This window comes from Micromonospora sp. NPDC048170, from assembly GCF_040652795.1.
In the GTDB taxonomy this organism is placed as follows: domain Bacteria; phylum Actinomycetota; class Actinomycetes; order Mycobacteriales; family Micromonosporaceae; genus Micromonospora.
In genome coordinates, this window is sequence record NZ_JBEZMR010000022.1 from 1 (window position 1) to 115343 (window position 115343).

Genomic DNA, 115343 nt, shown 5'->3' on the forward strand with positions numbered 1-115343 from the left:
CGCCGCCGGTGAAGGCGAGGCCGGCCACGGTCAGGGCGGTGTTACGGAAGATGTCGGTACGCATGATGACAAGGCACCTTTCGATCGGGGGTACGGCACACGCGTAGGGGGGCGGTGCGCCGCGAAAGGGGGGGATGTCGGAGAGGGACGCTGCGGTGGCGGGGCCTGCTCGGGGCGTCCGGGGTGTCTCAACGACCCGGGTCCGCCGGGCATTCCACCGGCCGGTCGGGCCACCATTCCACCGGGCCGGTCGGGCCACCCGGGGGGAAGGGGAACGCCTTCGGCGGGCCGGTCAAGCCACCGGGGGGCGCGGGGAAGCGCCTCGGCGGGCCGGTCGGGCCACCGTGGGGGAGCGCCTCGGCTGAGGTGTGCGTCCGGGGAGATGTAACGACGCGAACCCGGCCGGCATTCCGCCAGCGCCCCCGGCCTTCGCCAGTACCCCCGGCCACGCGTGCGGGCCAGGTCGAGGGGTTCACGCGCTCACATGGCTACAACGCCCCGCGCCCCGGACCCATGCCCACCGCCTCGGTGACCCCCGCCACCACAAACCCCGCAAACCGGGTATCTCTCCCGCCCCCTCCCGCCCCACCCGCCACGCCCCCGCGATCTTGCACTTCCTGCCCGGACAAAACCGACATGCGCCGCAAGTGGCGGGCACAAAGTGCAAGATCGCGGGGGCGTGGGGCGTGGGGCGTGGGGCGTGGGGCGTGGGGCGTGGGGCGTGGGGGCGTGGGGCGTGGGCGTGGGGCGTGGGGTGCGGCTGCGACCATGGCGGGCATGGAGATCTGGAACAACCCGGCCTGCTCGAAGTGCGCCGCTGCCCGCTCCGCGCTCGACGAGGCGGGGGTGGGATACGCGGTGCGACCGTACCTGGACCGGCCGCCGAGCGCGGCCGAGCTGACCGAGGTGCTGCGCCGCCTCGACGCACGCCCCTGGGACGTCTGCCGGACGCAGGAGCCCGCCGCGGTGGCCCTGGGCATGGCCGACTGGCCGCGGGACGAGGCGGCCGAGCCGCGTTGGGTCGAGGCGATGGTGGCCGCCCCGGAGCTGATCCAGCGGCCCCTGCTGCTGCTCGACGACGGGGGCGCGCTCGTGGGGCGTACCGCCGGGGCGCTGGCGGAGGCGGTGCGCCGCAGCGGCCCGACCCCCGGCACCGGCGCGGAGCCCGGCCCCACACCGGCCGGGTAGCGCGTTTCCGGACGGGTGCGGCGGGAATGCGCCGGCGGTAGGCGAACGACCGTACGCCGGAGAGGGAGGGTCGGATGCCGCACCAGGACCTGTCCACCGCCACCCCGAAGCGGCTGACCCCCGTCGCCGGGGCGCCCCTCTGGTGCGACGCCCGGGAGTTCGGACTGCGCGGCGACGGCGTGACGAACGACCAGCCGGCGTTGTCGGCCCTGGTCGACCACCTGGGCGAGGGCTACGCCGCCGACGGGCGGGCCCGGATCATCCACTGCCCGCCGGGGATCTACTCGATCCGGGACGCCGGCACGGTCTGGCGCAGCGGCGTGTCGCTGATCGGCGCGGGGCCGGGAGCGACCCGCTTCCTGCTCAGCAACGAGGGGAACCGCGCCGACCCGACGCCGCTGGCGTTCTGGACCACGGTGCAGCACGGTGCGAGCCGCGACCGGTACATCGCCGACTGCACCTTCGCCGACTTCGAGATCGACGGCTCCGGCGTGGCGATGGTCCAGTACGACTACCTGGCCAAGGGGCTCGGCCTCCAGTACGTCGTGCGTGGCGTTTTCCGCAACCTCTACATCCACCACACCGGGGCGACCGGCCTGGGCTGCGACTTCCTCCAGGACAGCCTGATCGACGGCGTGGTCGTGGTCGGGTGCGGCCGGCTGGACAACGGCGAGGAGATGGGCGGCGCCGGCATCGGCGTCGGGATCGGCGGGTGGGGCGACGTGGAACGCCTCACCATCGCCAACTGCACGACCGTCGGCAACGGCACCAACGGGATCTTCCTCGAACTGCAGAAGGACTACTGGACTCCGCCGCGCGGCTACCGCATCATCGGCTGCCACAGCCAGGCGAACCGTTTCGGCATCTCCGACTGGGGCGCCGACGGCCTGATCGTCTCCGCCTGCACCCTGACCGGCAACCTGGAAGCGGGCTTCGACGTCTCCGGCAACGGGACGGCGGGCGTGGCCGGCCGGGGCGGCATCCTCAGCGACTGCGTCATCGACCGCAACGTCCGCGACGGGATCAGCATGGGCAACACGCCCGGCCCGTACGCGGTCCGCGGGAACCGGATCAGCGCCAACGGGGCCTACGGCTACCACGAGCACGACCTGGGGCACGGATACCCGGGTGCGGCGGCGGACGTGGTCATCGACGGCAACGAGTTCTGGGACAACGGCCTGGACGCGATCCGGATCGACCGGCCGATGACCGACGCGGTGGTGGTGAACAACCGGATCCGCAACAACGGCCGGCGGTGCGCCCCGGCCGCCAGCGGCGGCGGCGAGTCGGTGCGCTACCACCACCGGTCCGTCACCGACGGGACGGCGCACTGGCCGGTCGACGGGCACCGGGGCAAGGTGGTGCGGGTCGGGTCACGGATGGCGGTGGTGGTGTCCAACACCGACACCGACCTGACGCTCGCCGAGGTGCGGGCGGATTCCCCGACCGGCTGGAACGAGGACACGCCGCCGCCCGGCGCGGCGTACGAACTGCCTCCGGCCCCGCCGATCCGGGCCGGCATCACCGTCAACGCGCCGTTCGACTCGGCCACCGTGCGCGGCAACCGGATCTGGGACCACCGCGACGAGCAGACCCAGACCTACGGACTCTGGATCACCCCGGCCGGCAGCTGTGTGTCCTGCCGCATCGAGGACAACGACCTCGCCGGCAACGCCGTCGGGGCGGTGCGGCTCGACACCCCGCCGGTCGGCGGGCGCTGGGACCGCAACCACCAGGACGTGGACTGACGCCGGCAGAGGTCAGCGCGCGTCGGCGGCGGGTGCCGTCGCCTCCGCGTGCCGGTCGCGCAGCCGGGCCCGGATCTCCTCCGGGGTGTACGCCCGGCGTCGCCGTTCCGCCCGGGCGATGACCACGCCCGACGCCGCGACGCCGGCGAGGCCGGCCAGCCCGAGCACCTTCCACCACCGCATCCGTTGCCGCATCCACCTAGGGTAGACCCCCATGAGCATCAGCCTGGACGAGGCCGTGGAGCTGACCCGTACCGGCGACGTGTGGGTGTTCCGGGGCCGCAGCGTGCCGGACCGGGCCATCCAGTTGACGACCAACAGCCCGGTCAACCACGTCGGCATGGCGGTCGTGCTGGACGACATGCCGCCCCTGATGTGGCACGCCGAGCTGGGCAGGTCACTGCCCGACATGTGGACGGGCACCCACCAGCGCGGCGTGCAACTGCACGACCTGCGGGACGCGGTCTGCGTCTGGGCCAACCGGTACGGCCAGCGGGGCTGGCTGCGCCAGCTCGACCCGCCGGCCGACGCGGAGATGGAGAAGGCGGTGCTGCGTACCGTCGCCCGTCTCGACGGCACGCCGTTCCCGTCCACCGCCCAACTCGCCTGGCGCTGGCTGCGGGGCCGGGTCCCGGCGGTGCGGGTGCCGACCCTGCGCGACCGGGCCGCCGACCGTCCCGGTCCACCCGTGTCCGACAGGGCCGGCGCGCGCGACCGTGCGCTGGAGACGGCGTACTGCGCGGAGGTGGTCGCGGTGACCTACGAGGCGATGGGTCTGCTGCCGGCGGGGCGGCGTCCCAACTGGTACGACCCGGGCCGGTTCTGGAGCGGCGACGATCTCGGCCTCGCGGGTGGCGCCCGGCTCGGATCCGAGATCGAGGTGCGCATCCCGCCGCGCTGAGGTTTGGCCCGCTGCCCGGGCGGCAATTGCTGTCCCCGTGAAAGCCTCCACCGATCTCGATACGCTGACCGACTTCTTCGACGGGTACGGCGTGGCGCTGACCACCGGCGACCTGCCCGCCATCGCCGGCTGTTACGCCCTGCCGGGGCTGGTGGTCGCCGACACGTACAGCTTCTCGTTCACCTCACCGGCGGCGGTGGCACTGTCCTTCGTGGGCGCGGCCCCCGACTACCAGGAGCGCGAACTGGTCGCCGCGCACGCGGCCATCGAGGACGTGCAGCCGGTGTCGGCGCTGCTGACCATGGTTGCCGTCGAGTGGGAGTTCCTGGACAGCCAGGGCCGGGCGGTCCCCGGCGAGCGCTACCGCTACCTGCTGCGGGCCACCGACGACGGGCCCGTCATCTGCACCGTCCTGCGGACCGCCTGACCGACGGCGGGGCCTCAGAGCCCTCCGGTGGCGGCCGTTCCGCCGGCCCGGGGCGGGCCGCCGCTTGCGCCCGCGTGGCTGGTCCGCCGCTTCCGTTTCGTGGTGTGGCCCGTACAGACGGTCGCGTCAGGTCGCCACCGACCGCTACGCTGCCCCCGACGACGGCGGGAGGAGGGGCATGTCCGGCCCGAGCCGAAACTCGAGCAGGTCCTACGGCACGACCGCCATCGCGTCCTCACCGTGGATCGTGGTGTCCGTCGGCGTCGTCGTGATGGTGGTCCTGCTGGCCATCGCGCTGGGCACCTACCGGGGGCGCGGACCCGCCTTCGACGCGCAGCCCGGCCCGCCGCTGCCGACCGTCGGCCCGGTCGCGTCGGAGTCGTCGGCGACCAGCCCGACGGCGACGCGGTCACCACGGGCGACGGCCACGGCGTCCGGCCGGGCCACGGGCCGGCCCAGCCCGGATCGGTCCACGCCCGGCCGCAGCAGCCGCCCGCCGTCCCCGACCCCGAGCGAGAGCGACGGCGCGGTGCTGATCGCGCCGCCGCCGTCGCCCGCGTCGCCGATGAGCGGCCGGTACCGGGTGGTGCAGTCGTACTCCGACGGGTTCGTCGGGGAGGTCGTGGTCAGCAACGCGTCGTCGACCGGGCGCGGCTGGGCGGCGCGGCTGACCTTCCAGGACGGACGACTGGACAGCGCGTGGATCGAGAACGCGCCACAGGGGACGGCACAGCGGATCGACGACGGCTTCACCTACCGCAGCGGTCACGACCTGGCCGGGGGCGCGTCGGTCGTGCTGCGGTTCTACGTCGCGGGCAGGCAGAGCAGCCCGACGACCTGCACGGTCGACGGCCGCGCCTGCCGCGGATAGCCACCGCCTTCCCGTACGGCCCGGCGCGGACGCGCCGGGCCGTACTTTTGCAATCCTGCTGCTGTGTTACGACTTGGTTTGCAAGGTATTGCAGAATGTTTCGGCAAGGGCTAGCGTGCGGGCCAATCAGCGACCAGAGGAAGGCCGTCGATGAAACCCCCGCCGATACCGCGCAAGGCCCTGCTCGCTCTCGTCTCCCTGCTCACCCTCACCCTCGTCGGCACTCCGATCGCCGTGCGTCAACTCGGCGCCGACGCCCCCGACGACACCGGCCCGCTGGTCGCCACCGGCGCCGCCCAGTGGCGCACCGAGCCCTCGGCGCAGGCGCTGCTCTCCGCCGGAAGCCGTCAGGCCCGCGCCGAGCAGTTCTACTTCGTCCTGCCGGACCGGTTCGCCAACGGCGACCGGCGCAACGACACCGGCGGCCTCACCGGCGACCGCCTCTCCACCGGCCTCGACCCGCAGGACAAGGGCTTCTATCACGGCGGCGACCTCAAGGGGGTCATGGACCGGCTCGACTACATCGAGGGGCTGGGCACGACGGCCATCTGGCTCGCCCCCATCTTCAAGAACCGTCCCGTGCAGGGCGCCGGGTCCGACGTCTCCGCCGGCTACCACGGCTACTGGATCACCGACTTCACCCAGGTCGACCCGCACTTCGGCACCAACGAGGACCTGAAGCGGCTGGTCACGCTCGCCCACCGGCGGGGGATCAAGGTCTATCTCGACGTCATCGTCAACCACACCGCCGACGTCATCCGGTACGCGGAGGACAGGTACACCTACGTGGACAAGGCGACCGCGCCGTACACCGACGTGCAGGGGCGTCCCTTCGAGGACCGCAACCACGCCGACGGCACCCGGGGCTTTCCGAAGGTGGACAGCACGTCCTTCCCGTACACCCCGACGTTCGCGACCCCGGCCGACGCGAAGGTCAAGGTCCCGGCGTGGCTGAACGACCCGACGATGTACCACAACCGGGGCGACTCCACCTTCGCCGGGGAGAACAGCGAGTACGGCGACTTCTACGGCCTCGACGACCTGTGGACCGAGCGCCCCGAGGTGGTGCGCGGCCTGACCAAGGTGTACTCCGACTGGGTGGCGTCCACCGGCGTCGACGGCTTCCGGCTGGACACCGTCAAGCACACCAACCTCGACTTCTGGCCCCAGTTCAGCCAGGGCATCGAGCGCGCCGCCGACCGTGCCGGCAAGAAGGACTTCTTCATGTTCGGCGAGGTCTACAGCGCCGACCCGGAGATCACCTCGACCTACGTGCGGCGCGGCGGCCTGCCGGCCACCCTCGACTTCGCCTTCCAGGAGGCGGCGCGCGGCTACACCGCCGGCGACGGCTCCGCCAGGGCGCTCGCCGACGTGTACGCCCGCGACGACCTCTACCGCGCCCGGGACACCGACGCGGGGCGGCTGACCACCTTCCTCGGCAACCACGACATGGGCCGGATCGGCTCGTTCATCGCCGGCGGCGGCACCGACCCGGCCACCCACCTGCGCCGCGACCAACTCGCCCACGAACTGATGTTCCTCACCCGCGGCCAGCCGGTGGTCTACTCCGGCGACGAGCAGGGCTTCACCGGGGCGGGCGGCGACAAGGACGCCCGGCAGGACATGTTCGCCTCCCGCACGCCCGACTACCTCGACGACGACCTGCTCGGCACCGACCGTACGCACGCCAGCGACCAGTTCGACCCCACGCACCCGCTCTACCGGACCATCGCCGAGCTGGGCGCGTTGCGCCAGGCGCACCCGGCGCTGCGCGACGGCGTGCAGGTCAGCCGGTACGCCGCCGACGGCCCCGGCGTCTTCGCGTTCTCCCGGATCGACCCGAAGCAGCGCACCGAGTACGTCGTCGCGGTGAACAACGCCGCGACCGCGCAGACTGTCACCGTGGACACCTGGACGGCCGGCGCCACCTTCAGCGGCGTCTACGGCGGATCGTCCGCCCCGGTCGCCGGCGCGGACGGCAGGCTCACCCTGACCGTGCCGCCGCTGTCGGCCGTGGTGCACCGCGCCGGCACGCCCATCGCGTCGCCCGACGCCGCGCCGAAGATCACGATCACCGCGCCGGCGCCGGGCGAGCCCGTCGCCACGAAGGCCGCCGTCACCGCCCAGGTCACCGGCGACCCGCTGGCCGGCGTCACCTTCGCCGCCCGGGTCGATGGCGGCCGGTGGACGCTGCTCGGCAGCGCCGACCGGGCCCCGTACACGGTGCACCACGACCTGACCGGGCTGGCCGGCGGCACGAAGGTCGAGTACAAGGCCGTCGTCCGCGACGGGAAGGGCCGCACCGCGAGCACCCGGTCCACGGCCACCGTCGGCACCCCGGCGCGGTCCGCCTCGCGCGACTGGGCGGTGGTGCACTACCAGCGCCCGGCCGGCGGCTACGACGACTGGGGCCTGTACGCCTGGGGCGACATCGACCCCGCGTACGCCACCGAGTGGCCCAAGGGACAGCCGTTCGCGGGTGAGGACTCCTACGGCCGGTTCGCCTGGGTGAAACTCAAGCCGGGCGCGAAGTCGGTCGGCTTCCTGGTGGTCGACAAGAACGGGAACAAGGACGTCGGGCAGGACCGGACAATCGACGTGACGCAGACCGGCGAGGTCTGGGTCAAGCAGGGCGACCCGGCGACCTACCCGACCCGGCAGGCCGCCACCGGCGAACCCGACCCGCCGGTTTCCGACGGCATCGCCCTCATCCACTACCGCCGCGCCGACGGCAACTACGACGGCTGGGGCCTGCACCTGTGGGACGGCGCGGCCAACCCGACGGACTGGGCCACCCCGCTCGCCCCGGAGCGCGTCGACGCCTTCGGCGCTTTCTTCCGGGTGCCGCTGGCCGCCGGGGCCACCGGGCTGAGCTACATCATCCACTCCGGCGACGAGAAGGACCTGCCGACCGACCAGCGGCTCGACTTCGCCAGCGCCGGCCGCGAGGTGTGGCTGCTCGCCGGAACACCCGGCCGGCTGCTGCCGTCCACCGCGTCCACCGCCGCCGGGGACGTCGACATCACGAAGCAGAAGGCGCACTGGATCGACCGGTCCACCGTCGCCTGGCAGACCGGGCCCACCGACGGCAGGACGTACGCCCTCGTCGCCGCCCCGGCCGGCGGGGTGGGCGTCGCCGACGGCGAGCTGGTCGGGACGTACACCACGCTGCCGTTGACGGCGCAGCGCAACGGGCTCACCGAGGCGCAGCGCGCGGCCTTCCCCCACCTGTGGGCGTACCGCGGCTTCACGCTCGACCGGCGGGACCTGGCCAAGGTCCCGGCGGCCCTGCGCGGGCAGCTCCTGGTGACCGAGCGGGACGCCGAGGGCACCCTGCTCGCGGCGACCGGCGTGCAGATCCCCGGCGTGCTCGACGACGTCTACGCCCGCGCCACCGACGCCAGGCTCGGGCCGACCTTCGCCGGCGGGGTCCCGACTCTGGCCGTCTGGGCGCCCACCGCCCGCACGGTCTCGCTCCAGCTCTTCGACTCGCCGACGGCGCAGCCGCGGACGGTCGCGATGCGCCGCGACGACCGCACCGGCGTCTGGTCGGTACGCGGCGCCCGCGACTGGACCGGCAGGTACTACCGGTACCAGGTGCAGGCGTGGCAGCCCGCGACGCAGCGGATGGCCACCGCCGCCGTGACCGACCCGTACTCGCTGGCGCTCGCGCCGGACTCCACGCACAGCCAGATCGTGGACCTGTCCGACCCGGCGCTCGCCCCGGCCGGTTGGGCGACGCTGCGCAAGCCGGCGGCGGTGCCGTCGACGAAGGTGCAGATCTCCGAGCTGTCCGTCCGGGACTTCTCCGTCGCCGACAGCACGGTGCCGGCCGAGCGGCGGGGCACCTACCTCGCCTTCACCGACCCGGGCACCGCCGGCATGAAGCACCTGAAGGCGCTCGGCGACGCCGGGGTGACGCACCTGCACCTGCTGCCCGCGTTCGACTTCGCCACGATCCCCGAGCGGCGTGCCGACCAGCGACAGCCGGCCTGCGACCTGGCCGCGCTGCCGCCGGACTCCGAGCAGCAGCAGAAGTGCGTCGCGGCCGTGGCCGACACCGACGGCTACAACTGGGGGTACGACCCGCTGCACTACACCGTGCCGGAGGGCGGCTACGCCGTCGACCCGGCCGGGGCGCGGCGCACCACCGAGTTCCGGCAGATGGTGGCCGGCGTCAACGGCGCCGGGCTGCGCGTGGTGATGGACGTCGTCTACAACCACACCTCGGCGGCCGGCGCCGACCCGAAGTCGGTGCTCGACCAGGTGGTGCCCGGCTACTACCACCGGCTGCTGGAGGACGGCAGCGTCGCCAACTCGACCTGCTGCGCCAACACCGCCCCCGAGCACGCCATGATGGGCAAGCTGGTGGTGGACTCGCTGGTCACCTGGGCCCGGGCGTACAAGGTGGACGGCTTCCGGTTCGACCTGATGGGCCACCACCCGAAGGCGAACATCCTGGCCGTACGCGAGGCGCTCGACGAGCTGACCGTCGCCCGCGACGGCGTGGACGGCAAGAAGATCCTGCTCTACGGGGAGGGCTGGAACTTCGGCGAGGTCGCCGACGACGCCCGCTTCGTGCAGGCCACCCAGGCCAACATGGCCGGCACCGGCATCGGCACCTTCAACGACCGGCTCCGCGACGCCGTACGCGGTGGCGGGCCGTTCGACGCCAACCCCCGGGTGCAGGGCTTCGCCTCCGGCCTGTTCACCGACCCGAACGGTGACGCCGTGAACGGGTCCGCGGCCGAGCAGCGGGCCCGCCTGCTGCACCAGCACGACCTGATCAAGGTGGGGCTCACCGGTAACCTGCGCGGCTACCGGTTCACCGACTCCGCCGGCCGGCCGGTGACCGGCGCGCAGGTCGACTACAACGGTTCGCCCGCCGGCTACACCGCCGCGCCGGGGGAGGCGGTCACCTACGTCGACGCGCACGACAACGAGATCCTGTACGACGCGCTGGCATACAAGCTGCCGCAGGACACCCCGGCGGTGGACCGGGCCCGGATGCAGGTGCTGGCGCTGGGCACGGTGGTGATGGGGCAGGGCCCCGGGTTCGTCACCACCGGCACCGAGCGGCTGCGCTCCAAGTCGCTGGACCGCAACTCGTACAACTCGGGCGACTGGTTCAACCAGATCCGCTGGGACTGCGCCCAGGGCAACGGCTTCGGCGCCGGCCTGCCTCCCGAGCAGGACAACCGGGACAAGTGGCCGTACGCCAAACCCTTGCTGGCCGACCCGGCGCTGGTCCCGGACTGCGCCGCGATCACCATGTCCGACGCCCGGTACGCCGAGCTGCTGAAGATCCGGGCCTCCTCGCCGGTCTTCGGGCTGACCACGGCGGAGCAGGTGCAGAAGCGGGTCGCGTTCCCGCTCTCCGGCGCGGCGGAGACCCCCGGCGTGCTCACCATGACGCTGGACGGCCGGGGCCTCGACGGGCGGTGGAAGTCGGTGACGGTGGTCTTCAACGCCACCCCGGAGGCGGCGCAGCAGCGGCTGACCGGGCTGCGCGGGGCGGACGTGGCGCTGCACCCGGTGCTGCGGAACTCGGCGGACGAGACGCTGCGGTCTGCCTCCTTCGACCGGGCCAGCGGCACGTTCACGGTGCCGGCCCGCAGCGTGGCGGTCTTCGTGCAGCGCTGACCCGGCATTGGTGCAAGGAAGGGGCCCTTCCCAACGCATAGCGTTGGGAAGGGCCCCTTCCTTACCGGTTCGTGCGGCCGGTGCCGGTGGCGCCGGCCGCACGTCATCCGAGGATGGCTCAGCCGAAGCAGTTGGGCACCGGTGACGGGCTGCCCTTGCAGTTGGTCGGCTTGTTGCCCTTGATCGCGGACTTGTCGTCCACGTTGACCTTGCCGCCGTAGTTGAACACCCCGCCCGGCTTGAGGGTGGAGAAGTTGTCGGCGACCTTCGTGTCGTGCAGGTTGACCTTGCCGAACACGTTGAAGATGCCGCCGCCGATGCCGATCGGCCCGACGGCCCGGTTCCCGACGATCTCGCTGTCGCGGAACGTGACCTCGCTGAACAGGTTGAACACGCCGCCACCGAAGAAGCCGGCGACGTTCTCCTTGACCTCGGTCTTCTCCGCGGTGGTGGTGGCGCCGAAGGCCAGTGCCATGCCGCCGCCGACGCCGACGGTGGTGTTCTTGGCGATCGTGACCTTGTACAGGTAGAGCTGGCTGTCGTCCGCCGCGGCGATGCCGCCGCCCGCGATCACCGCGGTGTTGTTGGTGATCTTGGAGTGCTTGATGGTGGTGTTGCCCTCGATGTCGAGCAGACCGCCGCCGAAGCCGATCGTGTCGTTGCCGCTGATCTCGCTCTTCTCGATCCACATCGTGCCGCCGTCGACGTCGTCACGGAGGATGCCCGGGGCGCCGTTGGCGATGCCGCCGCCGCCGATCCCGGCGTTGTTGTCCTTGACGTGGGACTCTTCGACCTTGAGCACCCCGGCGTTCAGGATGCCGCCGCCGAAGAAGAAGGCGGTGTTGTCGGCGACCGTGGTGTGGCGCAGGCTGGTCTTGCCGAAGTTGGCGATGCCGCCACCGCTGCCGCCGGCCTGGTTCTCCACGATGTTGCTCTTCTCGATGTCGGCGGAGCCGCCCGGCTGCACCAGGATGCCGGCGCCGTCGTTGGGCTCCGGCTCGTCCAGGGCCCCGGCATCGGTCTTGGTCGCTGCGGCCTTCGCCGCCGCCGCGCCCTTCGGCTCGGCCTGGAGCAGCGGCAGGTACGGCTTGCCGGCCTTGGCCGCCTCGGTGGCCTCGACCGAGTTCGAGTACCGCGACCACACCGTCTCCGGCGAAACGGTCTCCGCCTTCTTCCGGTGGAGGGTCTGACCGTTCTTGATGGTCAGGCCCTTGAGGGTGAGGTGTCCACCGCTGCCGACGTTGAGGATCCGGAAGTAGTCGGCGGTGGCATCCCGCACGATCTTGGTGTCGTGCCCCTTGAGCGTGATCCGCTCCTTGATCACCGGCAGGCCGTTGCCGTAGTTGTCGGACCGGGTCAGCTTGTAGGTGCAGTCCTTGGCCAGGTTCAGTTCCGCGCCGTGGTTGTTGTTGGCGGAAACGATCGCCTGGATCAGCTTGTCGGTGTCGCAGGGCACCTCCTTCCCGCGATCCTTGTGGTCCCGGTCCTTGTCGTACCGGTCCCGGTCGTCCCTGCCCTCGCGGCCCTCCTCGCCCTCGCGGCCCCTCTCCTCGCGGTCCGCGCCCCGGTCGCCGTCCATGTTGACCTGGGCGGTGGCCCACTTCAGGCCGTCCGCGCCGACCGCGCCGGCGCCGCTGGCGACACCCACGGCGGCGAGGCTGACAACGCCGGTCAACCCGGCCACACCGCTGGCGAGCCAGAGCTTGCGGCGGCGCTTCGGCGCTGCCGGCCGCTCGGAGTCGTTGTTCGTTAGGTAGTTGGACATCGGAGCTCTCTGCCCTCTCCTCGTACCAGACAGGGTCGCAGCGCCGCAGGCGAGCGTCCCCCGCTACAAATCGGTTGTAGCTCTCGAACCAGACAATATGAGAATCTTCCTCGCCTCGCGGCCATATGCGAAAGAACCCCGCATTCGGCGCGGGGTCCTCGTGCGCGGTGCGGACGGCCCGGCCCGGCTCATCCGCCGCACCGCTGGCGGTAGGTGAGTCGACCGGCTACCAGGTGTAGTCGGCGCAGATCATGCCGATCGGCGAGGGAACGGCCACGAGGGGTGCGGGAGGCTGAGAGGGCTCCTCCACCGCCGTCGGGGCGGCTTGCGGAGGAGCCCTCTCTCTATGTGGTGTCGCTCTCGGGTGTGACCCGGCTGCCGATGGCTCCCCTGACCGGGCGGGCGCTGCGGCTGCCCCCGTTCAGCCGAAGCAGCGGTCGGGGATGACCGGGCTGCCCTTGCAGTTCGTCGGCCGGTTGTCGGTGACGGCGGACTTCCGGTCGATGAGGACGCCGTCGTTGTTGGTGAAGATGCCCCCCGGCGGCCGGGTGGCGACGTTGTGGGCCACCTTCGTGCTGATCAGCTTCGTCAGGCCGAAGTCGTTGAACAGGCCGCCGCCCACCCCGGACTCGCCGGCCGCCTGGTTCGCCAGGACCTCGCTGTCCCGCAGGATGACGGTGCCCTCGTCGTTGAACAGGCCACCGCCGCCGGCACCCGCGGCGACGTTCTCCTTGATCACGCTTTGCTCGATCACGGCGGTGCTGCCCCCGCCGACGCCGATGCCGCCGGCCTCGTCGTCCGCGTAGTTCTTGGCGACCACGACCTTCTCCAGGGACAGCCTGCTGTCGCTGAAGGCGACCAGCCCGCCCGCGTCCGTACCGGCCGTGTTGCCCGTGATCTCGCTCTGGGTGATCGTGGTGTCGCCCCGGTTGTCGAAGACGCCACCGCCGATGTACGAGGTCCGGTTGTGGCTGATCGTGCTCTTCCACACCCAGACGGTGCCACCGCCCACCGTCGGGCCGTTCGGGGCCGTGCCGTTGGCGATGCCGCCGCCGCCCAGCCGGGCGGTGTTCTTCGACACCGTGGATTCCTCGATCCGCAGCACCCCGGCGTTGAAGATGCCACCGCCGAAGCCGTTGGCGCTGTTGTCCTCGACCGCGCTGCGACGGAGGTTGGTGGTGCCGAAGTTGGCGATGCCGCCGCCGTTTCCGCCGGCGTGGTTCTGCGTTATCTCGCTCTGCTCGAGGTCGGCGCGGCCACCCTGCTGGACCAGGATGCCCGCCCCGTCGGCAGTGTCGAGCGTGGGAACCGCCGTCGCGGTGCCCTCGGGCCGGGCCGTCGCCGTGGCGCCGGAGCGAGCCGACGTGGCCGGCGTCCCGGACATGGCGGTGGCCCCGGGTGCGGCCATGGCCGGCCTGCGGGCCGGGGCCGCCGCGTTCTCCGTCGGGTCGGTGAGCCCGGGCGGCGGGGCCGGTGTCGGGACCATCTTCCGGGCGGCGGTCTGCCCACCCTTGATCGTCACGTCCTTCAGCGTCAGGTGGCCGCTGCCGCCGACGTTCAGGATCCGGAAGGGCTCAGCCTCGGCGGCCCTGACAATCTTGGTCTTCTCGCCCTTGAGGACGATCGACTCCTTGATCACGGGCAGGCCGTTGCCGTGCTCGCTGCGCGTCAACTCGTAGGTGCAGTGCCTGGCGAGCTTCAGCGTCGCGCCGTCGGTCCTGTTGGCGTGCGTGATCGCCTGGATGAGCTTGTCGGTGTCGCAGGGCACCTCCGCTACCCGGCCGGCGGGTTTCCGGTCGTCGGCGCCGCCGCTCCAGCCGCCGCCGGACCGGCTGCCGCCGGACCAGTCGTCCTCGCCCTCGCCGGTCCGGTCGCCGCCGGGCTCGTCGGTGTCGCCGGCTTCGTCGGTCTTGCCGGCGTCGCTGACGTTCTGCTTCGGGGCCGACGCCTGGGCGTCGGAGAGTCGGTCGGTGTCGCCGGACTTGTCGTCGCGGGCGGCCAGGCCGCCCAGCGCCGCCAGGCCGACGACGCCGGTCAGCCCGGCCACGCCGGCGGCCACCCAGAGTTTGCGCCGCCCGCGCATCGGTGTGCCCGCGGGCGGGCCACCGTCGGGTCTCGTTACGTCATCGGACATCAGAGCCTTCCGCCCTTTCCTGCTCAAGGCGACCGCACCAAGGCAAGACGGTGCGACCAGCCACAAATCGGTTGCAGCTTCTGTCGACCACCGTATGAGAAGGATCTTCGCGATGAGGACTTATCCGAGAAAGCTCCATATTTGGCTCACATCGGCAGTCCGTCCGCAGCCGGTCCGAGCGAGGACGAAGGCTGCCTGAGCAGCACGAACACCGTCGGGTGGCAGGTGGGCGACGCGACCCCCGTTCGGGGCACCGCAGCCGTTCGGGGCGCCGCGGCCGGGCGGGACGCGGGGCCGGGGAGACTTCAGGCGAGACCCGCGTCGGCTTCAGCGCCCGTCAGGGGCAGTCGCACATGCGGATCCGGCGCCGCCCGGGAAGGGGTGCGACCACGACCCTTCCCGGGCGACGCCGGAAGTCGACTGCTGGTTGCCGGCCGCTGCCGGCTGCCTTCCCGGATCAGCCGAAGCAGTTCGGGATCGGGACCGGGCTGCCCTCGCAGTTGGTGGGCTTGTTGCCGATGATCACCGTCTTGTCGTCCACCGTGACCTGGTTGTTGTCGGAGGAGACCCCACCCGGTGCCAGAAGCGAGGAGTTCCGGGTGATCCGGGACTTGACCAGGGAGATCGTTCCCCCCTGGTTGTAGACGCCCCCGGCGACCTGCTGCTCCGCGACGACGCGGTTCCGGTCGACCTCGCTGTTGAAGACGACCACCCGGCCGCTGTCGTTGGCGATGCCGCCGCCGTTACCCCGGGTCACGTTCTCGTTGATCTTGCTGTTCGAGACCGACAGCCCGCCGAAGACGGCGGCGAGGTTGGCGATGCCACCGCCGTCGCCGTCGGCGGTGTTGCCGCGGACCGTGCTGTGTTGTACGTACATCGTGCCCGCGTTGCGGATGCCGCCGCCGCTCTCACCACTGCTGTTGTCGAACACGCGGCTGTGCTTGATGGTCGTGACGACGTTGGGGTTGCCGCCACTCTGGACGCCACCGCCCGAACCTTCGGCGCCGTTGTGTGCGATCCAGGTGTTGGTGACGACGGCTGAGCCGACGTTCTCCAGCCCGCCACCGGTGTCGCCGCTCTGGTTGTGGCTCACCCGGGAGTTCTCGACGGTGAGTTGGCCGACGTTGCGGATCCCTCCGCCGCTGCTCACGGCGGTGTTGTCGGTGATCTCACTTCCCCGGGCGTCCTTGCCCTTGCCGCCCTTGTCCTGGCCGGGCTTGCCCGCGTCCCGGGCGACGGGCCCTCCGCTGCCGGCGGCCCCTGCCGTACCCCCGTCGGTCGTGCGTTCCCCGGCGCCGTCGACAGCCTCGCCGCCGAGGCTGGGGGTGGTGGGCGCTGTGGTGCCGGTGGGCAGCTCGGCGGTGGCGTCCGGAGCGCCGGGCGCCACGTCGGGAGCGGCAGGTGTGGCGGTGCCGGCGGGCGGTACGGCGTCGGGGGCGGTGGGCGCCGTGGTGTCGGCAGGCGGGACGGCGCCGGAGTCCGGGACGACAGGCGATGCGGCTTCGGCGTCCGGGGCGGGATGCTCCGCGGCGCTGGCGTCCGGGGCGGCTCCGTCGATGCCGTTCACGTCGGGGCCGCTGGCGTCCCGGTCGGCGTCCTCCCTGCCGGGCGGGCCCTTGTCCTGGCCGTCATGGGACTTGCCCCTGCCGTCGTTCTCTTCGCCCCTGCCGTCCGGGCCGGTGCCGCGTGTGGAGAGGATCCTGGTGACGCCGAAGTTCGTGATGCCGCCGCCGGCGCTGCTGCTCTGGTTCCCGGTGATGCGGCTGTCGTGGATCGTCGCCCGGCCGCCCGCCTGCACGAGAAGGCCGCCGCCGCCAAGACCGGTCTGGGCGAACCCGCCCTTGACGGTGAGGTCGTTCAGCGTCAGGTCGCCGCCGGTGCCGACGCTGAAGATCCGGAAGGCGGGGGCGTTCGTGGCGCGGAGGATGGTGGCGTCCTCGCCCTCGATGGTGACCGGCCGGACGATCTCCGGCAGGCCGTTCCCGTTCCGGTTCAGCGTGAGCAGGTAGGTGCAACCGTGGGCGAGCTTGAGCGTGCCCCCGTGGTCGGCATTCACCCGGTTGAGTGCGACGATCAGCTTGTCGGTGTCGCAGGGCACGTCCGTGACGTCGTGCTTCCTGCCGTCCTGCCCCTTCTTGTCGCCCTTTGCGTCCGCACCGGGGTCCTGGCCGCCTGGGCTCGTGTCGGCCTCGGCCTGCTCACCGGGGCCCAGGGGCGTCCTCGCCTGGGCTGCCGCCTCGGTGAGGTGCCGGTCGGACAGGCGATCGAGGCTGCCCGTTGCGGACACGCCCGGCAGCGTCACCACGCCGCTGGCCGCCAGACCGACCGCGCCGGTCAGGCCGGCGACGCCGGTGGCGACCCACAGGACGCGCCGCTTTCGGCGACGGGCGGCCGGACGCTCTGCGCCCGTTTCATCGAATTGATCGGTGGACATGTGCCCTCACCCACATCTCTCATGCTTGTCGGGTGCGTATCGCCATAGATGGCGCATACCGCCCGATATCGGGTAGACAGGTTTGATGTCACCGTAAGTGAGCTGTCTTCGCGATGAGGCAGAAAGTGAAAGATATGCGTTTTCGGGCCGTATCCGGGCGAAGTGCCGCCTCGGCTTCGGCGATGGCGGCGGGCCGCCGGCCCGGCCCGGACGGCGAACAGCCTTGGCCCGGACGGCCAACAGCCCGGCCGGGACGTGAGTCGCGGCCGGGCTGCGGCAAGGGTGGGGCGGGTGAGGTCAGCCGGGCAGGCGGGGGCCCGCCTCACGCTGCTCGGCCAGCCAGGTCTCCACCTCGTCGACGGCGCGCGGCAGCCCGGCGGAGAGATTCACCGCGCCCGTGGCGGTGACCAGGATGTCGTCCTCGATCCGGATGCCGATGCCGCGCAGCTCCTCGGGGACCAGCTCGTCCTCGGGCTGGAAGTAGAGCCCGGGCTCGACCGTGAGCACGTGGCCCTCGCCCAGCGGGCCGTCCCGGTACTTCTCCTTGCGGGCGTTCGCGCAGTCGTGCACGTCGATGCCGAGCATGTGGCTGGTGCCGTGCAGCGTCCAGCGCCGGTAGACCGTCGACCGCCCGTCCATCGCCTCGTCGACGCTCACCGGCAGCAACCCCAGGTCGGACAGTGCCTGGGCGAGCACCCGCATCGCGCTCAGGTGGACCTCCCGGAACGGCACGCCGGGCCGGATGGCGTCGATGCCCGCCTGCTGGGCGGCGTACACCGCCTCGTAGACCTGGCGCTGAAGCGGGGTGAACCGGCCGTCGACCGGCAGTACCCGGGTGACGTCGGCCGTGTACAGGTTGCGGTTCTCCACACCCATGTCCATCAGCAGCAGCTCGCCCGGCCGGGTGGTGCCGTGGTTGTGCACCCAGTGCAGGATCGTGGCGTGCTCGCCCGCCCCGACGATCGAGCCGTAGCCGACGTCGTTGCCGTCGTGCCGGGCGCGCAGCGCGAAGATCCCCTCCAGCAGGCGCTCCGAGACGCCGCGGTCGGCCGGCAGCGCCCGGGCGACGTCCTCGAACCCCCGTACGGTCGCGTCGACCGCGTCCTGGAGTTGCGCGATCTCCCACTCGTCCTTGACCAGCTTCAGCTCCGAGATGGCGGTCGCCAGCTCCCGGTCGCGGGCCGGCCGGCCCTCGGCGCGGTGGCCGTCGTACGGGCGCACGGCCGTGTCCACCCGCGCGTCGAAGCCGCGCAGCACGCGGGTACGCCCCGGCGCCAGGTCGGCCAGCGTCGCCTCCAACTCGGTCAGGTCCGCCGTGGGCAGCCCCAACTCGGTCGACTTCTCGGCCAGCGTGTGCCGCCGGCCGACCCACAGCTCACCGCTGCGGCTGCGGAAGAACTCGTCGGTCAGCCGGGACGACCGGGGCCGCATGTACAGCGTGGCGTCGTGACCCGAGCCGTTCGGGCGCATCACGAGCACGCTGTCCGGGGCGTGGTCGCCGGTCAGGTAGGCGAAGTCGCTGCCCGGCCGGAACGGGTGGTCGGTGTCGTTGGCGCGTACCTTCTCGCCGCCGGTCGGGACCACCAGGGTCTCGCCGGGAAAGGCCGCCGAGAGCGCGGCCCGCCGCTCGGCGTGGTTCGGCACCTCCGGGCGCGGGCCGACCGGCAGGGTGGTGTCCCGCCAACCCTGCCGCATGAACGCCAGGAACGCCTCGGGAAAGTCCGGGTCGTGCGACTCGGTGCCGTCCGTCGGCCTGCTGTCGGTTCCCTCGGTCATGCTCCGCTCCCTCCGCGTCGTTGCAGGTCAGACGCTACCGTGCGGCGACCGGGACCGGCCCGGCCGGGACCGTCCGGAGCGCTGTCCGCGCCGGTGCCGGCCCCGCCCCCGCGCTCGGCGGTACGCGACGGACGTCACCCGGACGCGTCGCCGCCGCGCCCCGGCGGCTTCCCACGGGACCGGACCAGCCGTGGAGCGTCGCGGCGGGGGAGAGCCCAGCGGTGCCGCGACGCTCGCGCGGGCCGCGTGGAAAGATGACCACCATGTGCGGACTCCTGGCCTTCTTCAGCGCGCGCGGCGACGCCGCCGCCCACCGCGACAACATCGCCGGGGCGTTGGAATGCCTGCACCACCGCGGCCCGGACGAGACCGGTGTCGAGGTGGTCGGCGACGCCTCCGGCCGGTACGCGGACGGGGTGTTCGCGCACAAGCGGCTCGCGATCATCGACGTGGCCTCCAGCCAAGAGCCCCTGTCCTACGCGAACGGGCGCTACCTGCTCACCTTCAACGGCGAGATCTACAACTACATCGAGCTGCGCGAGGAGCTGATCCGGGACTTCGGCGCGCAGTTCGCCACCGCCGGTGACGGCGAGGTGATCGTCGCCGGCTACCACTACTGGGGCGAGCAGGTGCTCACCCGGCTGCGGGGCATGTTCGCCTTCGTCATCTGGGACCGGCAGGAGCGTCGCGCGTTCGGTGGGCGGGACTACTTCGGCATCAAGCCGCTGCACTACCTGGAGACGGCCGACGGCCTCTACCTGGCCTCGGAGAAGAAGGCGCTGCTGCCCTTCGCGCACTCCAACTACCAGGGCGACGCCGGCATCGACGCGGCCAACCTCAGCCACTACCTGACCCTCCAGTACGTGCCCGAGCCCGGCACCCTGCACAAGGGGATCAGCCGGATCGGCTCGGGCGAGTACCTGACCTGGACCCCGGGCGGGCGGATCGACGTGCGCCGGTGGTACCGGCCGGTGTTCCGGCCCACCCCGGTCAACGACGAGCAGCGGCTCTACCACGAGATCCGGGAGACGCTGCGGGAGAGCGTCCGGATGCACATGCGCTCCGACGTGCCGGTCGGCTCGTTCCTCTCCAGCGGCATCGACTCGACCGCGGTGGTGGCCCTGGCCCGCGAGTTCAACCCGAACATCCTCACCTTCACCGTCGGCTACGACGTCCCGGGCTACTCGGAGATCGACGTCGCCCAGGACTCGGCCCGGCACCTCGACGTGACGACCATCCCGACCAAGATCGGGCCGTACGACATGATCGAGGCGCTGCCGAAGATCGTCTGGCACCTGGACGACCCGGTGGCTGACCCGGCGCTGGTGCCCCTCTACTTCGTGGCCAAGAAGGCCGCCGAGCACGTCACCGTGGTGCTCTCCGGCGAGGGGGCCGACGAGTTCTTCGGCGGCTACACCATCTACCGGGAGCCGCTCTCGCTCAGCGGCGTCAACGGCCTGCCGGGCGGCGTGCAGAAGGGGCTGCGGGCGGTCTCCAAGGCGATCCCGCAGGGGGTGAAGGGCAAGAGCTTCCTGGAGCGCGGCACCACCCCGATCGAGCAGCGCTACTACGGCAACGCCCGGATGTTCACCGAGGAGGAGAAGCAGCACCTGCTGCGCCGCTACGACCCCTCCGTCCGCTACACCGACGTCACCGCGCCCATCTACGCCGAGTGCACCGAGCTCGACGACGTCACCAAGATGCAGTACGTCGACCTCTACACGTGGCTGCGCGGCGACATCCTGGTCAAGGCGGACCGGATCTCGATGGCCCACTCGCTCGAGGTGCGGGTGCCCTTCCTGGACCGGGCGGTCTTCGACGTGGCGTCGAGGATCCCGGTGGACCTCAAGCTCCCGCCCCGCTCGGACGCCACCAAGTACGCGATGCGCCAGGCCCTCCAGGGCGTGGTGCCGCCGGCCATCGTCAACCGCAAGAAGCTCGGCTTCCCGACCCCCACCCGGGTCTGGCTGCGCGGCGAGATGTACGAGTGGGCCCGGCACGTGCTGTCCACCTCCGGCGCCGGTGACCTGCTCGACCTGTCGTACGCGATGCGGCTGCTCGAGGAGCACAAGCGGGAGGAGGCCGACCACTCCCGCAAGGTGTGGACGGTGCTGATCTTCTGCATCTGGCACGCCATCTTCGTCGCCAAGACCCTCGACCCGGGCATCCAACGCAACCAGTCCGCCCTGCTCACCAAGCCGGTGGTCGGTTCCATGGTCCGCTGACCCCCCACCACCCACCCACACCGGGCCGCGCGCCGGCCACGCCTGTCGATCAAGAGGTTTGCGTCCTCCGGGAGCGATTCCGGTGGCGCAAACCTCTTGATCGTTTCAGGGGTGGGCCCGGTGGGGCGGGGTCAGGGTGGGGTGGGTCAGCGGCCGGTGCAGGTGACCGTGGGTAGGGTGTTGGTGCCGTTGGTGGTGGCGACGAAGCCGAAGGCCGTGGTGCCCTCCGGGGCGATCGTGCCGTTCCAGGCGGCGTTGGTCACGGTGACCGAGGAACCGGATCCGCCCAGCGTGCCGCTCCACAGGCTGTTGATGCTCTGCCCGCTGGGCCACGTCCAGTTGGCCGTCCACCCCGACCACGTCGACGCCGTGTGGTTCATGATCATGACCTCGCCCTGGAAGCCGCCCTGCCAGGCGGTGACCACCTTGTAGACCGCCATGCAGTCACCACTGTGCGGTGGCGGCGTGGTCGGGTTCGGCGGCGGTGTGGTGGGGTTCGGCGGGGGAGTCGTCGGGTTGGGCGGCGGAGTCGTCGGGTTGGGCGTGGGCGGCGGCGTGCCGCCCGGGCCGATCCCCGTCACCTCGCCGTTTCCGCCGTCGAAGGTGACGTCCGAGCAGCCGAAGAAGTTCTCCTGGCTGTCGGAGCGGACCCACCGCGAGTAGATGACGTGCCGGCCACTCTTGTTGGTGGGCAGGTTGCCGCTGAAGTAGTAGTGCCCGTCGTTGGTGCCGACCCCGCCTCGCTGCGGCGGGTTGGTCACCGTCAGGAACGGCTCCTCCAGGTCGCTCCAGGCCAGCGGCCGGTCCGGGCTCCAACTGTCCTTCGTGACGTAGAAGTAGAACGTGCCCGGGTGGTGGGCCCAGTTGCTGTAGCGGAACTCCATCCGGGCCCCGGCTGTCAGGTGGGTCAGCGGCCAGTCGGTGCGGGCCAGGTCGTAGCCGGTGTAGCCGGGATTGCCGCCGCTGCACAGCTTGCCGTCCGGGATGAACCCGACGGTCCGGCCGCCGGCGTCGGAGCGCAGCACGCTGAACCAGTTGTAGAGCGAGTTGGCCCCGCTCTGGGCCACGGCGGCGGAGCAGGCGGGGTTGTTCGGCCTGATCTCGCCGGTGCTGCTGAGGCCGTCCTTCCAACAGAGGTAGGTGCGGCTGCCGGGGGTCATGGCGGCGCCGTGTGCGGCGGCGGGATCGGGGCCCGCCGTCAGGGCGACGGCACCCACGAGCAGAGTGGCGGCCGCGGTGAGCAACGCGGCCGTACGCGATCGATGGGACACGGGTTCTCCTCACTCGCGGGACGCGGGCGCCCCGCGGGCAACGCGGGACGGCAGCGCTGGCCGCCCGCTGCGACGCGGATACGACGGTCGCGACGGACGTGTCCCGGCAATGGCCGGCGTACGTGCGCCGTCGGCGGTCCGACTCGCGGACCGGTGCCCTCGCGTGGATGTGAACCCGGCGCCGGCGGCACGGCAGCCCCCCGTACCGCTCGGCAAGCGCCATCCCACCACGGGACGCCGACGGCGCGCAATAGCCGTTGCCCGATGTGTCAGTAGCGCTCGGCGAGGTGCTCGCGGCCGGGCGGCGGCTCGTAGGGCTCCGGCCAGAACTCGGTGATCTCACGGACGAGACCGGTCTCGTCGAGGTCGAAGAAGCTGGTGGCCGCGAGCTGCGCACCATCGTGGGCGCAGGTGATCCAGGTGGCGGCCCGCCGGCCCGAGCCCACCGCCCGGGTCACCGTCAGGTGCCAACCGTCGGGGTACTCACGGTTGAACCGGACGACCGTGGCGCGGCCGATGATCCGCTCCCTGGTCTGCGGGAGGTGGTAGACCACGTCGTCGGCGAGCAGCCCGGCGAAGGCCTCCCAGTCTCTCGCCTCGCACGCCTGCCAGTAGGCCAATACGGTGGCTTCAGCGCTCGTCATGGCGCGCACTGTGCCAGCCTGGTACGACAAGATCGGCCGGCGCGCGGCGTGGACGGAGGACTCCCATGGGATACGCGGTGGTGCTCGGCGAGGCACTGGTCGACCTGCTCGACGCCGAGTGTGCCGGCGAGCCGGTCTACCGGCAGGCCGTCGGCGGCGGGCCGCTGAACGTGGCGGTCGCCGTCGCCCGGCTCGGCGGTGCGGTGCAGTTCGTCGGGTCGCTCGGCGACGACGTCCTGGCCGGGCGGATCCGCGACTTCCTGACCGGGGCGGGCGTCGGCCTGGCCGGGGTGGTCACCGCCCCCGCCCCGACCGCGTTGGCGGTCGCCACCTTCGCCGGCCCCGAGCCCGACTTCCGGTTCTACGGCGAGCCGCCCTCCTACGGCCTGCTCGGTCCCGACGACCTCGACACCGAACTGGTCGCGGGCGCCGACGTCGTCTACTGCGGGTCGATCGTGCTGCTCCAGCCGCCGGTGCTGGCCGCCGCGCGCCGCGCCTGGGCGCTCGCCCCCGGGCTGCGGGTCTTCGACCCGAACGTGCGCCCCCGGCTGCTCGACGGGCCGGCCGCGTTGACCGGGCTGCGTGCGGTGGTGGCCGAGTTCGCCGCCAGCGCCCACCTCGTCAAGCTGAGCGCCGCCGACGCGAAGCTGCTCTATCCCGGCGAGCCCGAGGAGGGTGTGGCGGCGTACCTGCGGGAACTCGGCGCGGGCACAGCGGTGGTCACCCTCGGCGCCGCCGGCGCGCTGGTCGCCGCCGCCGGTGCCGATCCGGTACGCGTACCCGCGCCGAAGGTCGACGCGGTGGACGCCACCGGCGCCGGTGACTCGGTGATGGGCGCGTTCATCGCGGACCTGCTGGTCGACGGTGAACCCGCCGACCCGGTGGGCTGGCACGAGCGGGTGGCGTACGCGCTGCGGGTCGCCGCCCTCGTCTGCGAGTCACCTGGCGGCGCAACCGCCATGCCCACCCGCACCGAAGTCCTCACCCGCTTCACCCCCTGACTCCCGCCCCGGTCCCCACCCCACCCCCGCCCTCCCGCCCCGCCCTCCCGCCCCTCCCCGCGCTCCCTGCCCGCCGCGATCTTGCACTTTGCGTCCGCGATCTGGGGCATATGCCCTCTTTGTGTGGGCAGAAACTGCAAGATCGGCGAGGCGGGGTGGGGCGAGGCGGGGCGGGGCGAGGCGAGGCGAGGCGGGGTGGGAGAGGGCGGGGAGGGGAGAGGGAGGGCGTGGGTGTCAGGTGGGGTTGTTCAGTTCGGCGTAGCCGCGGTGGGCGGCGTGCAGGGCGGGGCGGGCGCCGAAGGGTGCCTCGACGGCGACGCGCTCGGGCGGGGCATTGTCGGTGTGCCCGGCGCGGATGAGCCGGGCCAGCTCGACGAGTTGGGAGTGCTGGGCGCGGACGAACTCGGCGTCCACCGGGTCGCCGTGCCCCGGTACGACCACGGTGGTCGGGGTGGTCATCCGCAGCAGTTCGGCCACCGTGTCGGGCCACTGCAACGGGTACGACTCCTCGAAGGCGGGCGGGCCGCTCTGCTCCACGAGATCTCCGGCGACCAGCACGTCGGCGTCCGGCACGTGCACCACCAGGTCGCCGGCCGTGTGCCCGCGACCGGGGTGGCGCAACACCACCCGCCGGCCGCCCACGTCGAGCGTGGTCTCGCCGTGCACCGTGTGCGTCGGCGCCAGCAGTACGGTCCCGGCCACCTCCCCGGCCAGCGCGGGATGTGTGTCTCGAATTTCCGCGTACGCCTCGCGGCGCAGCCGGTCCGGCTCGCGCATCGCCTCGGCGGCGATCTCGTGCGCGTACACCGGGCGGGGTGGGTCGGCGGCGAGGGTCGCGTTGCCGAAGCAGTGGTCGAAGTGGTGGTGGGTGTTCACCAGCGTCCACGGGGCGGCGGTGACCGCCCGCGCGGCGGCGGCCAGCGCGGCGACCTGCCCGGCGGTGCTGAGCGTGTCGACCAGCAGCGCGGCCCCGTCGCCGACGACGAGCGTGACGTTGACGTGCAGCAGCGGCTCGCGCAGCACGTGCACCCCGTCGGCGATCTCTGCGAAGCGGGCGGTCACGACGACCGCGTGGCGCGTTCCACGAAGCGCCGCCGGTCGACCAGCACCCGCTCCACCCGGCCCTCGGCGACCGTCTCGTCGCCGTCGCTGACACTCACCTCGAAGTGCAGCCGCCGCCCCTCGACCGCGGTCAGCCGCGCCTGCGCCACCACCGTCCGCCCCACGGGGGTGGCCGCGCGATGGTCGAGCTCGACCCGGGTGCCGACGGTCGTCGAACCGCCCGGCATCCGGGGGGCGGTGGCCGCCACCGTGGCCGCCTCGGCGAGGGCGATCACCCGGGGCGTACCCAGGACGGGCACGTCCCCGGAGCCCACCGCCTGGGCGGTGTCGGCGTCGGTGACGGTCAGCTCCACCCGGGCGGTCAGGCCCGGTGCCAGCGCGGACTCCGGCTGCTCCTGCATGACCAGAGCCTAGACGAGACGGCACGGGCCGTCGGGTGCCCGTGCCGCGCGCCGCCCACCACCGGCGCACGGCTCCGCGCCCCTGACGGCGTGGCGGGTGGTCGGCGTCGGTCGATGCCGTACGCGCCGTTAACCTTGACCGCGATGTCTGTCGCGACCGACCCCCAGCCCCCAGCCCGGACCGAGCCGCCCGCCTCGCCCGACGGCGGGCGTCGCCGTGTGGTCGCGATGACGGTGTGGGGCGTCGCCTTCGTCGCCGGCTGGCTCGGCATCGGCCTGCCCACCGACCCGGCGTACGCGTTCCTGTGGATCTGGGCGGCGACGATCGCCTGGAACAGCAGCCGGCCGTGGCGCAGCCACCTGCGCTTCGCGCGGGACTGGGTGCCGGTGGTGCTGCTGCTCGCCGTATACAACCTGTCCCGGGGCTTCGCCGACAACGGCGCCACCCCGCACGCGTACGAGCTGATCGTCGCCGACCGGGTGATGTTCGGCTGGTTGACGGGCGGGCAGGTGCCGACGACCTGGCTCCAGGAGCACCTCTACCGGCCGCAGGTGCAGTGGTGGGACGTCGCGGTCAGCTGGGTCTACTTCTCCCACTTCGTGGTGGCGCTGGCCGCCGCGGCGGTGCTCTGGCTGCGGGACCGGGGGCGGTGGGCGGCCTTCATGCGCCGCTGGGGCTTCCTGTGCGCCACCGGCCTGATCACCTACTTCCTCTACCCGGCGGCCCCGCCGTGGTGGGCGGCGCAGAACGGGCTGCTGGAGGAGGTCGCCCGGATCTCCACGCGCGGGTGGAAGGCGTTCGGCATGCACGGCGCCGGCAACCTGCTCAACGCCGGGCAGATCGCCTCCAACCCGGTGGCCGCGATGCCGTCGCTGCACACCGCGTTCGCGCTGTTCGTGGTGCTGTTCTTCCTGCGGCAGACCCGCCGCCGATGGTGGCCGCTGTTGCTGGCGTACCCGCTGGCGATGACGTTCACCCTGGTCTACTCGGGCGAGCACTACGTCATCGACGTGCTGGTCGGCTGGGCGTACGTCGGGATGGCCTTCCTGGCGGTCGGCTGGGCGGAACGCTGGTGGGCGGCCCGGCAGGCCAGCCGGGCCCCGGCGCAGCCCGATCCTGAGCCGACCGACCCGCCGGCCTCCGCCGAGCCGCCGCCGGTGCCGGCGACCCGCTGACCGGCGGGTGCGCGAGCCGTTCGGGTGCGCGAGCCGCTCGGGCGCGGACAGTCAGAACCCGTGTGCGCCGGTGCCCGAGCCGTTCGGGTGTGTGAGCCCGCTCGGGCGCGGACAGTCGTCCGTGCGCGCCGGGTCAGCCCGCTCGGCGGGCGGCGTGCGCGCGAGCCGTCAGCTCCGCGGCCAGGGCCCACGCCTCGGCGAGGTCCCGGTCCTGCGCGGCCGCGCCGGCGCCGCCGGCGGTGTCGGCGTGCACCGTCGCCAGCCGTAGCCGCCGCTGCACCGGCCCCTGCACCACCCGCACGCTCTGGATCCGGGCGTACGGCACGAGCGTCAACTGCCGGGTGAGCAGGCCGGAGCGGACGGCGAAGACCCGGACGTCGAGCCCGGCGCCGAGCACGCTCCGGCTCAACGGGTTGAGCCAGCGGGCCCGCGTCGGCGGCGGGCTGAACGGCAGGGCGGCCAGCTGCACCCCGGGCAGCACCTCGGCCACGATCGCCTCGCCGGTCGCCTGGTTGCCGACGGGGAGCAGGCGGTCCGGCCGGTTGCGTTCGTCGGCCTCGCCGGCGGAGTAGCCCGCCACCTCCAGGCGCAGCCGCAGCCAGCCCTTGACCCGCCACAGCAGCGGCCACGTCACGCCGACGGTCTGCACCCGGTCCAGTGGCACGGTCTGCGCGCGGGTCTCCAGCAGCCCGTTGCGGATCCGCAGCGTGCCCTCGTCCCGGGCGAGCCGGAAGTTCCAGTCGTCGAGCACCCGCCGCACCGGTTGCAGCAGCACGCCCGCCATGGCGGTGAGGGTGCTCGCCACCGCGATGAACGACCAGGAGTCCTCGGAGAGGAACTGCGCCACCACGAACGCGACGCCGAACGGGATCATGAACGCCTGCGGGGTCAGGAGTTGGCTGACCAGCAGGTCGTTGTTCCTGACGGAGTGCAGCGGCCGGCCGGGCGGTGGCGCCGGCAACCCCGTCGGCAACCCCGCCGGTCCGGCGACCACCCCGGCGGGCTCCGGCGTGCCCGTTTCGGCCGCGACCCGCCCGGCGAGGGCGAGCAGCCGCCCGCGCAGCACGGTCGCCTCGGCGACGCTCAGGTACGCCAGCGGCGCCTCCGTCTTGCCGCCGCCCACCACCTCCAGCCGCAGCTCGGCCAGGCCGGTGAGCTGGGCGAGCAGCGGGCGGACCACCTCGACGGCCTGGAGCCGCTCCAGCGGGATAGCCCGGGTGCGCCGCCAGATGAGCCCCTCGTACACCCGCAGCTCGCGGCCCACCACGTGGTAGCCGGTGTAGTACCAGCTCACCACTGCCAGCACGGTGGTGCCCAGGGCCAGCACCACCGCCATCAGGGCGAACCAGCCGAAACCGACCCGCGACAGCGTCGACCAGGACAGGCCGGCGATCACCACCACCAGGGACTTGGCGCCGTGCAGGGCGGGGCTGAGCGGGTGCAGCCGCTGCCGCGGCTCGACGCCCTCCGGCGGCCTGGCAGACGCGGCGGGCTCCGCCGGAGCCGGACCGGGTTGGTCCGTGCCCCGGGCGGCCGGGTCGCTCACAGCCCCTCCGCCCGGTCCTCGCCCAGCGCGGTGAGCCGGTCGCGCAGCCGGGACGCCTCCGCCGGGCGCAGCCCCGGCACCCGGGCGTCGCTGGCCGCCGCGGCCGTGTGCAACTGCACGGTGGCCAGCTTGAACGCGCGCTCCAGCGGCCCCGCGCTGACGTCCACGAACTGCATCCGCGAGTACGGCACGATGGAGAGTCGCCGCACCAGCAGCCCGTGCCGGACCAGCAGGTCGTCCTCCCGCTCGGCGTAACCCCAGGCCCGTACGGCGCGGACGATCGTCACGCTCCGCAGGACGCCCAGCAGCAGCACGACACCGAGCGCCGCGCCGAGGAAGCCGTTGCCGCTGAGTGCCCAGCCGACGCCCAGCCCGAGGGCGAGGACGACCAGCACCATCGCCAGGCGGATCAGCTCCACCCAGATCAGGTCGGACGAGATCGACTGCCAGCGGACGGTGTCCGGCCACGGCTCCAGGGGACCTGCCGGGGGGAGGGGCGGCGCCGGCGACGGGCCGGCGGACCCGTCACCACTCACCGGGGGAATCCGTTGTGCGCGCTCACCCTTCGAGCGTAGGCGATCCGGGCGCCGGTACGACCTCCCGGAGGAAGCCACGGGCGTCGAGGAAGTCCCCGAGGGTCGAGCGGTGCTCGGCGCAGGCGAGCCAGGTCTTGCGCCGGTCGGCGTCGTGCAGCCGGGGATTGTTCCACCTCAGCGCCCAGCGGGCGGGGGCGCGACATCCGCGGGACGAACAGACCAGCGGCTCGTCGGCGGGGAGGGGGGTGCTCATCCCGGCCAGTCTAGGGCTGCGGCACCCGGAAGATTTGAGCGCCGGGCGGCCACGGGGGGAGCCGCCCGGCGACGGGGTGAATCGTACACACGCCGGGCCGGTCCGTGTCCACCCCGTGACCGGCTATTCCGTGTCGCGGGACGGCGTGGCGGGCCCGAGATCCGGCCCCCGGGGACGGTGTGGCGAAAATCGGCTTCTCCCCACCTCGGCACTCAGCCGGGCATGCGAGTCTTGACACGCACCACGCCGCGCGACAACCGATCATGCTGTGGAGGACCGGTGGCCCAGCCGACCACGCCCGACGCCCCGACGCCGAACGGGACGGGCCCGGAGACACCCGAGCCGGTGACCACGCCGGCCGAGGACGCGACCCTGCTGGAGCGGGCGCTGTTCGAGATCAAACGGGTGATCGTCGGGCAGGACCGGATGGTGGAGCGGATGTTCGTCGCGCTGCTCGCCCGGGGCCACTGCCTGTTGGAGGGTGTGCCCGGGGTGGCGAAGACCCTCGCGGTGGAGACTCTCGCGAAGGTGGTCGGCGGCTCCTTCGCCCGGGTGCAGTTCACCCCCGACCTGGTGCCGGCCGACATCATGGGCACCCGCATCTACCGGCAGTCGAGCGAGAAGTTCGACGTCGAGCTGGGCCCGGTGTTCGTCAACTTCCTGCTCGCCGACGAGATCAACCGGGCGCCGGCCAAGGTGCAGTCGGCGTTGCTGGAGGTGATGAGCGAGCACCAGGTCTCGATCGGTGGCGCGACCCACCGGGTGCCCGACCCGTTCCTGGTGATGGCGACGCAGAACCCGATCGAGCAGGAGGGCGTCTATCCGCTGCCCGAGGCCCAGCGGGACCGCTTCCTGATGAAGATCGTCGTCGGCTACCCGACCGACGCCGAGGAGCGGGAGATCGTCTACCGGATGGGGGTCGCCCCGCCGCAGCCGGCGCCGGTCTTCACCACCGGCGACCTGGTCGCCCTGCAACGCAAGGCGGACCAGGTCTTCGTGCACAACGCCCTGGTCGACTACGCGGTCCGGCTGGTGCTGGCCACCCGCGCCCCGGCGGAGCACGGGATGCCGGACGTCGCCCAGCTCATCCAGTACGGCGCCAGCCCGCGCGCCTCGCTCGGCCTCGTCCGGGCCACCCGCGCGCTGGCGTTGCTGCGGGGCCGGGACTACGCCCTGCCGCAGGACGTGCAGGACATCGCGCCGGACATCCTGCGTCACCGGCTGGTGCTCAGCTACGACGCGCTCGCCGACGACGTGCCCGCCGACCACGTGGTGCACCGGGTGATGTCCACCATCCCGCTGCCCTCGGTCGCGCCCCGGCAGCAGGCCACCCCCTCGCCGACCGCCGCGCCGCCCGGTGCCGGTTGGCCCGGGCAGCGCCCGTGACCTCACCCGCCCGTCGGCCCGCCGACGTCCCCTCCGAACGCACCGAAGCAGTCCTGTCCCGGCTGCAACTGATGGTCACCCGCAAACTCGACGGCCTGCTCCAGGGCGACTACGCCGGCCTGCTGCCCGGGCCCGGCAGCGAGGCGGGTGAGTCCCGGGAGTACCGCCCCGGCGACGACGTACGCCGGATGGACTGGCCGGTCACCGCCCGCACGACGATGCCGCACGTCCGGCGTACGGTGGCCGACCGGGAGCTGGAGACGTGGCTGGCGGTCGACCTGTCGGCGAGCCTGGACTTCGGCACCGGCCGGTGGCTCAAGCGCGACGTGGTGGTGGCCGCCGCGGCGGCGCTGGCCCACCTGACCGTGCGGGGCGGCAACCGGATCGGTGCGGTGATCGGCAGCGGCGGCGGCGCGAGCGCGCCGGCCCGCCGGTGGCGCGCCGCCCCGCCGGTCGCCGGGCCGGACGTCTACACCCGGTTGCCCGCGCGCTCCGGCCGCAAGGAGACCCAGGCGCTGCTGCGGGCGATCGCCGGCACCGAGATCCGCCCCGGGCGCAGCGACCTGGGCGCGCTGGTCGACATGCTCAACCGGCCGCCCCGGCGGCGCGGCGTGGCGGTCGTCATCTCCGACTTCCTCGCCCCGCCGGCCGGCTGGGCCCGGCCGCTGCGTAAGCTGCGCGTCCGGCACGACGTGCTGGCGATCGAGGTGGTCGATCCCCGGGAGCTGGAACTGCCCGACGTCGGGGTGCTGCCGGTGGTCGACCCGGAGACCGGCGAGCTGCACGAGGTGCAGACCGCCGACCCACGGCTGCGCCACCGCTACGCCGAGGCGGCGACCGCCCAGCGGGCGGAGATCTCCGCGGCGCTGCGCGGCGCGGGTGCGGCCCACCTGCGGCTGCGTACGGACCGAGACTGGCTGCTCGACATGGTGCGTTTCGTGGCCGCGCAGCGGCACGCCCGCACCAGGGGGACGACACGATGATCCGCTTTCTGCAACCGTGGTGGCTGCTGGCCGTGCTGCCGGTGCTCGCCCTCGCCGCGCTCTACGTCTGGCGGCAGCTGCACCGCCGGGCGTACGCGATGCGGTTCACCAACGTGGACCTGCTGCGCAGCCTGGCGCCGAAGGGGTTGGGCTGGCGGCGGCACGTGCCGGCGACGGCGTTCCTGCTCTGCCTGCTGGTGCTGGCGACCGCGCTGGCCCGGCCGTCGGTCGACACCCGGGAGCCGCTGGAGCGGGCCACGGTGATGCTGGCCATCGACGTGTCGCTGTCCATGCAGGCCGACGACGTGGCGCCGAACCGGCTGGAGGCGGCGCAGGAGGCGGCCAAGCAGTTCGTGGGCGAGCTGCCGGAGAGCTACAACCTGGGGCTGGTCTCGTTCGCCAAGTCGGCGAACGTGCTGGTGCCGCCGGGCAAGGACCGGGACGCGGTGACCAGCGCGATCGACGGGCTGGTGCTGGCCGAGGCGACGGCGACCGGGGAGGCGGTGCTCACCTGCCTGGAGGCGATCCGGACGGTGCCGGCGGACGGCGCGGCGGGGATTCCGCCGGCCCGCATCGTGCTGCTCTCCGACGGGTACCGCACCTCGGGCCGGTCGGTGGAGGAGGCGGCCACGGCCGCGCAGGCGGCGAACGTGCCGGTCTCCACCATCGCGTTCGGCACCGACTCGGGGCAGGTGGACATCGGCGGCCAGCTGCAACGGGTGCCGGTGGACCGGCTGGCGCTGGCCGACCTGGCCGAGGCCACCGAGGGCTACTTCTACGAGGCGGCCTCGGTGACCGAGCTGAAGCAGGTCTACCAGGACATGGGCAGCTCCATCGGGTTCCGCACGGAACCCCGCGAGGTCACCCAGTGGTACGCGGGGGTGGCCCTGCTGCTGGCGCTCTGCGCCGGCGCCCTCAACCTGCTGTGGTCCTCGCGGATGCTCTGACGCCCGGGGAACGCCGGCGGCGGTCAGCGGACCGCCGCCGGTCGTCAGTGGACGCCGCCGCCGGCGAGGACGAAGACGACGGCCACCCAGACGGCGGCGAGGGTGAAGCCCAGCGGGGCGACGTAGCGGCTCATGGACGGCTCCGGGTGGCGACTGGACGGTCCGCGCGGGCAGGGGCGGACCGCAGGGGGTGGATCAGGACGCGCACACGAAGTCGTGACCGGGCGGCTCCCGGCGCGGCGCGGTCACCCGGCGCGGGGCCGGTGTCCGGGGCGGTGCGGGGAGCGGAGCTGGGTCAGCTCACCTGCTGAGTCGTGGCTCAGCGGGGCTGACGATCGGCCCGGCCACGACTCGGAGGATCGCTATCTCGCACAGCGATCACCTCCTGCGGTCGGCGGGGCCCGGAACGCGGACCGGCACGGCCCGCAAACGCGGATCATCGTACACCCGTAGATCTCCGCTCCCGCACTCGGCCGAGTGGCCGGAAGGACCTCGCCCGGCGGACGGGCCGGTGCCGGTGGACGGCCGGCGGCCGGCGACGCCCGACCGGCCCCGGACGTGCCCGGCGTTAGCGCTTACCTGCCGGTAACGCCTAGGCTCCGACCGACCGGGGGATCATCGAAACAGAGGGGGAACCGTGGCCCGTACCGTCCTGGTGACCGGCGGCAACCGGGGGATCGGCCTGGCCATCGCGCAGGCCTTCGCCAAGCAGGGCGACCGGGTGGCGGTGACCCACCGCAGCGGTGAGCCCCCCGAGGGGCTGTTCGGGGTCCGCTGCGACGTGACCGACTCCGCGTCGGTCGACGCGGCCTTCACCGCGGTCGAGGCCGAGCTGGGTCCGGTGGAGGTGCTCGTCGCCAACGCCGGGATCACCGACGACACGCTGCTGCTGCGGATGACCGAGGAACAGTTCACCAGCGTGCTGGACACCAACCTGACCGGCGCGTTCCGCTGCGCCAAGCGCGCCTCGGGGAAGATGCTGCGCGCGAAGTGGGGCCGCATGATCTTCATCTCCTCGGTGGTCGGCCTCTACGGCGGCCCCGGCCAGGTCAACTACGCGGCGAGCAAGGCAGGCCTGGTGGGCGTGGCCCGCTCGATCACCCGGGAGTTGGGCAGCCGCAACATCACGGCCAACGTGGTCGCGCCCGGCTACGTCGAGACCGACATGACCGCCGGCCTGCCCGAGGACCGCAAGGCCGAGTACCGCAAGGTCATCCCCGCCGGCAGGTTCGCCCAGCCGGACGAGATCGCCGCCGCGGTCACCTGGCTGGCGGGGGACACCACCGGCTATGTCTCCGGCGCCGTCATCCCGGTCGACGGCGGCCTCGGCATGGGTCACTGACAACTCGACAGGTCACTGACAAGCGGTCACTGAGAACTACGGAGGAATCCCTGCATGTCCGGACTGCTCGCCGGTAAGCGGCTGCTGGTCACCGGCGTCATCACCGACGCCTCGATCGCCTTCTCGGTGGCGAAGCTCGCCCAGGAGAACGGGGCGCAGGTCGTGCTCACCGGCTACGGCCGACTCTCCCTGGTGGAACGGATCGCCCGGCGGCTGCCCGAGCCCGCCCCGGTGATCGAGCTGGACGTGACCGACGCCGACCACCTCGCCGGGCTCGCCGACCGCGTACGCGAGCACGTCGACGGCCTGGACGGGGTGGTGCACTCGATCGGCTTCGCCCCGCAGAGCTGCCTCGGCGGCGGCTTCCTCGACGCCCCCTGGGAGGACGTGGCGACCGCGCTGCACGTCTCCACGTACTCCTACAAGTCCCTCGCGATGGCGGCGCTGCCGCTGATGTCCGCCGGCGGCGCGGTGGTCGGCCTGACCTTCGACGCGACCAAGGCGTGGCCCGTCTACGACTGGATGGGCGTGGCCAAGGCCGGGCTGGAGTCCGCCTCCCGTTACCTGGCGCTGCACCTCGGCAAGCAGGGCATCCGCAGCAACCTGGTCGCCGCCGGGCCGCTGCGCACCATCGCCGCCAAGTCGATTCCCGGCTTCGAGCAGTTCGAGGAGGCCTGGGCCGATCGCGCCCCGCTGGGCTGGAGCCTCACCGACCAGGAGCCGGCCGCCCGGGCCTGCCTGGCGCTGCTCTCCGACTGGTTCCCCGCCACCACCGGCGAGATCGTGCACGTCGACGGCGGCTACCACGCCATCGGCGCCTGAGAAAGGGCCTCTTGCTGACGCTATGCGTCAGCAAGAGGCCCTTCCTTACACCTGGAGCCAGGGGGCCTCGCCCGGCGGGACGGGCCGACCGGGAAGAATGGGGTCATGGCGTACGACGCGGTGGTCCTGGTGTCCTTCGGCGGGCCGGAGCGGCCCGAGGACGTGATGCCGTTCCTGCAGAACGTGACCCGGGGGCGTGGCGTGCCGCCGGAGCGGCTGGCGGAGGTCGTCGAGCACTACCAGCACTTCGGCGGCGTCTCCCCGATCAACCAGCAGTGCCGGGAGTTGCTCGCGGCCATCCGGGAGGACTTCGCCGCCAACGGCGTGGACCTGCCGGTCTACTGGGGCAACCGGAACTGGCACCCGATGCTCGCCGACACCGTGGCGCAGATGCGTGACGACGGGGTCACCCACGCCCTGGCGTTCGTGACCAGCGCCCTCGGCGGCTACTCCTCCTGCCGCCAGTACCAGGAGGACATCGCCGCAGCCCGCGCGGCGGTCGGCCCGGACGCCCCGCTGATCGACAAGCTGCGCCAGTTCTGGGACCATCCCGGCTTCGTCGAGCCGCACGCCGACGCGGTGCGGGCGGCGCTGCGGCGGCTCGACCCGGCGAGACGGGACAGCACCCGGCTGGTGTTCACCGCGCACTCCGTCCCGAACTCGATGGCCGCCAACGCCGGCCCGCACGGCGGCCGGTACGAGGCACAGCTCGCCGAGGTCGCCCGGCTCGTCCACGCGGCGGCAGCCCCGGACCTGCCCTGGGACCTGGTCTGGCAGAGCCGCTCCGGCCCGCCGCAGGTGCCGTGGCTGGAGCCGGACGTCAACGACCACCTGCGCACCCTGGCCGAGGCGGGCACCACCACGGTGGTGGTCAGCCCGATCGGGTTCGTCTCCGACCACCTCGAGGTGGTGTGGGACCTGGACACCGAGGCGCGGGAGACGGCCAGGCAGCTCGGCCTGGACTTCGCCCGGGCCGCCACCCCCGGCACCGACCCCCGGTTCGTGGCGATGGTCCGCGAACTGGTCCGGGAGCGGACCTCCCCGGACGGGGCCGACCTGCGCCGCCGCCTCGGCGAGCTGCCGATGTGGGACACCTGCCCCACGGTGTGCTGCGTCCCGGCCCGCCGCCCCGCCGCCTCCTGACCGCCGCGCCGGCCCCGCCGGCGACCCCGACACCCCTGGAACGAGTGACGATGCAGGATCGCAAGCCGGTGGAGAGCTGGCTGACCGACATGGACGGCGTGCTGGTGCACGAGGGCCAGCCCGTGCCCGGCGCCCCGGAGTTCGTCTCCCGGCTACGCGCCTCGGGCAAGCCGTTCCTGGTGCTCACCAACAACTCGATCTACACGCCCCGGGACCTCCAGGCACGGCTGAGCCGGATGGGCCTCGACGTGCCGGAGCAGGCGATCTGGTCGTCCGCGCTGGCCACCGCCCAGTTCCTGGCCGACCAGCGGCCGGGCGGCACCGCGTACGTGATCGGGGAGGCCGGGCTGACCACGGCGCTGCACGCGGTCGGCTACGTGCTGACCGACTTCGCCCCGGACTACGTGGTGCTGGGGGAGACCCGCACCTACAGCTTCGAGGCGATCACCAAGGCGGTCCGGCTGATCAACGACGGGGCCCGGTTCATCTGCACGAACCCCGACGTGACCGGCCCGTCGGTGGAGGGCGCCCTGCCGGCTGCCGGCTCGGTCGCCGCGATGATCTCCAAGGCGACGGGCGTCGAGCCGTACTTCGTCGGCAAGCCCAACCCGATGATGATGCGTTCGGCGCTGAACACGATCAACGCGCACTCCGAGACGACCGCGATGATCGGCGACCGGATGGACACCGACATCCTCTGCGGGCTGGAGGCCGGCCTGGAGACGATCCTGGTGCTGACCGGGATCAGCAGCCGCGTCGAGGCGGAGCGCTACCCGTACCGCCCGTCGCGGATAGTCAACTCGGTCGCCGACCTGGTCGACGAGATCTGACGTCGTCGTTCTACCCGCCGGGCGGTCGCCCCGAAGGTCACGGCCCTCGAACGACCGACGTCAGCGGCGACGGCGTCAGGGGCGCAGCGGGGCGTTGCAGGCGGCCACCAGGGCCTGCCGGCAGGCGGTGGTCAGCGGGCGCAGCGCGGCGTCGCGCTGCTGGGCCTCGTAGTTGTTGATCGCGCCGCCCGGCGCGGCGTGCCCGGCCAGCGCGAGCACCCGGTCGAGCACGGCGGCCCGGGCGAAGAGCCGCCGGGCACGTGGGTCGAACCCGGGTGGCAGGTCGGTGGCGCCGTCCGGTCGGCGCAGCGCCTCCAACGCGCCGGCCAGCTCGGGTCGCCACTGGGCGACGTCCAGCCTGGTCAGCGCGGCGGTGGTGTCGGCCAGGGCCGCCGCCAGCTCCGCCTCGGCCTCGGCCGCGCCGGGCAACACGAGGGAGGCGGCCGGGGCGTCGGCCGGCAGCGGGTAGACCCGCCACAGCACCGTCTCGAAGGTGTCGCCGGAGCCGGACGTGTGCGTGCGTACGTGCGGGATCAGCCCGAGGCCCCCGGCGACGACCGCCTCACCGGCGACCAGCGCCGCGCCGGCGAAGTCGCCCGGCCCGGGCAGCCCGCGCGGGTCACCGGGCGCGGGCAGCACCAGCCGGATCTCGTCGGGCGAGAGCTTGGCGAGGGTGGGCAGTGCCTGGGGCAGGGGGACGTCGGTCCAGGTGCCGGGCGCGTCGGCGACCAGGTGCTCCTCGGCGCCGGCGACGGCGTCGGCGACCTCGTCGAAGGGAACCAGCCCGGCGCGCCACGCGCGCACCCAGGCAACGAACCGGCTGGACCGGCGCGGTGTGAGAGTGGCCGCGCCCGCTGCGGGGGTGGACATGCCGAAAGGGTACGTGGTCACCGCCGCCCCTGTCTCGACTGCCGCTCCGACCGTCCGCCGCTCCGTCGATCATGCGACCGTGGTGGGTGGATCGCCCGCCGGGGGCGGGCCGGGTGGGGTACGTCGGCGTGTCGGGTGCGGGTGCGGGGGCGGGCGGTTAGCTTGATCGGCATGGGGCGGCGGTATGCGGACGATGTGCTGTCGGGGGACTGGCGGCGGCGGAGGGTCACGCCCGAGGTGGACGCCGAGCCGGACCTCGTGGTCGAGGACGCCGACTCCGGCTTCTGCGGGGCGGTGGTCGGCTTCGAGGCCGGCGCGGTGGTGCTGGAGGACCGGCACGGGCGTCGGCGCAACTTCCCGCTGCTGCCGGCGGCGTTCCTGCTCGACGGGCAGCCGGTGACGCTGCGCCGGCCGACCCGCGCCCCGGTGCCGGCCGCCCGCCGGCGCACCGCCTCCGGTTCGATCGCCGTCGACGGCGTACGCGCCCAGGTCGCCAAGGCCAGCCGGATCTGGGTGGAGGGCATCCACGACGCCGCCCTCGTCGAGCGGATCTGGGGCGACGACCTGCGCATCGAGGGCGTGGTGGTGGAGCCGCTGGACGGCATCGACGCGCTCGACGCCGAGGTGCGTGACTTCGCCCCCGGCCCCGGCCGCCGCCTCGGCGTGCTCGTCGACCACCTGGTCGCCGGCTCCAAGGAGAGCCGGATCGTCGCGAAGGTGACCTCCCCGCACGTGCTGGTCACGGGGCACCCGTACGTCGACGTGTGGCAGGCGGTGAAGCCCGCCGCGCTGGGCATCCGGGCGTGGCCGGTGGTGCCGCCGGGGCAGCCGTGGAAGGAGGGCGTCTGCGCCGCGCTCGGGGTCGCCGACCCGGCGGAGATGTGGCGGCACGTCCTGTCCCGGGTCGACAGCTTCGCCGACGTCGAGACCCCGCTGATCAACGCGATGGAACGCCTGATCGACTTCGTCACCGAACCGGCCTGAGCGCGTCAGGGCTCCTGGTCGGGGGTACGGGTGAAGACGAAGGTGGCGATGTCGAGCGCCACCGCCCGCCCCGACCCGTCGCGCAGCACCGACAGGATCTCGCCGTCCTCCGGGCCGGATCGCCCCCGCCAGCGGTCGGGCCCGTCCGGGGCGAACGCGCTCACCCGCTCGCCGCGCACGTACCCGACCAGCTCACCCGCGGCAGCGTCCCAGGTCACGTCGAGCGGCGCCCCCATCCACCACCAACGGCCGCCCAACTCGTCGACCTCGGCGGGCGGAGCAGTGGCGGCCGGCAGCCAGGGCCGCGGCAGGGCCGGCTCGGCGTCCAGCACGGTGTTGAGGATCCGCAGCGCGAGCCCGCCGAGCCCGCCGGTGCGGAAGCCGTACGAGTTGGCGAAGCCGATCACGCCGGTGCGGGAGGGGCGGTGCACCGCCAGGGCGGCCACGTAGCCGGGCATCGAGCCGCCGTGCCCGACGTACACCCGTTCGCCCTGCCGGTAGAGCTCCAGCCCCAGGCCGTGCCCGCCGGTCCACGAGTCGAGGTCGCTGATCGACACCGGGAAGCACATCTCGGTGAGCGTGCCCGCCGCGAGCACCTCCGGCGCCGGGTCGGCCAGGAAGGCCGCCCACCGGGCCAGGTCCTCGGCGGTGGACCAGAGTTGGCCGGCGGGGGCCATCGCCCCGGTGTCGGTACGGGGCTCCTCCCGCAGCGTGTCGTGCCAGGGGTGCACCACGTAGCCGCGGGCGAACGGCTCGGTGGCCGCGTACGTGGTGCGGCGCATGCCGAGCGGCTCCAGCACGCGCTGGCGCAGCAGTTCCGCCCAGGGCGTGCCCGTGATCCGCTCCAGCACCCCGCCGAGCAGCCCGTACGCCAGGTTCGAGTAGTGGTAGGCACGGTGCGGGGGATAGGCGATCTTCTCGGCGTTGACCCCGGCCAGCAGGGTGGCCAGGTCCGCGCCCTCGGCGCGCTCCCACCACTGCCCGTCCGGCTCGCGGCGCAGGCCGCTCGCGTGGCCCAGCAACTGCCGCAGGGTGAGCGCGCCCACACCGGTGCCGGGCAGGTGCCGCTCCAGCGGGTCGTCCAGGGCCAGCCGGCCGGCGTCACGCTCCTGCATGACCAGGGTGGCGGTCATCGTCTTGCTGATCGACCCGAGGCGGTACTGGAGGTCGGCGTCGGGGCGCGGGTGCTCGCCGGCGGTGGCGAGGTGCGTCAGCGCGCCGTCCCGCACCACGCCGACCAGCAGCGACGGCGTACGGCCGGCGGACTGCGCCCCGGCGACGAGGGCATCGACCTGACGGGCGGTGTCGGGCAGCAGGGCCACGGGCTCTCCTCGGTGGGATTCCGGCTTCGTCGGGGCGGGCCGACGGCGTGTCGCCGAGCTTACTGATCTTCGCGGTTGGGCTCCACGTGCTTTGACGTGTCACGATCGTGTGGTGGACGCCGTGCTGTGGATCGTGCTGGGTGTCGTTCTGGCGGTCGCCGAGATCTTCACGACGACGCTGTTTCTGATCATGTTCGCGGTCGGGGCCCTGGCCGCCGCGGGAGCGGCGGCGCTCGGCGCCCCGGTCGAGGTGCAGGCGATCGTCTTCGCCGCGGTGTCGGCGCTGACGACATTGGGCATCCGCCCGACGCTGCGCAGACACCGTCGCTCCGCGCTCGAGAGCGGCGAGCAGCCGTTCGGCGTGGAGGCGATCGAGGGCAGCACGGCGCTGGTGCTGGAGCGGGTCGACGCCGGGCAGGGGATGGTGAAGATCGACGGTGAGCTGTGGCAGGCCCGTTCCTACGACGCGAGCCAGAACTTCGCTCCCGGCGAACGGGTGCAGGTGATCCAGGTGCGGGGCGCCACCGCCCTGGTGTGGCGGGACGACGTTTCCCCTTCCGGCGAGCTACCCGAAGCGAAAAGGTGAGTACATGGAACTTGTGATCCCGGTCCTGCTGATTGCCGTGGCACTCATTGGGGTGATCACCCTGGCCAAGTCGGTACGGATCGTGCCGCAGCAGCGCCAGGACGTGGTCGAGCGGCTGGGCAGGTACAAGCGCACCCTCAACCCGGGGCTCAACATCCTGGTCCCGTTCGTCGACGCGGTGCGCACCAAGGTCGACATGCGTGAGCAGGTGGTCAGCTTCCCGCCGCAGCCGGTGATCACCTCGGACAACCTGGTGGTCTCGATCGACACGGTGCTCTACTTCAAGGTCGTCGACTCGGTCCGGGCCACGTACGAGATCTCGAACTTCCTCCAGGCCATCGAGCAGCTCACCGTCACGACGCTGCGTAACGTGATCGGCTCGCTGGACCTGGAGCGGGCGCTGACCAGCCGTGAGGAGATCAACCGGCACCTGTCGGGCGTGCTGGACGAGACCACCGGCCGGTGGGGCATCAAGGTCACCCGGGTGGAGATCAAGGCGATCGAGCCGCCGCCGAGCATCCGCGACTCGATGGAGAAGCAGATGCGCGCCGAGCGGGACCGCCGGGCGGCGATCCTGAACGCCGAGGGGCACAAGCAGTCGCAGATCCTCACCGCCGAGGGCGAGAAGCAGGCCGCGGTGCTGCGCGCCGACGGTGACCGGCAGGCCCGGATCCTCCAGGCCGAGGGTCAGGCGAAGGCGATCCGGACGGTGTTCGACGCGATCCACCAGGCGAACCCGAGCCAGAAGGTGCTCGCCTACCAGTACCTCCAGGCCCTGCCGCAGATCGCCAACGGCACCGCGAACAAGGTCTGGATCGTGCCGGCCGAGCTGACCAAGGCGCTGGAGGGCATGGGCGGCGCGCTCGGCGGGCTGAGCCGGATGGTCGGCGACGAGCCGGCGCCGGAGGCGGCTGACAGCGCGAGCGCGGTGGAGCGCGAGGCGGCCGAGGCGGCGCAGGCCGCGGCAGCCGCCGCGCAGCAGATCCACGACGAGGTACGCGTCGCGGAGGCGCAGGCCACCGGCGGCAAGCCGCAGGGGCTGCCGGCGCCGGAGCCGGTATCCCCGGCGAGCCTGCTGAACGACCCGGCCAACCAGCGCGAACGAGGCTGACCGGGGGCCGGGCGCCGATCCGCCCGGAAATGCGAGAAAGACTCATGGGGCGCTCCGGCGCCTGCCACCATCGGTCCTAGGACGGGCGGTGAGCAGGCACCGGGGCGCCCCGGCGCGTCCCGGCACCGTTCGCGGACGAGCGAGGTGACGCATGAAGGATCCGGCGAAGCGGGCGCGGTCCTCGGCCCCGGTGCCCGGCGCGCACGATCCCACCGGGCCGATCGGCAGCCGGCGTACCGGCGGGGGGTTCGGCGTGCTGCCGTTCGTCGAGCCGACGCCGATCGGGCCGGCCACGAACGCCACCTGGGCCTGGTCGCTACGTCGGCTCGCCCGGAGCGCGGTGTGGCTGCTCCCCGCGTACGCCATCCTCTACGCCGTCGTGGCGATGGGCAGCGACGGCGGGGTGGGCAACGACCCGTACCCGGCCGACGGCCGGCCCCTCTACCTGGTGGGCTGGGTGGCGGCCGTGTGGCTCGGCCTGCTCGCCCTGCTGGCGCTGACCGGGCTGCTGGCGGCGGCCCGCAGCCGCCGGGCGGCCGTCGCCGGCCTGCTCGTGTCCATCGCCGGCACGGTGCTCATGCTGCCCTTCGCGGGGCTGGCGGAACAGACCCCCGTCTTCGGCACCAGCGCCCGGACGCTCGTGCTCGTCGGCGCCACCTGCTACAGCCTGGGCTGGCTGCTGACCGGCTGGTCGGTGGCCCGCTCCGGGATGTTCAGCATCGGCGACGGCGCCATGCTGATGATCGCCGCCCCGCTGCTGGGGGTCGGCGGCGCGCTGGTCGGCGCGTTGCAGACCTTCGGCGCGATCTTCGTGCTGGTCGCCGGCATCGGCATCGGCTACCGTTCCGGCCGCCTGGTGCCCCGGGACATCGCCCGCGACGCCGCGAGCGCGAGCCTCGCCACCGCCGCCGCCCCGGCCACTCCCGAGCCGAACGGCCCCCTGCCCACCTGACCCTCGCGCGGCCCGGAGGCGGCTGCCCGCGTCGCCTGGGGCCACCGGGGCCGGCGGGGCGGGTGGGATGGGAAGTCGCTGGCAGCGGGCGGTGAAGTTGCTGACAGCAGGGCTCCGGGGGTGGCCGGTTGGCCGTATTCGTGGCAATCCTGGAGACCATGGCCCCACCCCGCCCGCCGCTGTCGCGGCTGTTCACCGTGCTGCTCGCCGGCGTGCTCGCCGGCCTCGTCCTGGCCGTCGCCGCGCTGCCGGGAAACCTGCTGCTCGGGTTCGCCGCCAAGGCGGCGGTCGGTACGTTCGCCGCGCTGCCCGAGGCGCTGCGCACCCCGGCCACGCCGCAACGCTCCTACCTCTACGCCAACGACGGCAGGACGCTGATCACCACGTTCTACGACGTCAACCGCACCGACGTGCCGCTCGACGAGATCGCCCCGGTGATGCGGCAGGCGATCGTGGCGGCCGAGGACCGGCGCTTCTACGACCACGGCGGCGCCGACCTGCGCGGGCTGCTGCGGGCCGTGGCGTCGAACGTCTCCGGCGGACAGCAGGGCGGCTCCACGCTGACCATGCAGTACGTCCGCAACGTGCTCAAGACCGACCCCGGCCGCACCGCCGAGGAGCGCGCCGCGGCCACCGAGCAGACCGTCGGGCGCAAGATCCAGGAGATCCGGTACGCCATGGCGCTGGAGCAGAGCCTCAGCAAGGACGAGATCCTCAACCGCTACCTGAACATCGCGTACTTCGGCTCCGGGGCGTACGGCATCGCGGCGGCCAGCCAGCGCTACTTCGCCAAGTCCCCGGCGGAGCTGACCCTCGGCGAGGCGACCCTGCTCGCCGGCCTGGTGCAGTCGCCGGAGGCGTACAGCCCCATCGACGGCGACGCGGACGCCGCGCTGGAGCGCCGCGGCTACGTGCTCGACTCGATGGTCTCCACCGGCGCGATCAGCGCCGAGGAGGCCACGCGGACCAGGGCCGAGAAGCTGACGCTGCGCCCCACCGCCCAACCCAACGGCTGCACCGCCGTCGCCGCCGGGCACGACGACTGGGGCTTCTTCTGCGACTACCTGCGGCAGTGGTGGCTGGCGCAGCCCGAGTTCGGCGCCTCCGTCGAGGATCGGGAGCAGGCGCTGCGCCGCGGCGGCTACACCGTGGTGACTTCGCTGGACCCGCGGATCCAGGCCACCGCCCAGAAGCAGGCCACCAGCGTCTACTCCTACGACAACAAGCGCGCCCTGCCGATCGCCGCCGTCGAGCCGGGCACCGGCCGGGTGCTGGCGATGGCGGTCAACCGGCACTACAGCCTCGACGCCAACCCGGACGGGCAGGCCAACCACCCCAACACCGTCAACCCGCTGATCTCCGGCGGCGACAGCGTGGCCGGCTACCAGGCCGGCTCGACGTTCAAGCTGTTCACCATGCTCGCCGCGCTGGAGGCCGGCAAGCCGCTGTCCACCGGCTTCGACGCGCCCAGCCGGCTGCCCACCCGGTACGCCGCCGAGGGCGAGGGCAGCTGCGACGGCCGGTGGTGCCCGGCCAACGCCAACCCGGAGTGGATGGACGGCTACCGGATGATGTGGGACGGCTTCGGCCGCTCCGTGAACACCTACTTCGTCTGGCTGGCCGAGCAGGTCGGGCAGGAGAAGGTGGTCGAGATGGCGAAGCGCCTCGGCATCACCTTCCGGGCCGACGCCGACGCGAGTTTCGCCGAGAACGACGCCGCCAACTGGGGCTCGTTCACCCTGGGCGTGACCGCCACCACCCCGCTCGACCTGGCCAACGCGTACGCCACCGTGGCCGCCGAGGGGACGTACTGCGCGCCGCTGCCGGTGGTCTCGGTGACCGCCCCGGACGGCCAGGGGGTGCCGGTCGGCGACCCGTCCTGCCGGCGGGTGCTCGACGCCGACGTGGCCCGGGCCGCCACCGACGCCGCCCGCTGCCCGGTCGGCCAGCAGTCCACGCGTACGCAGTGCAACGGTGGCACGGCCACCTCGGTGAACCGGATCCTCGACGGCCGGCCGGTTGCCGGCAAGACCGGTAGCTCGGAGAAGAACGCCACCGAGACCTTCGTCGGCTTCACCCCGCAGGTGGCCGTCGCCGGCATCGCCGCCAACCCGGACGACCCGACCGACTCGGTGGGCGCGGCGGTGCAGGCGAAGGTGATCGACGCGGTCGCCCGGGTCATCGGCACCGCCGTCGACGGTGAGCCGGAGAAGGCCTTCGCCGCCCCGAGCCGCGAACTGGTCGGCGATCCGCGCCGCCCGGTGGAGCGCCCGCAGGTCGAACAGCGCCGCCCGGCCGAGGAACGGCGGCCCTCGAACGACCAGCGCCAGTCCGACCTGCGTCGCTGGCTCGACCGTCGCGGCTGACCGCCGGCTGGCGCTTCTGCGGCTGGTCGTCGTCCGACCCTCCCGCGGCTGACCGTTGGCTGACCTCCGCGGCCCGTACCAGCGGTCCGTACACCGGTCGTGGTCGCCGGCTGTCGTCGTGGTCGCCGTCGTCGATAGGGGACCAGGACCGCCCTGTCGAGCTGCCCCACCCATGGGACCCGGACCGCCCTGTCGAGCTGCCCCACCCATTGGACCGGCCCAGCAGCGGGTACTGATCGACCTGCGGATGCCCGGCACGGACAGCATCCAGGCCACCCGGGCGATCACCCGCGCACAGCCCGGCCGGGAGACCGCCGGGAGACTCGCCGTCTCTGCGGTCCGCCCCATCTGTGGGGCAGCTCGACAGGACGTGAGCGGTACATCTGTGGGGGACACGTCGACAGGGTGTGATCTCGGTCGTGCGTCGCTTGTGGGCCGGCGGAGCGGCACCGCCCAGGCCTGTAGCAGCTACGGAAAGAAATCTGGAAAGGTGTGTCCCGAGGCTGTCGGATTCGGCGCCGCCGCTCCGACCATCTGACGAGAACGCCCAGAGGGGCGTCCGAGGCCAGGAGGAGCAGCGCCATGCGGAGGATCGTCTACGGGGTGCACCAGTCGCTCGACGGGTTCATCGAGGGGCCGAACGGCGAGTTCGACTGGCCGCAGATGGGCGACGAGTTGTCCGCGTACTCGCTGGCGCAGTGCGACCAGGTCGACGCGTTCCTCTACGGCCGCAGGGTCTGGGAACTCATGGCCGGGTACTGGCCGCAGGCCGAGTCGATCTCCGACCACCCGCACGACCTTGCCTTCGTGCCGATCTGGCGACGTACGCCGAAGGTGGTCGTCTCACGCACGCTCACCCGGGCCGAGCACGGCGCGCAGGTGGTCGGGGGTGTCGACCTCGGCAAGGAGGTCACCGCGCTGAAGGAACAGCCGGGCGGCGATCTGCTGCTCCTCGGCGGTGCCGGGGCCGCCGCCGCGCTCACCGCACTCGGACTGATCGACGAATACCAGATCTTCGTGCACCCGGTGGTGCTCGGCGGCGGCAAGCCGGTCTTCTCTGTTACGGAGCGGATCAACCTGCGTCTGGTCGAGTCGCGGACCTTCGACGGCCGTACGGTGCTGCTGAGTTACCGCCGGGCCGACTGACGCCGGTGGGACGGTGCCGTCGGGGCGGGCGCCCGAGCGACGCGCGGGGCCCGCGCCCGTCAGCGCCGGCCGCGCCCCGACCGTAGCGTGGCGACCGTCGCGGGCAGACCCCGCCGGATGATGCCCGCCCAGTCGGTGTCGCCGCGCAGCACCGCCGCCGCGGTGTTGCGGGCCTGCTCGGCGGTGAAGTGCGGCGGCAGCATCAGCTCGGCCGGGTCGACCAGCGCGTTGACGACCACGGGCCGGTCCGCGCTCAGCGCCCGCTCCCAGACGTCCGGCACCTGCTCCGGCGCGTCGACCAGTTCACCGTGCAGGCCCAGCACCTCCGCCCACCGGTGGTAGCCGATGTCGGGCAGTTGCTGGCTGTCCGGGAACATCGGCGTTCCCTCGCTGGAGCGCTGCTCCCAGCTGACGAAGGCCAGGTCCCGGTTGTTGAGCACGAGCACCACGAACCGGGGGTCGGACCAGCTCCGCCAGTACTTGGCCACCGTGATCAGCTCGTTGATCCCGTTCATCTGCATCGCGCCGTCGCCGATCAGGGCCACCAGCGGTCGGTCCGGGTGGGCGAACTTGGCGGCAAGCGCGTACGGCATCGCCCCGCCCATCGAGAGCAGCGTGCCGGAGAGGCTGGCCAGCATGCCCGGGCGGACCTGGACGTGCCGGGCGTACCAGGCGGTCGTGGTGCCGCAGTCGACCGAGATCATCACGTCGTCGGGCAGCCGGTCGCTGAGGGTGGAGAAGATCAGCTGCGGGTTGACCGGGTCGGCCGCCTGCCCGGCCAGCTCCCGCTGCGTCCGGCGCCAGGCGGTGGTGGCCTCGGCGAGCGTCGCCCGCCACCGGGTCGGTCCCGGCCCGGGGCCCAGCTCGCGGAGCAGGGCCCGCAGGGTGGGAGCCGCGTCCCCGGTCAGGTTCACCTCGGTCGGGTACCGCAGCCCCAACTGCGTGCCGTCCCGGTCGATCTGCACCGCCCGGGCCCGCCCCTCGGGCGGATAGAACTCCGAGTACGGCATGTTGCTGCCCACGATCAGCAGCCGGTCGCACCCGTTCATCAGCTGCCAGCTGGGCCGGGTGCCGAGCAGCCCGATCGCGCCGGTCACCCACGGCTCACGGTGGTCGACGGCGGCGAACCCGAGCAGCGCGGTCGCCACCCCCGCGCCGAGCCGGTGGGCGATCTCGCGTACCTCCTTCTCCGCCCCCAGCGCGCCCTGCCCGACCAGCATGGCCACCCGCTCGCCGCCACGCAGCACCTCGGCGGCCCGGCGCAACTCCGCCTCGGGCGGCACGGTCGGTTCGCTGCTGGGCACGTCGCTGGTCTGGTAGTAGCCGTGCGCGTGCGGCGGTTCCGGCACGGCCGGCGCGTCCTGGATGTCGGACGGCAGCACCAGCGCGGTGACCGTACGCCGGGCCAGCGCGGTGCGGCACGCCCGGTCGACCAGGTGGCGGACCTGGCTGGGATGGTCGAGCTGGGCCAGGAAGGCGGCGGCGACGTCCTTGTAGAGGGCGAGCAGGTCCACCTCCTGGTAGTAGCCGCCGCCCTCTGCGGTGAGCGCCGTGTGGCCGACCAGGGCGACCACCGGCTGGTGGTCCAGCTTGGCGTCGTACAGGCCGTTGAGCAGGTGGATCGCGCCCGGACCGCTGGTCACCAGCGCGCAGCCGAGTGGCCCGCCGCCGTACTTCACGTGTGCCGAGGCGGCGAAGCCGGCGGTCTCCTCGTGCCGGACCTGGACGAACTGAGCCCGTTCCCGGGTGCGTTGCAGCGCGGACGTCAGGCCGTTGATGCCGTCGCCGGGATAGCCGAAGTAGCGGCGGACGCCCCAGCCGGCCAGCCGGTGCACGATGTGGTCCGCGACGGTCGCGTCGCGGGGCAGTGCGCCCAGGTCGACGCGTCGACCGTCCGGGTAATCGATCCTGGCCGGCCCCGGCGTACCCGTGGGGTGTGCGTTCACCTGACTGTCCTTCCCGTCGGTTCCCGCAGTTCCCCTTCTTTATCGGACAAAACGCCGTAAGTCGTCCCGGCTGCCGGCGGTCCGGGGGGCGCCGCGGCGCGTCCGGCAGAATCGGCGGGTGCCCATCCACCAGATCACCGACCCCGACGACGACCGGATCGCCGACTACCGCGCCCTGACCGACGTCGAGCTGCGCACCCGCTGGGAGCCGCCGCACGGCCTGTTCATCGCCGAGGGGGAGCTGGTGCTACGCCGGGCGCTGCGGGCCGGCTATCCGGCCCGGTCGTACCTCGTGGACGCCAAGCGGGTCGACCAGCTCGCCGACCTGGACACCGGCGAGACCCCCGTCTACGCCGCCACCCAGGACGTGCTGCAACGGGCCACCGGATTCCACGTGCACCGGGGCGTGCTGGCGTCGTTCCGGCGCAAGCCGCTGCCGGCTGCCGCCGAGGTGCTGGCGTCCGCCCGGCGGGTGGCGATCCTCGAGGACGTGAACAACCACACGAATCTTGGCGCAGTGTTCAGGGGGGCCGCCGCGCTCGGCATCGACGGGGTGCTGCTGTCGCCGACCTGCGCCGACCCGCTCTACCGGCGCAGCGTCCGGGTCAGCATGGGGGAGGTCTTCGCGGTTCCGTACGCCAAGTTCGAGCGCTGGCCCGCGGGCCTCGACGAGGTGCGGGAAGCGGGCTTCACCGTGCTCGCCATGACGCCGGCTCCGGACGCCGTGCCGATCCAGCGGTTGTCTCCGGCGCAGCGCGAGCGGGCGGCGCTGCTGCTGGGCGCCGAGGGTCCCGGCCTCACCGCGGCGGCCCAGTCCGCCAGCGACGTGCGGGTGGTCGTTCCGATGCGGCGCGGAGTGGACTCGTTGAACGTCGCCGCCGCCGCGGCGGTGGCGTTCTGGGAACTGGGGCGTGACGACCCGCCGTACGGCGGCGCGTAGCCCGTCCCGCCGAGCGCCACCCGTTTGCATGGCCATGCGGCGTGGTGCATAATCTTCCTTGTGTCCAAGGTTCTCACCTCCCTGCCCACCGGTCAACGTGTCGGCATCGCCTTCTCCGGCGGCCTCGACACCTCGGTCGCGGTCGCGTGGATGCGCGACAGGGGCGCCGTTCCCTGCGCCTACACCGCCGACATCGGCCAGTACGACGAGCCCGACATCGCCTCGGTGCCCGGCCGCGCGCTCAGCTACGGCGCCGAGGTCGCCCGACTGGTCGACTGCCGCGCCGCCCTGGTCGAGGAGGGCCTGGCGGCGCTGACCTGCGGGGCCTTCCACATCCGCTCGGGCGGACGGGCGTACTTCAACACCACCCCGCTGGGCCGGGCCGTGACCGGCACCCTGCTGGTGCGGGCGATGATCTCCGACGACGTCCAGATCTGGGGCGACGGCTCGACCTTCAAGGGCAACGACATCGAGCGGTTCTACCGGTACGGCCTGCTGGCCAACCCGCAGCTGCGCATCTACAAGCCGTGGCTCGACACCGACTTCGTCACCGAACTGGGCGGACGTAAGGAGATGTCGGAGTGGCTGCTCGAACGCGGCCTGCCGTACCGGGACAGCACCGAGAAGGCGTACTCCACCGACGCCAACATCTGGGGCGCCACGCACGAGGCGAAGACCCTCGAACACCTCGACACCGGCATCGAGACGGTCAACCCGATCATGGGAGTCCGGTTCTGGGACCCGTCGGTGGAGATCCCGACCGAGGACGTCACGATCGGCTTCGACCAGGGCCGGCCGGTGACGATCAACGGTAAGGAGTTCGGCAGCCCCGTCGACCTGGTGCTGGAGGCCAACGCCATCGGCGGCCGGCACGGCATGGGCATGTCGGACCAGATCGAGAACCGGATCATCGAGGCCAAGAGCCGGGGCATCTACGAGGCGCCCGGCATGGCGCTGCTGCACGCCGCGTACGAGCGGCTGGTCAACGCCATCCACAACGAGGACACCCTGGCGAACTACCACAACGAGGGCCGCCGCCTCGGTCGGCTGATGTACGAGGGGCGCTGGCTGGACCCGCAGGCGCTGATGCTGCGCGAGTCGTTGCAGCGCTGGGTCGGCACGGCGGTCACCGGCGAGGTGACGTTGCGGCTGCGCCGGGGCGAGGACTACTCGATCCTGGACACCACCGGCCCGGCGTTCAGCTACCACCCCGACAAGCTGTCGATGGAGCGTACCGAGGACTCGGCGTTCGGCCCGTCGGACCGGATCGGCCAGCTCACCATGCGCAACCTGGACATCGCCGACTCGCGGGCGAAGCTGGAGCAGTACGCCACCCTCGGCATGGTCGGCGGCGCGGCCCCGCAGCGGATGGTCGGCGCCGCCCAGGCAGCCTCGACCGGGCTGATCGGCGCGATGCCGCAGGGCGGCGCGGAAGCCATCGCCTCCCGGGGCGTCTCCTCCGCCGACGACGAGGCACTCGACCGCGCCGCGATGGAGTTCGGCGTCGACTGAGCGTCGCCGGACGTTCCCCGAGGGGCCCATCGGCGGGAGGGCCCTGCGACGCCGGCAGGTGAGCGTCACGCGGCCCGAGGGCCCCTCGGCGGGAGGGGCCCTCGGGCCGCGTCGCTCGCGTTCTACCCGACCCTGAGGGCCAGCTTCCCGACGTAGTGATCGTTCAGGGCGCGATGCGCGTCCCCGGCCCGCTCCAACGGGAAGGTCCGGGCGATGTGGACCTCGAAGGGGCTCGCCTCGATGATCGCGTTCAGCCGATCGGTGGCGGTGCGGCTCCGATCCCCGTCGTAGTGGGACAGCGTCGCGCCCGGCGACGTCATCGGCGCGGGGAACACACCGTTCGGCCAGGCGATCCGTCCCGACTTCCTGATCGCGCGGAGCGATCGTTCGGCGACCTCGCCGCCCACGGTGACCAGAGCAGCGTCGAGCCCGCCCGGTGCGAACTCGAACGCCGCAGCCAACACGTCGTCTCTGCGACCGTCGACGGCGTCGTCGGCGCCCAGTCGCCGGGCCAGGGCGACCCCGTCGTCACCGGAGGCCACGGCCAGCACCCGGATGCCGCTGTGCCGCGCCAGCTGCACGGCCATGTGCCCGATACCCCCGCTGGCCCCGAAGACCATGAGCGTCTCGTCCGGCCGCAGGCCGAGCAGATCGAGACCGCTCAGTGCGGTCAGGGCGTCCCAGGACATCGCGCCGGCCTGTCCGGTCGGCAGCCGGTCGGGCACGCGAGCCACGAACTCCGCCTCGACGACGGCGTACTCGGCGTAGGAGCCACCACGCGGCACCGGCATCGTCGCGGCATAGACCCGCTCTCCCACGTCGAACCGCGTGACGTTGCGGCCGACCGCGGCCACCGTGCCCGCCGCGTCCCAGCCGAGGACATAGGGGAAGGTCGACGCGACACCGAAAACGCCGTCGTATTCCCCCTCCCGCTCGCCCGCGTCCCAGGACCCGACCCCGGCGAACTCCACCCGGATGAGGACGTCGTCGTCGCCGACCTGCGGGAGCGGTATCCGGCGCGACGAGAGTTCGTCGACTCCGCCGAACCGGTCAAGGACGACCGCGTTCATCTGCGGCACCACGATCGCGCCGCCCGTTGTGCGCTCGACTCTGCTCGCCATCGGCCCCCCTCGTTTGCTTGAGTGCATCAAGGATCATTGGACCACGGGTATTTGAGTGAATCAAGTAACTCGTCTAGGCTGGGAACATGGCGCTGCCGAACGGACCCGTGACCGCCTCGTCCGAGGCCGAGGCCGTCCTGTTCGACCTGGTCGACGTGTACGACCGCGCCTACGAGGCGGCGGCAGCCGAGCTGTCGCTCAGCCCGGCGCAGGCATGTGTGCTCGGGCGGCTCGACGAGCGACGGGGCATGGGCGCCCTGGCCGAGGAACTGGGCTGCGATGCCTCCAACATCACCCAGATCGTCGTGCGTCTCGAAGCGCTCGGCCTCGTGGCCCGCGAGCCGGATCCCCGGGACCGTCGCGCCCGACTCGTCGGGAGAACCCCCCGGGGAGACGAGGTCAACCAACGGTTCGCCGAGGCCTTCACCTTCGCCCGCACGGCGGTCGGACGACTCTCACCCGACGAGCAGGACCAGTTGACGGCGCTGCTACGCAAGGCGCTGGGCTGACCCGCACCCCGGCCGCACCCCGTCACGCTGGAGACAACGCTTCACGCGGGCGGGCCGTAGCAAGTCAGCCGAACCTTCACCGGACCCGATCGACGACTTCCCGAACACGCTCTCCGGCGCGCTCGGCGGGAAAGCCCCTGGGCCGCGTCGTCAGGCGCGCTTGGCGAGGTCGAGGGTCCTCGTCGTCGACCACGGCCCTGCCGAGCTGGTGTTCCAGGTACCCGACCCACCCGTCGGGCCCGAAACTGAGCAGCGCGGGTTGGGACCGAGCAGCGTGGGCCGATACCGGGCGGCGCGGGCCGAAACTGAGCGGCTGTCCGTGCGGAATTGATGTCACGGACGGTAGCGTGTCGCCCGTGTTCCCTACCGTCCGTGAGGTCCTCGCGCTGGACCCGGTCCGCCACGGCGCTCCGCGTCTGGTGGCCGGGGACGTGGGGCTCGACCGTCCGGTTCGCTGGGTGCACGTGAGCGAGGTGCCCGACATCGCCCCCCTGCTCGGCGGCGGTGAGCTCGTCCTCACCACCGGCATCGGGCTGCCCGCCGACGACGCCGGCCTGCGCGCGTTCATCGGCGACCTGGCGGACGTGGGGGTCTCCGGCCTGGTCGTCGAGCTGGGCCGCCGGTACGTCAGCGGGGTGCCCAGGGTGATGGCCGCCGCCGCCGAACGGCGCAGGCTGCCCCTGGTCGAGCTGCGGCGGGCCACCCCGTTCGTCCGGATCACCGAGGCGGTGCACGCGCTGATCGTCGACGCCCAACTGACCGAGCTGCGGGCGACGGAGGAGATCCACCAGCGCTTCACCGAACTGTCGGTGGAGGGCGCCGGCCCCGGCGAGGTGGTCCGGCAGGCGGCCGAGCTCTCCGGCTGCCCGGTGGTGCTGGAGAACCTCTCCCGGCAGGTGCTCGCGTACGACCCGGCGGGGGAGAGCGCCGAGCTGCTGCTGGACTGCTGGGAGCAGCACTCCCGGCGGATCCGGCCGGCGGGGCGGACCGCGTACGACGGCGACAACGGCTGGCTGGTGACCACGGTGGGCGCCCGGGGACAGGACTGGGGCCGGCTGCTGCTGCGCTGGCCGGGCGGGGGCGACCTGGCGGCCGGCCGGCGCGTGCTCGACCCGTCCGAGGAGGGCGGTGTGCCCGTCGGGACCGTCACGCCACCCGTGGCCCCGCCCACCCGGCTGACCATCCTGGTCGAGCGGGCCGCCTCGACGCTGGCCCTGGGCCGGCTGATCCGGCGCGACGCCGAGGGCCTGGAGCGGCAGATCCACCGTACGCTGCTCACCGCCCTGCTCGACCACTCCCTGCCCGTGGACGAGGTCGCCCTGCGGGCCCGGGCGCTCGGCGTGGTGCTGGAACGGCGGCACCTGGTCGGGGTGGTCGTCCGGCACCGCGCCGACGACCCGGCGGGCGAGGGCGGCCCGGCCACGGAGACGCCGCACCCGGCCGACCCGGGCGCGGGCGGTTCGGCGGCCGGCCCGGCGCGGCTGCGTGATCTCGCCGAGGCGGTCGGGCACGCGTTGCGCGAGGCGAAGCTGACCGGCCTGTCCAGCGCCGTCGACGACCATGCCGTAGGCGTGCTGCTCGCCCTGCCGGAGCCGGCGGCCGAGGAACGGGCGCTGGCCGCGTTCGCCACCGCCCTGCGCCGCACCCGCCCGGACACCTCCACCCGCCCGGCCGGTCATGCCCGACCGGACGGCTCCGTCCGCTCGGACGGCCTCGCTCGCCTGGATGGCCATGCTCGCTCCGACGGCCATGCTCGCTCCGACGGCTCCGCTCGCTCCGACGGCTCCGCTCGCTCAGACGGCCAGGCCCGCTCCGACGGCTCCGTGCGCCCGGACGGCCAGGCCCGCCCGGGCGCCCCTGTCCGTGAGGACGGTCCGGCCCGGTCCAACGGGCGAGCGAACGAGGTGGCCCGGCCGGCGGGCGGGGGACTGCTGATCGCGGCCGGGTCGGGCGTGCCCGGCCTGCGGGAGGCACGCCGGTCGCTGATCGAGGCCCGGCAGATCGCCGACGCCGCCCGGCGGGACCGACGGGACCTGCCGGTCTTCCGGCTGCCGCACGTCGGCCTGGCGGGGCTGCTGCACCTGCTACGCGACGAGCCCCGGTTGCAGACCTTCGTCGAGCGGGAACTCGGGGCGCTGCTGACCTACGACGCGCAGCATCCCCGGGAACAGCTGCTCGGCACCCTGCGGGCGTATCTGGAACAGGGCCGGAACAAGTCAGCGGCGGCCGGCGCGGCGCACCTGTCCCGCCCGGCGTTCTACGAGCGGCTGGCCCGGATCCGCCGCGTCCTGGACGTGGACCTCGACTCGGTGGAGGCCTGCCTCTCCCTCCACGTCGCACTCCTCGCCCTCGACGCCATCCGCACCCCCTGACGCACCCACCACCCGCCCAGCCCACACCCACCTACCCACCCGGTCACCTGTCCGCCCGCCCGCGGGCGTCCTGCCCTGTTGACCAAGAGGTTTGCGCGACGCCACCGGGCGTGTCGTGACGAAAACTTCTTGATCAACAGGGAGGGGCGGGGGGAGGGGGAGAGCGGGGGAGGGGCGGGTGGGGGTGGTTAGGGGAGGGTGGGTAGGGACTTGGTGTAGGGCGGGGGGATGTGGTTCGGGCCGCCCGGGGTGAAGACATCGGAGCTGGCGGCGGTCGACCAGGCCGTTTCCGGTACGGCGTCGACGAGCGCGCGGACGACCGGGGCGTCGCGCCACTGCTCCTGCTCGGCGAGCAGGCTGAGCGCCACCACCGACTCCTCGACCTCGCCGACGCACTCGAACGGCTTGTGCCCGTCCACGCCCAGCAGTTCCCGGTAGCCGGGGATCTGCGTCTCGTCGGCCAGCAGGTCGCCGCCGAAGATGCCCACCACCCGCTCGCGGGGCATGAACGGCGCCATGGCCAGGAAGACGAAGCGGCACTTCGGGCAGTTGCGGCACCAGCGTTCGCTGGCGTCGCGCAGCTTGAACGCGGCGTTGCAGCTCGTCACCACGTCGTCGTAGCGGTCGATCGCGGCGAACAGGCGGGCGATGTGCAGCTCCGACAGCGAGCGCAGCAGCGAGAAGTACGGCTCGGTGAGCCCGGCGTGCTCGGCCAGCGCCGCCCGCAGCAGCCCTTCGGCCTGCACGCCCTTGGACCACTGGTGGTTGATCTCGTGGCCGTTCCAGACGAGGTTCGGGTCCGACGCCGACCGCTCGTTGGACATCACCACCGGGCCAAGGCCGTGCAGCACCGCCGTGGCGACCGCGATCAGCGAGTTGATCGCGGTGACCGGGATGTGGCCGTTGAGCGCCCCGGCGGCGTTCAGCTCGAACAGCACCGGGTCGATGCGCCGCCTGGCGGCGAGCGGGGTGAGCCCGGACGCCTCGTTCACCGAGACGATCACGTGGTTGGGGTTGACCGAGAACGGCACCGGGTCGAAGCCCGCCCGACGCAGCGCCTCGAGGCTGACGATGGAGTCCTTGCCGCCGCCCACGGCCGAGAGCGGACGCCGGTCGGAGTCGTCGTACCGCCGGGGTGGGGAGACCTCGCCCGGCGGCACCTCCGGGCGCAGTTCGAGCACGTGCGGCAGTTGGTTGCGGTACGCGTACTCCGCGAGGCCCTTCGTGTAGACGGCGGTGACCAGCTCGGCGGCGGCCGCGCCCAGCGGCGCCGGCAGCACGAGGCGGGGCGGCGCGGCGGCCTTGTAGTAGCTGACCCCGGCGACCACGTGCAGCAGCTCCAGCACCCGGCCGAGGGTCGCCACGGTCTCGTCCGACGGCGGCGCGTCCGGCAGCGGAAGGGTGACCACCTCGGTGAACCGCTGCTCGCCATCGGGACCGGTGAGGGCGTAGTCGAACAACACCTCCCCGGTGGAGAGGTCGATCGAGTAGGACGGGAAGGTGAAGGCGTCCATCCGCCGCAGCTGCTCATTGGGCACACGCCATACTAGGCCCTGGTTCGTCCGGCCGTGTCCGGCTAGTGCCGGACGTGCCCCTGCCCCGCCGTCGACACCCCGAGGAGAGCCAGTGCGCCTGTCTGACCTGCGCGGACGTACCGTCGCCGTCTGGGGGGCCGGCCGGGAGGGCCGGGCCGCGGTGACCGCGATCGCCGCGCACGGCCCGGCCGACCTGGTCGCCGTCGACGACAGCGCCAACTTCCTCAGCCTGCCCTGGGAGGGGCCACTGGCCGAGGCGGCGCCGCTGGTCACCGGCGAGGACGGCTTCGCCCGGCTGGCCGCCGCCGACGTGGTGGTCCGCTCGCCCGGCGTGCCGCAGACCCACCCGTGGCTGGTGGAGCTGCGCCGGCGCGGCGTGACCGTCACCCAGGGCACCGCCCTGTGGATGGCCGACCACGCCGCCCGTACCGTCGGCGTCACCGGCAGCAAGGGCAAGAGCACCACCTCCAGCCTGATCAGCCACCTGCTCGCCGCCGCAGACCGGCCGAACGTCTTCGGCGGCAACATCGGCGTGCCGACGCTGGACCTGCCGGAGGCGGAGCTGTACGTGCTGGAGCTCTCCAGCTACCAGTGCAGCGACCTGACCGACTCGCCCCGGGTGGCGGTGGTCACCGCCCTCTTCCCGGAGCATCTCGACGCGCACGGCGGCGAGCGGGAGTACTACCGGGACAAGCTGAACCTGCTGGCGCACGGGCCGCGGACGGTGGTGGTCAACGGCGCGGACCCGCGGCTCGCCCTCGAACTGGGCGACCGCGCGGCGGTACGCGCCGGCCTGCCGGACACCGTCCACGTGGCCGGCGGTGCCGACGGCACGCCCTGGTTCCACCTCGGCGACCGGCCGCTGTTCCCGCGCGCGGTGCTGCCCCTGGTGGGCCGGCACAACGAGGGCAACCTCTGCGTCGCCCTCGCCGTGCTCGACGCGCTCGGCGTCGACGTGGTGGCCCGCAGGGACACCCTGGCCGTGGCGGTCGCCGAGTTCCAGGGGCTGGCCCACCGGCTCACCGAGATCGCCGACCCGTCCGGTCTGACGTTCGTCGACGACACCCTCGCCACCAGCCCGTACGCGGCCATGCACGCCATCGACGCGTACGAGGGGCGGCCGTTGACGGTGATCGTCGGCGGCACCGACCGGGGCCTGGACTACGCGCCGCTGCGCGAGCACCTCGCGGAGCGCGAGTTGACCGTGCTCGGCATCCCCGACAGCGGTGCCCGGATCGTCGAGGCGCTCGCCGGGCTGCCCAAGGTGCGCACCGACGTGGTCGACGACCTCGTCGACGCCGTCCGGCGGGCCCGCGAGCTGACCCCGGCCGACGGGGTGGTGCTGCTCTCCCCGGCAGCGCCCAGCTACGGGCGGTTCCGCAACTTCGAGCACCGCTCCGAGGTCTTCGCCCAGGCCGTACGCGACACCGCGGCCGGCTGACGCCGGCTCGGCGGGGCGGGGCGATCCTCAGCCGAGGGCGGTGTGCAGGGCGCGCAGCGACCGGATCGCCGAGCGGATCTCCTGGAGGTAGCGGCCCGGGGTGAGCGTCGGCTCGGGCAGCCCGGCCAGGTCGGGCAGCGCCGGGTCGACGCCGACGGTCTCGATCACGCAGCCGTACGGCACGGCGAGGGTGCGCAGCGCGTCGCAGTGCTGGAACGGCACGTAGATCGGCGCGGTCACCATCAGCACCGGATCGCCCGCGCGCAGGCGCACGTGTCCGGCCCAGAACCGTTGGGTGTCGGCGGTGTGCGCGCGCCGCCGCGCGGGGTCGCCGGACGGGGCGGCGAGCACCCGGACGGGCGGGCCGCCCACGGGCCGGTAGGTGCGTGAGGCCCAGGAGTGGTGTGGGTGCGCGGCGTCGTGGCCGTCGTCCTCGGCCGGGGCGGTCACCCGGAACTCGCGCCGTACCGCCGCGTCCAGCGCCGCCACCTCGGTGTCGCAGGGCGGGACGCCGGCCGCGGCCAGGTCCCGGTGTTCCACTTCGGACAGCGGGCGAAAGCTGCCCAGCACCGCCACCTCGCCGGTGATCCGGATGCCGGCGCGCAGCAGGTGCGCCGCGTACGCGACCCGGCGCTGGCAGGCGTGCGCCAACCCGCCGAGCACGACCAGGTGGGCGTACCCGGGCTGGGCGGGTTCCGCCGGGCGGACCATGCCGAGCGCGGCGGCGGTGGCGAGCACCAGCCCCGCGGTTGCCGGGTCGAAGGCCGGCTCCCGGGCGTCGGGGCGTTCCCGGCCGCCCCGGAAGTCCCAGTGCCGGGCCGAGAAGTCGTCGAGGCCGGCGAGCACCGCCGCGACGTCCCCGTCCGGCCAGTCGCCGCCGAAGTGCCCGACCAGGTCGCGCAGCGGCGCCGAGCCCACCCAGGACCGAATGCCGGCCGTGATCCTCTCGGCGTCCGTGCCCGTCGCGCCGGTCGGCAGCGCCGCCGCCGTACCCGGCGCCTCCTCACCGATCCGCACCGCCGGATCGTACCGGCGGCGCGGGCCGCTGGCGGGGCGGACGGGTTGACGCGCTGTCAGGCGGTCCCGGTTGCCGCCTACACAATGGCCCTTGTTCCCACCGCCCGGTGGTGGCAGCGTGCGGGTACCGCGAACGCCGCTGAGAGGGTGCCACGATGACCACCGACGACCTGCTGGCCCGGCACCGGGCCGTGCTCCCGTCCTGGATGCCGCTCTACTACGACGAGCCGATCGAGCTGGTCTCCGGCTCCGGACGCCGGGTCACCGACGCCCGGGGCCGCACGTACCTCGACTTCTTCGGCGGCGTGCTGACCAACATGATCGGCTACGACGTGCCGGAGATCCGGGAGGCGGTCGAGCGGCAGCTGCGTACCGGCATCGTGCACAGCTCCACGCTCTACCTGATCCGGCAGCAGGTCGAGCTGGCCGAGAAGGTCGCCCGGCTCTCCGGCATCCCGGACGCGCGGGTCTTCTTCACCAACTCGGGCACGGAGGCGAACGAGGCCGCGCTGCTGGTCGCCACCAACCACCGCCGCTCGCACCAGATCCTCGCCGTGCGCAACAGCTACCACGGCCGGTCGTACGCGGCGATGGGCGCGACCGGCAACCGGAACTGGTCGGCCAGCGCGCTCAACCCGCTCCAGGTGGCCTGGCTGCACTCCGGCGAGCGGCTGCGCGGCCTGCTGTCCCGGCTGGGCGAGGCCGAGCGGGTCGAGGCTGCGGTGGAGGATCTGCGCGAGGTGCTAGCCACCCAGACCGCCGGCGACGTGGCCTGCCTGGTGGCCGAGCCGATCCAGGGGGTGGGCGGCTTCGTGTACCCGCCGGACGGGCTCTTCGCCGCCTGGAAGAAGGTCCTCGACGAGCACGGCATCCTGTTCGTCTCCGACGAGGTGCAGACCGGCTGGGGGCGCACCGGCGAGCACTTCTGGGGCTACCAGGCGCACGGCGTCACCCCGGATCTGCTCACCTTCGCCAAGGGCATCGGCAACGGCTTCGCGCTGGCCGGTGTGGTCGGCCGCGCGGACGTGCTGGAGTCGGTGCCGGCGATCAGCTTCTCCACCTTCGGCGGCAACCCGGTCTCGACGGCCGCCGGCAACGCGGTGCTCGACTACCTGCTCGACCACGACCTCCAGGCCAACGCGGCCCGCACCGGCGCGATCCTCGCCGACGGGCTGCGCGCCGCCGTGGGCGGTCTCGACGGCGTCGCGGAGGTACGCGGCAAGGGCCTGATGCTCGGCGTCGAGTTCGTCCGCCCCGGCACCGTCGAGCCGGATCCGGCGCTGACCGCCCGGGTGTTCGAGGCGTGCCGGGCCGGCGGGCTGCTGACCGGCAAGGGCGGCCTCTACGGCAACGTGCTGCGGATGGGCCCGCCACTGACGTTGACCGAGGACGAGGCCCGCGAGGGCCTGGCCATCCTCGTCGACGCCATCCGTTCCTGCGTGGCGGCGGAGCAGGCGGCGTGAGCGTGGGGGAGCCCGACGTGGACGTGCTCGGCCACTTCGTCGACGGCAAGCCGTTCAGCGGCTCGTCCGGGCGGCACGGGGACGTCTTCGACCCGGCGACCGGTCGGCGTACCGCCCGGGTGGAGTTGGCCTCGGCGGCGGACGTCGCGGTCGCGGTGGAGGCCGCCGGGCGCGCGGCCCGGCTCTGGCGGGACGTGTCGCTGGCCAGGCGGACGGCGGTGCTGTTCGCCTTCCGGGAACTCGTGCACGCGCGGCGGGACCGGCTCGCCGAGGTGATCACCGCCGAGCACGGCAAGGTGCTCGCCGACGCCGCCGGCGAGGTGCAGCGCGGCCTGGAGATCATCGAGTACGCCTGCGGCATCCCCTCCGCGCTGCGCGGCGGGTTCAGCGAGAACGTCTCCACCGAGGTCGACTCGTACAGCCTGCGGCAGCCGCTCGGCGTGGTCGCGGTGATCTCCCCGTTCAACTTCCCGGTGATGGTGCCGCTGTGGTTCCTGCCGATCGCGGTGGCCTGCGGCAACGCGGTGGTGCTCAAGCCGAGCGAGAAGGACCCGAGCGCGGCGCTGCTGCTGGCGCGGTGGTTCGCCGAGGCGGGCCTGCCCGACGGGGTGCTCAACGTGGTCAACGGCGACGCCGCGGCCGTGGACGCGCTGCTGGACCACCCCGGCGTGAAGGCGGTGTCGTTCGTCGGTTCCACCCCGGTCGCCCGGTACGTCCACCAGCGCGGCACCGCCGCCGGCAAGCGGGTGCAGGCGTTGGGCGGCGCGAAGAACCACATGGTGGTGCTCCCCGACGCCGACCTGGACCTGGCGGCCGACGCGGCGGTCAACGCGGGGTTCGGCTCGGCGGGGGAGCGGTGCATGGCGATCTCGGCCCTGGTCGCGGTGGAGCCCGTCGCCGACGCCCTGGTGGCCCGGATCGCCGAGCGGCTCGGCCGGCTGCGTACCGGCGACGGCCGGCGCGGCTGCGACATGGGCCCCCTGGTCACCGCCGCGCACGCCGCCAGGGTGCGGTCGTACGTCGAGGCGGGGGTGGCCGCGGGCGCGATCCCGGTGGTGGACGGCCGGGACGTCGAGCCGGACGGCGACGCCGGAGGGTTCTGGCTGGGCCCGACGCTGTTCGACCACGTGACCCCGGACATGTCGATCTACACGGACGAGATCTTCGGCCCGGTGCTCGGCGTCGTGCGGGTCGGCTCGTACGACGAGGCGGTGGAACTGGTCAACGCCAACCCGTACGGCAACGGCACGGCGATCTTCACCAACGACGGCGGCGCCGCCCGGCGCTACCAGCACGAGGTGGAGGTCGGCATGGTCGGTGTCAACGTGCCGATCCCGGTGCCGATGGCGTACTACTCGTTTGGCGGCTGGAAGTCCTCCCTCTTCGGCGACCTGCACGCGCACGGCGAGGACGGGGTGCGCTTCTTCACCCGGGGCAAGGTGGTCACCAGCCGATGGCTGGACCCCCGGCACGGCGGGGTCAACCTCGGCTTCCCCACCCAGACCTGAGCAGCCGCAGGATGCCGGCCCCGGCCAGGTACGCCACCAGCGCCGGCGCCGGCAACCCCAGCGGCTCGGGCGCCGATTTCGGCGTCTCGGCGTTCACCACCAGCGCGTACACCACGGCGGCGAAACCGGCGGCGGTGAGCGCGGTGCGCGCGGTGGCCCGCCACCCTGGGCCGGCCGGCCCGCGACCCGACGCGGCCCCGCCGGTGGGCGTTCCGGTGGCCCCCCGGGCGGCGCCGGTGCGGGTGGTGCGGGCCTCGACGGGGCCGAAGACGGCGACGAGGGCGGCCAGCACCACGGTCAGCATCAGCACCCACGGCACCCGCCAGGCCAGCCAGGCTGCCGACCCCACGGGCGGGGTCGGCAGCTTCCCGGCCGCGTCGAGCGCGCCCACCAGCAGGATCGCGGCGGTCAGGTGCCAGAGGAAGACGGTGAGCACGACCGCGTTCACCGCGATCACCGCCTGCCACGGGCGGGGTCGGCGCAGCCAGCGCTCCGCCGGGCCGCGCAGCAGCAGGATCAGGCCGAACTGGGCGGTGGTCAGGGTCAGCAGGGCCAGGCTGGGCGGGGCGGCGTTGTCCAGGCGCTCACCCGGCACGTTGAGCATGGCCACCGGGTACGGTCCGACGGTGGTCAGCAGCACCGTCGCGGTCAGCCCGCCCAGCAGCGCCGCCGCACCCGCCCGGCGGGACAGCGGCAGCCGGCGTGCCGGCGTTCCCTCGCGCGCGGGCGCGGCCCGCGGGTCGGGGTGGGCGTCGTGACGCCCGGTGTCGGACTCGCGCCAGGCGATGCCGAGCTGGTGCACGGCCAGCCAGCCGAAGACGTAGTTCGGCAGCGCCAGCTCGTCGTGGCCCAGCGCCCGCCCGACGTCGCCCGCGACGACCAGTGCGGCGAGGGTCGACGGGACGAGCAGGCCGAAGCGCCGGTGCAGGGCGTACATCGCCGGGGTCAGCGGCACCACGATCAGGTAGGCGGCGAGGAACCAGAGCGGGATCGTGGCGAACCAGGCGACGGTACGCACCAGCGCCGCCTCGACGCCGGCCAGCGACGCGAGGGCGGCACCGGCGGCGATGACCAGCAGCAGCGCGGTGGTGGGGCGCAGCAGCCGGGCGCCCCGGTCCAGCAGCCAGGCGGTGGCGTCGACGCCGGCGGCCCGGCGGGCGGTCAGCGAGGCGGCGTTGGCGTACCCGCCGACCAGGAAGAAGACCGGCATGACCTGGGCCACCCAGGTGAGCGGGTACGCCCACGGCAGGTCGGGCAGCGCCGATCGCCCCGTCGGCCGGCCGGCGGCGTCCTCGCCGATCGCGGCGACCGCCCAGTGGCCGAGAACGACCATGCAGATCGCGAGTGCCCGGAGCAGATCGACGTAACGTTGCCGACCAGCCGGGGTGCGCGCGGCGAGTTGCCGCAGGCGGCGCATGGCCCGAGGGTACGCCAGGCGTGGACTGGCCGGTGCTGATAACGGTTCGGTCCCCGGGGGTTGAAGTCCGCGCCCTCCTGCCGTAGAAATTCTTCAGCAACATATTGCCAGCTGAAGACAAATTCCCCCCGCGCCTCGTGCGGCGGCTGCCATCCCCCATCCGGCGACCGCCCGGACCGATCCGAGGAGAGACCATGAACAGGCGTGACATCCTGCGGCGCACCGCCGCCGCCGGCCTCCTGGCCACCCCCGCCGCCGGCCTGCTGGCCGGCTGCGCCACGGGCGGTGGCGACGACAAGGGCGACGCCGAGACCTTCAAGGGCACCAAGAGCGAGCAGAACCCGCTCGGTGTCAAGGAGGACGCACCCCTCGAGGTGGTGATCTTCAACGGCGGCTTCGGCGAGGAGTACGCCAAGGCCCACGAGGCCATGTACACCGAGAAGTACCCGAAGGCGAAGATCAGCCACTCGGCGACGCAGGAGATCAGCAAGACCCTCCAGCCGCGCTTCGTCGACGGCACCCCGCCGGACGTGGTCAACAACTCCGGCGCCGGCCAGATCGACTTCAACGGCCTGGTGTCGCAGGGTGCCCTCGCCGACCTGGGCGATCTGCTCGCCGCGCCGAGCCTCGACATCCCGGGCAAGACGGTCAAGGACACCCTGCTGCCGGGCGCCGTCGAGGTCGGCTCGTACGACGGCAAGTTCCTGGTGATGAACTACACCTACACCGTCTACGGCATCTGGCACTCCACCAAGCTTTTCACCGAGCGCAAGTGGGAGTACGCCAAGACCTGGGACGAGCACATCGCCCTGTGCAAGCAGATCAAGGCCGCCGGCATCGCCCCCTGGACGTACGCGGGTGCGCACCCCCGCTACATGAGCTGGCCGGTGATCTCCACCGCGATCAAGCTCGGCGGCCCGTCGGTCGCCACGGCGATCGACAACCTGGAGCCCAACGCCTGGAAGTCCGACGCGATGAAGACCGCGGCCGACGCCTGGCACCAGATCGTCAAGGACAAGTACATCCTCGAGGGCTCGCCCGGCCTCGACCACAAGCAGTCGCAGACCGCGTGGTGCCAGGGCAAGGCGGCCTTCATCTCCTGCGGCTCCTGGCTGGAGAGCGAGCAGAAGGACGTCACCCCGGCCGGGTTCAACATGACCATCCAGCCGACCCCGAGCCTGGGCAGCGGCGACAAGCTGCCGTTCGAGGCCGTGCGGGGCACCGCCGGTGAGCCGTTCATGGTGCCGGCCAAGGCCAAGAACGTCGCCGGTGGCCTGGAGTACTTCCGGCACATGCTCTCCAAGAAGGGCGCGCAGGACTTCACCAAGAAGGTCTCCAGCCTGACCGTGGTGGCCGGCGCCAGCGAGGGCGTCGAGCTGCCGTTCGGGCTGAACACGGTGGTGAAGGCGCTGGACGCCTCCGCCAGCAACGGCTTCAACTGGGTCTACCCCAACTACTACCGCAAGCTGGAGCGCAACCTGATCGACGCCGCGTGCGGCGAGTTCTTCAGCGGGCGGATCGGCCCGGCGGAGTTCCTCGACCAGTGCCAGAAGGGCGCGGACTCGATCGCCCAGGACAGCTCGGTCAAGAAGTACAAGCGGGCCGTCTGACACCCCGGCCGGTGGGAGCGGCTGAACCGCTCCCACCGGGCCGCCGCTGAAGAGGTAGGACCCCCATCGTGAGACATGGCAAGTACCCGCTGATCGTCACCTTCCTGGTGCCGCCGGTGCTGCTCTACGTCGTCTTCGTCGTGTCGCCGTACCTGCAGGCGTTCCAGATCTCCACGACCGACTGGCTCGGCTACTCGGCCGACGCCAACTCGGTGGGACTGGCGAACTTCAAGACGCTGTGGAAGGACGACTACGTCTGGAACGCGTTGAAGAACAACGCGATCCTGCTGGCGCTGGTGCCGGTGCTGACGATCGTGCTCGGCCTCTTCTTCGCCGCCATGCTCAACATGGGAGGCCGCAAGGGGCGGGCGGGGGTCAGCGGGGTGCGCGGCTCGTCGTTCTACCGCACGGTCTACTTCTTCCCCCAGGTGCTCTCCGTCGTGATCATCGCGCTGCTGTGGAAGGAGGTCTACCACCCGAACAAGGGCCTGCTCACCAGCGCCCTGAACAGCGTCGGCCTCGCCGCGCCCACCTGGCTCGGCGATCCGAAGACCGCCTTCTGGTGCGTCCTCGCCGTGATGATCTGGAGCAACGTCGGCTTCTACGTGGTGCTCTTCGGCGCGGCCATGTCGGCCATCCCGAAGGAGATCTACGAGGCGGTCATGCTCGACGGCGCCTCCCGGCTGACCACGCTGTGGAAGGTGACCATCCCGCTGCTCTGGGACACCGTCCAGGTCGCCTGGGTCTACCTGGCCATCTTCGCCCTGGACGGGTTCATCCTGGTGCAGTTGATGACCAACGGCGGCCCCAACTTCTCCACCGACGTCATCGGCGTGCGGATGTACGACACGGCGTTCGGCAGCGAGACCAAGTTCGGCTACGCCTCGGCGATCGGCGTGGTGATGTTCTTCCTGACCCTCACGGTGGCGGTGCTGGCGCTGCGGGCCAGCAAGCGAGACAGGATCGAGTACTCGTGACGACTCTGGACAAGCCCGCCTCCCTGGCGCTGCCCGCCGAGCCCCCCGGCCCCGCCGACCGCCCGGTACGCCGCGAGCTCGGGGTCGCCAACGTGCTGTCGCACGGCTTCCTGCTGTTCTGGGGCGCGCTGACCGTACTGCCGCTGCTCTGGATGTTCATCAGCTCGTTCAAGAGCAACGCGGAGATCCTCTCCGACCCGTGGAGCCTGCCCGGCGCGCTGCGCTTCGACAACTGGTCCCGGGCCTGGAGCGGGGCGCACATCGGCCAGTACTTCCTCAACAGCACGGTGGTGGTTGCCGGCTCGGTGACCCTGACCATGCTGATGGGCGCCACCGCCGCGTACGTCTTCGCCCGCTACGAGTTCCGGGGCAAGCAGTTCGTCTACTACCTGTTCGTCGGCGGGCTGATGTTCCCCGTCTTCCTCGCCCTTGTGCCGCTGTTCTTCGTGGTACGCAACGCCGGCCTGTTCGGCACCTGGACGGGGCTGATCCTGGTCTACTCGGCCTACTCGCTGCCGTTCACGGTGTTCTTCCTGACGGCCTTCTTCCGTACCCTGCCCACCGCCGTCGCGGAGGCGGCCCTGGTCGACGGCTGCGGTCACTTCCGGCTCTTCTTCCAGGTGATGCTGCCGATGGCGCGTCCGGGACTGATCAGTGTCGCCATCTTCAACTTCCTCCAACACTGGAACCAGTTCCTGCTGCCCCAGGTGCTCATGCAGGGCGACGAGTCCAAGTGGGTGCTCGCCCAGGGGCTCGCCGCGCTCTCGGTCAACCAGGGCTATGCCGGAGACTACGCACAGCTCTTCGCCGGCCTCACCATCGCGGTGGTCCCGGTGCTGCTGGTCTACATCCTCTTCCAGCGCCAGGTCCAGTCCGGCCTGACCGCCGGCCAGCTCAAGTAGCCCCCGCCCGCACCCGATCGCCCATCGGCCCGGTTCGGGCCGTCCGGCAGGTTGATCGCCGCTGATCGCCGCTGATGGCCCCTGATGCCCTCTGATGCCCCTGATCGGCTTGTGGTGCGACGCTCGTCGCGGGTCGCGTCAGCTGATCGCGTGGCGGATCCCGGTCAGCCGGTAGAGACCGATTCTGATCACCGCGACCCCGGGCCCGGCGGACTCGCCGGGCCCGGGAGGCGGTGGACCCAATTAGTACGCCGCACGCTGTCGAGCTGCCCCATCTGTGGGACCGGGCCGTCAGACCCGGCCTTCGCCCTGGGAACCGCCCGTGCGGTGCTCGTGCCCGTGCGGTGCTCGTGCCCGTGCGGTGCTCGTGCCCGTGCCCGTGCCCGGCGCTCGTGCCGTCCCCTGCCGCGTCCGGCGCTCGCCCCCCGCCCGGTGGCCGCTCGCGGGTGCCCGCCCGGCGTCCGTCCCCTGGCCTCGTTCGGTTGTTCCGCTTCCGGCGTACGACCCAGGGGTGTTCTTCGGACATGCCGGTTGGCCCGACGGTGGTCCTACCGACGGGGCAGCTCGACAGTGGCCGACCGACTCGTTGCCGGGCCCACGCTGAATCGGGTGGCGTCCTGCGTGACGCTTCGAGGAGGCTGGCGGGGGGCAACCAAGCCTTACGGACAACGGTCATGCAGGCCACTCTGGCCACGCCGGGCCTTGGCCCACTTGGCTCCCGAGCCCCCGGCCCGAAGCAGGCCCCGAGCAGCCCTGACGCGGGCCCGGTCGCCGGTCACGGCGTCCGGCTCGCTGGTCGAGATTGCCCGTCCGCGCTCTGCGGGCTGCGGGCGGGGCCGGAGGGGCGATCAGGTGGGTGGGGGGACCAGCAGGGCGTGCAGGGCCTGCGGATCCGCCACCTCGGGCAGGTCGCGGGCGGCGAGCCAGGCCGCCGCGGCGGCACCGTCGCCGGCCGAGCGCAGCGGCGCGTCCGGCCACTGCCGGCCGACCTCGGCCCGAACCGCCGCGGCGAGCGGGGTGTCGCCGGTCAGCAGGCCGCCACCGAGCACGATCGGGGAGGCGTCGCCAGCCGGGCGGATCCGCGCCGCGCTCTCCGCCAGGTGCGCGGCGGCCTCGGCGATCAGCGTGCCGGCGACCGGCTCGCCGTCGACGGCGGCAGCGACCACCAGGGGCGCGAGCCGGGCCAACTCCACCGGGGGGCGACGGGTCACCGCCTGGACCAGCGCGTCGACGGTGTCCCGGGGGCGGGCCGCCACGTCGGTGGAGCCGAGAAGTTCGGTGAGCACCCTGGTCGCCAGCCGGCCCGGGGCACGGTCCCGGTCCAGGTCGGCCAGCAGCCGGCGGACCGCCTCACGGCCCAGCCAGAAGCCCGAGCCCGCGTCGCCGAGCAGCCAGCCGTGACCGTCGGCGACCCGGTCCAGCCGTAGCTCGCGTATGCCGGCGGCGATCGCCCCGGTGCCGGCGATGAGCACCGTGCCCTCGGGGCTCGCGGTGCCCGAGGCGTACGCGACGAGTGCGTCGCCGTGCACCGCGTACGGGCAGCGCAGGCCGGCGTCGTGCCAGGCCCGGTCGAAGGCGTCGCGGCCGGCGGGGTCGGCGAGCAGCCGGGCCGCCCCGGCCAGCCCGATGGTGCCGCCACGCACCCGCGCGGGATCGACGTCGGTGAGCGCCTCCCGCAGGGCGGCCAGGAGTTCGCCGGCGGCCCGCTCGGCACCGTGGCTGGTGGGGTTGCCGCCACCCGCCCGGCCGTCGCCCAGCCGCCGCCCGTCCAGGGTCAGGGCGGTCGCCCGCGTTGACGTACCCCCGACGTCGAGACCGACCACGACGGTGTCGGACATCCGCACCCACCCTCCGTTCGATGCCGCGTTCATGCTGGTCGGCCCGGCGGCGGCGGGCAAGAGGCGGACGGCTTCCGGGGCTGTGCGCCAGGTAACAGTTTGAAAACTTCGCCCACGGCCTTGACACGGAGGGGCCTTTAGTAAGAACTTTTACCACTAACAGTTAACAGTCTTTTCGGAAAGGTGCCCCATGGTTGATCACGAGGTGGACATCTCCGCGGGGACCGCGGTGGTCGACGCCGACGCGGTCGACCGACGGGCCGCGCTCGGGGTCGCCTCCGACGGCGTGCTGGCACGGGTCCGGGCCGGCGCGGGCGAGCTGACGGGGGCGCTACGCCGGGTCGCCGAGCACGTGCTCAGCGACCCCGAGGCCGCCGCCCGGGCGACGATCGTGGAGCTGGCCGAGCGCAGCGGCACCTCCCCGGCGACGATCACCCGGTTCTGCCGGGCGATGGGCTTCGACGGCTACGCCGACCTGCGACTGGGCATCGCCGCGGAGACCGGCCGGGCCCGCTCGGCGGGCTGGACCGTCGACATCGGACGCGAGATCCAGCCGAGCGACCCCCTCTCCCGGGTGCTCGACCAGATCATGGCCGCCGACACGCGCGCCATGCACGACACCGCCGCGCTGCTCGACCTCGCCGAGGTGGAACGGGCCGCCGTCGCCATCGCCGGGGCGACCCGGGTGAACATCTTCGGCGCCAGCGGCAGCGCCCTGGTCGGCGAGGAGATGCAGTTCAGCCTGCACCGCATCGGGGTGGCGGCCTGGGTCTGGAACGACGTGCACGAGGGCCTCGCCAGCGCGGCCCTGCTGCGCCGGGGCGACGTGGCGCTCGGCATCTCGCACACCGGCCAGACCCGGGAGACCATCGAGATGCTCGCCGAGGCGGGCAGCCGGGGCGCGACCACCGTGGCGCTGACCGGGTTCCCGCGCTCGCCGCTGGCCGAGCTGGCCGACATCGTGCTGCTCACCGCCAGCCAGGCCACCACCTTCCGCCCCGACGCGCTCTCCGCCCGGCACCCGCAACTGGTCGTGCTCGACCTGCTCTACATCGCCGTCGCCCAGCGCACCCACGACCGCGCCCACGCGGCCTTCCGGCGTACCGCCCAGGCCGTCGACGGCCACAAGGCCGCGAAGGGGGCAACCGCATGATCAGCGCCCAGGGGTACGCCGACGCCGTCCGCCCGGTGCTCGACCGGCTCGTCGACGCCAGCGCCGACGGGATCGGCGCCGCCGCCGACCTGATCGCTACCAGCCTGCGCGCCGGTGGGGTGCTCCAGGCGTTCGGCGCCGGCCACTCCGAGGCGTTCGCCGCGGAACTGGTCGCCCGGGCCGGCGGGCTGGTGCCCACCAACCGGCTCTCCCTGCACGACCTGGTGCTGCACGGTGACGCCCCGCGCGACGTGCTCGCCGACCCGAAACTGGAGCGCGACCCCAGCGTCGCCCACCAGCTCTACGCGCTGGCGGCCCCGCAGCCGTCGGACGTGTTCGTGGTGGCGTCCCAGTCCGGCATCAACGGCTCGGTGGTCGAGCTGGCGACGCTGGTCACCGGACGCGGTCATCCGCTGATCGCGGTCACCTCGGTGGCGCACACCGCACGGGTCGCCCCACGGCACCCGTCCGGCAGGCGCCTCGCCGACCTCGCCGACGTCGTGCTGGACAACGGCGCGCCGTACGGCGACGCACTGCTGCCGCTCGAGGGCGGCGGCGCGGTCTGTGCGGTCTCCTCGGTCACCGCGGCGCTGCTGGCGCAGCTGCTGACCGCCGAGGTCGTACGACGGTTCCACCAGGCCGGGGAGGTACCCCCTATCTACCTCTCCGCCAACGTCCCCGGCGGGGACGAGCACAACCACGCCCTCGAGTCGCGGTACGCCGGGCGCCTCCGGCGGACCGCCTGACCCGAACACCACAAGGAGAGACGACGATGTCGATTAACCCCGACAACCCGGCCGACCTGAGCCGTCGGACCGTGCTGCGCCGGGCTGCGGCGGTGGGCCTGCTCGCCACCCCGGCTGTCGGCCTGCTGAGCGCCTGCGCGACCAGCGGCGGTGAGAAGGAGAACGAGCAGGTCGCCGGCGGCACCAAGAGCGCCACCAACCCGCTCGGCGTCGCCGAGGACGCCCCGATCGAGGTGGTCATCTTCAACGGTGGCTACGGCGAGAAGTACGCCACCGACGTGCACCAGCCGCTGTACAAGAAGGCGTTCCCGAAGGCCGAGGTCAAGCACCAGTCGACCCAGGCCGTGTCCACGGTGCTCCAGCCGCGGTTCGCCGCGGGCAACCCGCCGGAGTTCGTGAACAACTCCGGCGAGAAGCTGATGGACTTCGGCGCCCTGGTCGCCGACGGCCAGCTCCAGGACCTCACCGAGCTGTGGGACGCCCCGTCGGTCGACGACCCGAACAAGAAGGTCCGCGACACCGTCGTGCCGGGCACCGTCGACGTCGGGTCGTTCAACGGCAAGCCGTACGTCCTGTACTACGTCTCCACCGTCTTCGGCATCTGGTACTCCGGCAAGCTGTTCAAGGACAACGGCTGGGCGCCGGCGAAGAACTGGAGCGAGTTCACCGCCCTGCTCGACCAGATCAAGGCCAAGGGCATCACCCCGTACGGCTACGCCGGGGCGAACGCCGCGTACTACCAGTGGAACGTGATCCTCACCCACGCGGCGAAGATCGGCGGCCCGGACGTGGTGAAGAACATCGACAACCTGGAGGACGGCGCCTGGCAGCAGGACGCGGTCAAGCAGGCCGCCGAGGCATGGGCCGAGATCGGCGCCAAGTACGTCGACAAGAGCTTCGAGGGGCTCAAGCACACCGACGTGCAGCTGCGGCAGAACCAGTACAAGCTGGCGTTCTACCCCAGCGGCGACTGGCTGGAGGGCGAGCAGAAGAAGGACACCCCGAACGGTTTCGACTACCAGCTGATGCCGGTGCCGAGCCTGTCCGCGTCGGACAAGCTGCCGTCGACGGCGCTGCGGGCGACCGCCGGTGAGGGCTACTTCGTCTCGGCCAAGAGCAAGAACCCCAAGGGCGGCCTGGAGTACATGCGCCAGATGCTCTCGGTGGCTGGCGCGAAGGGCTTCACCGAGACGGTCAAGGCGCCGACCGTGGTGACCGCCGGCTCGGACGGCTTCGCCTTCCCGCCCGGTGTGGCCAGCTCGCAGGCTGCGCTCAAGGCCGCCGGTCAGGACGTGTTCAACATCTACTTCGACGGCTGGTACAAGGAGCTCGACACGGAGGCGCGCACGGCCACCAACGAGCTGATGTTCGGCCGGATCAAGGCGGACGCCTTCGTGGAGCGGATCCAGAAGCGCGCCGACGCGGTCAAGAAGGACAGCTCCATCACCAAGTTCAAGCGCTGATCGATCGGAGCGTAGGGGTCATGCGGCACGGCAAGTATCCGTTCGTGATCGGGTTCCTCTTCGTCCCGGTCACCCTGTACGTGGTCTTCGTCATCGCGCCGTACGCGCAGGCGTTCCAGATCTCGATGACCAACTGGCGGGGCCTCTCCGCCCCGCAGTGGGTGGGCTTCGACAACTTCCGGAGGTTGTTCGACGACGACAACTTCTGGAAGGCGGTCCAGCACCACGGCGTACTGCTGCTTGCCCTGCCGCTGATCACCATCGCCATCGCGCTGTTCTTCTCGTTCCTGCTCAACGTGGGCGGCAAGAGCAGTGGCGGGCAGCGTCAGGGGGTCTGGGGGTCGAAGTTCTACCGCGTGGTGTTCTTCTTCCCCCAGGTCCTGGCGGTGGCCATCATCGCGGTGCTGTTCCAGACGGTGTACCGGCCCAACGAGTCCGGCCTGATCAACGGCGTGCTGATGAAGCTCGGCTTCGACCCGGTGCTCTTCCTGGTCCGGCCGAACCTGGCGCTCTGGTCGATCCTCGCGGTGCTGGTGTGGCAGGCGGTCGGCTTCTACGTGGTGCTCTTCTCGGCGGGCATGGCCTCCATCCCGGGCGAGATCTACGAGGCCGCCGAGATCGACGGGGCGAGCCGGGTGACGCTCTTCTTCCGGGTCACCCTGCCGCTGCTCTGGGACACCCTCCAGGTCGCCTGGGTCTACCTGGGCATCGCCGCGTTCGACGCGTTCGCGATCGTCTCGGTGCTCTCGGTGGACGGCGGCGGCCCGGACGGCGCGACCACCGTGCTGGCCATGGAGATCTACCGCAACGCCTTCGTCTACTCGAAGTACGGCTACGCCTCGGCCATGGGCGTGGCGCTGTTCTTCCTCACCCTCACGTTCGCGGCGTTGACGCTGCGGCTGACCAAGCGGGAAAGCGTGGAGTACTGATGAACCCGCAGACGACGCTGCCGCCGACACCGGCGGCGACACCGCCGAAGACCGCCAAGTCGGGTGCCGCGCATCGGCGCGGGGGCCGCCGCTCGGAGGTACGGCTGTTCGCCAACCTCGGGCACGTGGCGCTCGCGGTCTGGGCGGTGATCGTGATCGTGCCGATCCTGTGGACCTTCCTCGCCTCGTTCAAGAACACCACGGAGATCTTCAGCAGTCCGTGGACGCTGCCGGCGGAGCTGCGGTTCGAGAACTACGCGCGGGCGTGGAACAAGGCGAACGTCGGCCGCTACTTCCTCAACAGCGTGATCGTGGTCACGTTCAGCACGTTCGGCACCATGCTGCTCGGTTCGATGGCCGCGTACGTGCTGGCGCGCTACAAGTTCTGGGGCAACCGGGCGATTTACTACCTGTTCGTCTCGGGGTTGGCGTTCCCGGTCTTCCTCGCCCTGGTGCCGCTCTTCTTCGTGGTGAAGAACCTGGGGCTGCTGGACACCCACACCGGGGTGGTGCTTGTCTACATCGCCTACTCGCTGCCGTTCACGGTGTTCTTCCTGGCCGCGTTCTTCAAGACCCTGCCGGCGTCGGTAGCCGAGGCCGGCATGATCGACGGCTGCTCGCACACCCGGCTGTTCTTCCAGGTGATGCTGCCGATGGCCAAGCCGGGCCTGATCAGCGTCGGGATCTTCAACATCATCGGCCAGTGGGGGCAGTACCAGCTCCCGCTGGTGCTGCTCTCCAACGCCAAGGAGAAGTGGGTGCTCACCCAGGGCATCGCGGACATCTCGGTGAATGCCGGCTACGAGGCGGACTGGTCCGGCCTGTTCGCCGCCCTGACCATCGCCATCATCCCGATGATCGTCGTGTACGCGATCTTCCAGCGCCAGATCCAGTCCGGCCTCACCTCGGGCGCCGTCAAGTAGCTCCCGACGCGCGGTTCTTCCGACACCGGGTGGCCATCCCACGGGGGGATGGCCACCCGGTGTCGTAGGGGCGAGGCAGAATCGCCTTCGTGCTGGTGGCGGTGGTCTCCGACGAGCGGGGCGGGGGAGTGTTGCAACCCCTCGACGTCGCCGGATGCCCCGCCGGCCCGGCGCGGCCGGTCACCGATCTGGCCGCCGCCGTCGCCGCGTGCGAGGCGGCGGAGGGGCCGCGCTGGGTGTGGGCCTCCGGCGCGTCGGTCTACCCGGCCCTGTTGCGCGCGGGGGTGCGGGTCGAGCGTTGCCACGACGTGGAGCTGACCGAGTCGCTGCTGCTCGGCCACGCCGGCCGCTGGGGTGAGCCCCGCTCGTTCGCGGCGGCCTGGGCCCGGCTCACCGGCGCCCCGGTGCCGGCCGACCCACCGCCGCGTCCGGCCGCGCCGCCCGGCCACGGCCAGGGCGCGCTCTTCGACGCCCTGCCCGGCCCGCCGGGCCCCGGCGTCGAGGCCCTTACCCGGGTGTACGCCGACCAGCTCGCCCGGATCGCGGCGACCGGGCATCCCGGCCGGTTCCGGCTGTTGGTGGCCGCCGAGTCGGCCGGCGCGCTGATCGCGGTGGAGATGGGTGCCGCCGGGCTGCCCTGGCGGGCCGACGTGCACGACGAGGTCCTCGCCGAGCTGCTCGGAGAGCCGTCGCCGGTGGGCGGTCCGCCGCGTCGGTTGGCCGAGCTGGCCGCGCGGATCGCCGACGCGTTCGGCGTACGCCAACTGCACGCCGACTCCCCGGCGGAGCTGTTGCGGGCGTTCGCCCGGGCCGGCGTGGAGGTGCCCAACACCCGGGCCTGGGTGCTGCGCGGGGTGGACCACCCGGCGGTGCCCCTGGTCCTGGAATACAAGGAGCTCTACCGGATCTGGACGGCGCACGGCTGGGCCTGGCGCGACGCCTGGGTGCGTGACGGCCGGTTCCAGCCGGAGTACGTCCCGGGTGGGGTCGTCTCCGGTCGCTGGGCCACCAGGGGCGGCGGTGCGTTGCAGATCCCCAAGGTGATCCGGCGGGCGGTGGTGGCCGATCCGGGCTGGCGGTTCGTGGTCGCCGACGCCGGCCAGTTGGAGCCGAGGGTGCTCGCGGCGGTCTCCGGCGACGCCCGGCTGGCCGCCGCCGGTGGCGCCGGTGACCTCTACGCCGCCCTCGCCCAGGACGCCTTCGGTGGCGACCGGCCGCGCGCCAAGTTGGCGCTGCTCGGTGCGATGTACGGCCAGACCGGCGGGATGGCGGTGCCGGCGCTGGCGGTGCTGCGGCGCAACTACCCGGTCGCCTTCGGCTACGTGGAGGCCGCGGCCCGCACGGGCGAGACCGGCGGGCTGGTGCGTTCCTGGCTGGGGCGCACCTGCCCGCCCGGCAGTGCCGGGTTCGGTGACGCCGACGCCGACCTCGCCGACGGTGGCGCCGATCCGCAGTCGCCGCGGGCCCGGGCGGCCCGGTCCCGGGGGCGCTTCACCCGCAACTTCGTCATCCAGGCCACCGCCGCCGAGTGGGCCTCGACCCTGCTGGCGACGCTGCGTGGCCGGCTCGCCGGCACCGGCGCCGAGCTGGTCTTCTTCCAGCACGACGAGGTGATCGTGCACTGCCCGGCGGAGCGGGCCGGCGCGGTCGTCGACGCCGTCACCCGGTGCGGCGAGCAGGCCGCCGCGCTGCTCTTCGGCGACACCCCGGTCCGCTTCCCGCTGGACCTGTCCGTCGTCGACTGTTACGCCGACGCGGCGTGACGGCTCCTCCGGCGGGTCAGGAGACGCCGGATCCCGGGTTGGCGGCGTCCCACGCGTGCCGTGACTCGGCGATCGCGTCCTTGTGCGCCAGTGACCAGTCGGCCAGCTGCCGCACCAGGTGGGTGAGGCTCCTGCCGCGTTCGGTCAGCTCGTAGGTCACGGTCACCGGCACGGTCGAGTACGCCGTGCGCAGCACCAGGCCGTCGCGCTCCAGGCGGCGCAGGGTCAGGGTGAGCATCCGCTGGGAGATGCCGTGGATGGCCCGTTGTAGTTCCCGGAACCGCCGGACGCCGGAGGAGAGCTCGACGATCGCGAGCACCGACCACTTGTCGCCGATGCGGTCGAGCACGTCGCGGATCCCGCAGTCCGGGTGCTCCGGCAGGCCGCAGGGCGGCAGCGCGCCGGTTACCGCCGTGTGCCCTGCTGACATCGAAGTGCCTCCTTGTGCCCGCTTCCATGGTTCCCGACGATGAGGTTAGTTCCGATTCGGTACCACCGAAAGGCTCCCCTCATGCTGTTGGTCACCGGCGCCTCCGGGCACCTGGGCTCCCTCATCCACGCCGGACTGGCCGAGCGGGGTCTCGCCCCGCTCGCCGGCACCCGTACCCCCGGTCGCTTCGCCGCCGCCGGGCGGACCATGGACTTCGACGACCCGGCGGGGCCGGACCTGACGGGCGTACGCGTGCTGGTGCTGGTCTCCGCCGGATACGGCGAGGACGACGTCGTCCTGGCCCGCCACGACCGGGTTCTCGCGGCGGCGGAGCGGCACGGGGTGGAGCACGTGGTCTACACGAGCCTGGTCGGCGCCGGCGACCACCTGGCCTTCGCGCTCGCGCACCGGTGGACGGAGCGTCGGCTGCGGGAGAGCCGGCTGGGCTGGACGATCCTGCGCAACGGGCTCTACGCCGAGCTGTTCGGTCAACTGGCCGCCCCGGTCGACGGCGCGGTCACGGCCCCGTTCGGCGCGGGAGCGGTCGCCGCGGTGGCCCGGCAGGATCTGGCCGACGCCGCCGTACGGGTGACCGCCGACCCTGCCGCCCACCGTGGCCGCACCTACGAGCTGACCGGGCCGGTCACGCTCACGGCGGCCGGCCTCGCCGCCGAGCTGGGGGTGCCCTACCGCCCGGTGTCGCTGGGTGAGCGGCGTGCCGCGCTGGCGGGCCCGGGACTGCTGCCCTTCCAGCCGGCCATGCTCATGTCGATCTACTCCGCCACGGCGGCCGGGTTCCTCGCGGAGACCCGCGGCGACCTGCCGCGGCTGCTGTCGCGTCCGCCCCGCGACCCGATGCCGGTCGCGGTCGCCGCTGCCACCGGGGCGTCGTCCTGACCGTCGGCGCAGCCGGTCCCGGCCTTCCACGCCGGTAACAGTTGCACTATTTTCCCTTTTCGCCCCGCTACCCGGCCCGCCTCCTCCTCGTTGCTCCCGATGTCCGTACGACGGAGCGGGCCGTGCCCTCGCGCCACGGCCCGCTCCACGGTGGAGGGGGCCCAGCTGAACCGGATCGCAGGAATGATCATCGCCGCGGGCGGGGGCCGTCGCATCGGCGGCCCGGAGGCCCTGCTGCACCAGGGGGAGAAGCCCCTGGTGAACCAGATGATCGACACGATGACCGAGGCGGGCTGCGAGCGGATCGTGGTCGTGCTCGGCGCCGCGGCCGACCAGGTCCGCGAGACGGCCGACCTGAGCCGGGCCACGGTGGTGATCAACCGGGCGTGGGGGACGGGCGTCGGCTCGTCCATCCGGGCCGGCCTGGCCGCGCTCGACGACGAGGGCATCGAGGCGGTCGTGGTGGTGCCGGTCGACATGCCCGGCCTGACCGTCGCCGCCGTACGCCGGGTCACCGCGCTGCCGTACCCGGACGTGCTGGTCTGCGCGACCTACGACGGGCTGCGCGGCTACCCGATGCTGTTCGGGCGCCGGCACTGGTCCGGCATCGCCACCCTGGCCAGCGCGGACGTCGGCGCCCGGCCATACCTGCTGGCCCACAAGGACCAGATCGTCGACATCGCCTGCGACTCGGTGGCGGACGGCAGCCGGGTCGACACCCCGGAACTGATGGCGCTCTACGGACTGACCGTCCCACCCCAGCGCGTCGGCGCGTAGCTGGCTGGTGTGCGACGCGGGTTGCGCGGAAAGACCGGTCAACCCGCGTCGTGGTTGGGCCGTGGCCAGCTTTCAGACGCTACTACGGGTGGCCGCCAGGGTTGGGGCTGGCCGGGACAGGTGGCGGGCGAGCGCAGCCTCGGCGCCCCTCGGCTCTGCCGTGGCGCTGTCACAGCGCTGGCGTTCCATCGGGATCGATTCGGAACGGCCGCCCGTGCACCTCGAACCGGATGCCGCCGGAGATCTCAAGGCACTCGGCCCAGACGACGAGGGCACGCTGGCCGGTGCCGGCCTCGTCAAGGACCGTCGCCACCCGGGCACTGCGCCGGTCGCCGACGGTGGTCTCGTTCAACTGGATCTCCCCGTTGATCGACCCCTGGGTCGCGGACATCACCTTCGCGATGACGCTCGGGCTGGTGGAAAAGGTCTCCGCGCTCGCCTGTATCCAGGCCGTCAGGAAACGCCCGCCCGGCAGCGCCGACAACGCCGGTGGCTTGCAGGCGATCCCCCCTGCGCCGCTGATCCCCATCGGCACGTTCCGGTCACTGCCGTCGGCGTTGAACAGGTGCGCCTCCACGCTGCTCGTGGGGAGGCCGAGGTCACTGGGGCTGCCGGCGCGGAGGTGCGCGACGGCGAACCCGTCGTCGACGACGGTTGTCGCCATCCCCCCGACGAAACCGAACAGGTTCGGCCTCAGCTCGTCACTTCGGGGGATGCCCTGAAGATCGAAGAGCCGGAAGACGAGGGCGCCTCCGCCAACCTGCGCTGGGTCGTTGCGCCAGGCGATGACGGTGTCCCCGCCAGCGAGCCGGGTCACGGTCGGATCGAGATGCGCACCGGCGGCCTGCGGTACGTCGAACTCCTCGCCGATCGGTGTGACGTCCGGACCGAATCGCCGCGCCCGGATGCGCTGCTCGGACGAGCGGCCGAGCCAGACGACCAGGTAGCCACCGTCGATCATCCCGGTGATGGCCGGCCGCTGTCCCGGGTCGATGTCGCCGGTGCTCACCCGGATCTCATTGCCGATCTTCTGCCCGTCCGGATCGAACCGCTGCAGCTTCACCTGCGGGACGGGCGGCCCCGGTGGATTGAACGGTTGCTCGATCCAGACGACGGCGAGGCCGGAACCAGCGTTGGCGACCGCGGGCCACTGCCGGTCGGTGTTCGGGGTGTCCGGGGTGGGCGTGTTGACGGAGAATTCGTCGTCGAGCGGCGTGCCGTCCGCCCGGAGGATGCGCCCCTTGATGGTCGCGTCGTTGCTGTCGGCCCAGACGACCAGGAAATGCTGGAAGCTGAGGCCGGCGACCGCCGGCTGGTGTTGCAGACCGGTCGTTGCACTGCTGATCACGATCTCGCCCATGGGACCCCCCGAGACTCACCGTAGGCCAGCTGATGCCCAGGTCACCGCTGGTTTCAAAACCGCACGCGCGGCCTGAGGGGCTGTCAGGGTGCCGCACGTCGTACGACGAGGTCCGGCGACGGCGTGGGTCCGGACGGGCTGATGATCTGTTTGGCGGCGGCCAGGATGGCCGGCTTCTGCGCGATGATCGGGGGGCCGGGGCACTTGTCGTGCCCCCAGGCGGGGCCGCCCATGCTGTGGTGGCCGAGGCCCATGCCCGACGGGTCGGCCGTCAGGGCGAGAGGGGCGCCGTACACCTGGTGCACCTTGGCGAAGATCCGGCCGATGGCGGCGATCTGCTTGTTTGTCAGCTTCTCCCAGCCGGGATGGCTGGCGTGGTGCTCGCTGCCGACGCTGAACCCGGAGCACTCCACCGAGATCCAGTGTCCGTTACCGGCCTTCTGGGTCCAGGCCTTGTCCGCGGTGTCGACCATCTGCGCGATGTCACCCTCACGACTGACGATGAAGTGCGAGGAGTTCTCGGTGTCCGGGTCCCGCTGGTGGCTGATGGTGCCCTCGTAGGTGCCGTCGGCGATGTGTACCACCAGGCCGCGAACCTCCACCATGCCGCCCGGGACCCGGTTGGCGGTGGGGCCACGCCAGTCCGCAAGATCGGTCCAGAGGGCCATCGGACGCTCCTTTCGGCAGACGTCGGTGCGAATGGCCGGCCGGCGGCCCGACAACCTGAAGGTATCGTTCTCCGAACTCTCGTTCCTGGCGTTCGGTCAACTGAAGAGGAAACGCCGTCAGACGTCGATGTTGAAGCGTTGCAGCACCGACGGGGCGACCAGACCGACCGCCGCGAGCACCGAGATCGCGGTCAGCACGGCCCGGACGACCACCACCTCGGTCTTGCCGCCGGCCCGCAGGGCGATCTTGTTGGGCAGCCCGATCGGCGTCCACATCCGACGCTTGATCGGAATCGGCCAGAGGATCGGCACCCCGGCCCGGGTGATCATGTCGCCGAGGATGTGCACGAAGCAGCCGACCCCCACGGCGGTGCCGATCAGCGGGTAGCCCCGGCCGCCGGGCAGGTTGGCGAAGGTGTACCAGGCTGCGCCGGCCGACGCGAGGGTCACGATGACCCAACCGGCGCGTTCCGCCCACTTGTCGAACAGGCCGCGCAGCGCCAGCCCGAACATGAAGAACAGGATGCCGATGACGGCCCACTTGCCGTACGCGGCGCAGAGCGTGGTGGTGCCCCAGCCGACCAGCAGGGTGAACGGGATGGTGTGGGTCAGGGTCCGATGGCCGTTGTTGCGGCGCGGGTCCTTGCTGAGCTTGGTCGCGTAGTAGACCCCCAGCGAGATCTTCTCCATCACCTCGGCGATGAAGAGCGAGAACACGCCGAAGGTGCGGGCGACGGTCGCCCCACCCTGGTTGCGGGTCACCTTGCCGGACAGGTCGAGATCCGGGAAGAGCGCCCCGCCCGCACAGACCGCGGTGCCGACGGCGAGTTCCAGCGGCGACTGGTGGTAGTCGGCGAACTGTTGCAGCGCCCAGGACCCGGCCAGCCACACCGCCGCGCCGGACAGCGCGTGGGACGGTCCCATCATGTCGGCTCACCCTCCCCAGGGATCTTGAGCGCCAAAACTACGCCACTGTAGTTCGTGTCGCACCGCAGGGGCATCGACCGGACGTCCACCAGGGACGGTGGCAGGGAGGGGGCGGGCGGCTGCGCCGTCCCGGCAGGAAGTATGCCGCGCCGGGCGGCGGACGGGCCGGTCTGGCGGTCACCGGACGGCGGCCTGCTCAGCAGGCGGCACCGCCGACCGCGAGGAGGTTCCCCTCGGGAATGGTGATCCTCCGGCGGGCCTCGCCGAGCCGGGAGGCGGCGCGTCGGGCCTGCGTCGGGCCGTGCTCCCGGCGGGCCGTCGCGTACGTGTCGACGGTCCGGGCGGCGATGGCCGCCCAGCCGTACCGCCGGCCGACCATGACGCGGGCCCGCCGGGCCACCCTCCTGGCGAAGACCTCGTCGCCGAGGAGCTGGTCGACCGCCTCGCCGAGGGCGTCCGGGTCGCTGTGCGGGAAGGTCACCCCGGTCACGCCCGGTTCGACGATCTCGGCGAGGCCGCCGGTGCGGGCCACGGCCAGCGGCGCCCCGGCGGCGGCGGCCTCCAGGGCCACCATCCCGAACGGCTCGTAGAGGCTGGGCACCACGGTCGCGTCGGTGGCGCCGAACAGCGCCGGAAGCCGAACCGAGTCCAGGAAACCGACGAAGCTGACGGTCTGCCCGAGCGTGAGGCGGCGGGCCTGCTCCTCCAGCTCGGCGCGGTAGGGGCCGTCCCCCGCGATCACCACCCGCAGCCCGGGGTGCCGGTCGCGCAGGTACGGCACCGCGTGCACCAGGTGCTGCACGCCCTTCTCGTAGACCAGCCGGCCGGCGTACCCGACGAGCGGGCCGTCGGCGGCGAACCGGGCCCGGGCGGCGGTGACGGCCCCCGGCCGGGCACGCCAGGCCCGGTCGTCGACCCCGTTGGGCACCACGTCGATCTGCCCGGCGGGCACGCCGAAGAGCGTGGTGACCTGGTCGCGCATGTAGCCGGAGCAGGCGATGATCCGGCCCGATTCGCTGGTGAGCCAGTGTTCGACGCCGTGGATGGTGCGGTTCATCTCTTCCGGCAACCAGCCCTGGTGTCGGCCGGCTTCGGTGGCGTGGATGGTGGTGACGAGGGGGATGTCGAGGTGTTGGCGCAGGGTCATCGCGGTGTGTGCGACGAGCCAGTCGTGGGCGTGGATGACGTCGTAGGTGTTGGCTTCGGTGGCGCGCAGGGCGGCGCGGGTGAGGGTGTGGTTGAAGGCCATGGTCCAGGCCAGGAGGGAGGGGGTGGCCAGGGGGAAGGTGACCGGGTCCTCGGTGGCGCGGATGATGCGGACGCCGTCGGCGTATTCCTCCAGGGGTGCGCCGTCGGTGTGTCGGGTGACGACGGTGACCTCGTGGCCGGCGGCGGCGAGGGCCACGGAGAGGGCGTGTACGTGCCGGCCCAGCCCGCCGACGAGGACCGGCGGGTACTCCCAGGAGAGCATCAGCACCCGCTGTCGCCGGGCGGGGTGGATGTCGATCACATCGGCGTCAGGTGACATGGCGGCCCCTTTGAGTTGTCCCCGAGTGCGCACCGGCGGGCACCGGAACCGGCGCCCGTCGCGGTCGCGACCGGATCGGGACCCATCCTGCTGGTGGCTGGCTAACCAGCGGAGACGCCTTCGTTGCGGTCGTGTAAAGCGCTACCGGCCGTTCCTGCGGGCGCGCAGCAGCTCGGCGACCGACCACGCCTGGAACGGGCACCCGGTCGCGGCGTGCGGGGCGAGGCCGTCGGCCGTCTCACTCACCGACCCCAGGCCGAACTCGGTCAGGTGGGCCTCGACGCCGACGAAGAGGTCGTCGACCGGCATCCTCGCCCGCCGGGCGGCGTCGGCGTACGGGCCGAGCAGCCACGGCCAGACGGTGCCCTGGTGGTACGCGCCGTCCCGCTCGGCCGGACCGCCCCGGTGCCGCCCGACGAACTCCGGCGAGTCGGGGGAGAGACTGCGCGGGCCCAGCGGGGTGAGCAGCCCGCCGGCGACCCGGCGCACGGTGGGCTCGTCGGGCACCAGCGGGGCGTACGGCAGCGACCAGGCCAGCAGCTGGTTGGGGCGCAGCAGGTCGTCGTCGTGGTGCGCGGCCCCACCCAGCGGGTACGCGGGCGCGGGTGCGTCCACCACGTCGTGCAGCCAGCCCGTCGGGGCGGGGAACCTGTCCCGGAACGCGGCGACGGCCCGCTCGTGCAGCCGCCGCAGGTCGGTCGCGTCCCGCCCCGCCAGCTCGGTCAGCTCGGCGAGGCCGGCCAGCCCGTTGACCCACAGCGCGTTGACCTCCACCGGCTTGCCGGTGCGCGGCGTGACCGGCACCCCGTACACCCGGGCGTCCATCCAGGTCAGCGCGGTGCCGGGGGTGCCGCCCTGGGTGAGCAGCCCGTCGGCCGGGTCGACGGCGATGCCGAACCGGGTGCCGGCCAGGTGCGCGTCGACCACCCCGTGCAGGGCGGGCAGCAGCTCGTCGCCGAGGTCGGTGTCGCCGGTGACGGTGACGTGCCGGCTCACCGCGTGCAGGAACCACAGGGTCGCGTCGACGGTGTTGTACTCCACCCGGCCGGTGTCGGCGGTGTTCGCGAGCATCCCCTCCGAGAGCGTCGCGGCGTACGCCCGCAGCAGCTCCCGGCCCTCGTCGGCCCGGTTCGTGCAGAGGAACAGCCCCTCGTAGGAGATCATCGTGTCCCGCGACCAGGCGCCGAACCACGGGTAGCCGGCCACCACGTCCGGCCCGGTGGGCGTGCCGATCACGAACGCGTCGGCGGCCAGCGTGAGAGTCGCCTCGACGGGGTCGGCCGGCTTCGCCGCGGCCACCACCCGCCGGTTGCGGGCCCGCGCCGCCGCCACCACCTCGGTCGCCGGGGGCGGCTCCTCGGCCAGGTCGCCGGCCCAGGCGAGCACCGACACGGTGTCACCCGGGCGCTGGAGCCCACCCGAGAAGCGGCCCGCGTACCAGAGGTCCTCGTCCGGGTTCAGGCCGCGCGCCGCCTCCTCCCGGTGGTGCACGCCGAGCCACCACTGGCCCTCCGGGCTCCAGCCCGGCCCGGCCAGCCGGAACCCGCTCTCGACCACCGCCCCGCCCGGCACCGGCTCCATCCGAGGGGTCGGGCCGTCGGCGCGGCGCTCGCCGTGCGCGTCCCGCCAGGTGCAGACGGCCGCCAGGTCGAGGCGCACCGGCCCGCCGGAGACCAGCCGGTGCACCACGGCCACGCACGGGCGGCCGTGCGTCATCGCCAGCTCCCGCTCGATCACCACGTCGCCGATCCGCCAGCGCCACCGGGGCAGCCCGTCGGTCAGGTCGAACCGCTCCAGCAGTTCGAAGCCGCGCGGGTCGACGTCGCCGGAGGACCACTCGTGCGCGCCCAGGCGCACGCGGGCGCCGGAGGGGAACAGCACGGCCGGGTCCAGGCCGACCAGTCCCACCCGGCGGGACGCCGGCGTCTCGCCCGCCACCACGAGCAGGCCGTGGTAGCGGCGGGTGCGCAACCCGCTCACCGTGCCGGTGGCGTAGCCGCCGAGACCGTCGGTGACCAGCCACTCCCGGGCGGCGCCGCCGGTCAGGTCGCCGCACACCTGCGAACCGAAGCGAATCTCGATCAACTTTCCTCCACCGGCGGCGGGGTGCGACAGGCCACGGCGAGAATGGCTCCTGTGGTGAAGTCCTCCGGCGGCGTCGAAGATGTGCGAGTGATCACCGACGTGCCACCCCCCGACGACTCCGCGCCCGACCCCGAACGGCTCCGCCTGGCTCAGGCCGACGCCGGGGAGCAGGACTGGCGCGCATGGGGTCCCTATCTGTCCGAGCGGGCGTGGGGGACGGTACGGGAGGACTACAGCGAGCACGGTACGGCCTGGGACTACTTCCCGCACGACCACGCGCGGTCCCGAGCGTACCGGTGGAGCGAGGACGGCATGGCGGGCGTCTGCGACGACCGGCAGACGTTCTGCTTCGCCCTCGCCCTGTGGAACGGCAGGGACCCGATCCTCAAGGAGCGGATGTTCGGCCTCGGCGGCGACGGCGGCAACCACGGCGAGGACGCCAAGGAGTACTGGTGGTACGAGGACTCCACCCCCACCCACTCCTGGATGCGCTGGCGGCACCACTACCCGCAGGCCGCCTTCCCGTACGACGAACTGGTCGCGGTGAACGCGCTGCGCGGCCGGGACGACACCGAGTACGAGCTGGTCGACACCGGCATCTTCGACGACGACCGGTACTGGGCGGTGACCGTCGACTACGCCAAGGCCAGCCCGACGGACATGTGCGTCGTCGTGACCGTCGCCAACCGCGGCGACCGGGCGGCCACCCTGCACGTGCTGCCCACCCTGTGGTTCCGCAACACCTGGGCGTGGGGGCTGCCCGGCGGCGACCGGATGCCCCGGCTGGTCGGCGAGGGGTCGCGGCTGGTCGGCGAGCACCGGGTGCTCGGCCAACTGCTGCTGGAGGGTGACGGGGAGCCCACGCCGCTGCTCTGCGACAACGACACCAACGCCGAGCGGCTCTGGGGGCTGCCCGGCCGGTCCCGCTACCCGAAGGACGGCATCAACGACCACGTGGTCGACGGGGCCGCGACCGTCAACCCGGCGCGGGAGGGCACCAAGGGCGCGCTGCACTACGTGCTGGACGTGCCGGCGGGGGAGCAGCGGCGGATCCGGCTGCGGCTGACCCGCACCGCCCCGCCACCCGGTGGCGCCCCGCCGCCGGCGGCCGACCTGGGCGACGGCTTCGACGCGGTGCTGTGGGCCCGGCGGGCGGAGGCGAACCGCTTCTTCGCCGGGGTGATCCCGGCCGCCGCGACCCCCGACGAGGCCCTGGTCGCCCGGCAGGCGATCGCCGGGCTGATGTGGGGCAAGCAGTTCTACCACTTCGACGTCAAGCGCTGGCTGGAGGGCGATCCGGGCTCCACGCCCCCGCCCTCCGGCCGCCGGCACGGGCGCAACAGCGCCTGGTGGCACATGGCGAGCTTCGACGTGATCTCCATGCCGGACCCGTGGGAGTACCCCTGGTACGCGGCCTGGGACCTGGCCTTCCACTGCGTCAGCATCGCCCGGGTCGACCCCGGCTTCGCCAAGGAGCAACTGCTGCTCCTGCTCCGCGAGTGGTACCTGCACCCCAACGGCCAGATCCCGGCGTACGAGTGGGCGTTCGGCGACGTGAACCCGCCCGTGCACGCGTGGGCGGCGCTGAAGGTCTTCGAGATCGACGGTGGCCGGGACCACGACTTCCTGGCCCGGGTGATGCACAAGCTGCTGCTCAACTTCACCTGGTGGGTCAACCGCAAGGACACCGGCGGCAACAACGTCTTCGAGGGCGGCTTCCTCGGGCTGGACAACGTCGGCCCGTTCGACCGGTCGGCGGCGCTGCCGGTGGCCGGGGTGCTGGAGCAGTCCGACGGCACCGGCTGGATGGCCATGTACGCGCTGAACCTGCTCGACATCGCCGTCGTGCTGGCCGAGCGAGACCGCACCTGGGTGGACACCGCCACCAAGTTCTTCGAGCACTTCACGTACATCGCCGCCGCCGCGTACGAGCAGGGCCTGTGGGACGACGAGGACGCGTTCTTCTACGACGTGCTGCGGCTCGCCGACGGCACGAAGGTGCCGCTAAAGGTCCGCTCGGTTGTCGGCCTGCTGCCGCTCGCGGCGACGACCCGACTCACCGCCCGCACCCTGCACCGGCTGCCCGAGCTGAGCGCCCGGCTGCGCTGGTTCCTGACCAACCGCCCCGAGTACGCCGACGTGATCGGCGCCCGGCGGCTCGGCCCCGACGGGCGTCAGCACCGGCTGCTGTCCATGGTCGGCCCGGAGCAGATCGTCAAGCTGCTCGCCCGGATGCTCGACACCGACGAGTTCCTCTCCGAGTACGGCCTGCGCACGCTGTCCCGGGCACACCTCGACAAGCCGTTCTCGGTGACCCTCGGCGGCCAGGAGTTCAGCGTCGGCTACGAACCGGCCGAGTCGACCAGCGGCCTGTTCGGTGGCAACTCGAACTGGCGCGGCCCGATCTGGATGCCGACCAACTTCCTGCTGATCAGCGCCCTGCGCGACTACGCGGCCTTCTTCGGCGACGACCTCCAGGTGGAGTACCCGACGCGCTCCGGGGCGAAGCGGACCCTCGACGAGGTCGCCGACGACCTCTCCGCGCGGCTGATCTCGCTGTTCACCCGCGACGACTGGGGCCGGCGGCCGATCTACGGCGCCGCCCAGCTCTTCCAGACCCACCCGGACTGGCGGGACCTGATCTGCTTCCCCGAGTACTTCCACGGCGACAACGGCGCCGGGCTGGGCGCCTGGCACCAGACCGGCTGGACGGCGTTGGTCGCCGACCTGATCCTCACCCTGCGCCGCTGAGCCCGCGCGACCGGGGCCGCCGTGCCGGAGGCCGGACAGCTCGCCGGCCCGCGATCCCGTCGCGGGCGGCGGCCCCGACGAAACTCGGATGAGTGGGCCGGCGGCCCGCAGTACCGTGGCCCCGGCCAGCACCGGGGAGGAAGAACATGGGGAACGTGAGCCGCCGACGCGACGGGCAGGTGCTCGTCTTCGACGCCGACGACACACTCTGGGAGAACAACGTCCTCTTCGAGCGGGTGATCGGCGACTTCCTGGAGTGGCTGGACCATCCGACCCTCGACCGGGCCGAGATCCGGGCGATTCTCGACGACATCGAGCGGGCCAACGCGGTCGCCCACGGGTACGGCAGCAAGGTCTTCCTACGCAGCCTGGGGGAGTGCCTGGAGCGGCTGCGGCAGCGACCCGCCACCGAGGCGGAGCGGCGCGAGATCGATGGCCTGGCGGCGGCCCTGGTCGCGCACCAGGTGGAGTTGATGCCCGGGGTCACCGAGGCCTTGGACGCCCTGGCCGGTCGGCACGAGCTGCTGTTGCTGACCAAGGGTGAGCGTGCGGAGCAGCAGCGCAAGCTCGACGCATCCGGGCTGCTGCACCACTTCCGGGCCGCGCACATCGTGCGGGAGAAGGACGTCGACACCTACCGGTGGCTGACCCGGGAACACGGCGTCGACCCCGCGGTCACCTGGATGATCGGCAACTCCCCGAAGTCCGACATCCGGCCCGCCCGCGCCGCCGGGCTGAACGCCGTGTTCATTCCCAACGACAACACCTGGGTGCTGGAGCACGACGAACTGGACCCGGCCGACCCGGGCGTACTGCGGCTGTCTGCCTTCCCCGAACTGCTGCGCCACTTCTGACCGGCCGACGGTCCGGCGCCCGGCCAGGTGCCGTCGCGACGGTTGTGTCGACCTCGGTGCCAACCGCGTGCCGGTCAGGGCTCGATCGGACGGACCCGATCGCGGTACCGCTCCTGGAGGGCGGCGTTGCGCGCGTCGCCCCAGGCGAGATTCGCGGAGGTGTGTACCGGCGGGTTGATGCCGCGCTCCAGCAGCCGGCGGCAGACCAGTTCGGTGAGGAGCTGCGCGATGAGCACCCCCGTGAACGACGAGACCGCCCCTATCCGAACGCCTGGGGTGATCTCCAGTGCCGCGTCCCCCGCCGGGGCCAGGTTGTCGATCACCACGTCGGCCAGGTCGGCGAGATGCGGCCCCTCGGTGGTACGTGCCCCGGCGGAGCGGGTGTGTGCGAGTGAGGTGACGGCGACGATCGGATGTGCCCGCTCACGGGCCAGCGTCGCCATCTCGACAATGGCGGCGTTGATGCCGGAGTTGGAGACGATCAGGAAGGCGTCCTGCGCGGCGGGCGCGGCGAGCGCGTAGATCCGTTCGGCCAGGCCGGACTCGCGCTCGTACGTCGGGTCGAGGATCGGTCCCGGGTCGGCGCCGCCGAACATCACGAGGTCCTTCACCGCCAGCATGCCGACGGGGGCGAGACCACCGGCGCGTGCCGCGAGTTCGAGGGTGACGATACGTGAGTGGCCGGTCCCGAACGCCTGGAGGACACCGTCGGCGGCGATGGTGTCGGCAACGAGCGTGGCCGCCGACTCGATGGCACCGAGCTGCGTGGCGAGGATCTGTTCGAGTGCGGTCCGGGCGATGTCGGCGTAGGCGGGTTCAGACACTGTTCCTCCTGGAACGGTCGCGGTCGCGGGCGGCTTCACGGGCGGCCTCGACGGCGGCCTCGACGAGGATCTCTCCGCTGCCGGCGCTGACCGGGCTGGCATAGGTTTCGTAGCAGGGTGGTGTGTCGCGGGTGGGTAGGTAACCGAGGTAGCCGTTGGTGTAGCCGAGGACGACGACGTCGGAGACCTGGTCCGCCGCCGCCGAGCGGATCGCTTCGCCCAGTTCCAGGAACAACTCGCCGGGGACACCGACGACCGTGACCCCGTCGAGGTCGACCGCCGCGACCTCGGCCACGTACGGTTCGGTGCGCTGGCGGGCGGCCTGCTCCTCCGCGATGCGCAGTCCCTGTTGCAGGACCAGGCGGATCCGGTCGTCTCCGACCTGGGGGGCCGGCAGGGCGGACGCGTCGAACTCCACCGGCTGTTTGGGCCGGAGCCGGACGTTGCGCGAGACCGGTGGCCGCACCGGCGCCGCCGGAACGTGGCCGTCGGATGGTGGCGGCTCCACGCGGCTGGCCACCCGGGCGCCGAGCCGGTCCACCTCCGGTCGCCCGTGTCCCTGGCGGGTGTGCCGGGTGCTGATGTCGCCGGCGGCACCGGTGGCGACGACCACCCACCTGTCGGGCGCGGACAGTGCTCGGCGGATACCGCCACTCAGGTCGGCGCTGACCTGGTTGTTGTCGGCGGGCAGGACGGTCGGGTGGACCGGGGAGACCACGATCAGGCCGACCACGGCGTCATCCGCGGTGACCGCGATGGTGTCGACGGGAATGTCCATCGGCGGTGTGGCCGCGAGGTTGCGGCGACCCGCGAGCCCGGGAACCAGGGTGCGGGTGGCGCCGAGCCTGGCTGCCCGCTCGGACGCCACGGCGTGGCGCGCGGCCGTGAGTGACGCGGCGACGAGCCGGTCGCCGACGGATCGTGGCGTGACCCCGCCGCCGGGGAAACAGCCCGACTCGGGGCTCGCGTGCGTGTGCGTGGCAGCAACCCAGCAGGAGGGCACGCCGATGCCCCGCATGGCGGTCCGGATGCGATCGACGACGTCGACATTCACGCAGATCAGGTCCGCGACCACCAGCGCGAACCGGTGGCCGTCGTCGGCGAAGGTCACCACGTGGACCTCGAGCGCGTCGAGGACGCCCTGGACGCCCTGGGACCGGTCGATGTATCCACCCATGGGTTCTCCGGGCACGGCCGCGAAGCGGGCCGTCCCGTGTCCGACCCTCACGCGTCTCCGCCCGGGTTCTGGTCCGCCAGCAGGCGGGCGTAGGGGCCGGTGCCGCGCAGGAGCGTGGGGCCGCCCTCGAGCGGCTTGGCCCTGGGGCTGACCAGCGGCACTCCTCTGGCGTCGAGCTCTGTGGACAGTGCCCGGTAGAGGGCGTTCCCCGGGGACAGGAGCCGCCCGCTGTACGAAACCCGGCGGTCCGCCCCGTCGAGGCGGAGTCGGCTTGTCGCCGCCGCCACCGCGTCAGCGAGATCGGTTGCGGCCGTGGCGCAGATGCGGGTCGCCACCGGGTCGCCCTGGGCGGCCGAGTCGAGGACGTCGAGAGCGAAGGCCGCCGTGCGTGGGATCATGGCGGGGTCCCGGTAGTACCGCTGGAGCGCCGCCAGGTCGCTGCCCCCGAGCGCAGCGACGAGGCGGTCGACCAGCGCGGTTTCCGGGCCGACCCGGTCGTACGACGCCGTCGCGGCGCGCATTCCGGCCAGCCCGATGGCGAACGCGCTGCCGCGGTCGCCGAGATGTGGGCCCCACCCGTCGAGCCGGGCGTAGTTTCCGTCGGCGGCCACCGCCAGAACTGTCGTCCCGGTGCCGACGCACAGGAGCACGCCGGCACCGGCGAGGGCACCGGCGTGGGCGAGGACGCTGTCCTCCACGATCGTGGTGGGGCCGCCGAGGAGTCTCGTGATGGCGAGGGCGAGGTGTCGACGCTCGGCGCGATCACCCGGTATGCCGGTCAGTCCGGCGAGCACCCCTGCCACCTCTGTGGGAAGGGAGATGGTGCCCGCAGCGCCGCGGATGGACTCCAGGATCCTGGTGACGCCGTCCTCGCCGGGCTGGTGGACGAAGCCGGGCCCGACCCCGAGGTGACGGCCCTCCGGGGTGCTCAGCAGCATCCTGAGCTGCGATTTTCCGCCGTCGATGGTGATGGTGGCTGTCATCGTGACATCCCGGCGGTCAGACCGGCGACGATCTGCTTGGTCGCCAGTGCGAACACCACGGCCAGCGGGACCAGAGCGATCACGAGCCCGGCGAACAGGGTGCCGCGATCGGCGGCGAACTCGCCGAAGAACCGGGTCAGTCCGACGGGGATGGTGTACTTGTCGCCGCTGCGCATCAGCACCAGCGGGTAGAAGAAGTCGTTCCAGGTCGGCGCGAACTGGAAGACCGTGACCACCGCGAGCGCCGGACGCATCAGGGGCAGCACGATCGACACGAACAGGCGTCCCTCGTGCGCTCCGTCGAGCCTCGCGGCCTCCTCCAACTCCCCGGGGAACCCCCGCATGAATCCCATGATCACGAAAACGGAGAACGGAACGCCGCTCGCCGCGTAGAGCAGCACCAGCCCGATCCGGCTGTCGATGAGACCCATCGACTGGAACATGTAGAACACCGGCAGCAGGCCGAGCTTCGCGGGAATCATCAGGCCCGACAGGAAGAACGCCGCCAGCAGAGCGCGTCCCCGAAATCTCCACCTGGCCAGGGCGTAGGCGGCCAGCGCCGACACGCCGACGCACAGCACCACCGAAGCGCCGGTCACCGTCAGGGAGTTGATCAGGTACGTCGAGATCGACGCGGTCTCCCAGGCGCGGACGTAGTTGCTCACGTCGAGCGAACCGGGCAACCCGACCGGTGCGCGAAGGATCTCCGCGTTGGAACGGAACGAACCGATCAGCACCAGCAGCAGCGGGCCGAAGGCGATGCCGGCATACGCCCACAGAACGACCTGGACAGCGATGCCGCGGGTGAGTGGACGCTGGCGGGTGCTGTCCGGGCGTGAGGGCCCACTGGCGGTTCCCGGCGTCGTGCGAGGGGTGGTCGTCACGGCGTTCATCTAGGTGACCTCCCGGCGGCGCAGTGCCCGCTCCAGTAGGACGGAGATCCCGAAGATGAGTACGAAGATCAGCATGGCCAACGCCGAGGACTCTCCGATCGCGTTGCTGCCGCCCTGGAAGGCGGTCCGGTAGTAGAGCAGGCCCAGCACGTCCATCGCGCCGCCGGGTCCGCCGTCGGATCCGCCCAGCGCGTAGACGAGGTCGAAGATGTTGAAGCTCCCGATGAACGTCAGAACGGTGATCACCCCGACGGCCGGCATGAGGAGGGGGAACCGGACACTCCAGAAGGCCCTGGTGGCTGATGCGCCGTCGATGGCGGCGGCCTCCTCCAACTCGCGTGGGACACCGGCCAGGGCGGCGCCGAAGATGAGCATGGGCCCACCGATCCACTGCCAGGCGTTGACCAGGATCAGTACCGGCAGCGCGGTGTCCGGCTCACCGAGCCACGGGCGTGCCCACGAGTCCAGGCCGACAGCCCTGAGCACGTGATTGATCGGGCCGAAGGTGGGGCTCAGCAGGAGCGACCAGATGTAGCCGACGATCAGCGGGCTGATCAGGTAGGGAAGGGAGAAGAGGGTCTGGAACAACCGCTTCCCCCACGGGTTCCGGTGGAGGAGTACGGCCAGGCCGAGCCCGATGGTGTTCTGGATCGCCATGGTGCCGACGAAGAAGAGCACGTTGTGCCCCAGCGCGGTGGTGATCTCATCGCTCAGCGGATAGCGGGTGAGGATCTCCCGGTAGTTGCCGATGCCGACGAAGCCCGCCTGGCGGGTGCCCTCCCAGCGGAACAGCCCGTAGTAGAAGGCGGTGACCAGAGGCACCACGACGAACAGGCCGTAGAGGGCGAATGCCGGTAGGCAGAATGCCGCGATCCACCCCGGAGGGGTCCGTCCTGCCTGGCGGCGTCGCCGCCGGGCAGGACGGACATTCAGTTCTTGGGCCGGAACCACTGATCGACCCCTCGCTGGATGTGTCCGGCCGCATCAGCGGCGTCCCGTCGCCCGAGCAGATAGTCGGAGAAGGCCGCCGAGGCGAGGTCCCAGGCCGTGGGCGACCCACCGGAGAAGTACGCGTAGGTGACGTACGGGCTCGGGTTCTCCTGGTAGCCCCGCAAGGCCTGGGCCAGGAGCTTGTCCTGGGGCTGGACGTTTGGCACCGCGGAGATCTGGCGCAGTTCGTCGGAGTACGCGCGGCCGAACTCCTCCGACGCCATCCATCGCACCAGGTCCAGCGCGGCCTCCCGCTTGGGGGACTTCGCCGAGACTCCGAACGAACCGTCGACGTAGCCGGGAACGAGCGTCTTGTCGACCGCCGCGCCGGGTGCGGGCGGCACGTTGAAGATGCCCATCTTCAGGTCGGGGTTGGCCTTCTCGAACACGCCGAGCTCCCAGATCCCGCCCGGGAACATCGCGGCGCGGCCGGAGGTGAAGAGTGCCTGTGCGTCGGCGTAGCTCACCCCGGAGGACTGCGGTGGCCAGTACTTGTTGGTGCCCTTCCACGCCTCTACCGACTTCACCCAGGGGGCGTCGGTGAACTTCGCCCCGCCGGCGAGCATCTTGGTGAGGTAGTCGGTGCCACCGTACGTCGTGGCGCCGAAGATCTCGTGCTGGATCGGCAGCATCCAGGTGTCGGTGACCGTGCTCGCCAGCGGGATGACCTTGGCGCTGTTGAGCTTTTCGAACGCCGCGATCATGTCGGCCCAGGTGGTGGGGGCCGTGATGCCGTGATCGGCGAAGAGCTTCTCGTTGTAGATCACGTGCAGGGTCTGGAGTGCGAAAGGCACTCCGTAGACCTTTCCGTCGCTTTCGCCTCGGGCGCCGTCGAGAACTGGTTTCGAGAAGCCGGACAACTCCTTGATCTGGTCATCGAGGGGTACCAGACCGCTGGCGGCGACCAGCGGCTGGAGCAGGCCGTAGGAACGGAGCTGCGCCACGTCGGGGCCGCTGGCGTCGGTGAGCCCTGTTTTGAGGATCGTGTCGTATTCGGTGTTCTTGTAGGGGACGTATTCCACGGTCACACCGGGGTTGGCGTCCTCGTAGATCTGGAAGATCTTGTTGTATGCCGCGACATCCTCCTGTCGCCATCCCCAGACCTTCAGGTTGACGGCGTCACCGCCGCTGTCACCGCTCTCGCCGCTGCCTGGTGCGCACGCGGCGAGGGTGACGGTGAGCAGCGCCGCTGCTCCCAACACACCGCACTTCCTGGGCATCCGTGTCTCCGATCGTCGTTGTCGGCACCCCAGCCGACCCGGGGAGAGCTCGACTGTAATACTGGTATAGACCGCTGGTCAACGGGTAGGGCGATGCCATCCGAGGTGCGCGGTGCTGCCCGTACGATGGCGTCAATCGCATAGAAAGGAGACGAACTCGTGCCAAGGACGCGACACGAGCCGAGCGACGGAGCGCTTGAGTCGGTACTGGCGGAGCAGAGCCGCGGTAAGGGCAGGCACATCATCGACGTGCTCACCGCCTTGGTGCTGAACTCCCGAGACGGCGCGCTGCTCCCGTCCGAGAGGGTCCTCGCCGAGCGGTTCGGCGTGGCCCGGATGACTGTCCGAGGCTCCATCGACGCGCTGGAGACGAAAGGAATGGTCCGGCGGGTCCCTGGGCGTGGCACCTTCGTGCAGCATCCGACCCTGACCCATTCGGAGATATTCCGTTCCTTCAGCGAGGACATGCGAATGCGCGGCATGACGCCGGGCGCCAAGAGCTATCGCAGTCGCACCCGCCCGGCCACCCGCACCGTGGCCGTCAACCTCGGCATCGCTCCGGGCGAGCCGACCCACTACATCGAGCGGATCCGTACCGCCGACGAGATCCCGATGGCGCTGGAGCGGACCAACCTCGCCGCGGCGCGATTCCCCACCCTGCTCGACGTGTTGGGGCGCGACGACTCGCTCTACGACGTTCTGGGGCGCGCCTTCGGCGTACGACTCGAATCGGCACGGCAGACCGTCACCATCGCGCGGCTGACCGCCACCGAGGCGAAGCGGCTCGAAGTCGCCGAGGACAGCCCGGCGTTCCTGATCGAGCGCATCTCCGTCGACAACATGGGCAAGGTCGTGGAGTTCGGGCGGTCGCTCTACCGTGGGGACCGCTACGCCATCCAGATGCGCGTCAGCCCACCGACGCAGGGCGGCTGACGCGCATCCGGATGATCTGGCTACCCGATTCCGGCGAAGTAGTGCTCCTGGATCTCGGTCGCCGTCAGCGCGCGATCATAGATCGCCGCCTCGTCGAGGTCGCCCTGCAGCCGCTGGGACGAGTCGTCTCCGCGGCCACCGAGCTTGACGCTGGCCGTACCGCTGCCCGGGGCCACCGTCGTCGCGACAGTGTTGTCCGCGACGCCGTCGAGGTACACGGTCAGCCGCGATCCGTCGAACACGGCGGCGACGTGGTGCCACTTGTTCGGCGTCAGCTGGGTGCGACCGGACACGACGCCGTGTCCCTTACCCGGAGAGCCGAGCGACCACGCCTGCAGGACGCCGCTGCTCGCCCTCAACGCGTACCCGCTGTGCGCCGGCCCGGTGTAGCTCTCGATGATCGCCTGCCCGGGCGACGGAACGAGCGTGTCGAGCTTGACCCACGCCTCCAACGTGAAGGGCCCGGTCAGATTGGTACGCGGGGCACGCGGCACGTCGATGTAGCCGTTCGAGATGTCGGCCGCACCGTTGCCGGCGAGCACGCCCCCGACACCCGGCACCGCACCCAGGTAGGTTCCGTTCTGCCCGCTGGTGGAGCTGTCGACGGCAGTCGTGGAACCGGCCGCGTCGCCCAGCCTCCAGTAACCGGACGGGTTGGCCGTGGTCACGAGTTCCGGATAGTTGCCCTCCCCCACGATGATCGTCAGCGGCAGGTTCACCGGCGCGACGCCATCCTTGTGGAACGTCACTGTCACCTGGTGCCGGCCCGGGGCGGTGCCGGCCGGGACGGTAACGGCGACCGGCACGCTCGTGACGATGGTCCGACCATCCGGTCGCGCCTGGAGAACCTGCGTCGCCGGGGTGACGGTCCAGCCGTCCGGGCCACTGGCAGCGACATTTGCCTTCACCCGGCCCTCGTCGAACACCTCGAGAGCGACCTGGAACCGTTTGGTCGCCCCGGGCGCGATGAACGCGCCCGACGGTTCGACCGAGACCCGACCGCGCAGCACGTCGGAGTAGTACGGGACGATCTCGTAGACGCGCGGCGCGACGCTACCGGGAGTCCACTGGATCCGGACCGCGCTGGCTGTGACGTCCTTGGCCGGCACCTTGGTGAATCCGTCGGCGAGCTGCCCGAGGTCCACCCAGGTGTCGCCCACGAGCGCCTGGATCATGCCGTCCGCGGGGGCGGTCGCGTCCTGTACCACGGTCACCGCCGAAAGCTTGTGCGGCTTGGTGATCGGGACCGTGATCGCGTCCCCGGCCTGCGGCGCGCTGGCGGCGACGTAGGCCGTGTCGTCGCGCCGGTCGGTAAGATTCGCCAACCGGGAACCCGATGCGGCAGCCGGGGTACCGGTGGGGGCGCCAAGGTCCCCGTACCAGCGGTCGCCGATATAGGCGTCGTTCTGGGACGCCGCGAAGCTCAGCAGCTCGTCGACCGGACCGGGGCTGATCTGGTGCCAGGTGCGGTCGAGGATGAGACGGGCGTTCGACTGGTCCCGTCGGGCCACCCAGGCGGCTTCGCTGGCACCCTTGTCCTGAGCCTTGAGAATACGCAGGGCTGCCCGACCGGCCTGGCCGGTAACGCCGACGCGGTCCAGCCAGGGCGCGATCTGCTTGAGCAGGACGGGGTTGTCGAGCTTTGCCCGGAGTTCGGCGGGGAGCGCCTCGAGGCGGCGCAGCTCACGGTCGACCCGGTCGAGCTGGGCGGTCACGGGACGGCCCGCCCGGTAGTCGGCGATGAGACGGTTGATGAGCGCCGCGAACTCCGGCCGGGTGGTGGCGTCCAGGACGCTGGCCCGGTTGTTCTCGGCGAAGAGCCTCAGCTCCTCGTACGCGTCACCGCCGAGAATCTGCAGCGTGTGTGTCCACGAACGTTCCGCGTCGTAGGCCCCCGGGTTCCAGGCGTAGTCGGCCTGGGTGCCGAGGGCGATCTGCGAGGCATCCTGGAAACCGACGAGCTCGTTGAACGAGATGCCGATCGTCTTGTCCGCCATGCCGGCGTCGCGGTTCTTCAGCGGGCCCAGCAGCAGCCGGTTGGTGCTGTAGTCGTTGACCGGGTAGTTGTCCCAGAGCATGATCCGGTGCCGCGACCACACCTCCTGGGCAGCCTGGAGGTCCGCTTCGGTGATGCTCGGCGAGACCACTGCCGGACCCGTCCAGTAGAGGTCGACCTCGGTGCTCAGCAACTCGTCGAAGCGATCCGTGTACGGGGTCTTCGTCATGCCCCAGTACTCCGTCGGCACGGTCACCATGCGGCTGGCGCCGGGGCGCTTCTCGATGAACTCCTTCTGCACGAAGTTGGTGACTTCGGCCTGGGCGATCGCGAGCGGTGACCGGTCGCCGCGGTAGGCGTCCCGGTCCTCCTGGCAGGCGAAGTTGCCTGACACGTCGTCCCAGGCGATGACGTAGCTTCGGACACCGATGTCCCACATCTGCTCGAAGCGTGCCAGCAGCTTGGCCCGATCGGTTTCGCGTACGTGACAGATCCCCTTGCTGGGCGCCATCGGCGCCTCCGGCGAGATCCGGTACACGAAGTCGACATGCCGCGCCTTCGCCAGGTCGACGATCTCCTTCAGCAGGGCCAGCTCGGACGCGTCGTACAACGAGGCCCAGTTCGAACCGGTGCGCAGGTCGTCCGCCGGCCCGTAGAAGAACTGGTTCATCTTGTGCCGCGCCAGGAACTCGATCTGCGAGCGCCGGTCTTCCTGCGACCAGACCGGTCCGTAGAAGGACTCCATACCGCCACGGATCTGATACCCCGGCCAGTCGCGGATCTGTACGCCGTCGACGACCACCCGGGAGCCCTTGGCCACGAGCAGTTGGCGGAGCGACTGGACCGCGTAGAAGGTGCCGGTGCCATCCACGCCGGAGAGGACGATCCGCTGTCGGCCACGCTCGTCGTGACCAGCCGCCAACACGTACCCCTGACCGGGTAGCGACTCAGGGCCCGCGACCTTGAGGGCGCGTAGCGCATCGGTGCTCGCCGGCGTCTCGCGCGGCCCGCCCAGGACGATCATCGGCGCGCGTGTCGCCAGGTCGGCGTGGTGCACGATCCGGGCCGTGACGCCGTGCGCGGACAGCAACTCCACGAGCGATGTACGCGCTGCCGGGTCGGCGGCCTCGCCCACGACGACATCGATGTTCCTGGGTAGCGCCACGGATCCCGGACGCGAGTCGATCTGCTGCGGCACCGGAAGGATCCGCGCCGCCTGGCTGGGAGCCGGTCGCTCGGCGCTGGCAGGCAGGGGGGCCAGCACGCCCACGGTGAGCGTGACCGATGCGGCGAACGTGACTATGCGGCGACAACCGCGAGATGTGCGTGAACGGAACACGCGACCTCCACTTTCGTTGGTCCAGGTGGCTGGCTGGCGCCGGTGTGCGCCGGCTCGGAGTGCGGTGGTGTGGCACGCAGGGGCTGGCCGGCGCAGGATCCGCCGGTCCGTCGGGTCGACGGGGGAGCCGATCGGACCGTCGGGGCCGGAGCCTTGGTTGAGGGTTGACAATTGGTCTATGCCAGTAATGAGAATCCATGCCGCTCCTGGTTGCGTCAAGACCTCGTCCACCAGATGGAGGTTGTCGAGATCCAGCCCCGGATCGTCACGTGCCTGGTCGTTGCCCGATTTCCGCTGCTCACAAGCGATATGCGGCGCTGGTTGGGGCGTTTCATACTGGTCTAGCCCTCAGGTCAGCCGTGCGGCGGGATGCGACCAGGATCGAGAGATGTCGAGAGCTGCTGTCGTCGCCGCGAAGGCCCCAGTTGGGTACGGATACTCAGCACCGGCCCGTGCGACAGCTCAGGCACCCCTGGCCGGGCACCCCGAGGATGCTGTCATGGCCGAGACGCTGCTTCGACACCCTGATCCGTCCCCCCTCGCGGCACTGAGTCTGACGGCCGGCGAACGCTGGCGCCGGGCACGTCTGACGATCTTCGGTCGCGCACTCGGGGCGGCGGTGCGGCTCGCCGGTCGGCATCCCACGTCGTGGCGGTGGCTGGCCGGGCGGCACCACCCGATGCTGGACCTGCTCGCGGCGGCCAACGCACGTGCGGGGTGCGCGCTCGCCGCGCTGGACGTCCCGGCGTACCGCGCCTTCCTGCGTGCTCGGCCGGGCGGGATCCGCCGCCGGCTGCGCGACTTCCCGGAGACCGACAAGGTGAGTTACGTCGTCCCCTTCGACGCTGCCCGGCGCTGCCGGGGTGGACGACTGCCGGCCCGGGGCGTGGTGGTCGACGAGTCGGCCGGCTCGTCCGGCCGGCCGTTCAACTGGCCGCGCGGCGAGCGGGAACTGCGTGCGGTGCACCGCGACATCGCCGGCTACACCAGCCTGGTCTTTCCGATGCGTCGCCCGTTCGTCATCAACGCGTACTCGATGGGCGCCTGGGCGACCGGGACGACGACCGGCGCCGCGATGGCCCGCATCGCGGTGGTCAAGAACACCGGCCCGGACCTCGGCAAGATCGTCGACACGCTCCGCGAGTTCGGCCCGGACTTCGACTACCTGGTGACCGCGTACCCGCCGTTCCTGAAACACCTGCGGGACCGGCTCGACGCCGAGGGCTTCGACTGGTCGCGCCACCGCATCTTCGCCAGCTGTGGGGGAGAGGGGATGACGGAGGCGCTGCGCGGCTATCTGGAGGAACGCTTCCTGCGGGTCCGGTCGGCGTACGGCGCCTCGGACCTGTCCATCGGGATCGGCGCGGAGACCCGGTTCACCGTGTGGTTGCGGCGACGCCTGCGTGACGATCCCGAGCTGAGGGCGGCGCTGCTCGGCGCGGACGAGCAGCGGTTGCCGATGGTGTTCCAGTACAACCCGTTGGCCACCTATCTGGAGACCAACGATCGTCGGGAACTGCTCTGCACGATCACCAGCCCCGACGTCCTCCAGCCGCGGCTGCGGTACAACGTCGGCGACGAGGCGCTGCTCGTCGGCTACCGGCGCATCCTCGACCTGCTCCGCGGCGACCCGGACCGGTGGGCCGAGTGTCGTACGGCGTTGGCCAGCGAGCGGATGACCCTGCCGGTGCTGCTGCTGTTCGGCCGGCGCGACTCCACGGTGTCGTACCTGGGCGCCAACCTCTATCCGCAGGACGTCGAGTACGGCCTCTACACCGGCAACCCGTACGCCGCCGAGATCAGCCGGTTCTGCCTGGCGCTGGCCGAGGACGCCGCGCTGGAGACCCGGCCGGTCGTCCACCTCGAACTGCGACGCCCACTGTCCGGGGCGGCTCGCGAGGATCTCGTCGCGGCCTGCCGGACCGGGGTGCGCCGGCACCTCGCGGTGGTCTCCCGCGACTTCGCGCAGTCACTGACCGAGGACCCGACCGCCGGTGACCTCCGCGTCGAGCTGCACGAACCGGGCACCGGCCCGTTCGCCGGACAGCAGAAGCTCAAGAACGTCTACCTGGTGGGCTGAGTGATGCGTACCCGTGACTTTTCCCAGGCCCCGGCGCAGGCGCGGGCCGGCGCCATGTTCGTCGGCGCGACCCGCTACCGCGGACCGCTGGCGATCCTGCGGCTCGTCCCGGCCTGGCTGCGGATGGTCCGTGACCTGCGCCGGATGTCCGGATACCGCTGGCACACGGTGTACTGGGAGTTCCCGTTCACGCTCGGCACGATCGCGTTCTTCGCCGACCGCGACGCCATGCTGCGCTTCGCCCGCTCCCGGCACCATCGCCGGCTGATGACCTGGGTGACAGACGGCAACCGCAACGCGACCGCTGGCTACATCCGGCTCTTCACCGCCGAACCCGACGGCTACTCCAACGGGCTGTGGCGGGCCGAGTCCACCGAGATGGCGCTCATCCCGACCTTCACCCCGCTGGGCTCGGAGACGACCGGACCGGCGGTGCGGCGGTGACCGCCACGAGCGGGTTCGAGCGGGTCGTCGACCGGCGCGGCCTGCGGGAGTTCCTCACGCTCACCGACCGGGTGTACGCCGACGAGCCGCGCTTCGTGCCGCCGTCGCGCCAGCAGGTACGCCGCTGGTGGCGCGACGGGGTGCCGATGTACCTGCTCCGGGACGGCGCCACCGGCGCTGTCGTGGGCCGGACCACCCTGCACACCGACGCCGCCTTCGACGCCAGGCTCGGTCGCCGGTGCCAGCTCTTCGGGCTCACCGAGTTCACCGACCCGGCGGCGCGACCCCTGTTCGAGGCGATCGCCACCGCCGCCCGCGCCGCCGGGGACCGGGACGTCCTCTTCGGCCCGGTGGCGTTGCTGCCCAACCAGTCGGGCGGGGTCATCACCTCCGGGTACGCCGACCGGGGCTTCATCGACAGCGCCTGGAACCCGCCGCGATACGTGAGCGCGTACGAGTCGTACGGATTCCGCCGGCGCTTCGAGTCGGACACCTGGATCTGCCCGGTCCCCGCCGGGGAGGACGCCCCGCTCCGCACCGACGCGGACGGCGCGGAGCTGGCGGTGCACCGGGGCGACGTCCGTCGGCTCGCCGACCAACTCGACCTGCTGCGCGAGCTGCTGAACGCGTCCTTCGCCCAGCTCGGCTACTACACCGAGATCTCCGCCGCGCAACTGCGCCGGCAGACCGACGGGCTCGCGTACCTGCTGGACGAGTCACTGCTGCTCTACCTGACCCGGGCGGGGCGGCCGGTGGCGTTCGTGCTGTGCGTACCGGACATCAGCGAGTTCGTGGTCCGGGTCCGGGGCAACCTCAACCTGGTCAACCAGCTCCGGCTGCTGGCGGTCCGCCGCCGGTACCGGCGGGAGGCGGTGCTGATCGTCAAGGGCGTGCTGCCCGAGTACCAGGGGCGCGGATACCAGCGGCTGCTCTCCGCCGTGCTGCGCCGCAACCTGCACAGCGGCGGGTACACGACGCTGCGCAGCACCTACGTCGGACGGGACAACCCGGCTTCGGCCGCGCAGTACCGGGCGCTGGGCGGCCGGCCGCTGCACGGGTACACCTTCTACGAGAAGGCGCTGTAGATGGAACTCGCGGCGTTCCGCGCGCTGGAGCCGCTCTGCTGGCGGGCGCCGAGCGCACACAACACCCAGCCGTGGCGGCTCGACCACCAGGACGGGGCGGTCCGGGTGGGTTGGGAGCAGGCGTACACGCTGCCGGCGGCCGATCCCTGCGGTCGGGATCTGCGGCTCTCCCTGGGGGCCTTCGTCGAGACCTGCCTGGTCGTGGCGGCCGACGCCGGACTCCGGCTGGAGTTCGTCGCAGACCACTGTGCCGAGGACCGCCGGGTGGGCTGGCTTCGGGTGTCCCCGCACCGCTACGACACCCCGTTCGGCGCGGCGCAGGTGCGGGCCCGGCGCACCCACCGGGGCCGGTTCTCGGCCGGCCCCGACGCCGAGGTGACAGCGGCCGTCGACGCGATCGCGCGGTCGTCGGGCGGGACGGTCCGGACCATACCGGACGCCGGCCTGCTGGCCCGCCTGTTGCGGGTCGCCGACCGGCAGGTGTACGCGGATCCCGCGGTGGTCGGCGAGTTGCGGTCGTGGCTGCGGCTCACGCCCGCGCACCCCGACTACCACGCCGACGGGCTCACCGACCGCTGCCTGGGGCTGTCCCGGGGCGAGGCGGCCATGCTGCGGGCGGCGCTGGCGGCGTACCCGGTGCTGCGCCGGCTGGGCCTGCCGCGGCTCCTCGCGGCGGCGTCCGGCAATCCGCTCGCGCTCGGTGGCGCCGTGATCATCCTGGTCGGACCGCCCGGCTCGAACGACGCGACGCAGGTCGAGTTCGGGCGGGTGCTCGCGCGTGCCTGGCTGACCCTGCACACGGCCGGGCTGGCGGCGCATCCGCTGAGCCAGCTCATCGACGCGCCCGCCACCCGTGTCGCCCTCGGCTCGTTGCTGGGCGTGGCGTCGGAGCGCCTGCTCCACGTCGCCCGGGTAGGCCGGCCGGTGAGTCCCGCGGAACCCTCGGCGCGCCGGATCGGCGGTGGTCGCCTCGACGGGAAATAGCGCCGGCCCGTGGGGTCGCGTTACGTCGACATGCCGCTTTTCCACCTCGACATCAATCACGCCCGGTCGGCCCCGGTTCGTCCTTGTCCGGCTCGGAGCGGCGCGCCTAACCTGATCCGGCGCTCGCGGCTCGTCGGGGTGAGTCGGGGGCGTGCCGAAGTCCGGTGGTCGGGCACATTGAGCTGAGTGCAGGCGGCAGGCTCGCCGTGTTGAGCCCGGCGTGGGCGGCGTGCCCTGCCCACGCGCTCATCCGGCGCGCCCGCCACGACACCGGACGGCTGGGGCAGGACCGGGGAGTTGCGGCCCCGGTCCTGACCACCCCGTGCTCGGCGGCCGTCGGCGGTGCGGCACGGCGACTCCCCGTGGGGGCAACGCTCTCAGGAGACCTCGCGGCGCACGATCGCCACCGCCACCCGGCAGAACTCGTCCATGTCCGGCTGGAACCCGGCGGCGATGTCGGGGTGCAGCCCCGAGCGCGTCTCGTCCAGCAGTCGCTGGCAGACCTGCTCGACCGGCTCGCCGGCGTAGCTGGCGCTGACCCGCTCCGTGGCGGCCTGCAACGCCGAGGTCAGCTGGTCCTCCAGCGGGCCCCGCAGCTTCTGCTGCACGGGATCCAGCCCACGGGGGTCCAGCGTGACATGTGGCTCCGACATCGGCGCTCCCTTCGTCGGCGTCGCGGTACCCCACCGCCGCCCTCGGTCAAACCACGTGCGGTACGGCGGCCACCCGCACCTGGTACGAGAAGTCCTCCGCCGGCTCCTCCGCGTACGACAGCCGGCGGATCTGCCGGTCGTCGTCGTAGAGGGCGACGTCCACGAGGACGCCGAGGTGGGCCAGGCCGATGCTGGTGACCCGCTTCTTGTCCTGGAGCACCGCGCACACCCCGCCCAGCAGGGTGCTGGCGTCGGAGGTGCGGTGCCCGGGCGGGCAGCGCAGCACGAGGTCCACCTCGACCGGCCCGGACAGCGGGGTCCAGCCGGTGCGCTGGGCCGCCGCACAGGCCGCCTGGAGCAGGGCGTGGACCCTCGTCGCCTGCCGATGCCCGGCGGCGAAGATGGACAGCGCCTCGGCCTTGACCGGTGGCAGGCCGCTCACCTCGAACGTCAGGGCGAGAGCGCGGGTGTCCTGCACGACGACACCTCCTCGTTGGGGACGATCCTGCCCAACCGGTCCAGCGGTGGAGGGAGGTTCCCGCGAGAACCCACCGATCGGGCAGCTCACCCGTCCACGGACGGTCGGACCCACCACCCGTATCGCGGTGATCTGCGCCACATCCGGCGTTGTCGGCGCCGTCCCATCAGCGTCAGGTTTCGCAACTTCGCAGGTCGGGCAGTGTTGGGGCCACGAAACGTCCGGGGCGACGAAAGCACTGGTCAGACGCTCCGAGCGGCTCGCCGTGCGCCGGGGCACGAAGCCTCACCCCGGCCTTGGCCGACACGAGGGGAGGGGCGATGAGCGGCCCTGACAAGGCCCGCCGCCGACGGCGGCCACGCGTGCGCGCGGTGGCCGCCGCCGCGGCGTTGACGCTGGTGGCGCCGATGGCGGCCGCCTGCGGTTCCGGCGAGGACGGCGGCACGCCCACGATCAACCTGTACCACCCGCCGGAGCAGAACATGCAGAAGGTGGTCGACGACTGCAACGCGCAGGCCGGGGGACGTTACAAGATCGTCTACCGGGTGCTGCCCCGGCAGGCCGACGACCAGCGGGTGCAGATGGTGCGTCGGCTGGCCGCGCAGGACACCGGGATGGACGTCCTCGGCCTCGACGTGACGTGGACCCAGGAGTTCGCCAGCGCGGACTGGATCCTGGAGTGGACCGGGCAGGACAAGGCGGAGGTGGAGCGGGGGACCCTCGCCGGACCGCTGGAGACCGCCCGCTACGAGGACAAGCTCTACGCTGCGCCGAAGAACACCAACGTCCAGCTGCTCTGGTACCGCAAGGACCTGGTGCCGCAGCCGCCGAAGACGTGGGATCAGATGATCTCCGCCGCCCAGGAGTTGAAGCAGCAGGGCAAGCCGCACCAGGTGCTCACCATGGGCGCCCAGTACGAGGGCCTCGTCGTCCTCTACAACACCCTCGCCGAGAGCGCCGGGGGAAAGATCCTCAGCGACGACGGCAAGCAGGCCGTGATGGACGCCGGCACCGTCCGGGCGCTGGAACAGCTCCAGCGCTTCGCCACGTCGGGCGTGGCCTCGCCGTCGTTCAGCAACGCCACCGAGGACCCGGTGCGGCTGGAGTTCCAGTCCGGCGACGGCGCCTTCCAGGTGAACTGGCCGTTCGTCTACCCGGCGATGCAGGAGGCCAACCCGGAGCTGGCGAAGCAGGTCGGCTGGGCGCGCGTCCCGGGCGTCGACGAGAACACCCCGAGCAAGGTCACCATCGGCGGGGTCAACATGGCGGTCAGCGCCTACTCGAAGCACCCCGAGGAGTCCTTCGAGGCGGCCCGGTGCCTGCGCAACGAGAAGAACCAGAAGTTCTCCGCCATCAACGACGGCGTGCCGCCGACCATCGAGAAGGTGTACGACGAGCCGGAGATGGCCGAGGCGTACCCGATGCGGGACACCATCCTCGAGGAACTCAAGGACCCGGCGGTCCGGCCGCTGACCCCGGCGTACCAGAGCATCTCCACCGTCATGTCGGCGATCCTGTCGCCGCCGTCGGAGATCCGGCCCGAGCAGACCGCCGACGAGCTGCGCGACGCCATCGCCGACGCCCTCGAATCGAAGGGGGTCCTGCCATGAGCGTGAACGCCACGCCGGCGGGCACCGACGCGACCGCCGCGGAGACCGCGGCGCGGTCCGGCCGGGACGCCAAGGTGCCGGCCCAGCGCGCCGGCGGGGGCCGCAAACCCCCGCTGAGCGAGAACAAGAAGGCCGAGCGCCGGCTGGGCTGGCTGCTCTGCGCACCCGCCGCGCTGGTCATGCTGCTGGTGACGGCGTACCCGATCATCTACTCGGTCTGGCTGTCGCTCCAGCGTTTCGACCTGCGCTTTCCCGCCGAGCGTGAGTTCGTCGGGCTGGAGAACTACGTCACCGTGCTGACCAACGAGTTCTGGTGGACGGCGTTCGGGGTCACCGCGCTGATCACGGTGGTCACCGTCGCCGTCGAGCTGGTGCTCGGCATGGGACTCGCGCTGATCATGCACCGTACGCTGGTCGGCCGGGGCATCGTGCGGACCGCCGCGCTGATCCCGTACGGCATCGTCACGGTCGTCGCGGCGTTCTCCTGGCGGTACGCGTGGACGCCCGGCACCGGCTACCTGGCCAACCTGTTCAGCGACGGCGCGCCGCTCACCGAGCGGGCCAGCTCGCTGGCGATCATCATGCTGGCCGAGATCTGGAAGACGACGCCGTTCATGGCGCTGCTGCTGATGGCCGGCCTGGCCCTGGTGCCGGAGGATCTGCTCAAGGCCGCCTCCACCGACGGCGCCACCTCCTGGCAGCGCTTCACGAAGGTGATGCTGCCGGTGATGAAGCCGGCGATCCTGGTCGCGCTGCTGTTCCGCACCCTGGACGCGTTCCGGGTGTTCGACAACATCTTCGTGCTGACCGCGGGCGGCAACGAGACCTCGTCGGTGTCGATGCTCGCCTACAACAACCTGATCCGGGGCCTGAACCTCGGCATCGGGTCGACGATGTCGGTGCTGATCTTCCTCACCGTGGCGATCATCGCCTTCGTCTTCGTGAAGCTGTTCGGTACCGCTGCTCCCGGCAGCGACGACGGGGAGAGGCGTTGAGATGGCTGACACCACCACTCGGGCCAAGCTGCGCTGGGGCCTGCTGGACGCGATAGTGGTCGTCTTCGCGCTGGTCCCGGTCCTCTGGATCATGTCGCTGTCGTTCAAGACCCCGGAGACCCTGACCGACGGCAAGTTCATCCCACAGGCCTGGACGCTGGACAACTACCGGTCGATCTTCGCCACCGACCAGTTCGTCCGGGCCCTGGTCAACTCGATCGGCATCGCGCTGATCGCCACCGTGATCGCCGTGGTGCTCGGCGCCATGGCCGCGTACGCGATCTCCCGGCTGGACTTCCCCGGCAAGCGGCTGCTGGTCGGGGTCTCCCTGCTGATCGCGATGTTCCCGCAGGTGTCGCTCGTGTCGCCACTGTTCGAGATCGAGCGGCAGCTCGGCCTCTTCGACACCTGGCCGGGCCTGATCCTGCCGTACATCACCTTCGCGCTGCCGCTGGCGATCTACACGCTGTCGGCGTTCTTCAAGCAGATCCCGTGGGACCTGGAGAAGGCGGCGAAGATGGACGGCGCGACGCAGGCGCAGGCGTTCCGGCGGGTCATCGCCCCGCTGGCCGCGCCGGGGCTGTTCACCACGGCGATCCTGGTCTTCATCTTCTGCTGGAACGACTTCCTCTTCGCCATCACGCTGACCTCCACCGAGCGGGCCCGCACGGTGCCGGTGGCGCTGTCGTTCTTCACCGGCGAGTCGCAGTTCGAGGACCCCACCGGGGCGATCTGCGCCGCCGCCGTGGTGATCACCGTGCCGATCATCCTGTTCGTCCTCTTCTTCCAGCGCCGCATCGTGTCCGGCCTGACCTCCGGCGCAGTCAAGGGATAGGTGGTACTCATGGCTGACATCGTGCTCGACAAGGTGAGCAAGAAGTTCCCCGACGGGACCGTCGCGGTGGCCGACGTCGACCTGGAGATCGCCGACGGCGAGTTCGTCATCCTGGTCGGCCCGTCCGGGTGCGGGAAGTCCACCACCCTGAACATGATCGCGGGGCTGGAGGACATCAGCTCCGGCGAGCTGCGCATCGCCGGCCAGCGGGTCAACGACAAGGCCCCCCGGGACCGGGACATCGCGATGGTGTTCCAGTCGTACGCCCTCTACCCGAACATGACGGTCCGGGAGAACATGGCCTTCCCGCTGCGGCTGGCCAAACTGGACAAGGAGACGATCAACCAGAAGGTGGAGGAGGCAGCGAAGGTCCTGGAACTGACCGCGCTGCTGGACCGCAGGCCGGCCAACCTCTCCGGCGGCCAGCGCCAGCGGGTGGCGATGGGCCGGGCGATCGTCCGGCAGCCGAAGGCCTTCCTGATGGACGAGCCGCTGTCCAACCTCGACGCCAAGCTGCGGGTGCAGATGCGTACCGTGGTGTCGCGCCTGCAGAAGAAGCTCGGCACCACCACCGTCTACGTGACCCACGACCAGACCGAGGCGATGACCCTCGGCGACCGGGTGGTGATCATGCGGGGTGGCGCGGTGCAGCAGGTCGGGCCGCCGCAGGAGCTGTACGACCACCCGCGCAACCTCTTCGTCGCCGGGTTCATCGGCTCGCCGTCGATGAACTTCCTGCACGCGGCGGTCGAGGACGGCAGGCTCCGTACGGCGCTGGGCGACGTGCCGATCGGCGAGCGGATCCGGCGTGAGCTGGAGGGCGCCGACGCCCCGCGCGAGCTGATCCTCGGCATCCGGCCGGAGCACTTCGAGGACGCCGCGCTGATCGACGACGACACCCGCCGCCGGGGCATGGAGTTCGAGGCGCCGGTCGACATCGTCGAGTCCATGGGCTCCGACAAGTACGTCTACTTCAGCGTCGAGGGGGAGCGGGCCAGCGCCGCCGAGCTGGAGGAACTGGCGGCCGACGCGGGTGCCGACTTCAGTGGCGGCGGCACCAGCCTGGTGACGCGGCTGTCGGCCGAGTCCGAGGCGCAGGAGGGGCAGAACCGGCGGGTCTGGTTCAACCTCGAGAAGATCCACCTGTTCGACCCGTCCAACGGGCGCAACCTGACCCTGCACGAGGGACGGGCGGCCGGGGCGCTCGCCGACTGACGTACGACGCGCGGGGGCGGGTGGGCCGCGGCGACCCACCCGCCCGTTGCCGTCCCGGGGTCAGTCGGGCCAGTCGACGCGGAGCGGTCGGCCCAGGAACGCGGCGTAGCGGCTCAGCGCGCGCTCCACCCGACCCCGGTCGAGCGGCGCCAGCGGGAACACCTGGACCGTCACCCCCGTCCTGTCCAGGGACCGCTTCCAGGTGCCCACCACCCGCCCGTCGTGCACGACGGTGGCCCGGAAGACACCGTTGCCGCCCGGTACGACCGCGTTCCCGTGCGCCGGATCGAGCATCAGCGACCGGTCCTTGAAGCCCAGCAGGTACTCGTCGAAGCCCGGCAGCACCAGCAGGTCGTCGACCGGCTCGCGGGGCGCGTCGAGCAGGGCGGCGTCGACCAGCGCCTTCTCCCCGTCGACCCGCACGGGGGCCAGGGCGTCGCCGGCCGCCGCGAAACCCCGGCGCGCGTCGGTGAGCGTGAGCCCCGTCCAGCCCGCGAACTCCCGGACGGAGACGGGCCCGTGCCCACGGACGTAGCGGTGGGCGAGGATCGCGAGGGCCTCGTCCCGCTCCGGCCGGTGCGGGTCCGGCGCCCACTCGTCGAGCAGGGCGAAGGTCTGCTCGGTGCCCACGTTCGGCGCGAGGCAGGTGACGCCGCGCACGCTGGCATACCAGAGCAGGTGGTAGCCGCGCTGGTCGCCGGTGTCGATGCCGGCCGCCTGTAGCGTGGCCAGGCACCCCGCCCGGGTGAGCCGGCCGCCGTCGACCAGCGCGGCGCCGAGCACGTCGACCGCGCGGGCCGCGTCGGCCTCGGTCAGCCCGAGCTGCGTACGGCGGGTCGCGGCGCTGGCCAGCGGACGTACGCCGGTCAACTCCAGCATCCAGCGGGCGTCGCGGGGCGGCACCAGGTGCACGGTGCCCCGCATCGGCCAGGTGCGCAGCGCCTCCCGGCGTTCGAGCGCGGCGTGCACGTCGGCGTGGTCGAACGCGGGCAGCCGTGCGCCGAGGGACCACATGCCGCTGGCCAGGTCCTGCGCCTGCATGGCCCCGAACCACTCCACCACGTCGGCCACCCCGCCCGGGTGGACGGTGGGATGCGGGCGGAGCAGCAGGCTGGTCATCCGCAGCGCGAGCGCCTCGCGCCCGGTCAGGTCCACGGGCATGCAGGCTCCTCCGGTCGGCTGGGGCCTCAGCCTAGGACCCGCAACCGACATTCGACGCGTGACAGCCGGCACGGCCGAGGGGCGGATCGACGGGGTGACACGTCCCCTGACCGCGCTTCGCCGGCGACGCCTCCGGCGGAGGCACCGACCTCGCTCGTGGGAGGCCGGCCGGGGATGCCGTGGCCGGATGACCGTTTGATGGCGCAAGTAACGGGTAGTCGCCGGAGCTGACCCGACATGAGGAGGGAAACATCCGATGGCTGCCCAGACCAAGGTCGCGGTGATCTACTACAGCGCCACCGGCATCACCTACCAGATGGCGCAGGCGGCGTGCGAAGCCGCCGGTGACGCGGGTGCCGAGGTGCGGCTGCGCAAGGTGCACGAGCTGGCGCCGGACGAGGCGATCCGCTCCAACTCGGGCTGGCACGCGCACCACCTGGAGACCCAGGACGTCCCCGAGGCACAGCTGGACGACCTGTCCTGGGCCGACGTGGTGATCTTCGGGACCCCGACCCGGTACGGCGTGATGGCCGCCCAGCTCAAGCAGTTCATGGACACCACCGGGCCACTGTGGTCGCAGGGCGCGCTGGCGAACAAGGTCTATTCCGCGTTCTGTTCGACGGCCACCTCGCACGGCGGGCAGGAGGCGACGCTGCTGTCGATGTTCCATGTCTTCTACCACTGGGGCGGGGTCGTGGTGACGCCCGGCTACACCGATCCCAGCCAGTTCGTCGCCGGCAACCCCTACGGCGCCTCGCACACCAGCAACAACGGCGAGACGGCACCGGACGACATCGCGCTCGGCGCCACCGCGTTGACCGCCAGGCGGGCGGTGCTGATCGGTGCCGCGCTGAAGACGGGGATGACCGGCTGAGCCGGTCGTACCGGTCTGCCGGCGGAAGCCGCGGCGACCGGCGGCCCGGGCGGGGGCTCTCGACCCGTCCGGACCGCCGGTCGCAGGATCCCTACCCCCGATCGGGTCGGCTATGCCCGCTCGGCCGCCTCCGACAGCCTGCCGGCCGCCCCCGACGGGGTCCCGGCCGTCGCCGGCAGCAGCCCGCCCAGCAGGTCGGCGAGGACGGCCAGGCCGCCGGGGCTGAGCACGGACTCCGGGTGGAACTGCACCCCCGCGAACCCCCGCCCGCGCAGCGCGTGCACCGCCCCGTCCGCCGCGTCGCGGGCCAGCTCCACCGGACCGTACGGGGTGTCCAACCGGTCGGCGTCGGCGCGCGCCGTGAAGGTCGAGTAGAAGCCGACCCGGCGGGGCGTGCCGAAGACGTCCACCTCCCGCTGGAGCCCCTGGTAGGGCGCGTCCCGGCGGTGCGGCGTCAGCCCGAGCAGGCCGGCGAGCAACTGGTGGCCCAGGCAGACGGCCAGGGTCGGCCGGCCCGCGGCGAGCAGTTCGGAGAGCAGCCCCCGCATCGTGCACATCTTCGGCTCGGTGGTGCTGCCCGGGTCGCCCGGCCCGGGGCCGACCACCACCAGGTCGTGGGCGTCCACCGGGCCGGCGGCGTGCCACGGCCGCAGCGTCACGGCCAGGCCGAGCGCGCCCAACTGGTGGGCCAGCATGCCGGTGAAGGTGTCCTCACCGTCGACGATCAGCGCCCGCCGGCCGGCCAGCCCGGGCAGGGCGCCGGCGCCCGGGGAGCGCTGGTCCAGCCAGAACCGGGCCAGCGGGGCGTTGCGCGCGGCCAGCGCGGCCCGGACCTGCGGGTCGTCGGCGAGGCGTACGGCGGGATCCGGGCCCGTGGCGGGCGCCTGCGGGCCGAGGCCCAGGGCGGCGAGCACGCCGGCCGCCTTGGCGTGCGTCTCGGCCACCTCGCCCTCGGCCGTCGAGTGCCGGACCAGGGTGGCGCCGACCGGCACCCGCAGCGCACCGGCGGGGGAGATCTCGGCCGTACGGATCAGGATCGGCGCGTCCAGGGTCTGCCGGCCGGCGTCGTCGCGCCCGAGCAGCGCCAGCACCCCGGCGTAGTAGCGCCGCCCGGTGCGCTCGTGTCGGGCGATGACCCGGCAGGCGTTCTCCATCGGGCTGCCGGTGACGGTGGGCGCGAACATCGTCTCCCGCAGCACCTCCCGCACGTCCTTCGTTCCCCGGCCGGCGAGCAGGTACTCCGTGTGGGCCAGGTGGGACATCTCCTTGAGGTACGGCCCGACCACCTGACCGCCGTGCTCGGCGACCGTGGCCATCATCTTCAGCTCCTCGTCGAGCACCATGTACAGCTCCTCGACCTCCTTGGGGTCGGCGAGGAAGCGCAGCAGCGCGGCCCGGTCGGGGACCGCGCCGGTGTGCCGGAACGTGCCGCTGATCGGGTTCATCATGACCAGACCGTCGTCGACGCTGACGTGCCGCTCCGGGCTGGCCCCGACCAGGATCCGGGTGCCCGTGTGCACCACGAAGGTCCAGTACGCCCCCCGCTCGCCCAGCAGTAGCCGGCGCAGCGCGGCGAGCGCGGCGACCAGCGGCGGGCCCTGCACGGTGGCGCGCAGGCAGCGGTGGATGACGAAGTTGGCGCCCTCGCCGCGCCCGATCTCCTCGGCGAGCACCCGGCCGACGGTGGCCGCGTACTCGTCGTCGGTGACGTCGAAGCCGGCGTCGGTGGTGCGTACGGGCACGTCGGGCAGCGCGGCGAGCGCCTCAGCCACACCGATCCGCTCGTGCCGGGCGATCTCCAGGAACTCCAGCGGGACGCCGTCGTCGACGCAGGCGAAGCCCCGCTCGGTGACCTGCCGGTAGGGCACCAGCGCCAGGGTCCGGGGGCCGGACGCCCCGTCGGGAAGCGGGAGGTCGGCGAGCCGCTCCGCCACGCGTACCGTGCCGGTGAACAGCTCCAGGTGCGCGGTGCCCTCGCGTCGGACGAGCGCGAACGGGCCGGGGTCGACGCCGCCGGTGATGGCGGCCAGCAGTTCGGGCAGGTGGGGCATCGGGGTCTCCTCGGGCCGGGCGGCGCCCTGGCGGGCGACCGGGAGGGCCGGGGAGAGACCGGCGGCCGCCTCGTCGGGCGGCCGCGTGGGAAGCTACGCGCGGGGGATGGCCGCCGGGTCGGCGGGCCACCAGCAGGACAGGTGCGCGAGCATGCGACCACCCTACGGCCCGGCCCGCACGACGGGAAGCCGATCGGGCGTACGGCCCACCCGCTGGGACGCCGAGACGCCGCACACCGGGTAACTTGACCGGCGATGAACATTCTCGCGCTGGACCTGGGCACCTCCTCGGTACGCGGACTCGTGCTGGACGCGGAGGCCCGGCCGTTGCCCGGCGCGCTGGCCCGGCGCAGGGTCAGCCTCGTCGTGCACGACGACGGCGCCGGCACCCTGGACGGCCCCGGCTACCTGGCGTGCCTGGCCGAGTGCCTGGACGAGTTGGCCGCCGGTGGCCACCTACGCGATGTGTCGCTGGTGGCGACGTCCGCGCAGTGGCACTCCGTGGTCCCCGTCGGCGCCGACGGCGCGCCCCTCGGGCCGGTGCTGACCTGGCTGGACACCCGCCCCGCGGCCCTTGCCGGGGTGAGGGGACCGGCCGACGCGGACGACTTCCACCGGCGCACCGGCACGTGGTGGCACCGCTGCTACTGGTCGGTCCGGCTGCCCTGGCTGCGGGAGCACACCGGGGGCCGGATCGCCCGGTTCGCCGGCCTGGCCGAGTACGTGCTGGGCGAGCTGCTCGACTCGGCACCCATGTCGATCTCCCAGGCCTCCGGCACGGGCCTGCTGGACCTGCGGACGCTGGACTGGGACGCCGAGGCCTGCGAACTGGCCGGCGCCCGCGCCGACGAGCTGCCCGAGCTGGCCCCGACGCGGTGGCGCGGGCGGCTACGGCCGGCGTACGCGCGGCGCTGGCCGCAGCTCACCGAGGCGCCGTGGGCGGGTCCGGTGGGCGACGGCGCGGCGTCGAACGTCGGCTCCGGCTGCGTCGGGCCGGACCGGGTGGCGGTGACCGTCGGCACGTCGGCGGCGGTCCGGCTGGTGCAGTGCGCCCCGGCGGGAGAGGCCCTGCCGCCGCTGCCCGGGACGCTCTGGCGCTACCGCGTCGACCACGACCACGTCGTGACGGGCGCCGCCTACTCCTCCGGCGGCAATCTCTTCGCCTGGGCCAACCGGGAGCTGCGGCTGCCCGAGGGCGCCGAGCTGGAGGCCGCCCTGGCCCGGGTGCCGCCCGACGGCGGTCGGCCGGTCAACGTCCGCTTCGGCGGCGACCGGCCGCCCGGCCTGGCCCCGGCGGGGTCGGGCGAACTGCGGGGCCTGAGCTTCGGCACGACGGCGGTGGAGATGCTGGCCGGGCTGATGCGGGGGCTGTGCGACCTGGTCGCCGAGGACCTCGTCGTGCTGGAGTCCACCGTCGACAAGCCGGTCGAGGTGGTGCTCGGCGGGGGAGCGGTGGCCGCCTCGGGCTGGTGGCGTACGACGTTCGCCGCGGCGCTCGCGCCCCGGCCGGTGTGGCACGGGCGCAACCCCGAGGTGGGGGCGAGCGGCGCGGCGCTGGTGGCGTCGGGCCGCGTGGGTGACGCCCCTCGACTCGCCGCCATCGGCCGGACGGATGAACCCGCCTCACCCTCCTGAGCCGCACCTCAGCCCGACCCGTTGACACGGCTTGCGGGCCTGATTGGATGGACTCCGCTCCCCGGCTCGCGGCGGACGCGAGGCACGCAGGAGGCAGGTGTGGGGGCAGGTCCGGAACCGTCCGACGGCGTGGTGTCGCACCACCGCCGGCGCCGGTTCGACGTCCGGGTCGTGCCACACCGCCGTCGTTCCCCGTTCCGGTTGCGGGACTGGCGGATGCGCACCAAGCTCGCCACCGTGCTGGTCATTCCGTCGGTCGCGTTCCTGGTGCTGGCCGGCGTGCAGACCCACACCCTGGTCGGCCGGACGACCGCGTTGGGTGACTTCGCCCAGCAGGTGGGCATCGGCCGGGAGATCGTCGCGGTGGTGCACCAGCTCCAGCAGGAACGCGACCGGGCCGCCGGTGAGCTGGGCGAGCTGCGCCGTGGTGGCGCGGGCGCCGACCGGGACGCGGCGATCGTCGTGTTGAAGCCGATGCAGAGCGCCACCGACCAGGCGGTGCGTGAGCTGCGCCGGGCCGCCGAGCCGCTGGCCGACGCCGACGCGTCGTGGCGGGTCGCCTACTCCGAGGTGCTGGCGGCCTACGACCAGGTCATCTACATCCGGGCCGCGATCCCTCCGGCGGTGCTCGGCAGCGACACCATCCTCAGCAACTACCACCGTGCCGTCGACGCGCTGCTCCGCCTCCTCGCCGAGCCCTCGCCGGGCGAGAACCGGCCCGCCCTCAGCGACGCGGTGCTGCGCTACGTGCAGCTCGCCCGGGTCAAGGAGCTCTCCTCCCGGGTGCGGGCCCAGCTCTACGAGGCCGCCCGCGCCGGCCGGTACGGCGTGGAGGACCGGGTGGTCCTGACCGACCTGCGCGCCCAGCAGCTCACGGCGTTGGGCGCGTTCCGGGTCGCCGCCACCGCCGAGCAGGTCCGCCGCTACGACGAGACGTCGCTGGACCCGGCGTTCCTGGCGGCCGCCCGGCTGGAGGAGCAGAGCCTGCCCACCGGTTCCGCCACGCCGACCGTGCTGCCGTCTCCACAGTGGTGGGCGGCCAGCGAGCAGCGGCAGGAGCTGCTCCGCCGGGTCGAGTCGTCGGTGCTCGACGACGCCGTACGGCACGCCGACGAGGTCAGCGCGACGCAGCTGCGGGCCACGCTGCTGGTCGTCGGCAGCATCGTGACGGTGCTGCTGGTCGCCCTGCTCATCTCCGTGCTCGTCGGCCGGTCCATCGCCCGGTCGATGCGGCTGCTGCGCGGCCAGGCGCTGCGGATCGCCCAACTGGAGCTGCCGGAGGCCCTCGACCGGTTGCGTACCGTGACCGGGGGCGTCCCCACGATCGAGGTCCCGCCGGCGGTGGTCCGTTCGCTCGACGAGATCGGCGAGCTGGCGGAGGCGTTCGTCGCGGTGCACCGCAGTGCGGTCAACGTCGCCGTCGAGCAGGCCACCACCCGGCGCAACGTCAACGCGATGTTCGTCAACCTCGCCCGGCGCAGCCAGGTGCTCGTGGAGCGCCAGCTGGAGCTGCTCGACGACCTGGAACGCGAGGAGAGCGACCCGGACCAGTTGGAGAACCTGTTCAAGCTGGACCATCTGGCCGCCCGCATGCGGCGCAACGACGACAGCCTGCTGGTGCTGGCCGGCACCGAGGCGACCCGCCGGTGGAACCGGCCGGTGGGGCTCAGCGCGATGCTGCTGGCCGCCAGCGCCGAGATCGAGCAGTACCAGCGGGTGCGGCCCGGATCGATG

Annotated in this window: 91 protein-coding genes (1 of these 91 running past the window's edge); 54 read left to right on the forward strand and 37 right to left on the reverse strand. The window is 72.4% G+C overall.

Features of this window, described 5'->3' with window-relative positions; translation table 11 throughout:
* The first annotated feature begins 777 nt into the window (after positions 1-777).
* Together AB0D32_RS23360 and AB0D32_RS23365 are read left to right on the forward strand one after the other, a co-directional pair.
* Entirely contained in the window at positions 778-1188 is a 411-nt protein-coding gene (locus AB0D32_RS23360) for an ArsC/Spx/MgsR family protein (protein WP_357093850.1), read from the forward strand.
* 74 nt (positions 1189-1262) lie between these two features.
* Positions 1263-2936 (forward strand): right-handed parallel beta-helix repeat-containing protein, encoded by a 1674-nt coding sequence (locus AB0D32_RS23365; protein WP_357093853.1) that lies wholly within the window; start codon positions 1263-1265, stop codon positions 2934-2936.
* Between the two features lie 12 nt (positions 2937-2948).
* Here the strand turns inward: AB0D32_RS23365 and AB0D32_RS23370 are convergent, their stop codons facing one another.
* A complete protein-coding gene (locus AB0D32_RS23370; RefSeq protein WP_357094181.1) occupies positions 2949-3131 on the reverse strand; it encodes a hypothetical protein in 183 nt (60 codons plus the stop codon).
* A 19-nt stretch (positions 3132-3150) separates the two neighbouring features.
* Here AB0D32_RS23370 and AB0D32_RS23375 point away from each other — a divergent pair, with 19 nt between their 5' ends.
* The 4 genes from AB0D32_RS23375 (at position 3151) to pulA (ending at position 10778) form a co-directional block, all read left to right on the forward strand.
* Positions 3151-3837, forward strand: coding sequence for a hypothetical protein (locus tag AB0D32_RS23375; protein WP_357093855.1), 687 nt, complete (start codon positions 3151-3153; stop codon positions 3835-3837).
* Between the two features lie 37 nt (positions 3838-3874).
* On the forward strand, positions 3875-4264 hold the full coding sequence (locus AB0D32_RS23380; RefSeq protein ID WP_357093858.1) for a hypothetical protein: 390 nt from the start codon (positions 3875-3877) through the stop codon (positions 4262-4264).
* Positions 4265-4442: 178 nt separating this feature from the next.
* On the forward strand, positions 4443-5135 hold the full coding sequence (locus tag AB0D32_RS23385; protein ID WP_357093861.1) for a cellulose binding domain-containing protein: 693 nt from the start codon (positions 4443-4445) through the stop codon (positions 5133-5135).
* A 150-nt stretch (positions 5136-5285) separates the two neighbouring features.
* Complete coding sequence (gene pulA, locus AB0D32_RS23390) at positions 5286-10778, forward strand: pullulanase-type alpha-1,6-glucosidase (RefSeq protein WP_357093864.1); 5493 nt, start codon at positions 5286-5288, stop codon at positions 10776-10778.
* A 118-nt stretch (positions 10779-10896) separates the two neighbouring features.
* Here pulA and AB0D32_RS23395 read toward each other — a convergent pair whose 3' ends face one another.
* The 4 genes from AB0D32_RS23395 to AB0D32_RS23410 form a co-directional block, all read right to left on the reverse strand.
* On the reverse strand, positions 10897-12543 hold the full coding sequence (locus AB0D32_RS23395; RefSeq protein WP_357093867.1) for a right-handed parallel beta-helix repeat-containing protein: 1647 nt from the start codon (positions 12541-12543) through the stop codon (positions 10897-10899).
* 421 nt (positions 12544-12964) lie between these two features.
* A complete protein-coding gene (locus tag AB0D32_RS23400) occupies positions 12965-14677 on the reverse strand; it encodes a right-handed parallel beta-helix repeat-containing protein (RefSeq protein ID WP_357093870.1) in 1713 nt (570 codons plus the stop codon).
* Positions 14678-15134: 457 nt separating this feature from the next.
* Positions 15135-17111, reverse strand: a complete 1977-nt coding sequence (locus AB0D32_RS23405) for a hypothetical protein (protein WP_357093873.1) — start codon at positions 17109-17111, stop codon at positions 15135-15137.
* 297 nt (positions 17112-17408) lie between these two features.
* Positions 17409-18887 carry an aminopeptidase P family protein gene (locus AB0D32_RS23410; protein ID WP_357093876.1) on the reverse strand — a complete coding sequence of 493 codons (1479 nt, stop codon included), beginning with the start codon at positions 18885-18887 and terminating at the stop codon, positions 17409-17411.
* Between the two features lie 263 nt (positions 18888-19150).
* Here AB0D32_RS23410 and asnB point away from each other — a divergent pair, with 263 nt between their 5' ends.
* Entirely contained in the window at positions 19151-21112 is a 1962-nt protein-coding gene (gene asnB / locus AB0D32_RS23415) for an asparagine synthase (glutamine-hydrolyzing) (RefSeq protein WP_357094153.1), read from the forward strand.
* Between the two features lie 146 nt (positions 21113-21258).
* Here the strand turns inward: asnB and AB0D32_RS23420 are convergent, their stop codons facing one another.
* Together AB0D32_RS23420 and AB0D32_RS23425 are read right to left on the reverse strand one after the other, a co-directional pair.
* Positions 21259-22383: a lytic polysaccharide monooxygenase gene (locus tag AB0D32_RS23420; protein ID WP_357093879.1), complete on the reverse strand. Its 1125-nt coding sequence runs from the start codon at positions 22381-22383 to the stop codon at positions 21259-21261.
* A 269-nt stretch (positions 22384-22652) separates the two neighbouring features.
* Positions 22653-23027 (reverse strand): nuclear transport factor 2 family protein, encoded by a 375-nt coding sequence (locus tag AB0D32_RS23425; protein WP_357093882.1) that lies wholly within the window; start codon positions 23025-23027, stop codon positions 22653-22655.
* 65 nt (positions 23028-23092) lie between these two features.
* On the opposite strand from AB0D32_RS23425, the gene AB0D32_RS23430 reads away from it, so the two are divergent.
* Positions 23093-24028 carry a PfkB family carbohydrate kinase gene (locus tag AB0D32_RS23430; protein ID WP_357093884.1) on the forward strand — a complete coding sequence of 312 codons (936 nt, stop codon included), beginning with the start codon at positions 23093-23095 and terminating at the stop codon, positions 24026-24028.
* Positions 24029-24262: 234 nt separating this feature from the next.
* Here the strand turns inward: AB0D32_RS23430 and AB0D32_RS23435 are convergent, their stop codons facing one another.
* Positions 24263-25090, reverse strand: a complete 828-nt coding sequence (locus AB0D32_RS23435; RefSeq protein ID WP_357093887.1) for an MBL fold metallo-hydrolase — start codon at positions 25088-25090, stop codon at positions 24263-24265.
* Entirely contained in the window at positions 25087-25491 is a 405-nt protein-coding gene (locus AB0D32_RS23440; RefSeq protein WP_357093890.1) for a hotdog domain-containing protein, read from the reverse strand. The genes AB0D32_RS23435 and AB0D32_RS23440 overlap by 4 nt, the downstream gene beginning before the upstream one ends.
* Before the next feature lie 144 nt (positions 25492-25635).
* Between AB0D32_RS23440 and AB0D32_RS23445 the strand changes: the two genes are divergently transcribed.
* Complete coding sequence (locus tag AB0D32_RS23445) at positions 25636-26667, forward strand: phosphatase PAP2 family protein (RefSeq protein WP_357093893.1); 1032 nt, start codon at positions 25636-25638, stop codon at positions 26665-26667.
* 133 nt (positions 26668-26800) lie between these two features.
* On the opposite strand, the gene AB0D32_RS23450 is transcribed toward AB0D32_RS23445, so the two are convergent.
* The 3 genes from AB0D32_RS23450 to AB0D32_RS23460 all read right to left on the reverse strand — a co-directional run bounded on the left by AB0D32_RS23450 (position 26801) and on the right by AB0D32_RS23460 (position 29002).
* Positions 26801-28111, reverse strand: a complete 1311-nt coding sequence (locus AB0D32_RS23450; protein ID WP_357094157.1) for a PH domain-containing protein — start codon at positions 28109-28111, stop codon at positions 26801-26803.
* Positions 28112-28209: 98 nt separating this feature from the next.
* Positions 28210-28749, reverse strand: coding sequence for a PH domain-containing protein (locus AB0D32_RS23455; protein ID WP_357093896.1), 540 nt, complete (start codon positions 28747-28749; stop codon positions 28210-28212).
* A 22-nt stretch (positions 28750-28771) separates the two neighbouring features.
* The gene (locus AB0D32_RS23460; RefSeq protein ID WP_357093899.1) at positions 28772-29002 is read right to left on the reverse strand and encodes a hypothetical protein; all 231 of its coding nucleotides are present in this window, start codon (positions 29000-29002) and stop codon (positions 28772-28774) included.
* A gap of 279 nt (positions 29003-29281) precedes the next feature.
* On the opposite strand from AB0D32_RS23460, the gene AB0D32_RS23465 reads away from it, so the two are divergent.
* From AB0D32_RS23465 to AB0D32_RS23495, 7 genes are all read left to right on the forward strand, one after another.
* A complete protein-coding gene (locus tag AB0D32_RS23465) occupies positions 29282-30388 on the forward strand; it encodes a MoxR family ATPase (RefSeq protein WP_357093902.1) in 1107 nt (368 codons plus the stop codon).
* Positions 30367-31371 carry a DUF58 domain-containing protein gene (locus AB0D32_RS23470; RefSeq protein ID WP_357093905.1) on the forward strand — a complete coding sequence of 335 codons (1005 nt, stop codon included), beginning with the start codon at positions 30367-30369 and terminating at the stop codon, positions 31369-31371. The genes AB0D32_RS23465 and AB0D32_RS23470 overlap by 22 nt, the downstream gene beginning before the upstream one ends.
* Positions 31368-32318, forward strand: coding sequence for a VWA domain-containing protein (locus AB0D32_RS23475; protein ID WP_357093908.1), 951 nt, complete (start codon positions 31368-31370; stop codon positions 32316-32318). Before AB0D32_RS23470 ends, AB0D32_RS23475 begins: the two co-directional genes overlap by 4 nt.
* Before the next feature lie 637 nt (positions 32319-32955).
* A complete protein-coding gene (locus tag AB0D32_RS23480; RefSeq protein ID WP_357093911.1) occupies positions 32956-33660 on the forward strand; it encodes a beta-ketoacyl-ACP reductase in 705 nt (234 codons plus the stop codon).
* A 54-nt stretch (positions 33661-33714) separates the two neighbouring features.
* Positions 33715-34482 (forward strand): enoyl-ACP reductase FabI, encoded by a 768-nt coding sequence (fabI, locus tag AB0D32_RS23485; protein ID WP_357093914.1) that lies wholly within the window; start codon positions 33715-33717, stop codon positions 34480-34482.
* Between the two features lie 105 nt (positions 34483-34587).
* A complete protein-coding gene (locus tag AB0D32_RS23490; protein WP_357093916.1) occupies positions 34588-35625 on the forward strand; it encodes a ferrochelatase in 1038 nt (345 codons plus the stop codon).
* Positions 35568-36455 (forward strand): HAD-IIA family hydrolase, encoded by an 888-nt coding sequence (locus tag AB0D32_RS23495; protein WP_357093919.1) that lies wholly within the window; start codon positions 35568-35570, stop codon positions 36453-36455. The genes AB0D32_RS23490 and AB0D32_RS23495 overlap by 58 nt, the downstream gene beginning before the upstream one ends.
* A 75-nt stretch (positions 36456-36530) precedes the next feature.
* Here AB0D32_RS23495 and AB0D32_RS23500 read toward each other — a convergent pair whose 3' ends face one another.
* Complete coding sequence (locus tag AB0D32_RS23500) at positions 36531-37325, reverse strand: hypothetical protein (RefSeq protein WP_357093922.1); 795 nt, start codon at positions 37323-37325, stop codon at positions 36531-36533.
* 171 nt (positions 37326-37496) lie between these two features.
* On the opposite strand from AB0D32_RS23500, the gene AB0D32_RS23505 reads away from it, so the two are divergent.
* The gene (locus AB0D32_RS23505; RefSeq protein WP_357093924.1) at positions 37497-38309 is read left to right on the forward strand and encodes a DUF3097 domain-containing protein; all 813 of its coding nucleotides are present in this window, start codon (positions 37497-37499) and stop codon (positions 38307-38309) included.
* Positions 38310-38314: 5 nt separating this feature from the next.
* On the opposite strand, the gene AB0D32_RS23510 is transcribed toward AB0D32_RS23505, so the two are convergent.
* Positions 38315-39631 (reverse strand): serine hydrolase domain-containing protein, encoded by a 1317-nt coding sequence (locus AB0D32_RS23510; RefSeq protein WP_357093926.1) that lies wholly within the window; start codon positions 39629-39631, stop codon positions 38315-38317.
* Positions 39632-39743: 112 nt separating this feature from the next.
* Here AB0D32_RS23510 and AB0D32_RS23515 point away from each other — a divergent pair, with 112 nt between their 5' ends.
* From AB0D32_RS23515 to AB0D32_RS23535, 5 genes are all read left to right on the forward strand, one after another.
* Entirely contained in the window at positions 39744-40217 is a 474-nt protein-coding gene (locus AB0D32_RS23515) for an NfeD family protein (protein WP_357093929.1), read from the forward strand.
* 4 nt (positions 40218-40221) lie between these two features.
* A complete protein-coding gene (locus AB0D32_RS23520; protein ID WP_357093932.1) occupies positions 40222-41328 on the forward strand; it encodes an SPFH domain-containing protein in 1107 nt (368 codons plus the stop codon).
* A gap of 151 nt (positions 41329-41479) precedes the next feature.
* Positions 41480-42280 (forward strand): hypothetical protein, encoded by an 801-nt coding sequence (locus AB0D32_RS23525; RefSeq protein WP_357093935.1) that lies wholly within the window; start codon positions 41480-41482, stop codon positions 42278-42280.
* Positions 42281-42438: 158 nt separating this feature from the next.
* Positions 42439-44646: a transglycosylase domain-containing protein gene (locus tag AB0D32_RS23530; protein WP_357093938.1), complete on the forward strand. Its 2208-nt coding sequence runs from the start codon at positions 42439-42441 to the stop codon at positions 44644-44646.
* A gap of 582 nt (positions 44647-45228) precedes the next feature.
* On the forward strand, positions 45229-45792 hold the full coding sequence (locus AB0D32_RS23535; protein WP_357093941.1) for a dihydrofolate reductase family protein: 564 nt from the start codon (positions 45229-45231) through the stop codon (positions 45790-45792).
* Positions 45793-45851: 59 nt separating this feature from the next.
* On the opposite strand, the gene AB0D32_RS23540 is transcribed toward AB0D32_RS23535, so the two are convergent.
* Positions 45852-47699, reverse strand: coding sequence for a thiamine pyrophosphate-requiring protein (locus AB0D32_RS23540; protein WP_357094162.1), 1848 nt, complete (start codon positions 47697-47699; stop codon positions 45852-45854).
* A 109-nt stretch (positions 47700-47808) separates the two neighbouring features.
* On the opposite strand from AB0D32_RS23540, the gene AB0D32_RS23545 reads away from it, so the two are divergent.
* Both AB0D32_RS23545 and argG read left to right on the forward strand, forming a co-directional pair.
* Positions 47809-48678, forward strand: coding sequence for an RNA methyltransferase (locus tag AB0D32_RS23545; protein ID WP_357094165.1), 870 nt, complete (start codon positions 47809-47811; stop codon positions 48676-48678).
* A 60-nt stretch (positions 48679-48738) separates the two neighbouring features.
* Positions 48739-50190 carry an argininosuccinate synthase gene (gene argG, locus AB0D32_RS23550; RefSeq protein WP_357093943.1) on the forward strand — a complete coding sequence of 484 codons (1452 nt, stop codon included), beginning with the start codon at positions 48739-48741 and terminating at the stop codon, positions 50188-50190.
* A 122-nt stretch (positions 50191-50312) separates the two neighbouring features.
* On the opposite strand, the gene AB0D32_RS23555 is transcribed toward argG, so the two are convergent.
* Positions 50313-51311: an NADP-dependent oxidoreductase gene (locus AB0D32_RS23555; RefSeq protein ID WP_357093946.1), complete on the reverse strand. Its 999-nt coding sequence runs from the start codon at positions 51309-51311 to the stop codon at positions 50313-50315.
* 86 nt (positions 51312-51397) lie between these two features.
* Between AB0D32_RS23555 and AB0D32_RS23560 the strand changes: the two genes are divergently transcribed.
* A complete protein-coding gene (locus AB0D32_RS23560) occupies positions 51398-51820 on the forward strand; it encodes a MarR family transcriptional regulator (protein WP_357093949.1) in 423 nt (140 codons plus the stop codon).
* A 356-nt stretch (positions 51821-52176) separates the two neighbouring features.
* Positions 52177-54192: a PucR family transcriptional regulator ligand-binding domain-containing protein gene (locus AB0D32_RS23565; RefSeq protein WP_357093951.1), complete on the forward strand. Its 2016-nt coding sequence runs from the start codon at positions 52177-52179 to the stop codon at positions 54190-54192.
* A gap of 188 nt (positions 54193-54380) precedes the next feature.
* On the opposite strand, the gene AB0D32_RS23570 is transcribed toward AB0D32_RS23565, so the two are convergent.
* Positions 54381-55730 carry a hypothetical protein gene (locus tag AB0D32_RS23570; protein WP_357093954.1) on the reverse strand — a complete coding sequence of 450 codons (1350 nt, stop codon included), beginning with the start codon at positions 55728-55730 and terminating at the stop codon, positions 54381-54383.
* An 88-nt stretch (positions 55731-55818) separates the two neighbouring features.
* Between AB0D32_RS23570 and murD the strand changes: the two genes are divergently transcribed.
* The gene (murD, locus tag AB0D32_RS23575) at positions 55819-57168 is read left to right on the forward strand and encodes a UDP-N-acetylmuramoyl-L-alanine--D-glutamate ligase (RefSeq protein ID WP_357093957.1); all 1350 of its coding nucleotides are present in this window, start codon (positions 55819-55821) and stop codon (positions 57166-57168) included.
* Between the two features lie 27 nt (positions 57169-57195).
* On the opposite strand, the gene AB0D32_RS23580 is transcribed toward murD, so the two are convergent.
* Positions 57196-58185, reverse strand: coding sequence for a hypothetical protein (locus AB0D32_RS23580; protein WP_357093960.1), 990 nt, complete (start codon positions 58183-58185; stop codon positions 57196-57198).
* A gap of 155 nt (positions 58186-58340) precedes the next feature.
* On the opposite strand from AB0D32_RS23580, the gene AB0D32_RS23585 reads away from it, so the two are divergent.
* Together AB0D32_RS23585 and AB0D32_RS23590 are read left to right on the forward strand one after the other, a co-directional pair.
* Positions 58341-59648, forward strand: coding sequence for an aspartate aminotransferase family protein (locus AB0D32_RS23585; protein ID WP_357093963.1), 1308 nt, complete (start codon positions 58341-58343; stop codon positions 59646-59648).
* A gap of 17 nt (positions 59649-59665) precedes the next feature.
* Positions 59666-61156, forward strand: coding sequence for a CoA-acylating methylmalonate-semialdehyde dehydrogenase (locus AB0D32_RS23590; protein ID WP_357094170.1), 1491 nt, complete (start codon positions 59666-59668; stop codon positions 61154-61156).
* Here AB0D32_RS23590 and AB0D32_RS23595 read toward each other — a convergent pair.
* Positions 61128-62573, reverse strand: coding sequence for an acyltransferase (locus tag AB0D32_RS23595; RefSeq protein ID WP_357093966.1), 1446 nt, complete (start codon positions 62571-62573; stop codon positions 61128-61130). The genes AB0D32_RS23590 and AB0D32_RS23595 overlap by 29 nt on opposite strands.
* 194 nt (positions 62574-62767) lie before the next feature.
* Between AB0D32_RS23595 and ngcE (AB0D32_RS23600) the strand changes: the two genes are divergently transcribed.
* The 3 genes from ngcE (AB0D32_RS23600) (at position 62768) to AB0D32_RS23610 (ending at position 66062) form a co-directional block, all read left to right on the forward strand.
* The gene (gene ngcE / locus AB0D32_RS23600) at positions 62768-64183 is read left to right on the forward strand and encodes an N-acetylglucosamine/diacetylchitobiose ABC transporter substrate-binding protein (RefSeq protein ID WP_357093969.1); all 1416 of its coding nucleotides are present in this window, start codon (positions 62768-62770) and stop codon (positions 64181-64183) included.
* Positions 64184-64251: 68 nt separating this feature from the next.
* On the forward strand, positions 64252-65160 hold the full coding sequence (locus AB0D32_RS23605) for a sugar ABC transporter permease (RefSeq protein WP_357093971.1): 909 nt from the start codon (positions 64252-64254) through the stop codon (positions 65158-65160).
* On the forward strand, positions 65157-66062 hold the full coding sequence (locus tag AB0D32_RS23610) for a carbohydrate ABC transporter permease (RefSeq protein ID WP_357093974.1): 906 nt from the start codon (positions 65157-65159) through the stop codon (positions 66060-66062). Before AB0D32_RS23605 ends, AB0D32_RS23610 begins: the two co-directional genes overlap by 4 nt.
* Positions 66063-66910: 848 nt before the next feature.
* Here the strand turns inward: AB0D32_RS23610 and AB0D32_RS23615 are convergent.
* Positions 66911-67900 carry a BadF/BadG/BcrA/BcrD ATPase family protein gene (locus AB0D32_RS23615; protein ID WP_357093977.1) on the reverse strand — a complete coding sequence of 330 codons (990 nt, stop codon included), beginning with the start codon at positions 67898-67900 and terminating at the stop codon, positions 66911-66913.
* Positions 67901-68090: 190 nt separating this feature from the next.
* On the opposite strand from AB0D32_RS23615, the gene AB0D32_RS23620 reads away from it, so the two are divergent.
* From AB0D32_RS23620 to AB0D32_RS23645, 6 genes are all read left to right on the forward strand, one after another.
* Entirely contained in the window at positions 68091-69053 is a 963-nt protein-coding gene (locus AB0D32_RS23620; RefSeq protein WP_357093980.1) for a MurR/RpiR family transcriptional regulator, read from the forward strand.
* Positions 69050-69799 (forward strand): SIS domain-containing protein, encoded by a 750-nt coding sequence (locus AB0D32_RS23625; RefSeq protein WP_357093985.1) that lies wholly within the window; start codon positions 69050-69052, stop codon positions 69797-69799. The genes AB0D32_RS23620 and AB0D32_RS23625 overlap by 4 nt, the downstream gene beginning before the upstream one ends.
* A 26-nt stretch (positions 69800-69825) precedes the next feature.
* Complete coding sequence (ngcE, locus tag AB0D32_RS23630; RefSeq protein WP_357093991.1) at positions 69826-71262, forward strand: N-acetylglucosamine/diacetylchitobiose ABC transporter substrate-binding protein; 1437 nt, start codon at positions 69826-69828, stop codon at positions 71260-71262.
* 20 nt (positions 71263-71282) lie between these two features.
* Positions 71283-72191: a sugar ABC transporter permease gene (locus AB0D32_RS23635; protein ID WP_357093996.1), complete on the forward strand. Its 909-nt coding sequence runs from the start codon at positions 71283-71285 to the stop codon at positions 72189-72191.
* Positions 72191-73114 carry a carbohydrate ABC transporter permease gene (locus AB0D32_RS23640; RefSeq protein WP_357094001.1) on the forward strand — a complete coding sequence of 308 codons (924 nt, stop codon included), beginning with the start codon at positions 72191-72193 and terminating at the stop codon, positions 73112-73114. Before AB0D32_RS23635 ends, AB0D32_RS23640 begins: the two co-directional genes overlap by 1 nt.
* 80 nt (positions 73115-73194) lie before the next feature.
* Positions 73195-74877: a bifunctional 3'-5' exonuclease/DNA polymerase gene (locus AB0D32_RS23645; protein ID WP_357094174.1), complete on the forward strand. Its 1683-nt coding sequence runs from the start codon at positions 73195-73197 to the stop codon at positions 74875-74877.
* A 16-nt stretch (positions 74878-74893) separates the two neighbouring features.
* Here AB0D32_RS23645 and AB0D32_RS23650 read toward each other — a convergent pair whose 3' ends face one another.
* Positions 74894-75307 (reverse strand): helix-turn-helix domain-containing protein, encoded by a 414-nt coding sequence (locus tag AB0D32_RS23650; RefSeq protein WP_357094006.1) that lies wholly within the window; start codon positions 75305-75307, stop codon positions 74894-74896.
* 81 nt (positions 75308-75388) lie between these two features.
* Between AB0D32_RS23650 and AB0D32_RS23655 the strand changes: the two genes are divergently transcribed.
* Positions 75389-76204: an NAD(P)H-binding protein gene (locus AB0D32_RS23655; RefSeq protein ID WP_357094011.1), complete on the forward strand. Its 816-nt coding sequence runs from the start codon at positions 75389-75391 to the stop codon at positions 76202-76204.
* Between the two features lie 183 nt (positions 76205-76387).
* Positions 76388-76981, forward strand: coding sequence for a nucleotidyltransferase family protein (locus tag AB0D32_RS23660; protein WP_350918017.1), 594 nt, complete (start codon positions 76388-76390; stop codon positions 76979-76981).
* Positions 76982-77150: 169 nt separating this feature from the next.
* Here the strand turns inward: AB0D32_RS23660 and AB0D32_RS23665 are convergent, their stop codons facing one another.
* The 5 genes from AB0D32_RS23665 to AB0D32_RS23685 form a co-directional block, all read right to left on the reverse strand.
* Positions 77151-78341: a hypothetical protein gene (locus AB0D32_RS23665; RefSeq protein ID WP_357094019.1), complete on the reverse strand. Its 1191-nt coding sequence runs from the start codon at positions 78339-78341 to the stop codon at positions 77151-77153.
* 83 nt (positions 78342-78424) lie between these two features.
* Entirely contained in the window at positions 78425-79009 is a 585-nt protein-coding gene (locus tag AB0D32_RS23670; RefSeq protein ID WP_357094024.1) for an N-acetylmuramoyl-L-alanine amidase, read from the reverse strand.
* 117 nt (positions 79010-79126) lie between these two features.
* Positions 79127-79936 carry a metal-dependent hydrolase gene (locus AB0D32_RS23675; protein ID WP_357094028.1) on the reverse strand — a complete coding sequence of 270 codons (810 nt, stop codon included), beginning with the start codon at positions 79934-79936 and terminating at the stop codon, positions 79127-79129.
* A 196-nt stretch (positions 79937-80132) separates the two neighbouring features.
* A complete protein-coding gene (locus AB0D32_RS23680; protein WP_357094033.1) occupies positions 80133-81464 on the reverse strand; it encodes a glycosyltransferase family 4 protein in 1332 nt (443 codons plus the stop codon).
* A 141-nt stretch (positions 81465-81605) separates the two neighbouring features.
* Positions 81606-83549 carry an amylo-alpha-1,6-glucosidase gene (locus AB0D32_RS23685; protein ID WP_357094038.1) on the reverse strand — a complete coding sequence of 648 codons (1944 nt, stop codon included), beginning with the start codon at positions 83547-83549 and terminating at the stop codon, positions 81606-81608.
* A gap of 42 nt (positions 83550-83591) precedes the next feature.
* Between AB0D32_RS23685 and AB0D32_RS23690 the strand changes: the two genes are divergently transcribed.
* Together AB0D32_RS23690 and AB0D32_RS23695 are read left to right on the forward strand one after the other, a co-directional pair.
* Complete coding sequence (locus tag AB0D32_RS23690) at positions 83592-86300, forward strand: glucosidase (RefSeq protein ID WP_357094045.1); 2709 nt, start codon at positions 83592-83594, stop codon at positions 86298-86300.
* Positions 86301-86446: 146 nt separating this feature from the next.
* Positions 86447-87154 carry an HAD family hydrolase gene (locus AB0D32_RS23695; RefSeq protein WP_357094048.1) on the forward strand — a complete coding sequence of 236 codons (708 nt, stop codon included), beginning with the start codon at positions 86447-86449 and terminating at the stop codon, positions 87152-87154.
* Between the two features lie 74 nt (positions 87155-87228).
* Here the strand turns inward: AB0D32_RS23695 and AB0D32_RS23700 are convergent, their stop codons facing one another.
* The 6 genes from AB0D32_RS23700 to AB0D32_RS23725 all read right to left on the reverse strand — a co-directional run bounded on the left by AB0D32_RS23700 (position 87229) and on the right by AB0D32_RS23725 (position 93223).
* Positions 87229-87978, reverse strand: coding sequence for an SIS domain-containing protein (locus AB0D32_RS23700; RefSeq protein ID WP_357094051.1), 750 nt, complete (start codon positions 87976-87978; stop codon positions 87229-87231).
* Complete coding sequence (locus tag AB0D32_RS23705; protein WP_357094054.1) at positions 87971-89155, reverse strand: hypothetical protein; 1185 nt, start codon at positions 89153-89155, stop codon at positions 87971-87973. Before AB0D32_RS23705 ends, AB0D32_RS23700 begins: the two co-directional genes overlap by 8 nt.
* A gap of 47 nt (positions 89156-89202) precedes the next feature.
* Positions 89203-90138, reverse strand: a complete 936-nt coding sequence (locus tag AB0D32_RS23710; RefSeq protein ID WP_357094060.1) for a BadF/BadG/BcrA/BcrD ATPase family protein — start codon at positions 90136-90138, stop codon at positions 89203-89205.
* Entirely contained in the window at positions 90135-91031 is an 897-nt protein-coding gene (locus AB0D32_RS23715) for a carbohydrate ABC transporter permease (protein WP_357094065.1), read from the reverse strand. The genes AB0D32_RS23710 and AB0D32_RS23715 overlap by 4 nt, the downstream gene beginning before the upstream one ends.
* Positions 91032-91856 carry a sugar ABC transporter permease gene (locus AB0D32_RS23720; RefSeq protein WP_357094070.1) on the reverse strand — a complete coding sequence of 275 codons (825 nt, stop codon included), beginning with the start codon at positions 91854-91856 and terminating at the stop codon, positions 91032-91034.
* A 104-nt stretch (positions 91857-91960) separates the two neighbouring features.
* Positions 91961-93223: an extracellular solute-binding protein gene (locus tag AB0D32_RS23725; protein ID WP_357094075.1), complete on the reverse strand. Its 1263-nt coding sequence runs from the start codon at positions 93221-93223 to the stop codon at positions 91961-91963.
* Positions 93224-93400: 177 nt separating this feature from the next.
* On the opposite strand from AB0D32_RS23725, the gene AB0D32_RS23730 reads away from it, so the two are divergent.
* Positions 93401-94174 (forward strand): GntR family transcriptional regulator, encoded by a 774-nt coding sequence (locus AB0D32_RS23730; protein WP_357094079.1) that lies wholly within the window; start codon positions 93401-93403, stop codon positions 94172-94174.
* Positions 94175-94194: 20 nt separating this feature from the next.
* Here the strand turns inward: AB0D32_RS23730 and AB0D32_RS23735 are convergent, their stop codons facing one another.
* Positions 94195-97434 (reverse strand): beta-N-acetylglucosaminidase domain-containing protein, encoded by a 3240-nt coding sequence (locus tag AB0D32_RS23735; protein WP_357094085.1) that lies wholly within the window; start codon positions 97432-97434, stop codon positions 94195-94197.
* A 574-nt stretch (positions 97435-98008) separates the two neighbouring features.
* Between AB0D32_RS23735 and AB0D32_RS23740 the strand changes: the two genes are divergently transcribed.
* The 4 genes from AB0D32_RS23740 to AB0D32_RS23755 are packed head-to-tail and all read left to right on the forward strand — an operon-like array spanning position 98009 to position 102102.
* Positions 98009-99589: a phenylacetate--CoA ligase family protein gene (locus tag AB0D32_RS23740; protein WP_357094090.1), complete on the forward strand. Its 1581-nt coding sequence runs from the start codon at positions 98009-98011 to the stop codon at positions 99587-99589.
* A 3-nt stretch (positions 99590-99592) separates the two neighbouring features.
* Positions 99593-100033, forward strand: a complete 441-nt coding sequence (locus AB0D32_RS23745; protein ID WP_357094178.1) for a DUF4188 domain-containing protein — start codon at positions 99593-99595, stop codon at positions 100031-100033.
* Complete coding sequence (locus AB0D32_RS23750) at positions 100030-101118, forward strand: hypothetical protein (protein WP_357094095.1); 1089 nt, start codon at positions 100030-100032, stop codon at positions 101116-101118. The genes AB0D32_RS23745 and AB0D32_RS23750 overlap by 4 nt, the downstream gene beginning before the upstream one ends.
* Positions 101119-102102, forward strand: coding sequence for a nitroreductase (locus AB0D32_RS23755; protein ID WP_357094101.1), 984 nt, complete (start codon positions 101119-101121; stop codon positions 102100-102102).
* A gap of 377 nt (positions 102103-102479) precedes the next feature.
* Here the strand turns inward: AB0D32_RS23755 and AB0D32_RS23760 are convergent, their stop codons facing one another.
* Positions 102480-102755: a hypothetical protein gene (locus AB0D32_RS23760; RefSeq protein WP_357094106.1), complete on the reverse strand. Its 276-nt coding sequence runs from the start codon at positions 102753-102755 to the stop codon at positions 102480-102482.
* Between the two features lie 46 nt (positions 102756-102801).
* The gene (locus AB0D32_RS23765) at positions 102802-103233 is read right to left on the reverse strand and encodes a hypothetical protein (RefSeq protein WP_357094109.1); all 432 of its coding nucleotides are present in this window, start codon (positions 103231-103233) and stop codon (positions 102802-102804) included.
* A gap of 320 nt (positions 103234-103553) precedes the next feature.
* Between AB0D32_RS23765 and AB0D32_RS23770 the strand changes: the two genes are divergently transcribed.
* From AB0D32_RS23770 to ugpC, 4 genes are read left to right on the forward strand one after another with little or no spacing between them, the layout of a single operon-like run.
* A complete protein-coding gene (locus AB0D32_RS23770) occupies positions 103554-104843 on the forward strand; it encodes an ABC transporter substrate-binding protein (protein WP_357094115.1) in 1290 nt (429 codons plus the stop codon).
* Positions 104840-105838 carry a sugar ABC transporter permease gene (locus AB0D32_RS23775; RefSeq protein ID WP_357094119.1) on the forward strand — a complete coding sequence of 333 codons (999 nt, stop codon included), beginning with the start codon at positions 104840-104842 and terminating at the stop codon, positions 105836-105838. The genes AB0D32_RS23770 and AB0D32_RS23775 overlap by 4 nt, the downstream gene beginning before the upstream one ends.
* A gap of 1 nt (position 105839) precedes the next feature.
* Complete coding sequence (locus AB0D32_RS23780) at positions 105840-106673, forward strand: carbohydrate ABC transporter permease (RefSeq protein WP_357094123.1); 834 nt, start codon at positions 105840-105842, stop codon at positions 106671-106673.
* A gap of 9 nt (positions 106674-106682) precedes the next feature.
* Positions 106683-107888 (forward strand): sn-glycerol-3-phosphate ABC transporter ATP-binding protein UgpC, encoded by a 1206-nt coding sequence (gene ugpC, locus AB0D32_RS23785; protein WP_357094128.1) that lies wholly within the window; start codon positions 106683-106685, stop codon positions 107886-107888.
* A gap of 60 nt (positions 107889-107948) precedes the next feature.
* Here the strand turns inward: ugpC and AB0D32_RS23790 are convergent, their stop codons facing one another.
* Positions 107949-109049 (reverse strand): winged helix DNA-binding domain-containing protein, encoded by a 1101-nt coding sequence (locus AB0D32_RS23790; RefSeq protein WP_357094132.1) that lies wholly within the window; start codon positions 109047-109049, stop codon positions 107949-107951.
* A 256-nt stretch (positions 109050-109305) separates the two neighbouring features.
* Here AB0D32_RS23790 and wrbA point away from each other — a divergent pair, with 256 nt between their 5' ends.
* On the forward strand, positions 109306-109923 hold the full coding sequence (gene wrbA, locus AB0D32_RS23795) for an NAD(P)H:quinone oxidoreductase (RefSeq protein ID WP_357094136.1): 618 nt from the start codon (positions 109306-109308) through the stop codon (positions 109921-109923).
* Between the two features lie 110 nt (positions 109924-110033).
* Here the strand turns inward: wrbA and AB0D32_RS23800 are convergent, their stop codons facing one another.
* Complete coding sequence (locus AB0D32_RS23800) at positions 110034-111974, reverse strand: anthranilate synthase family protein (RefSeq protein ID WP_357094141.1); 1941 nt, start codon at positions 111972-111974, stop codon at positions 110034-110036.
* Positions 111975-112229: 255 nt separating this feature from the next.
* Between AB0D32_RS23800 and AB0D32_RS23805 the strand changes: the two genes are divergently transcribed.
* A complete protein-coding gene (locus AB0D32_RS23805; protein ID WP_357094146.1) occupies positions 112230-113609 on the forward strand; it encodes a gluconokinase in 1380 nt (459 codons plus the stop codon).
* A 99-nt stretch (positions 113610-113708) separates the two neighbouring features.
* The coding region annotated (locus AB0D32_RS23810) for a nitrate- and nitrite sensing domain-containing protein (RefSeq protein WP_357094149.1) crosses the window boundary (this coding region is incomplete at its 3' end): on the forward strand, positions 113709-115343 show 1635 of its 2185 nt. The annotated region continues 550 nt past the right edge of the window.

What these genes read in the sequence shown, in the direction of transcription:
- AB0D32_RS23360 (WP_357093850.1), top strand. Translation starts at nt 778, where the DNA reads ATGGAGATCTGGAACAACCCGGCCTGCTCGAAGTGCGCCGCTGCCCGC.
- AB0D32_RS23365 (WP_357093853.1), top strand. Translation starts at nt 1,263, where the DNA reads ATGCCGCACCAGGACCTGTCCACCGCCACCCCGAAGCGGCTGACCCCC.
- AB0D32_RS23370 (WP_357094181.1), bottom strand. Translation starts at nt 3,131, where the DNA reads ATGCGGCAACGGATGCGGTGGTGGAAGGTGCTCGGGCTGGCCGGCCTC.
- AB0D32_RS23375 (WP_357093855.1), top strand. Translation starts at nt 3,151, where the DNA reads ATGAGCATCAGCCTGGACGAGGCCGTGGAGCTGACCCGTACCGGCGAC.
- AB0D32_RS23385 (WP_357093861.1), top strand. Translation starts at nt 4,443, where the DNA reads ATGTCCGGCCCGAGCCGAAACTCGAGCAGGTCCTACGGCACGACCGCC.
- pulA (WP_357093864.1), top strand. Translation starts at nt 5,286, where the DNA reads ATGAAACCCCCGCCGATACCGCGCAAGGCCCTGCTCGCTCTCGTCTCC.
- AB0D32_RS23395 (WP_357093867.1), bottom strand. Translation starts at nt 12,543, where the DNA reads ATGTCCAACTACCTAACGAACAACGACTCCGAGCGGCCGGCAGCGCCG.
- AB0D32_RS23400 (WP_357093870.1), bottom strand. Translation starts at nt 14,677, where the DNA reads ATGTCCGATGACGTAACGAGACCCGACGGTGGCCCGCCCGCGGGCACA.
- AB0D32_RS23405 (WP_357093873.1), bottom strand. Translation starts at nt 17,111, where the DNA reads ATGTCCACCGATCAATTCGATGAAACGGGCGCAGAGCGTCCGGCCGCC.
- AB0D32_RS23410 (WP_357093876.1), bottom strand. Translation starts at nt 18,887, where the DNA reads ATGACCGAGGGAACCGACAGCAGGCCGACGGACGGCACCGAGTCGCAC.
- asnB (WP_357094153.1), top strand. Translation starts at nt 19,151, where the DNA reads ATGTGCGGACTCCTGGCCTTCTTCAGCGCGCGCGGCGACGCCGCCGCC.
- AB0D32_RS23425 (WP_357093882.1), bottom strand. Translation starts at nt 23,027, where the DNA reads ATGACGAGCGCTGAAGCCACCGTATTGGCCTACTGGCAGGCGTGCGAG.
- AB0D32_RS23430 (WP_357093884.1), top strand. Translation starts at nt 23,093, where the DNA reads ATGGGATACGCGGTGGTGCTCGGCGAGGCACTGGTCGACCTGCTCGAC.
- AB0D32_RS23440 (WP_357093890.1), bottom strand. Translation starts at nt 25,491, where the DNA reads ATGCAGGAGCAGCCGGAGTCCGCGCTGGCACCGGGCCTGACCGCCCGG.
- AB0D32_RS23445 (WP_357093893.1), top strand. Translation starts at nt 25,636, where the DNA reads ATGTCTGTCGCGACCGACCCCCAGCCCCCAGCCCGGACCGAGCCGCCC.
- AB0D32_RS23460 (WP_357093899.1), bottom strand. Translation starts at nt 29,002, where the DNA reads ATGAGCACCCCCCTCCCCGCCGACGAGCCGCTGGTCTGTTCGTCCCGC.
- AB0D32_RS23475 (WP_357093908.1), top strand. Translation starts at nt 31,368, where the DNA reads ATGATCCGCTTTCTGCAACCGTGGTGGCTGCTGGCCGTGCTGCCGGTG.
- fabI (WP_357093914.1), top strand. Translation starts at nt 33,715, where the DNA reads ATGTCCGGACTGCTCGCCGGTAAGCGGCTGCTGGTCACCGGCGTCATC.
- AB0D32_RS23490 (WP_357093916.1), top strand. Translation starts at nt 34,588, where the DNA reads ATGGCGTACGACGCGGTGGTCCTGGTGTCCTTCGGCGGGCCGGAGCGG.
- AB0D32_RS23500 (WP_357093922.1), bottom strand. Translation starts at nt 37,325, where the DNA reads ATGTCCACCCCCGCAGCGGGCGCGGCCACTCTCACACCGCGCCGGTCC.
- AB0D32_RS23505 (WP_357093924.1), top strand. Translation starts at nt 37,497, where the DNA reads ATGGGGCGGCGGTATGCGGACGATGTGCTGTCGGGGGACTGGCGGCGG.
- AB0D32_RS23520 (WP_357093932.1), top strand. Translation starts at nt 40,222, where the DNA reads ATGGAACTTGTGATCCCGGTCCTGCTGATTGCCGTGGCACTCATTGGG.
- AB0D32_RS23525 (WP_357093935.1), top strand. Translation starts at nt 41,480, where the DNA reads ATGAAGGATCCGGCGAAGCGGGCGCGGTCCTCGGCCCCGGTGCCCGGC.
- AB0D32_RS23530 (WP_357093938.1), top strand. Translation starts at nt 42,439, where the DNA reads ATGGCCCCACCCCGCCCGCCGCTGTCGCGGCTGTTCACCGTGCTGCTC.
- AB0D32_RS23535 (WP_357093941.1), top strand. Translation starts at nt 45,229, where the DNA reads ATGCGGAGGATCGTCTACGGGGTGCACCAGTCGCTCGACGGGTTCATC.
- AB0D32_RS23555 (WP_357093946.1), bottom strand. Translation starts at nt 51,311, where the DNA reads ATGGCGAGCAGAGTCGAGCGCACAACGGGCGGCGCGATCGTGGTGCCG.
- AB0D32_RS23560 (WP_357093949.1), top strand. Translation starts at nt 51,398, where the DNA reads ATGGCGCTGCCGAACGGACCCGTGACCGCCTCGTCCGAGGCCGAGGCC.
- AB0D32_RS23585 (WP_357093963.1), top strand. Translation starts at nt 58,341, where the DNA reads ATGACCACCGACGACCTGCTGGCCCGGCACCGGGCCGTGCTCCCGTCC.
- AB0D32_RS23595 (WP_357093966.1), bottom strand. Translation starts at nt 62,573, where the DNA reads ATGCGCCGCCTGCGGCAACTCGCCGCGCGCACCCCGGCTGGTCGGCAA.
- ngcE (WP_357093969.1), top strand. Translation starts at nt 62,768, where the DNA reads ATGAACAGGCGTGACATCCTGCGGCGCACCGCCGCCGCCGGCCTCCTG.
- AB0D32_RS23615 (WP_357093977.1), bottom strand. Translation starts at nt 67,900, where the DNA reads ATGTCCGACACCGTCGTGGTCGGTCTCGACGTCGGGGGTACGTCAACG.
- AB0D32_RS23620 (WP_357093980.1), top strand. Translation starts at nt 68,091, where the DNA reads ATGGTTGATCACGAGGTGGACATCTCCGCGGGGACCGCGGTGGTCGAC.
- AB0D32_RS23625 (WP_357093985.1), top strand. Translation starts at nt 69,050, where the DNA reads ATGATCAGCGCCCAGGGGTACGCCGACGCCGTCCGCCCGGTGCTCGAC.
- ngcE (WP_357093991.1), top strand. Translation starts at nt 69,826, where the DNA reads ATGTCGATTAACCCCGACAACCCGGCCGACCTGAGCCGTCGGACCGTG.
- AB0D32_RS23635 (WP_357093996.1), top strand. Translation starts at nt 71,283, where the DNA reads ATGCGGCACGGCAAGTATCCGTTCGTGATCGGGTTCCTCTTCGTCCCG.
- AB0D32_RS23640 (WP_357094001.1), top strand. Translation starts at nt 72,191, where the DNA reads ATGAACCCGCAGACGACGCTGCCGCCGACACCGGCGGCGACACCGCCG.
- AB0D32_RS23650 (WP_357094006.1), bottom strand. Translation starts at nt 75,307, where the DNA reads ATGTCAGCAGGGCACACGGCGGTAACCGGCGCGCTGCCGCCCTGCGGC.
- AB0D32_RS23655 (WP_357094011.1), top strand. Translation starts at nt 75,389, where the DNA reads ATGCTGTTGGTCACCGGCGCCTCCGGGCACCTGGGCTCCCTCATCCAC.
- AB0D32_RS23660 (WP_350918017.1), top strand. Translation starts at nt 76,388, where the DNA reads ATGATCATCGCCGCGGGCGGGGGCCGTCGCATCGGCGGCCCGGAGGCC.
- AB0D32_RS23665 (WP_357094019.1), bottom strand. Translation starts at nt 78,341, where the DNA reads ATGGGCGAGATCGTGATCAGCAGTGCAACGACCGGTCTGCAACACCAG.
- AB0D32_RS23670 (WP_357094024.1), bottom strand. Translation starts at nt 79,009, where the DNA reads ATGGCCCTCTGGACCGATCTTGCGGACTGGCGTGGCCCCACCGCCAAC.
- AB0D32_RS23675 (WP_357094028.1), bottom strand. Translation starts at nt 79,936, where the DNA reads ATGATGGGACCGTCCCACGCGCTGTCCGGCGCGGCGGTGTGGCTGGCC.
- AB0D32_RS23680 (WP_357094033.1), bottom strand. Translation starts at nt 81,464, where the DNA reads ATGTCACCTGACGCCGATGTGATCGACATCCACCCCGCCCGGCGACAG.
- AB0D32_RS23690 (WP_357094045.1), top strand. Translation starts at nt 83,592, where the DNA reads ATGGCTCCTGTGGTGAAGTCCTCCGGCGGCGTCGAAGATGTGCGAGTG.
- AB0D32_RS23695 (WP_357094048.1), top strand. Translation starts at nt 86,447, where the DNA reads ATGGGGAACGTGAGCCGCCGACGCGACGGGCAGGTGCTCGTCTTCGAC.
- AB0D32_RS23705 (WP_357094054.1), bottom strand. Translation starts at nt 89,155, where the DNA reads ATGGGTGGATACATCGACCGGTCCCAGGGCGTCCAGGGCGTCCTCGAC.
- AB0D32_RS23710 (WP_357094060.1), bottom strand. Translation starts at nt 90,138, where the DNA reads ATGACAGCCACCATCACCATCGACGGCGGAAAATCGCAGCTCAGGATG.
- AB0D32_RS23715 (WP_357094065.1), bottom strand. Translation starts at nt 91,031, where the DNA reads ATGAACGCCGTGACGACCACCCCTCGCACGACGCCGGGAACCGCCAGT.
- AB0D32_RS23740 (WP_357094090.1), top strand. Translation starts at nt 98,009, where the DNA reads ATGGCCGAGACGCTGCTTCGACACCCTGATCCGTCCCCCCTCGCGGCA.
- AB0D32_RS23745 (WP_357094178.1), top strand. Translation starts at nt 99,593, where the DNA reads ATGCGTACCCGTGACTTTTCCCAGGCCCCGGCGCAGGCGCGGGCCGGC.
- AB0D32_RS23755 (WP_357094101.1), top strand. Translation starts at nt 101,119, where the DNA reads ATGGAACTCGCGGCGTTCCGCGCGCTGGAGCCGCTCTGCTGGCGGGCG.
- AB0D32_RS23760 (WP_357094106.1), bottom strand. Translation starts at nt 102,755, where the DNA reads ATGTCGGAGCCACATGTCACGCTGGACCCCCGTGGGCTGGATCCCGTG.
- AB0D32_RS23770 (WP_357094115.1), top strand. Translation starts at nt 103,554, where the DNA reads ATGAGCGGCCCTGACAAGGCCCGCCGCCGACGGCGGCCACGCGTGCGC.
- AB0D32_RS23775 (WP_357094119.1), top strand. Translation starts at nt 104,840, where the DNA reads ATGAGCGTGAACGCCACGCCGGCGGGCACCGACGCGACCGCCGCGGAG.
- AB0D32_RS23780 (WP_357094123.1), top strand. Translation starts at nt 105,840, where the DNA reads ATGGCTGACACCACCACTCGGGCCAAGCTGCGCTGGGGCCTGCTGGAC.
- ugpC (WP_357094128.1), top strand. Translation starts at nt 106,683, where the DNA reads ATGGCTGACATCGTGCTCGACAAGGTGAGCAAGAAGTTCCCCGACGGG.
- AB0D32_RS23790 (WP_357094132.1), bottom strand. Translation starts at nt 109,049, where the DNA reads ATGCCCGTGGACCTGACCGGGCGCGAGGCGCTCGCGCTGCGGATGACC.
- wrbA (WP_357094136.1), top strand. Translation starts at nt 109,306, where the DNA reads ATGGCTGCCCAGACCAAGGTCGCGGTGATCTACTACAGCGCCACCGGC.
- AB0D32_RS23800 (WP_357094141.1), bottom strand. Translation starts at nt 111,974, where the DNA reads ATGCCCCACCTGCCCGAACTGCTGGCCGCCATCACCGGCGGCGTCGAC.
- AB0D32_RS23805 (WP_357094146.1), top strand. Translation starts at nt 112,230, where the DNA reads ATGAACATTCTCGCGCTGGACCTGGGCACCTCCTCGGTACGCGGACTC.